Annotated in this window: 99 protein-coding genes, 3 tRNA genes and 3 rRNA genes (2 of these 105 running past the window's edge); 41 read left to right on the top strand and 64 right to left on the bottom strand. The window is 54.1% G+C overall.

The genetic code is table 11. The features are described from left to right. Nucleotides 1–593, top strand: partial view of a DMT family transporter gene (locus tag LH86_RS09475; RefSeq protein ID WP_039300600.1) — the 3' portion only. It extends 331 nt beyond the left edge of the window; only the last 593 of its 924 coding nucleotides appear in the window; its start codon lies beyond the left edge, outside the window; it ends in the stop codon at nucleotides 591–593. Between the two features lie 112 nt (nucleotides 594–705). On the opposite strand, the gene LH86_RS09470 is transcribed toward LH86_RS09475, so the two are convergent. Beyond that, a tRNA-Asp gene (locus tag LH86_RS09470) sits at nucleotides 706–782 on the bottom strand. A gap of 134 nt (nucleotides 783–916) precedes the next feature. Next, nucleotides 917–1,648: a DNA polymerase III subunit epsilon gene (gene dnaQ, locus LH86_RS09465; protein WP_039290488.1), complete on the bottom strand. Its 732-nt coding sequence runs from the start codon at nucleotides 1,646–1,648 to the stop codon at nucleotides 917–919. A gap of 66 nt (nucleotides 1,649–1,714) precedes the next feature. Between dnaQ and rnhA the strand changes: the two genes are divergently transcribed. After that, nucleotides 1,715–2,191: a ribonuclease HI gene (rnhA, locus tag LH86_RS09460; RefSeq protein WP_039290486.1), complete on the top strand. Its 477-nt coding sequence runs from the start codon at nucleotides 1,715–1,717 to the stop codon at nucleotides 2,189–2,191. Here rnhA and LH86_RS09455 read toward each other — a convergent pair. Beyond that, complete coding sequence (locus LH86_RS09455; RefSeq protein ID WP_008457268.1) at nucleotides 2,145–2,909, bottom strand: class I SAM-dependent methyltransferase; 765 nt, start codon at nucleotides 2,907–2,909, stop codon at nucleotides 2,145–2,147. The genes rnhA and LH86_RS09455 overlap by 47 nt on opposite strands. 35 nt (nucleotides 2,910–2,944) lie before the next feature. Here LH86_RS09455 and gloB point away from each other — a divergent pair, with 35 nt between their 5' ends. Further along, nucleotides 2,945–3,700, top strand: coding sequence for a hydroxyacylglutathione hydrolase (gene gloB / locus LH86_RS09450; RefSeq protein WP_039300596.1), 756 nt, complete (start codon nucleotides 2,945–2,947; stop codon nucleotides 3,698–3,700). A gap of 70 nt (nucleotides 3,701–3,770) precedes the next feature. After that, nucleotides 3,771–5,141 carry a murein transglycosylase D gene (gene mltD / locus LH86_RS09445; protein WP_039300594.1) on the top strand — a complete coding sequence of 457 codons (1,371 nt, stop codon included), beginning with the start codon at nucleotides 3,771–3,773 and terminating at the stop codon, nucleotides 5,139–5,141. Between the two features lie 45 nt (nucleotides 5,142–5,186). Here the strand turns inward: mltD and LH86_RS09440 are convergent, their stop codons facing one another. From LH86_RS09440 to LH86_RS09430, 3 genes are all read right to left on the bottom strand, one after another. Next, nucleotides 5,187–5,954, bottom strand: a complete 768-nt coding sequence (locus LH86_RS09440) for a class I SAM-dependent methyltransferase (RefSeq protein ID WP_039300591.1) — start codon at nucleotides 5,952–5,954, stop codon at nucleotides 5,187–5,189. 71 nt (nucleotides 5,955–6,025) lie between these two features. Next, complete coding sequence (locus tag LH86_RS09435; protein ID WP_008457262.1) at nucleotides 6,026–6,829, bottom strand: endonuclease/exonuclease/phosphatase family protein; 804 nt, start codon at nucleotides 6,827–6,829, stop codon at nucleotides 6,026–6,028. A 146-nt stretch (nucleotides 6,830–6,975) separates the two neighbouring features. After that, the gene (locus tag LH86_RS09430; protein ID WP_039300585.1) at nucleotides 6,976–8,151 is read right to left on the bottom strand and encodes an MFS transporter; all 1,176 of its coding nucleotides are present in this window, start codon (nucleotides 8,149–8,151) and stop codon (nucleotides 6,976–6,978) included. Between the two features lie 104 nt (nucleotides 8,152–8,255). On the opposite strand from LH86_RS09430, the gene yafC reads away from it, so the two are divergent. Further along, on the top strand, nucleotides 8,256–9,158 hold the full coding sequence (gene yafC, locus LH86_RS09425; RefSeq protein WP_039300583.1) for a DNA-binding transcriptional regulator YafC: 903 nt from the start codon (nucleotides 8,256–8,258) through the stop codon (nucleotides 9,156–9,158). Between the two features lie 6 nt (nucleotides 9,159–9,164). Here yafC and dkgB read toward each other — a convergent pair whose 3' ends face one another. The 7 genes from dkgB to gmhB all read right to left on the bottom strand — a co-directional run bounded on the left by dkgB (nucleotide 9,165) and on the right by gmhB (nucleotide 16,255). Further along, complete coding sequence (gene dkgB / locus LH86_RS09420) at nucleotides 9,165–9,971, bottom strand: 2,5-didehydrogluconate reductase DkgB (RefSeq protein WP_039300580.1); 807 nt, start codon at nucleotides 9,969–9,971, stop codon at nucleotides 9,165–9,167. A 175-nt stretch (nucleotides 9,972–10,146) separates the two neighbouring features. Further along, nucleotides 10,147–10,223 (bottom strand) — tRNA-Asp (locus LH86_RS09415). Between the two features lie 55 nt (nucleotides 10,224–10,278). Continuing rightward, nucleotides 10,279–10,394: ribosomal RNA gene (rrf, locus tag LH86_RS09410) — 5S ribosomal RNA — on the bottom strand. A 94-nt stretch (nucleotides 10,395–10,488) separates the two neighbouring features. Next, a 23S ribosomal RNA gene (locus LH86_RS09405) occupies nucleotides 10,489–13,394 on the bottom strand. A gap of 221 nt (nucleotides 13,395–13,615) precedes the next feature. After that, nucleotides 13,616–13,691 (bottom strand) — tRNA-Glu (locus tag LH86_RS09400). Between the two features lie 85 nt (nucleotides 13,692–13,776). Continuing rightward, nucleotides 13,777–15,316 (bottom strand): 16S ribosomal RNA (locus LH86_RS09395). Together the 16S, 23S and 5S rRNA genes with 2 tRNA genes alongside form the textbook arrangement of a ribosomal RNA operon. 372 nt (nucleotides 15,317–15,688) lie before the next feature. After that, complete coding sequence (gene gmhB / locus LH86_RS09390; protein WP_039300577.1) at nucleotides 15,689–16,255, bottom strand: D-glycero-beta-D-manno-heptose 1,7-bisphosphate 7-phosphatase; 567 nt, start codon at nucleotides 16,253–16,255, stop codon at nucleotides 15,689–15,691. A gap of 188 nt (nucleotides 16,256–16,443) precedes the next feature. Here gmhB and metN point away from each other — a divergent pair, with 188 nt between their 5' ends. The 6 genes from metN (at nucleotide 16,444) to proS (ending at nucleotide 22,018) form a co-directional block, all read left to right on the top strand. Next, nucleotides 16,444–17,475, top strand: a complete 1,032-nt coding sequence (gene metN, locus LH86_RS09385; RefSeq protein ID WP_039300575.1) for a methionine ABC transporter ATP-binding protein MetN — start codon at nucleotides 16,444–16,446, stop codon at nucleotides 17,473–17,475. Continuing rightward, on the top strand, nucleotides 17,468–18,121 hold the full coding sequence (locus LH86_RS09380) for a methionine ABC transporter permease MetI (protein ID WP_039300572.1): 654 nt from the start codon (nucleotides 17,468–17,470) through the stop codon (nucleotides 18,119–18,121). Before metN ends, LH86_RS09380 begins: the two co-directional genes overlap by 8 nt. Nucleotides 18,122–18,151: 30 nt before the next feature. Next, nucleotides 18,152–18,967, top strand: a complete 816-nt coding sequence (locus tag LH86_RS09375) for a MetQ/NlpA family lipoprotein (RefSeq protein WP_008456978.1) — start codon at nucleotides 18,152–18,154, stop codon at nucleotides 18,965–18,967. Nucleotides 18,968–19,080: 113 nt separating this feature from the next. After that, nucleotides 19,081–19,485 (top strand): Rcs stress response system protein RcsF, encoded by a 405-nt coding sequence (rcsF, locus tag LH86_RS09370; RefSeq protein ID WP_039300569.1) that lies wholly within the window; start codon nucleotides 19,081–19,083, stop codon nucleotides 19,483–19,485. Further along, nucleotides 19,482–20,189: a tRNA (N6-threonylcarbamoyladenosine(37)-N6)-methyltransferase TrmO gene (gene tsaA, locus LH86_RS09365; protein ID WP_039300567.1), complete on the top strand. Its 708-nt coding sequence runs from the start codon at nucleotides 19,482–19,484 to the stop codon at nucleotides 20,187–20,189. The genes rcsF and tsaA overlap by 4 nt, the downstream gene beginning before the upstream one ends. 110 nt (nucleotides 20,190–20,299) lie before the next feature. Continuing rightward, nucleotides 20,300–22,018: a proline--tRNA ligase gene (proS, locus tag LH86_RS09360; protein WP_039306036.1), complete on the top strand. Its 1,719-nt coding sequence runs from the start codon at nucleotides 20,300–20,302 to the stop codon at nucleotides 22,016–22,018. A 48-nt stretch (nucleotides 22,019–22,066) separates the two neighbouring features. On the opposite strand, the gene nlpE is transcribed toward proS, so the two are convergent. The 3 genes from nlpE to LH86_RS09345 are packed head-to-tail and all read right to left on the bottom strand — an operon-like array spanning nucleotide 22,067 to nucleotide 23,754. Next, nucleotides 22,067–22,756: an envelope stress response activation lipoprotein NlpE gene (gene nlpE, locus LH86_RS09355; protein WP_039300564.1), complete on the bottom strand. Its 690-nt coding sequence runs from the start codon at nucleotides 22,754–22,756 to the stop codon at nucleotides 22,067–22,069. Between the two features lie 36 nt (nucleotides 22,757–22,792). Further along, a complete protein-coding gene (arfB, locus tag LH86_RS09350; protein ID WP_008456967.1) occupies nucleotides 22,793–23,215 on the bottom strand; it encodes an alternative ribosome rescue aminoacyl-tRNA hydrolase ArfB in 423 nt (140 codons plus the stop codon). Further along, nucleotides 23,212–23,754: a YaeQ family protein gene (locus tag LH86_RS09345; protein ID WP_008456965.1), complete on the bottom strand. Its 543-nt coding sequence runs from the start codon at nucleotides 23,752–23,754 to the stop codon at nucleotides 23,212–23,214. The genes arfB and LH86_RS09345 overlap by 4 nt, the downstream gene beginning before the upstream one ends. A 198-nt stretch (nucleotides 23,755–23,952) precedes the next feature. On the opposite strand from LH86_RS09345, the gene LH86_RS09340 reads away from it, so the two are divergent. Continuing rightward, nucleotides 23,953–24,153 carry a YaeP family protein gene (locus tag LH86_RS09340; protein ID WP_008456963.1) on the top strand — a complete coding sequence of 67 codons (201 nt, stop codon included), beginning with the start codon at nucleotides 23,953–23,955 and terminating at the stop codon, nucleotides 24,151–24,153. Further along, on the top strand, nucleotides 24,140–24,400 hold the full coding sequence (rof, locus tag LH86_RS09335) for a Rho-binding antiterminator (RefSeq protein WP_008456962.1): 261 nt from the start codon (nucleotides 24,140–24,142) through the stop codon (nucleotides 24,398–24,400). The genes LH86_RS09340 and rof overlap by 14 nt, the downstream gene beginning before the upstream one ends. 55 nt (nucleotides 24,401–24,455) lie before the next feature. Here the strand turns inward: rof and LH86_RS09330 are convergent, their stop codons facing one another. The 21 genes from LH86_RS09330 to rpsB form a co-directional block, all read right to left on the bottom strand. Beyond that, nucleotides 24,456–24,767: a c-type cytochrome gene (locus LH86_RS09330; RefSeq protein WP_039300561.1), complete on the bottom strand. Its 312-nt coding sequence runs from the start codon at nucleotides 24,765–24,767 to the stop codon at nucleotides 24,456–24,458. Further along, on the bottom strand, nucleotides 24,764–26,071 hold the full coding sequence (gene tilS / locus LH86_RS09325) for a tRNA lysidine(34) synthetase TilS (protein WP_039300558.1): 1,308 nt from the start codon (nucleotides 26,069–26,071) through the stop codon (nucleotides 24,764–24,766). Before tilS ends, LH86_RS09330 begins: the two co-directional genes overlap by 4 nt. Before the next feature lie 61 nt (nucleotides 26,072–26,132). Next, nucleotides 26,133–26,522: a VOC family protein gene (locus LH86_RS09320; RefSeq protein ID WP_039290444.1), complete on the bottom strand. Its 390-nt coding sequence runs from the start codon at nucleotides 26,520–26,522 to the stop codon at nucleotides 26,133–26,135. 57 nt (nucleotides 26,523–26,579) lie between these two features. Continuing rightward, nucleotides 26,580–28,721, bottom strand: coding sequence for a lysine decarboxylase LdcC (locus LH86_RS09315; protein WP_039300555.1), 2,142 nt, complete (start codon nucleotides 28,719–28,721; stop codon nucleotides 26,580–26,582). Nucleotides 28,722–28,836: 115 nt separating this feature from the next. Further along, on the bottom strand, nucleotides 28,837–29,796 hold the full coding sequence (accA, locus tag LH86_RS09310) for an acetyl-CoA carboxylase carboxyl transferase subunit alpha (RefSeq protein WP_008456951.1): 960 nt from the start codon (nucleotides 29,794–29,796) through the stop codon (nucleotides 28,837–28,839). Between the two features lie 12 nt (nucleotides 29,797–29,808). Beyond that, entirely contained in the window at nucleotides 29,809–33,291 is a 3,483-nt protein-coding gene (dnaE, locus tag LH86_RS09305; RefSeq protein ID WP_039300551.1) for a DNA polymerase III subunit alpha, read from the bottom strand. A 34-nt stretch (nucleotides 33,292–33,325) separates the two neighbouring features. Then, nucleotides 33,326–33,922, bottom strand: a complete 597-nt coding sequence (rnhB, locus tag LH86_RS09300; protein ID WP_039300548.1) for a ribonuclease HII — start codon at nucleotides 33,920–33,922, stop codon at nucleotides 33,326–33,328. Then, nucleotides 33,919–35,067: a lipid-A-disaccharide synthase gene (gene lpxB / locus LH86_RS09295; protein ID WP_039300545.1), complete on the bottom strand. Its 1,149-nt coding sequence runs from the start codon at nucleotides 35,065–35,067 to the stop codon at nucleotides 33,919–33,921. Before lpxB ends, rnhB begins: the two co-directional genes overlap by 4 nt. Further along, nucleotides 35,068–35,856, bottom strand: a complete 789-nt coding sequence (gene lpxA / locus LH86_RS09290; RefSeq protein WP_039290431.1) for an acyl-ACP--UDP-N-acetylglucosamine O-acyltransferase — start codon at nucleotides 35,854–35,856, stop codon at nucleotides 35,068–35,070. It abuts the gene before it with no gap. A gap of 3 nt (nucleotides 35,857–35,859) precedes the next feature. After that, nucleotides 35,860–36,315, bottom strand: a complete 456-nt coding sequence (gene fabZ / locus LH86_RS09285; protein WP_039290428.1) for a 3-hydroxyacyl-ACP dehydratase FabZ — start codon at nucleotides 36,313–36,315, stop codon at nucleotides 35,860–35,862. A 148-nt stretch (nucleotides 36,316–36,463) separates the two neighbouring features. Further along, complete coding sequence (gene lpxD, locus LH86_RS09280) at nucleotides 36,464–37,489, bottom strand: UDP-3-O-(3-hydroxymyristoyl)glucosamine N-acyltransferase (protein ID WP_039300541.1); 1,026 nt, start codon at nucleotides 37,487–37,489, stop codon at nucleotides 36,464–36,466. A 3-nt stretch (nucleotides 37,490–37,492) separates the two neighbouring features. Continuing rightward, the gene (gene skp / locus LH86_RS09275; RefSeq protein ID WP_008456940.1) at nucleotides 37,493–37,993 is read right to left on the bottom strand and encodes a molecular chaperone Skp; all 501 of its coding nucleotides are present in this window, start codon (nucleotides 37,991–37,993) and stop codon (nucleotides 37,493–37,495) included. Nucleotides 37,994–38,116: 123 nt separating this feature from the next. Next, nucleotides 38,117–40,522: an outer membrane protein assembly factor BamA gene (gene bamA, locus LH86_RS09270; protein WP_039300538.1), complete on the bottom strand. Its 2,406-nt coding sequence runs from the start codon at nucleotides 40,520–40,522 to the stop codon at nucleotides 38,117–38,119. A 33-nt stretch (nucleotides 40,523–40,555) separates the two neighbouring features. Next, the gene (rseP, locus tag LH86_RS09265; RefSeq protein ID WP_039300535.1) at nucleotides 40,556–41,908 is read right to left on the bottom strand and encodes a sigma E protease regulator RseP; all 1,353 of its coding nucleotides are present in this window, start codon (nucleotides 41,906–41,908) and stop codon (nucleotides 40,556–40,558) included. Between the two features lie 11 nt (nucleotides 41,909–41,919). Next, a complete protein-coding gene (gene cdsA, locus LH86_RS09260; protein ID WP_039300532.1) occupies nucleotides 41,920–42,777 on the bottom strand; it encodes a phosphatidate cytidylyltransferase in 858 nt (285 codons plus the stop codon). Nucleotides 42,778–42,795: 18 nt separating this feature from the next. After that, nucleotides 42,796–43,548 carry a (2E,6E)-farnesyl-diphosphate-specific ditrans,polycis-undecaprenyl-diphosphate synthase gene (ispU, locus tag LH86_RS09255; protein ID WP_008456932.1) on the bottom strand — a complete coding sequence of 251 codons (753 nt, stop codon included), beginning with the start codon at nucleotides 43,546–43,548 and terminating at the stop codon, nucleotides 42,796–42,798. Nucleotides 43,549–43,734: 186 nt separating this feature from the next. Beyond that, entirely contained in the window at nucleotides 43,735–44,934 is a 1,200-nt protein-coding gene (gene ispC / locus LH86_RS09250; RefSeq protein ID WP_039300530.1) for a 1-deoxy-D-xylulose-5-phosphate reductoisomerase, read from the bottom strand. A 170-nt stretch (nucleotides 44,935–45,104) separates the two neighbouring features. Further along, nucleotides 45,105–45,662: a ribosome recycling factor gene (frr, locus tag LH86_RS09245; RefSeq protein WP_008456929.1), complete on the bottom strand. Its 558-nt coding sequence runs from the start codon at nucleotides 45,660–45,662 to the stop codon at nucleotides 45,105–45,107. Nucleotides 45,663–45,800: 138 nt separating this feature from the next. After that, nucleotides 45,801–46,526 (bottom strand): UMP kinase, encoded by a 726-nt coding sequence (gene pyrH, locus LH86_RS09240; protein ID WP_008456928.1) that lies wholly within the window; start codon nucleotides 46,524–46,526, stop codon nucleotides 45,801–45,803. A 147-nt stretch (nucleotides 46,527–46,673) separates the two neighbouring features. Then, a complete protein-coding gene (gene tsf, locus LH86_RS09235) occupies nucleotides 46,674–47,525 on the bottom strand; it encodes a translation elongation factor Ts (protein ID WP_008456925.1) in 852 nt (283 codons plus the stop codon). 256 nt (nucleotides 47,526–47,781) lie between these two features. Further along, nucleotides 47,782–48,507, bottom strand: coding sequence for a 30S ribosomal protein S2 (rpsB, locus tag LH86_RS09230; RefSeq protein WP_008456923.1), 726 nt, complete (start codon nucleotides 48,505–48,507; stop codon nucleotides 47,782–47,784). Nucleotides 48,508–48,822: 315 nt separating this feature from the next. Between rpsB and map the strand changes: the two genes are divergently transcribed. The 4 genes from map to LH86_RS09210 all read left to right on the top strand — a co-directional run bounded on the left by map (nucleotide 48,823) and on the right by LH86_RS09210 (nucleotide 53,776). After that, complete coding sequence (map, locus tag LH86_RS09225; RefSeq protein WP_039300527.1) at nucleotides 48,823–49,617, top strand: type I methionyl aminopeptidase; 795 nt, start codon at nucleotides 48,823–48,825, stop codon at nucleotides 49,615–49,617. A 64-nt stretch (nucleotides 49,618–49,681) separates the two neighbouring features. Beyond that, nucleotides 49,682–52,354: a bifunctional uridylyltransferase/uridylyl-removing protein GlnD gene (gene glnD / locus LH86_RS09220; protein WP_039300523.1), complete on the top strand. Its 2,673-nt coding sequence runs from the start codon at nucleotides 49,682–49,684 to the stop codon at nucleotides 52,352–52,354. 97 nt (nucleotides 52,355–52,451) lie between these two features. Beyond that, a complete protein-coding gene (dapD, locus tag LH86_RS09215) occupies nucleotides 52,452–53,276 on the top strand; it encodes a 2,3,4,5-tetrahydropyridine-2,6-dicarboxylate N-succinyltransferase (RefSeq protein WP_008456915.1) in 825 nt (274 codons plus the stop codon). Between the two features lie 110 nt (nucleotides 53,277–53,386). Next, nucleotides 53,387–53,776: a DUF3461 family protein gene (locus LH86_RS09210; protein ID WP_008456913.1), complete on the top strand. Its 390-nt coding sequence runs from the start codon at nucleotides 53,387–53,389 to the stop codon at nucleotides 53,774–53,776. Between the two features lie 58 nt (nucleotides 53,777–53,834). Here the strand turns inward: LH86_RS09210 and degP are convergent, their stop codons facing one another. Both degP and dgt read right to left on the bottom strand, forming a co-directional pair. Next, the gene (gene degP, locus LH86_RS09205; RefSeq protein WP_039300520.1) at nucleotides 53,835–55,277 is read right to left on the bottom strand and encodes a serine endoprotease DegP; all 1,443 of its coding nucleotides are present in this window, start codon (nucleotides 55,275–55,277) and stop codon (nucleotides 53,835–53,837) included. Nucleotides 55,278–55,419: 142 nt separating this feature from the next. Beyond that, nucleotides 55,420–56,934: a dGTPase gene (dgt, locus tag LH86_RS09200; RefSeq protein ID WP_039300517.1), complete on the bottom strand. Its 1,515-nt coding sequence runs from the start codon at nucleotides 56,932–56,934 to the stop codon at nucleotides 55,420–55,422. A gap of 94 nt (nucleotides 56,935–57,028) precedes the next feature. Between dgt and mtnN the strand changes: the two genes are divergently transcribed. The 3 genes from mtnN to LH86_RS09185 are packed head-to-tail and all read left to right on the top strand — an operon-like array spanning nucleotide 57,029 to nucleotide 59,163. Continuing rightward, the gene (gene mtnN, locus LH86_RS09195; RefSeq protein ID WP_039296490.1) at nucleotides 57,029–57,727 is read left to right on the top strand and encodes a 5'-methylthioadenosine/S-adenosylhomocysteine nucleosidase; all 699 of its coding nucleotides are present in this window, start codon (nucleotides 57,029–57,031) and stop codon (nucleotides 57,725–57,727) included. Continuing rightward, a complete protein-coding gene (btuF, locus tag LH86_RS09190) occupies nucleotides 57,720–58,520 on the top strand; it encodes a vitamin B12 ABC transporter substrate-binding protein BtuF (RefSeq protein ID WP_039300512.1) in 801 nt (266 codons plus the stop codon). The genes mtnN and btuF overlap by 8 nt, the downstream gene beginning before the upstream one ends. 22 nt (nucleotides 58,521–58,542) lie before the next feature. Next, a complete protein-coding gene (locus LH86_RS09185; protein WP_008456904.1) occupies nucleotides 58,543–59,163 on the top strand; it encodes a TRIC cation channel family protein in 621 nt (206 codons plus the stop codon). Nucleotides 59,164–59,213: 50 nt separating this feature from the next. Here LH86_RS09185 and erpA read toward each other — a convergent pair whose 3' ends face one another. Next, nucleotides 59,214–59,561 (bottom strand): iron-sulfur cluster insertion protein ErpA, encoded by a 348-nt coding sequence (erpA, locus tag LH86_RS09180; protein ID WP_008456903.1) that lies wholly within the window; start codon nucleotides 59,559–59,561, stop codon nucleotides 59,214–59,216. 80 nt (nucleotides 59,562–59,641) lie between these two features. After that, entirely contained in the window at nucleotides 59,642–61,063 is a 1,422-nt protein-coding gene (gene clcA / locus LH86_RS09175) for a H(+)/Cl(-) exchange transporter ClcA (RefSeq protein ID WP_039300510.1), read from the bottom strand. A gap of 177 nt (nucleotides 61,064–61,240) precedes the next feature. Here clcA and hemL point away from each other — a divergent pair, with 177 nt between their 5' ends. Then, complete coding sequence (gene hemL / locus LH86_RS09170) at nucleotides 61,241–62,521, top strand: glutamate-1-semialdehyde 2,1-aminomutase (RefSeq protein ID WP_039300507.1); 1,281 nt, start codon at nucleotides 61,241–61,243, stop codon at nucleotides 62,519–62,521. Between the two features lie 263 nt (nucleotides 62,522–62,784). On the opposite strand, the gene fhuB is transcribed toward hemL, so the two are convergent. From fhuB to hrpB, 6 genes are all read right to left on the bottom strand, one after another. Then, on the bottom strand, nucleotides 62,785–64,761 hold the full coding sequence (gene fhuB / locus LH86_RS09165; protein ID WP_419657016.1) for a Fe(3+)-hydroxamate ABC transporter permease FhuB: 1,977 nt from the start codon (nucleotides 64,759–64,761) through the stop codon (nucleotides 62,785–62,787). Further along, nucleotides 64,761–65,660 (bottom strand): Fe(3+)-hydroxamate ABC transporter substrate-binding protein FhuD, encoded by a 900-nt coding sequence (gene fhuD, locus LH86_RS09160; protein ID WP_039300505.1) that lies wholly within the window; start codon nucleotides 65,658–65,660, stop codon nucleotides 64,761–64,763. The genes fhuB and fhuD overlap by 1 nt, the downstream gene beginning before the upstream one ends. Next, nucleotides 65,660–66,457 carry a Fe3+-hydroxamate ABC transporter ATP-binding protein FhuC gene (gene fhuC, locus LH86_RS09155; protein ID WP_008460370.1) on the bottom strand — a complete coding sequence of 266 codons (798 nt, stop codon included), beginning with the start codon at nucleotides 66,455–66,457 and terminating at the stop codon, nucleotides 65,660–65,662. Before fhuC ends, fhuD begins: the two co-directional genes overlap by 1 nt. Nucleotides 66,458–66,505: 48 nt before the next feature. After that, complete coding sequence (gene fhuA, locus LH86_RS09150) at nucleotides 66,506–68,683, bottom strand: ferrichrome porin FhuA (protein ID WP_039300502.1); 2,178 nt, start codon at nucleotides 68,681–68,683, stop codon at nucleotides 66,506–66,508. A gap of 256 nt (nucleotides 68,684–68,939) precedes the next feature. Beyond that, complete coding sequence (gene mrcB, locus LH86_RS09145; protein WP_039300499.1) at nucleotides 68,940–71,498, bottom strand: bifunctional glycosyl transferase/transpeptidase; 2,559 nt, start codon at nucleotides 71,496–71,498, stop codon at nucleotides 68,940–68,942. Nucleotides 71,499–71,669: 171 nt separating this feature from the next. Continuing rightward, entirely contained in the window at nucleotides 71,670–74,105 is a 2,436-nt protein-coding gene (gene hrpB / locus LH86_RS09140) for an ATP-dependent helicase HrpB (RefSeq protein WP_039306030.1), read from the bottom strand. A 73-nt stretch (nucleotides 74,106–74,178) separates the two neighbouring features. On the opposite strand from hrpB, the gene thpR reads away from it, so the two are divergent. The 9 genes from thpR (at nucleotide 74,179) to panD (ending at nucleotide 81,139) form a co-directional block, all read left to right on the top strand. Further along, the gene (thpR, locus tag LH86_RS09135; protein WP_039300496.1) at nucleotides 74,179–74,718 is read left to right on the top strand and encodes an RNA 2',3'-cyclic phosphodiesterase; all 540 of its coding nucleotides are present in this window, start codon (nucleotides 74,179–74,181) and stop codon (nucleotides 74,716–74,718) included. After that, nucleotides 74,719–75,423: a DNA/RNA nuclease SfsA gene (gene sfsA / locus LH86_RS09130; protein ID WP_039300493.1), complete on the top strand. Its 705-nt coding sequence runs from the start codon at nucleotides 74,719–74,721 to the stop codon at nucleotides 75,421–75,423. It begins immediately after the preceding gene. 191 nt (nucleotides 75,424–75,614) lie between these two features. Beyond that, nucleotides 75,615–76,070, top strand: a complete 456-nt coding sequence (gene dksA, locus LH86_RS09125; protein WP_008460361.1) for an RNA polymerase-binding protein DksA — start codon at nucleotides 75,615–75,617, stop codon at nucleotides 76,068–76,070. Nucleotides 76,071–76,141: 71 nt separating this feature from the next. Beyond that, nucleotides 76,142–77,026, top strand: a complete 885-nt coding sequence (gene gluQRS, locus LH86_RS09120) for a tRNA glutamyl-Q(34) synthetase GluQRS (protein WP_039300489.1) — start codon at nucleotides 76,142–76,144, stop codon at nucleotides 77,024–77,026. A gap of 56 nt (nucleotides 77,027–77,082) precedes the next feature. Next, nucleotides 77,083–78,483 (top strand): polynucleotide adenylyltransferase PcnB, encoded by a 1,401-nt coding sequence (gene pcnB / locus LH86_RS09115; RefSeq protein WP_213715251.1) that lies wholly within the window; start codon nucleotides 77,083–77,085, stop codon nucleotides 78,481–78,483. Then, on the top strand, nucleotides 78,480–78,959 hold the full coding sequence (folK, locus tag LH86_RS09110) for a 2-amino-4-hydroxy-6-hydroxymethyldihydropteridine diphosphokinase (protein WP_039300486.1): 480 nt from the start codon (nucleotides 78,480–78,482) through the stop codon (nucleotides 78,957–78,959). The genes pcnB and folK overlap by 4 nt, the downstream gene beginning before the upstream one ends. 44 nt (nucleotides 78,960–79,003) lie before the next feature. Further along, on the top strand, nucleotides 79,004–79,798 hold the full coding sequence (gene panB / locus LH86_RS09105; RefSeq protein WP_039300483.1) for a 3-methyl-2-oxobutanoate hydroxymethyltransferase: 795 nt from the start codon (nucleotides 79,004–79,006) through the stop codon (nucleotides 79,796–79,798). Nucleotides 79,799–79,811: 13 nt separating this feature from the next. Continuing rightward, nucleotides 79,812–80,666 (top strand): pantoate--beta-alanine ligase, encoded by an 855-nt coding sequence (panC, locus tag LH86_RS09100; RefSeq protein ID WP_039300480.1) that lies wholly within the window; start codon nucleotides 79,812–79,814, stop codon nucleotides 80,664–80,666. A gap of 92 nt (nucleotides 80,667–80,758) precedes the next feature. Next, on the top strand, nucleotides 80,759–81,139 hold the full coding sequence (gene panD, locus LH86_RS09095) for an aspartate 1-decarboxylase (RefSeq protein ID WP_008461846.1): 381 nt from the start codon (nucleotides 80,759–80,761) through the stop codon (nucleotides 81,137–81,139). A gap of 41 nt (nucleotides 81,140–81,180) precedes the next feature. On the opposite strand, the gene LH86_RS09090 is transcribed toward panD, so the two are convergent. The 4 genes from LH86_RS09090 to LH86_RS09075 form a co-directional block, all read right to left on the bottom strand. Next, nucleotides 81,181–82,431 (bottom strand): polysaccharide deacetylase family protein, encoded by a 1,251-nt coding sequence (locus LH86_RS09090; RefSeq protein WP_039300476.1) that lies wholly within the window; start codon nucleotides 82,429–82,431, stop codon nucleotides 81,181–81,183. Nucleotides 82,432–82,522: 91 nt separating this feature from the next. After that, the gene (locus LH86_RS09085) at nucleotides 82,523–82,954 is read right to left on the bottom strand and encodes a PTS sugar transporter subunit IIA (RefSeq protein ID WP_039300473.1); all 432 of its coding nucleotides are present in this window, start codon (nucleotides 82,952–82,954) and stop codon (nucleotides 82,523–82,525) included. Between the two features lie 116 nt (nucleotides 82,955–83,070). Further along, complete coding sequence (locus LH86_RS09080) at nucleotides 83,071–83,841, bottom strand: ABC transporter permease (protein WP_008461840.1); 771 nt, start codon at nucleotides 83,839–83,841, stop codon at nucleotides 83,071–83,073. Beyond that, entirely contained in the window at nucleotides 83,838–84,764 is a 927-nt protein-coding gene (locus LH86_RS09075) for an ABC transporter ATP-binding protein (RefSeq protein ID WP_008461839.1), read from the bottom strand. The genes LH86_RS09080 and LH86_RS09075 overlap by 4 nt, the downstream gene beginning before the upstream one ends. 97 nt (nucleotides 84,765–84,861) lie before the next feature. Between LH86_RS09075 and can the strand changes: the two genes are divergently transcribed. After that, nucleotides 84,862–85,542 (top strand): carbonate dehydratase, encoded by a 681-nt coding sequence (gene can / locus LH86_RS09070; RefSeq protein ID WP_008461838.1) that lies wholly within the window; start codon nucleotides 84,862–84,864, stop codon nucleotides 85,540–85,542. Between the two features lie 66 nt (nucleotides 85,543–85,608). Here the strand turns inward: can and hpt are convergent, their stop codons facing one another. Then, nucleotides 85,609–86,145: a hypoxanthine phosphoribosyltransferase gene (gene hpt / locus LH86_RS09065; protein ID WP_008461837.1), complete on the bottom strand. Its 537-nt coding sequence runs from the start codon at nucleotides 86,143–86,145 to the stop codon at nucleotides 85,609–85,611. 181 nt (nucleotides 86,146–86,326) lie between these two features. Between hpt and LH86_RS09060 the strand changes: the two genes are divergently transcribed. After that, nucleotides 86,327–88,732: a glucose/quinate/shikimate family membrane-bound PQQ-dependent dehydrogenase gene (locus LH86_RS09060; protein WP_052045559.1), complete on the top strand. Its 2,406-nt coding sequence runs from the start codon at nucleotides 86,327–86,329 to the stop codon at nucleotides 88,730–88,732. A 49-nt stretch (nucleotides 88,733–88,781) separates the two neighbouring features. On the opposite strand, the gene cueO is transcribed toward LH86_RS09060, so the two are convergent. Next, nucleotides 88,782–90,374: a multicopper oxidase CueO gene (cueO, locus tag LH86_RS09055; protein ID WP_039300470.1), complete on the bottom strand. Its 1,593-nt coding sequence runs from the start codon at nucleotides 90,372–90,374 to the stop codon at nucleotides 88,782–88,784. A gap of 144 nt (nucleotides 90,375–90,518) precedes the next feature. Between cueO and LH86_RS09050 the strand changes: the two genes are divergently transcribed. After that, on the top strand, nucleotides 90,519–90,866 hold the full coding sequence (locus LH86_RS09050) for a YacC family pilotin-like protein (protein ID WP_008461833.1): 348 nt from the start codon (nucleotides 90,519–90,521) through the stop codon (nucleotides 90,864–90,866). 92 nt (nucleotides 90,867–90,958) lie between these two features. Here the strand turns inward: LH86_RS09050 and yacL are convergent, their stop codons facing one another. The 6 genes from yacL to pdhR all read right to left on the bottom strand — a co-directional run bounded on the left by yacL (nucleotide 90,959) and on the right by pdhR (nucleotide 101,973). Then, nucleotides 90,959–91,321: a protein YacL gene (yacL, locus tag LH86_RS09045; protein WP_008461832.1), complete on the bottom strand. Its 363-nt coding sequence runs from the start codon at nucleotides 91,319–91,321 to the stop codon at nucleotides 90,959–90,961. 195 nt (nucleotides 91,322–91,516) lie between these two features. Further along, nucleotides 91,517–94,114 carry a bifunctional aconitate hydratase 2/2-methylisocitrate dehydratase gene (gene acnB / locus LH86_RS09040; RefSeq protein WP_156107017.1) on the bottom strand — a complete coding sequence of 866 codons (2,598 nt, stop codon included), beginning with the start codon at nucleotides 94,112–94,114 and terminating at the stop codon, nucleotides 91,517–91,519. A 781-nt stretch (nucleotides 94,115–94,895) separates the two neighbouring features. Beyond that, nucleotides 94,896–96,320 carry a dihydrolipoyl dehydrogenase gene (lpdA, locus tag LH86_RS09035; protein WP_008461828.1) on the bottom strand — a complete coding sequence of 475 codons (1,425 nt, stop codon included), beginning with the start codon at nucleotides 96,318–96,320 and terminating at the stop codon, nucleotides 94,896–94,898. Between the two features lie 175 nt (nucleotides 96,321–96,495). Then, a complete protein-coding gene (gene aceF, locus LH86_RS09030) occupies nucleotides 96,496–98,385 on the bottom strand; it encodes a pyruvate dehydrogenase complex dihydrolipoyllysine-residue acetyltransferase (protein WP_039300466.1) in 1,890 nt (629 codons plus the stop codon). Nucleotides 98,386–98,399: 14 nt separating this feature from the next. Next, entirely contained in the window at nucleotides 98,400–101,063 is a 2,664-nt protein-coding gene (gene aceE, locus LH86_RS09025; RefSeq protein WP_008461826.1) for a pyruvate dehydrogenase (acetyl-transferring), homodimeric type, read from the bottom strand. A gap of 145 nt (nucleotides 101,064–101,208) precedes the next feature. Beyond that, the gene (gene pdhR / locus LH86_RS09020) at nucleotides 101,209–101,973 is read right to left on the bottom strand and encodes a pyruvate dehydrogenase complex transcriptional repressor PdhR (RefSeq protein ID WP_039300464.1); all 765 of its coding nucleotides are present in this window, start codon (nucleotides 101,971–101,973) and stop codon (nucleotides 101,209–101,211) included. A gap of 537 nt (nucleotides 101,974–102,510) precedes the next feature. On the opposite strand from pdhR, the gene aroP reads away from it, so the two are divergent. Continuing rightward, a complete protein-coding gene (gene aroP / locus LH86_RS09015) occupies nucleotides 102,511–103,881 on the top strand; it encodes an aromatic amino acid transporter AroP (protein WP_197061703.1) in 1,371 nt (456 codons plus the stop codon). Nucleotides 103,882–103,931: 50 nt separating this feature from the next. Here the strand turns inward: aroP and ampE are convergent, their stop codons facing one another. Further along, complete coding sequence (ampE, locus tag LH86_RS09010; protein ID WP_039300458.1) at nucleotides 103,932–104,786, bottom strand: beta-lactamase regulator AmpE; 855 nt, start codon at nucleotides 104,784–104,786, stop codon at nucleotides 103,932–103,934. Next, nucleotides 104,783–105,346: a 1,6-anhydro-N-acetylmuramyl-L-alanine amidase AmpD gene (gene ampD / locus LH86_RS09005; RefSeq protein WP_039300455.1), complete on the bottom strand. Its 564-nt coding sequence runs from the start codon at nucleotides 105,344–105,346 to the stop codon at nucleotides 104,783–104,785. The genes ampE and ampD overlap by 4 nt, the downstream gene beginning before the upstream one ends. 83 nt (nucleotides 105,347–105,429) lie before the next feature. Between ampD and nadC the strand changes: the two genes are divergently transcribed. The 4 genes from nadC (at nucleotide 105,430) to hofC (ending at nucleotide 109,537) form a co-directional block, all read left to right on the top strand. Beyond that, nucleotides 105,430–106,320: a carboxylating nicotinate-nucleotide diphosphorylase gene (gene nadC / locus LH86_RS09000; protein WP_039300453.1), complete on the top strand. Its 891-nt coding sequence runs from the start codon at nucleotides 105,430–105,432 to the stop codon at nucleotides 106,318–106,320. Nucleotides 106,321–106,504: 184 nt separating this feature from the next. Further along, nucleotides 106,505–106,960, top strand: coding sequence for a prepilin peptidase-dependent pilin (gene ppdD / locus LH86_RS08995; protein WP_039300450.1), 456 nt, complete (start codon nucleotides 106,505–106,507; stop codon nucleotides 106,958–106,960). Next, complete coding sequence (gspE, locus tag LH86_RS08990; RefSeq protein WP_039300447.1) at nucleotides 106,957–108,336, top strand: type II secretion system protein GspE; 1,380 nt, start codon at nucleotides 106,957–106,959, stop codon at nucleotides 108,334–108,336. Before ppdD ends, gspE begins: the two co-directional genes overlap by 4 nt. Further along, entirely contained in the window at nucleotides 108,329–109,537 is a 1,209-nt protein-coding gene (gene hofC, locus LH86_RS08985; protein WP_039300445.1) for a protein transport protein HofC, read from the top strand. Before gspE ends, hofC begins: the two co-directional genes overlap by 8 nt. A 29-nt stretch (nucleotides 109,538–109,566) precedes the next feature. Here the strand turns inward: hofC and LH86_RS08980 are convergent, their stop codons facing one another. Further along, entirely contained in the window at nucleotides 109,567–110,610 is a 1,044-nt protein-coding gene (locus LH86_RS08980; protein ID WP_039300442.1) for a GMP reductase, read from the bottom strand. A 385-nt stretch (nucleotides 110,611–110,995) separates the two neighbouring features. Here LH86_RS08980 and coaE point away from each other — a divergent pair, with 385 nt between their 5' ends. From coaE to yacG, 3 genes are read left to right on the top strand one after another with little or no spacing between them, the layout of a single operon-like run. Beyond that, entirely contained in the window at nucleotides 110,996–111,616 is a 621-nt protein-coding gene (gene coaE / locus LH86_RS08975; RefSeq protein WP_039300439.1) for a dephospho-CoA kinase, read from the top strand. Then, nucleotides 111,616–112,359, top strand: a complete 744-nt coding sequence (gene zapD / locus LH86_RS08970; RefSeq protein ID WP_039306025.1) for a cell division protein ZapD — start codon at nucleotides 111,616–111,618, stop codon at nucleotides 112,357–112,359. The genes coaE and zapD overlap by 1 nt, the downstream gene beginning before the upstream one ends. A 9-nt stretch (nucleotides 112,360–112,368) precedes the next feature. Further along, a complete protein-coding gene (gene yacG, locus LH86_RS08965; RefSeq protein ID WP_038475555.1) occupies nucleotides 112,369–112,566 on the top strand; it encodes a DNA gyrase inhibitor YacG in 198 nt (65 codons plus the stop codon). On the opposite strand, the gene mutT is transcribed toward yacG, so the two are convergent. Further along, on the bottom strand, nucleotides 112,563–112,952 hold the full coding sequence (gene mutT, locus LH86_RS08960; RefSeq protein ID WP_039306021.1) for an 8-oxo-dGTP diphosphatase MutT: 390 nt from the start codon (nucleotides 112,950–112,952) through the stop codon (nucleotides 112,563–112,565). The two genes, yacG and mutT, sit on opposite strands and share 4 nt — an antisense overlap. A gap of 62 nt (nucleotides 112,953–113,014) precedes the next feature. Continuing rightward, on the bottom strand, nucleotides 113,015–115,343 hold the 3' portion of the coding sequence (secA, locus tag LH86_RS08955; protein WP_039300436.1) for a preprotein translocase subunit SecA. Its footprint extends 377 nt past the window's final position; only the last 2,329 of its 2,706 coding nucleotides appear in the window; its start codon lies beyond the right edge, outside the window — the gene reads right to left on this strand; its stop codon occupies nucleotides 113,015–113,017.

Below are 115,343 nucleotides of genomic sequence, written 5' to 3'. Positions count from 1 at the left end.
ACGCGCTGTTGCTTAACTCCTGTATACCGGTGCTGATTATGCTGTTTGGCGCGCTGTTTTTTGGGCACAAGCTCAGCGTCAAGCAGGTGGTAGGCCTGGCAATTTCCTGCTGTGGCGTGCTGTTTATTATCTTTAAGGGCGATATTCACGGGCTGCTGCAGATGGCATTTTCATCTGGGGACCTGATGCTGCTGGCGGCCATGGCCTGTTTTGCGCTGTATACGCTGTGGATCCGAAAAATCCCTTCCGATATTAGCCGCATGGGGCTGCTGGGCGTTCAGGTGGCTATCGCGCTGGTGGTGACGCTGCCGCTGTGGCTGCATGAAATGAGCACCGGCGCTGTGCCGCACTGGAATACCATGACGATTTCAGCGGTCGTGTTCCTCGGCGCGTTCCCCTCATTTGTTTCCTACCTACTTTATGGACGTTGCGTGGAAGCCGTCGGTGCCGCGCGCGCCGGGCTTAGCATTCACCTGATCCCAGTCTTTGGCGTGGTGCTGTCGCTGGTGTTTCTCGGCGAAACGCTGCATCTTTTCCATATCATCGGGATTGCGACCATTTTGATCGGCGTGGCGTTAGCCAGCAGGCACTAGAGGTGGTTTCAGCCAGCCCTCGCGCGATTGCGGCGCGGGGGTTAGATAAATTTTTACGAAAGGCAGAAACGACGAAGGCCTGAGTCATTGCTGACTCAGGCCTTCTGAATTGTGGCGGAACGGACGGGACTCGAACCCGCGACCCCCTGCGTGACAGGCAGGTATTCTAACCGACTGAACTACCGCTCCGCGTTTTGTTCCCCGTCGGGAACGAAGCGGATATTACGGATTGCCCCGATAACCGTCAACGCTTTTTATCATAAAATTAACCGTTTGCCGCAAAAATCACCTGAGTGGCGATTTTTAACTCATTTGGGCTATTTTTAGCTGCGCCAGAGACAGCTGCCGCCTTTCTTCTGCACCAAATCAAGGCGCGATTCATGGGCCACCAGCTCTTCATCACTGGCGTGGATCACCCGCATGCCTGATGCACGACGTACCACGCGCTGAATACCACCGCTGCCCTGCTGCTGTTGCACATCACCTTCCATAGAGAATTTGAGTGACGTTTGCCCGCCGGTCATCATCAGATAAACGTCGGCCAGGATTTGGGCATCAAGCAATGCGCCGTGCAGCGTACGTTTGCTGTTGTCTATTTCATAGCGAGAGCAGAGCGCATCGAGGCTGTTTCGCTTGCCCGGGAACATCTTACGGGCCATTGCCAGGCTGTCGGTGACCTTGCAGAAGGTATCCGTTTTAGGAATGTCGCGCCGCAGCTTGCTGAACTCGTAGTCCATAAAGCCGATATCAAACGAGGCGTTATGAATGACCAACTCGGCACCGCGAATATAGTCGAGGAACGAGTCTGCAACCTGATCGAACGTCGGCTTATCCGCCAGAAACTCGTCCGCAATACCGTGAACGCCAAAGGCTTCAGGGTCCACCAGCCGGTCGGGCTTGAGGTAGACGTGGAAGTTGTTGCCCGTCAGGCGGCGGTTAATCACTTCAACCGCACCGATCTCGATAATGCGATGCCCCTCATAATGAGCACCGATCTGGTTCATACCGGTGGTTTCGGTATCGAGGACTATTTGTCTGGTGGGAGTAGAAATCATATAGCTGTGCTCATCGCGCTCGTTTGTGTCAGACTTGACGTTTTCATCACAGGAAGTCTACCAGAGATGCGTAAACAGGTAGAAGTTTTCACCGATGGCTCCTGCCTTGGGAATCCAGGGCCGGGCGGCTTCGGGGCAATTTTGCGGTACAAGCAGCACGAGAAAATCTTCAGCGAAGGGTTTCGTCTCACCACCAATAACCGCATGGAGATGATGGCCGCTATCGTCGCGCTTGAGGCGCTGATCGAACCCTGCGATGTGGTCCTCAGCACCGACAGCCAGTACGTCCGCCAGGGCATTACCCAGTGGATCCACAACTGGAAGAAACGTGGCTGGAAGACGGCGGATAAAAAGCCGGTGAAAAACGTCGATTTATGGAAGCGCCTGGATGCCGCCTTAAGCCACCATCAGATTAAGTGGGAATGGGTCAAAGGGCATGCGGGCCACCCGGAAAATGAGCGATGTGACGAGCTGGCACGCAACGCGGCCTCTCGCCCTACTCATGAGGATGTGGGTTATCAGCCGGACGCGGCGGCACCTTAGCAACGGCTTCACGATACTGCCGCGTCGCCCCTACCGCCGAGCGAATCTGATTTTTCGCTTTGCGGCTTTTCATTGGGTTCAGCGTCAGCGGCAAGGTCCGTTTACGCGCCACGATAACGTGCATACAGCCCAGCGCCGGCAAATGAGTACTCAGCAAACGTCCCCCTTGCTTATGCCAGGGCAGGACCTGAAAGCTGCGCCGGTACATCACTTCAAAATTCAGTAACGACAGCCAGTCTTGTTGCCTCATGGGGGTAAACATTCGACTATTATAAGGCACGCGCTTACGCAAGAACGGGACCATTTTGCCCAGCCCCAGCAAACTAATGGGATTGAAACTGCTGAGCACGATCCAGCCATCGTCGATCAGAACACGATCCACTTCTCGCAGCAGGCGGTGGGGATCCGGACACCAGGGCAAGGTGTGGGCCAACAGGCAGGCGTCCACCGACTTCGCCGCAAACGGCAAGTGTAGAGGGTCGGCGTTAACCTGTAGATGCTCGCCCTGCAGGGCCACATTAACCTGATGAGAAATCGCGCAGGCTTCGGTGTTCACTTCCGCACTCAGGTTGCCGATTTTCAATAAATGAAAGCCGAACATTTTCGCCAGCCACGGGCGGAGCTGCTCTTCGAGCGCGTTCCGATAGTGTTCTCCCCATCGCAGCTGAGCCCAATGATGGGGGGAAGTGATAATCTCAGGTATCCTTGCCGGTTTCATCACTACCTTCTTAATGGCCATAGAGAGGTTGAACTATGAATCTTAACAGTATTCGCGCCTTCCAGGATAACTACATCTGGGTGCTTAATAACGAGCAGGGAAAATGTGTGATCGTTGACCCAGGCGACGCCACACCGGTCTTGAAGGCTATAGAGGAAAACAGCTGGCAGCCAGAGGCCATTCTGCTGACCCATCATCATGCCGATCACGTGGGCGGCGTTCAGCAATTAAAGGACAAGTATCCGAAGATTGAGGTCTACGGCCCGGAGGAAACCCAGCAGAAAGGCGTCACTCAGATCGTGGGCGAAGGGGACAAGTTTAGTCTGCTTGGGCGTGAATTTCGCGTGATAGCAACACCTGGTCACACTTTAGGACATATCTCGCTTTTTAGTTTTCCTTATCTATTTTGCGGCGACACAATGTTTTCAGGCGGCTGCGGAAGGCTTTTTGAAGGCACAGCAGCTCAAATGTTCAATTCATTTCAAAAGCTTAATGAACTCCCCGCTGACACTCTGATTTGTTGCGCACATGAGTATACGGAATCGAACATAAAGTTCGCCTTAAGTATTCTGCCCCATGATGAGCATTTAGGAGGATACTATCGAAAAGTTAAGGAGTTACGCGCAAAAAATCATTCAACCTTGCCGTCTTCCCTGCAAACTGAACGTGAAATAAATATTTTTTTACGCACTGAAGATGCTGTTTTAAAAGAAGAAATAAAAAAAGAAACAAACTTGCAACAACCCCACGAGATATTCGCCTGGTTAAGGACAAAGAAGGACAGCTTCTGAATATTCTGGTTGTGTTGTCGAAAAGGCGACGGTATCATCGCTCGTCTTTTAAGCAACCATTGACACACACATGAAGGCAAAAGCGATACTACTCGCCTCTGTCTTGCTTGTCGGGTGCCAGGCGTCAAAGCATGATGCCAACATTCAACAGCACGCACAGAGTCTGTCTGCAGCTGGTCAAGGTGAAGCAGGAAAGTACACGGGTCGAGCGACCTCCGCGCGATGGATGGATGATGGAACCTTCCTCGCGCAAGATCAAAACCTGTGGAACTTCATCGGCAACGAGCTAAAGATGGGGATACCGGAAAACGTCCGTATCCGCGAACAGAAACAGAAGTACCTGAGTAATAAGAGCTATCTCCACGATGTAACATTACGGGCAGAGCCGTATATGTACTGGATTGCCGGGCAAGTTAAGAAACGCAACATGCCAATGGAACTAGTACTACTACCCATAGTGGAGAGCGCTTTTGACCCCCACGCGACGTCTAGCGCGAATGCCGCAGGCATTTGGCAGATTATCCCAAGTACGGGGCGCAATTATGGTCTGAAGCAGACCAAAGCGTACGATGCACGCCGTGATGTAGTGGCTTCCACCACCGCAGCACTGGATATGATGCAGCGTTTGAACAAGATGTTTGACGGCGACTGGTTGTTGACCGTGGCGGCGTATAACAGCGGTGAAGGCCGCGTGTTGAACGCCATTAAAGCGAACAAATCGCGGGGTAAACCTACCGATTTCTGGTCGCTGGCATTGCCACGTGAAACAAAGATCTACGTACCGAAAATGCTGGCGTTGAGTGACATACTCAAAAACAGTCAGAAGTACGGCGTACGTCTGCCGACAACGGATGAAAGCCGCGCGCTGGCGCGTGTTGAAGTAAGCAATCCGGTTGAGTTAACGCAGGTCGCCGAAATGGCTGGCATGTCGCTCACCAACCTGAAGACCTTCAATGCAGGCGTGAAAAGCACCACCGTTGGGAAAAATCAGCGCTATGTGATGGTGCCGAAAAAGCATGCCGAGCAACTGAAAGCCTCTCTGGCTTCTGGGGAAATCGATGCTTTACAGCCAACGCTGGTGGCGGATAACCGCCTCAACGCGGGTGGCAACAAATCCTATAAAGTGCGTTCAGGGGATACTCTGTCCAGCATTGCTTCACGCCTCGGTGTGAATACTAAGGATTTGCAGAGCTGGAATAACCTGCGTGGTGCGCACCTTAAAGTTGGGCAGACGCTCAGCGTGAAAGGTGGTGCAACGCAGCTGGCCGATAACAGCAGCATCACTTATCAGGTGCGCAAAGGCGACTCGTTGTCGAGTATTGCTAAACGTCACGGCGTGAACATCAAAGATGTGATGCGCTGGAACAATGGTACCGATGACCTGAAACCGGGTGACCGTTTGACGCTGTTTGTCAGCGGCAACAACTCTCCGGATACCTGATAGCCAGAACAAAAAAGGCACCTTACGGTGCCTTTTCTTTTTACGTCATACCTTTCGCGCTTCCAGCATGATGATATCGCTGGTGAACGAGCCGTCACGCTGCAATTCAAAGTATTGTTTCACCTCGTCCGAGGCACTTTTTTGATAAGCGCGGATTGCGTCAGATAACACTATCGGCGTGCGCATTCTGGCGATCCAGCTGGTGAACTCCAGATTCAACCTGTCGCACAACACGCTGTGCGTGACCAGGCCCGCATCATTGAACAGGCTAAGCCACTCTCCGCTGGAATAATTACGCACATGCGAGGTATCACGCAGCGCCTCGACCGTTTGCAGCCAGATATCCTTCACCGGATGGCCTGGCGAGGTCACATCCATGAAGATAGCAATACCACCGGGCTTAAGCACGCGTTTTACTTCACGCAGCGCCTGGCCGACATCGTGCCAGTGATGTGCCGAGTAGCGACTAATCACCACATCAAAAGTACCGTCGTCAAACGGCAATGATTCCGCATATCCCTGACGCGTCGCGATATTCGCTATTCCGCGCGTTGTTGCCGCCTCAGCAACGACCGCCAGCATCTGTTCGGACAGATCATAAGCCACCACCGATTTCACTTTAGCCGCGGCAATAAAGCTGGCGTGCCCTGCCCCACATCCCATGTCCAGGAGCGTGGCATGAGGGAAGTCATTCAGTCTGGCGCTAAGCCGCTCCAGATCGCGCCCGGAAGCATGAACCGTACTGGCCAAATAGGCGCTGGCCTGAGATCCAAACTGCTGGCCAACTTTGTCGTGATGGGATTGCGTTGTCATCGTTATGTCCTTGCGGTTAAGTGAGAAAAAGGGCAGCGCACAGGTCTGCCCAACGGCAGACCTGACGAACCTTATTTCAGCTCAGGCTTGCCGGGACGGAATTCAACTAGTAGCGGGTTATGGTCTGATGCACGGGTCACCAGCACCGAAGCTTCGGTGACGTTCAGGCCACGATAGAACACGAAATCAAGAGGGCGACCAAACGCCCGGCGGCGGTGGTCGTCAGTAAAGCGCACTTCCCTGAGCGTCATCTCACGGGCAAAGCGGAAAAGCGCGTTCATACGCGGGCGGCTCCAGGCATTGAAATCACCGGCCATGATCACCGGCCCGTTGTGATGCCCTATCTGGTCGCCAATAGGCCCCAACTGCTTGCTGTAGACATCAACACCGAGGCTAAAATTGACGGCATGGATATTAATCACCATCAACATTCGCCCGTCTGGCAGCGGATAAACCGTGACCAAAGCTGACTTAGACAAGCGCAGGATCGGCTCGCGTTCACGCAGCGGGCAGCAATATACCGGATGGGCTGCAGACAGCGTCATTACGCCAGAAGGATGCTGGGGTAAAACAAAGGCAGGAACCTGGTCGGCAGCCAGATAGTTGGAGGTCGCAAATCTGACCAGCTCAGGCGTCGTTTGCGCTTCCTGGAGCAACATCAGGTGTGCGTCTTTGCCGAAGGTTTGCAGCACCGAAAGCCAGTCGGCCCGCTGCTGCTTAAAGATATTCCACACCAGAACACGAATGGTGTCCTGACCGGGTAAAGGTTCACCGGGGGGTAATGCCTGGCCGATAGTCGCGAACGAGCCAGGAGGCAGAATGCGCTCTGCTGGCTGTCCGGCTACATATCGCATGGCATAGGTATTCTTGTGCACGTTTGGCTAACGACCTCAGTAACTCAACTTGCCTGCAGTTCGCAGACTATCTTTCAGTTATAGGGACTTTAGCGCAGACTTTCAACGACCATTACAAACCATTGCCTTTCCGGAACGTAAACAATCACGCTCCGGAAAGATAAAACTTAACTGATGGCAACCCGTGATTGCTTATCGAGTCGACCGCTTAAGCCTATTAACAACAGTGCCAGAACAACAATCACGGCGCCAATCCACGGTGTTTGTGCCAGGCCGAAGTTCTGTACGGTCTGGCCGCCAATAATGGAGCCCAGAGCAATGCCTACGTTAAATGCCGCGATGTTGAGCCCGGAGGCAACATCTACCGCATTGGGCGTGTATTGCTCAGCTTTTTGGACAACATAAACCTGTAATCCCGGCACATTGCCGAAAGCAAAAACGCCCATCACCAAAATCGTCAGCAAGGCAGCAACATGTGAATGCGCGGTGAACTGGAAGACCAGAAGTAACGCAGCCAGAGCGGCAAAGATAAACTTCAGAGCCGGTACCGCACCGTGACGATCCGCCAGTTTCCCTCCCCAGATGTTACCGATAGCCACCGATACGCCATAACCAAGCAGGATCCAGCTAACTGCAGAAGGTGAGAATCCGGCCAGATCCTGCATCATTGGGGCAAGGAAGGTGAAGGCGGTGAACACACCACCGTAGCCCAGAGCGGTAACCAGATAGATCAACACCAGACGCGGATGCGTTAGTACCTGTAATTGCTCTTTTATTCCCGCCATCGCACGGTTAGGAATATCTTTCGGGATAAGGATCATGCTGCTGATTAAGGCGATCACGCCAATAGCCGAGACCGCGAGGAAGGTTTCACGCCAGCCGAAATGCTGCCCGATGAAAGTGCCTAATGGCACCCCCGTCACCAGCGCTACCGTCAGGCCACCAAACATAATGGCAATGGCCGAAGCCGCTTTCTCTTTAGGTACAAGGCTTGTCGCAATCGTTGAGCCAATCGAGAAAAACACGCCGTGTGCCAGACCGGTTAGCAGACGTGCCACAACCAGGGTCTCGTAATTAGGCGACAGCCAGGCGATGACGTTACCCACTGTGAAGAGAGCCATAAGCCCGATCAACAGCTGTTTACGCGGAAGTTTACCCGTTAAAGCGGTAAGAACAGGTGCGCCAATAGCTACACCCAGGGCATAAATAGAAACCAGCAATCCTGCCGACGGTACGGAGATCGCGAGCTGTTCAGCGATGGTCGGCACAAGCCCGACGATCACAAATTCGGTGGTACCGATTGCGAAAGCACTGATTGTCAGTGCCAGAAGCGCCAGAGGCATAATTTACTCCATAACAGGTGTCTTTTGATGACACGCAGTATGGCGGGATGCTTAAATAACAAAAATATGTAAAATCTCAATAGAATTTTGCTTGTGGAGCAACAATGAAGGCTACATCGGAAGAACTTGCGATTTTCGTTGCCGTAGTAGAAAGCGGGAGCTTCAGCCGTGCAGCAGAGCAGCTGGGGCAGGCCAACTCTGCGGTAAGCAGAACGGTTAAAAAATTGGAGATGAAGCTCGGAGTAAGCCTGCTCAACCGCACAACTCGGCAGTTGAGCCTGACGGAGGAAGGTGAACGTTACTTCCGTAACGTACAGCAGATTCTGCAGGCGATGGCCGCAGCCGAAAATGAAGTGATGGAAAGCAAGCAAACGCCGCGGGGATTATTGCGCATTGATGCCGCCACGCCGGTAATGTTGCATTTACTGATACCGCTAATAAAACCGTTCCGCGAACGCTACCCGGAAATGACGCTCTCGCTAGTCTCTTCGGAAACCTTCATTAACCTCATCGAACGCAAAGTCGATGTGGCGATTCGCGTGGGCAATTTAACCGACTCAAGCTTGCGCGCCCGGCCACTCTTTAGCAGTTATCGCAAGATTATTGCTTCACCTGAGTATCTGGCAGCACACGGTACGCCAGAGTCTGTCGCCGATCTGGTGAATCACGTCTGCCTGGGCTTTACCGAACCGTCATCCCTTAACCGCTGGCCGGTTTCACAGGCGGATGGGCAGCTTTATGAGATCGCACCTGGGCTGTCATCGAATAGCGGCGAAACGCTTAAGCAGCTCTGCCTTACGGGCAATGGCATCGCCTGCCTGTCGGATTTTATGATTGATAAAGAGATTGAGAGCGGTGAGTTTGTCGAGGTGCTTGCGGATAAGCTTTTGCCGGTCAATATGCCTTTCAGCGCGGTGTATTATAGCGACCGGGCGGTCAGTACACGTATTCGTGCATTTATTGATTTTCTGAGTGATGCAGTAAAACGGCCCCATGAAGGGCCGTAATCAGGATCAGTTATCCCACTTTGGTGCCAGGCCTTCCGGGCTCACCAGGCGGTCATTGCATTCCAGAGCAGCAATGGCCGCCATGTCTTCGGCATCCAGCTTCAGGTTCCGTGCCAGCAGGTTGCTTTCAAGATTCTCGCGTTTAGTAGAAGAAGGAATGACTGCGTAATCCAGAGCCATCGCCCACGCCAGAATTACCTGTGCAGGCGTGGCCTGATGTTCCTGTGCAATACGGCCAATTGTTTCATCCGCCAGTGCCTTACCATACGCCAGCGTCATATAGGACGTGATGTGGATGTTATGTTGTTTTGCCCACTCAACAACGGTGCGGTTTTGCAGGTAGGGAGAGAGCTCAATCTGATTGGTCGCAATGTTTTCAGCACCAATAGCGTCAATAGCCTGCTGCATCAGCTCAACCGTGAAGTTCGAAATCCCAATCTGGCGAGTCAGACCAGCTTCTTTTGCCGACAACAGCGCCTGCATAAATTCAGCAACCGGTACGGCGTCGTTTGGTGATGGCCAGTGGATCAGCGTCAGATCGACATAATCAGTGCGCAGCTTCGCCAGGCTCTCTTTCAGGCTAGGGATCAGCTTGTCCTTGCTCAGATTTTCGATCCAAATTTTGGTGGTGATAAACAGTTCATCACGCGGAATACCGCTTTCTTCCAGGGCCTGGCCAACGGCCGCTTCATTATCATAGATTTGTGCAGTGTCTACTGTGCGATAGCCCAGTTCCAGCGCAGTTTTAACCGATGCGATGACGACGTCGTCTTTCAGGCGGAAAGTGCCCAGACCGAATGCAGGAATTGTCATTATTAACCTCATTATAGGGTGTGCGTTTGTATGAGGCTGAGTATGCAGGGGAGAACTTTGATGAAAAAGGTAGATAAATGCAGAAGATTTTTGCTAAATCAGCAACAATCTCGCTCTGCGTGATGAAATTTAAATACAAAAAAGCCCTGAGTCTAAGACTCAGGGCTTAAATAAGTGGCGGAACGGACGGGACTCGAACCCGCGACCCCCTGCGTGACAGGCAGGTATTCTAACCGACTGAACTACCGCTCCACCGAATTTTTCTACAACTACCGGTTTGTTGCTCCGGTTTACTGCTTAATTTGATGCCTGGCAGTTCCCTACTCTCGCATGGGGAGGCCCCACACTACCATCGGCGCTACGGCGTTTCACTTCTGAGTTCGGCATGGGGTCAGGTGGGACCACCGCGCTACGGCCGCCAGGCAAATTCTGTTTATTGACCGTCATGCTCACGCATAACCATCAATCTAATCCTGAACTAAGCTGAAAATCTCTCTAAAAACACCTTCGGTGTTGTAAGGTTAAGCCTCACGGATCATTAGTACTGGTTAGCTCAACGTATCGCTACGCTTACACACCCAGCCTATCAACGTCGTAGTCTTCAACGTTCCTTCAGGACCCTTAAAGGGTCAGGGAGAACTCATCTCGGGGCAAGTTTCGCGCTTAGATGCTTTCAGCGCTTATCTCTTCCGCATTTAGCTACCGGGCAATGCCATTGGCATGACAACCCGAACACCAGTGATGCGTCCACTCCGGTCCTCTCGTACTAGGAGCAGCCCCCCTCAATTCTCCAGCGCCCACGGCAGATAGGGACCGAACTGTCTCACGACGTTCTAAACCCAGCTCGCGTACCACTTTAAATGGCGAACAGCCATACCCTTGGGACCTACTTCAGCCCCAGGATGTGATGAGCCGACATCGAGGTGCCAAACACCGCCGTCGATATGAACTCTTGGGCGGTATCAGCCTGTTATCCCCGGAGTACCTTTTATCCGTTGAGCGATGGCCCTTCCATTCAGAACCACCGGATCACTAAGACCTGCTTTCGCACCTGCTCGAGCCGTCACTCTCGCAGTCAAGCTAGCTTATGCCTTTGCACTAACCTCACGATGTCCGACCGTGATTAGCTAACCTTCGTGCTCCTCCGTTACGCTTTAGGAGGAGACCGCCCCAGTCAAACTACCCACCAGACACTGTCCGCAACCCGGATTACGGGTCTACGTTAGAACATCAAACATTAAAGGGTGGTATTTCAAGGTTGGCTCCACGCAGACTGGCGTCCACGCTTCAAAGCCTCCCACCTATCCTACACATCAAGGCTCAATGTTCAGTGTCAAGCTATAGTAAAGGTTCACGGGGTCTTTCCGTCTTGCCGCGGGTACACTGCATCTTCACAGCGATTTCAATTTCACTGAGTCTCGGGTGGAGACAGCCTGGCCATCATTACGCCATTCGTGCAGGTCGGAACTTACCCGACAAGGAATTTCGCTACCTTAGGACCGTTATAGTTACGGCCGCCGTTTACCGGGGCTTCGATCAAGAGCTTCTCCTTGCGGATAACCCCATCAATTAACCTTCCGGCACCGGGCAGGCGTCACACCGTATACGTCCACTTTCGTGTTTGCACAGTGCTGTGTTTTTAATAAACAGTTGCAGCCAGCTGGTATCTTCGACTGCCTTCAGCTCCACCCGCAAGGGGTTTCACCTACCGACAGCGTGCCTTCTCCCGAAGTTACGGCACCATTTTGCCTAGTTCCTTCACCCGAGTTCTCTCAAGCGCCTTGGTATTCTCTACCTGACCACCTGTGTCGGTTTGGGGTACGATTCAATGTTACCTGATGCTTAGAGGCTTTTCCTGGAAGCAGGGCATTTGTTACTTCAGCACCGTAGTGCCTCGTCATCACACCTCAGCGTTAACAGAAGTCCGGATTTACCTAAACTTCCCGCCTACATGCTTAAACCGGGACAACCGTCGCCCGGCTAACATAGCCTTCTCCGTCCCCCCTTCGCAGTAACACCGAGTACAGGAATATTAACCTGTTTCCCATCGACTACGCCTTTCGGCCTCGCCTTAGGGGTCGACTCACCCTGCCCCGATTAACGTTGGACAGGAACCCTTGGTCTTCCGGCGAGCGGGCTTTTCACCCGCTTTATCGTTACTTATGTCAGCATTCGCACTTCTGATACCTCCAGCAAACCTCACAGTTCACCTTCGACGGCTTACAGAACGCTCCCCTACCCAACAACACATAGTGTCGCTGCCGCAGCTTCGGTGCATGGTTTAGCCCCGTTACATCTTCCGCGCAGGCCGACTCGACCAGTGAGCTATTACGCTTTCTTTAAATGATGGCTGCTTCTAAGCCAACATCCTGGCTGTCTGTGCCTTCCCACATCGTTTCCCACTTAACCATGACTTTGGGACCTTAGCTGGCGGTCTGGGTTGTTTCCCTCTTCACGACGGACGTTAGCACCCGCCGTGTGTCTCCCGTGATAACATTCTTCGGTATTCGTAGTTTGCATCGGGTTGGTAAGCCGGGATGGCCCCCTAGCCGAAACAGTGCTCTACCCCCGAAGATGAGTTCACGAGGCGCTACCTAAATAGCTTTCGGGGAGAACCAGCTATCTCCCGGTTTGATTGGCCTTTCACCCCCAGCCACAAGTCATCCGCTAATTTTTCAACATTAGTCGGTTCGGTCCTCCAGTTAGTGTTACCCAACCTTCAACCTGCCCATGGCTAGATCACCGGGTTTCGGGTCTATACCCTGCAACTTAACGCCCAGTTAAGACTCGGTTTCCCTGCGGCTCCCCTATACGGTTAACCTTGCTACAGAATATAAGTCGCTGACCCATTATACAAAAGGTACGCAGTCACCCCATAAAGAGGCTCCCACTGCTTGTACGTACACGGTTTCAGGTTCTTTTTCACTCCCCTCGCCGGGGTTCTTTTCGCCTTTCCCTCACGGTACTGGTTCACTATCGGTCAGTCAGGAGTATTTAGCCTTGGAGGATGGTCCCCCCATATTCAGACAGGATACCACGTGTCCCGCCCTACTCTTCGAACTCACAACTTGTGCATTTTAGTGTACGGGAGTATCACCCTGTACCCTGCGACTTTCCAGACGCTTCCACTAACACACAAACTGATTCAGGTTCTGGGCTGCTCCCCGTTCGCTCGCCGCTACTGGGGGAATCTCGGTTGATTTCTTTTCCTCGGGGTACTTAGATGTTTCAGTTCCCCCGGTTCGCTTCATTACGCTATGTATTCACGCAATGATAGTGTGACGAATCACACTGGGTTTCCCCATTCGGAAATCGCCGGCTATAACGGTTCATATCACCTTACCGACGCTTATCGCAGATTAGCACGTCCTTCATCGCCTCTGACTGCCAGGGCATCCACCGTGTACGCTTAGTCGCTTAACCTCACAACCCGAAGATGTCTCGTAAGACACAATCGATATTGTGAAAATTTGAGAGACTCGAACATGTCTTAACCTCATTCTTTATTACGGAAGAATGAGACGACATGTCGTTTCAATTTTCAGCTTGTTCCGGATTGTTAAAGAGCAAATATCTCAAACATGACTCTTTCAAGTCAGCTTTGAGATATAACGGCACGCAACTTTCACTTACATACCAGCAAGTGGCGTCCCCTAGGGGATTCGAACCCCTGTTACCGCCGTGAAAGGGCGGTGTCCTGGGCCTCTAGACGAAGGGGACACTGAAGTCTCAATCGCAAGACGCCTTGCTTCTCTACATCTATCAGACAATCTGTGTGAGCACTACGCGGGTTGTATCTATTAGGTAAGGAGGTGATCCAACCGCAGGTTCCCCTACGGTTACCTTGTTACGACTTCACCCCAGTCATGAATCACAAAGTGGTAAGCGCCCTCCCGAAGGTTAAGCTACCTACTTCTTTTGCAACCCACTCCCATGGTGTGACGGGCGGTGTGTACAAGGCCCGGGAACGTATTCACCGTAGCATTCTGATCTACGATTACTAGCGATTCCGACTTCATGGAGTCGAGTTGCAGACTCCAATCCGGACTACGACGCACTTTATGAGGTCCGCTTGCTCTCGCGAGGTCGCTTCTCTTTGTATGCGCCATTGTAGCACGTGTGTAGCCCTACTCGTAAGGGCCATGATGACTTGACGTCATCCCCACCTTCCTCCAGTTTATCACTGGCAGTCTCCTTTGAGTTCCCGGCCGAACCGCTGGCAACAAAGGATAAGGGTTGCGCTCGTTGCGGGACTTAACCCAACATTTCACAACACGAGCTGACGACAGCCATGCAGCACCTGTCTCAGAGTTCCCGAAGGCACCAAAGCATCTCTGCTAAGTTCTCTGGATGTCAAGAGTAGGTAAGGTTCTTCGCGTTGCATCGAATTAAACCACATGCTCCACCGCTTGTGCGGGCCCCCGTCAATTCATTTGAGTTTTAACCTTGCGGCCGTACTCCCCAGGCGGTCGACTTAACGCGTTAGCTCCGGAAGCCACGCCTCAAGGGCACAACCTCCAAGTCGACATCGTTTACGGCGTGGACTACCAGGGTATCTAATCCTGTTTGCTCCCCACGCTTTCGCACCTGAGCGTCAGTCTTTGTCCAGGGGGCCGCCTTCGCCACCGGTATTCCTCCAGATCTCTACGCATTTCACCGCTACACCTGGAATTCTACCCCCCTCTACAAGACTCAAGCTTGCCAGTTTCGAATGCAGTTCCCAGGTTGAGCCCGGGGATTTCACATCCGACTTAACAAACCGCCTGCGTGCGCTTTACGCCCAGTAATTCCGATTAACGCTTGCACCCTCCGTATTACCGCGGCTGCTGGCACGGAGTTAGCCGGTGCTTCTTCTGCGAGTAACGTCAATCGCTAAGGTTATTAACCTTAACGCCTTCCTCCTCGCTGAAAGTACTTTACAACCCGAAGGCCTTCTTCATACACGCGGCATGGCTGCATCAGGCTTGCGCCCATTGTGCAATATTCCCCACTGCTGCCTCCCGTAGGAGTCTGGACCGTGTCTCAGTTCCAGTGTGGCTGGTCATCCTCTCAGACCAGCTAGGGATCGTCGCCTAGGTGAGCCATTACCCCACCTACTAGCTAATCCCATCTGGGTTCATCTGATGGCAAGAGGCCCGAAGGTCCCCCTCTTTGGTCTTGCGACGTTATGCGGTATTAGCTACCGTTTCCAGTAGTTATCCCCCTCCATCAGGCAGATCCCCAGACATTACTCACCCGTCCGCCGCTCGTCACCTAGGAGCAAGCTCCCTGTGCTACCGCTCGACTTGCATGTGTTAGGCCTGCCGCCAGCGTTCAATCTGAGCCATGATCAAACTCTTCAATTTAAAAGTGTTTGATGCTCAAAGAATTAAAACTGTTTATAAAATCAGTAGTCACTCTTCAAGACTTGATATTTGTTTGCATCCGAAGATGCTGAGATATCAATCCTGCGAGTGCCCACACAGATTGTCTGATAAATTGTTAAAGAGCAGTGAGTCAGGCGCTTTCGCTTGCTAACTCGAGGTGGCGTATAATACGCTTTCCCCTTTCAGAGTCAAGCGTTTATTTTCGCTTTCGTCTGACTGACTACCGGGTTGTGAAGCCGCTTTCGAAGCCGCTTTGCCGTGTCAGTGGAGGCGCATTATAGGGAGTTCTCAGAGCCTGACAACCCCTAATTTGAAAAAATTTTCTAATAGCGTGTTTTTTAATCGAAACGCTTATTTTTGGCGCTGTTTGATGAATTTTGGCAGGTCTGCGAGGCTATTAATGACCAAATCTGCGGCCGCCTCACCTGCTTCTGTCACAGGTTTGCCGGTACGAACCAGCACTTTAGTCCCCACCATTGCGGCAGCACCGGCCTGCATATCTTCAATTTTATCGCCGACCATATAAGAAGAAGCCATATCGATGTGCAGGAAGTCCCGAGCAGAAATCAGCATGCCCGGCTGCGGCTTGCGGCAATCACAAGTCTGGCTAAACTCTTTCACGCTGCCATCAGGGTGATGCGGGCAATAATAGATGCCGTCGAGATCGACGCCACGGTCCGCCAGCGACCAGTCCATCCATTCGGTCAAATTTTCAAAATCGGCCTCAGTGAACATCCCGCGCGCAATGCCGGACTGGTTAGTCACCAGCACCAGAGCAAAGCCCATCTCTTTTAATTCGCGCATTGCTTCTATAACACCATCAATAAACTCGAATCGGTCAACTTCATATACATAGCCATGATCGACATTAATGGTGCCATCGCGGTCAAGAAAAATAGCGGATACGGACTGTGCCACTTGAGAACTCCTGAAACGGGTTAATTGCGCTTAGTATCGCATGATTTACTAATAAGGAGAGAACAGTCCTTCACTCGCTGATTGATTTAGACGTCTGGATGCCTTAACATCCATATCGATTACGGTAACTTTGGTTACCGGTAGCAGAAAATTCCACGGCTAATACATATACGATAATAAATAACTCAATGATTAAACTTTCAAATATCACCAAGGTGTTCCAGCAGGGCAACCGCAGCATACAGGCATTGAATAATGTCAGCCTGCACGTGCCCGCCGGGCAAATTTATGGCGTGATTGGCGCGTCCGGTGCGGGGAAAAGCACCCTTATCCGTTGTGTAAACCTGCTTGAGCGCCCAACTCAGGGCTCAGTTCTGGTTGGCGGCCAGGACCTGACAACGCTTTCTGAAACCCAGTTAACCAAAGCTCGCCGCCAGATTGGCATGATCTTCCAGCACTTCAACCTGCTCTCTTCGCGTACCGTTTTCGGTAACGTTGCACTGCCACTTGAACTGGATAACACGCCAAAAGAAGAGATTAAGCGTCGCGTTACCGAGCTGCTGGACTTAGTGGGTTTAGGTGAAAAGCACGATGCCTGGCCTGCAAACCTTTCCGGCGGTCAAAAGCAACGCGTCGCGATTGCTCGTGCGCTCGCCAGCAACCCAAAGGTCCTGCTGTGCGACGAAGCCACCAGCGCGCTGGACCCAGCCACGACCCGTTCCATTCTGGAGCTACTGAAAGACATTAACCGCCGCCTGGGCCTGACCATTCTGCTCATCACCCACGAAATGGATGTGGTCAAACGTATTTGTGACTGCGTGGCCGTGATCAGCAACGGCGAGCTTATTGAGCAGGATACGGTGAGCGAAGTGTTCTCCCATCCTAAAACACCTCTGGCGCAGCAGTTTATTCAGTCCACTCTGCACCTCGACGTGCCGGAAGATTACGCCCAGCGCCTGAGCGCAGAGCGTAAAGAGAGCGCTGTACCTTTATTACGCCTGGAGTTTACTGGCCAGTCGGTCGATGCCCCACTTCTCTCAGAAACAGCACGTACCTTCAACGTGAACAGCAACATTATTAGCGCGCAGATGGATTATGCCGGTGGCGTGAAATTCGGCATCATGCTGTGCGAAATGCACGGCGAGCCAAAAGATACGCAAGCGGCTATTGCCTGGCTGCAGGAGCAACACGTGAAAGTAGAGGTGCTGGGTTATGTCTGAAGCAATGATTTGGTTACTGGTACGCGGCGTATATGAAACGCTGACCATGACCTTTGTTTCCGGTTTCTTCGGATTTGTGATTGGCCTGCCGGTGGGCGTGCTGCTATACATCACTCGCCCAGGGCAAATCAGCGCCAACGCGAAGCTCTACCGCAGTATTTCTGCCCTGGTAAATATTTTCCGCTCCATTCCATTCATTATCTTACTGGTATGGATGATTCCGTTTACTCGCGCGATTGTGGGAACCTCCATAGGTCTGCAGGCAGCGATCGTCCCGTTAACCGTCGGTGCCGCGCCGTTTATTGCGCGTATGGTTGAAAACGCCCTGCTGGAAATCCCAACCGGCTTGATTGAAGCTTCACGCGCGATGGGCGCCACGCCGCTGCAAATCATTCGCAAGGTACTGCTTCCAGAAGCGCTTCCAGGCCTGGTTAATGCCGCGACCATTACCCTTATTACTTTAGTGGGCTATTCTGCTATGGGCGGTGCCGTCGGTGCCGGTGGTCTGGGGCAGATTGGGTATCAGTATGGGTACATCGGTTACAACGCTACAGTCATGAATACCGTGCTGGTTCTTCTGGTCGTACTGGTTTACTTAATTCAATTCTCTGGCGATCGTATCGTCCGGGCTGTTACACACAAATAAACACAACTGCATTCATACAAGGAAAAGGACATGGCTTTTAACTTTAAAACGTTCGCCGCGGTCGGCGCTCTGATTGGCTCTCTGGCCCTGGTGGGTTGCGGTCAGGAAGAAAAAGATCCAAACCACATTAAAGTCGGCGTCATTGCTGGCGCTGAGCAGCAGGTTGCGGAAGTGGCTCAGAAAGTGGCTAAAGAGAAGTATGGCCTCGATGTCGAGCTGGTGACCTTTACCGACTATGTCCTGCCAAACGAAGCGCTCAGCAAAGGCGATATCGACGTTAACGCCTTCCAGCACAAACCTTACCTGGATCAGCAGATCAAAGATCGTGGTTATAAACTGGTTTCCGTAGGCAATACTTTTGTTTATCCGATTGCCGGCTACTCTAAAAAAATCAAATCACTGGCTGAACTGCAGCCGGGTTCTCAGGTAGCACTGCCAAACGACCCAACTAACCTCGGCCGTTCTCTGCTGCTGCTGCAGAAAGAAGGTCTGATCAAACTGAAAGACGGCGTTGGTCTGCTGCCAACCGTGCTGGATGTCACCGAGAACCCGAAAAATCTGAAGCTGGTTGAGCTGGAAGCACCGCAGCTGCCGCGCTCTCTTGACGACGCGCAGATTGCTCTGGCTATCATCAACACCACTTACGCCAGCCAGATTGGTCTGACGCCAGCGAAAGACGGTATCTTCGTTGAAGACAAAAACTCTCCTTACGTGAACCTGATCGTTTCTCGTGAAGACAACAAAGATGCAGAAAACGTGAAGAAATTCGTTCAGGCCTACCAGTCTGACGAAGTGAACGAAGCGGCTAACAAAGTCTTTAACGGCGGCGCGGTTAAAGGCTGGTAAGTTTCCATTCTTCAGTTTTACGTAAATAATTAAAGGCGGGCGCAAGCCCGCCTTGTTATTTTGGTTCGAGCTTGCTTCAATGTTCCCCGTTTTACATTCATTGAGGAAATATTATGCGTGCTTTACCGATCTGTTTATTAGCCTTCGCGCTGAGCGGCTGTTCAATGCTAAGCAGATCCCCAGTAGAACCCGTCCAAAGCACGGCTGCTGCGCCGAAGACAGAAACAGAGAAACCGAAAGCGCCTCGCCCTGTTCCGGTCAGAATCTACACCAACGCAGAAGACTTAGTGGGTAAACCCTTCCGTGATTTAGGCGAAGTCAACGGCGAGTCTTGCCAGGCAAGCAATCAGGATTCTCCACCGAATATCCCGACCGCACGTAAACGCATGCAGATTAATGCCTCTAAAATGAAAGCCAACGCCGTGCTGCAGCACAGCTGCGACATCACCACAGGCACGCCGGGGTGCTACCGCCAGGCTGTTTGCGTTGGCTCCGCGCTGCAAGTTTCGGCGCAATGACCCCCTTTCAATTTGCACAAATAGGCGTTATTCGCTCCCCTTATAAAGAAAAGTTCGCCGTCCCGCGTCAGCCTGGTCTGGTCAAAGACGGCGGCGGTGAACTGCATCTGCTCGCGCCTTACAACCAGGCCGATGCCGTTCGTGGGCTGGAAGAGTTTAGCCACCTGTGGCTGCTGTTTGTCTTTCATCAAACGATGGAAGGCGGCTGGCGCCCAACCGTGCGACCTCCCCGGCTTGGCGGAAACGCGCGAATGGGCGTGTTTGCTACGCGTTCAACGTTTCGCCCGAATCCAATCGGCATGTCGCTGGTTGAGCTTAAAGGTATTCGTTGCCAGAAAGACGAAGTGATCTTGCAGCTCGGTAGTCTGGATTTGGTGGATGGTACGCCCATTGTGGATATCAAACCGTACCTGCCTTTTGCAGAAGCCGTGCCGGACGCACGTGCTGGCTATGCACAGCAGGCTCCACAGGCAGACATGCCTGTGACTTTTACGCCAGAAATGCAGCATCAGTTAACCGGGCTGGAAAAACGCTATCCGCATCTTGCGCGCTTTATTGGCCAGGTGCTTGCTCAGGACCCTCGTCCTGCCTATCGTAAAGGTGAGGATGTCGGGAAAACTTATGCCGTTCTGCTGCTGGACTTTAACGTTCGCTGGCGCGTCACAGAACACGGTTTTGAAGTGTTCGCCCTCGAAACGAGTTAATTTAGCCCTCTCTCTTTTGACATCTCTGCCACACTGGTAAACTAAACCACTTTTTTTGAAGCAGGCCGCCGGTGGCCTGCGCTCTGCCGTTCAAATGGAACCGTAACAACATGCGTACTAGCCAATATCTGCTCTCCACTCTGAAGGAGACACCTGCCGACGCTGAAGTAGTCAGCCACCAGCTGATGCTGCGCGCCGGGATGATCCGCAAGCTGGCCTCCGGTTTATACACCTGGCTGCCGACCGGTTTGCGCGTCCTGAAGAAAGTCGAAAACATCGTGCGTGAAGAAATGAACAACGCCGGTGCTATCGAAATGTGCATGCCGGTGGTTCAACCCGCCGACCTGTGGCAGGAGAGTGGACGTTGGGAGCAATACGGCCCGGAGCTGCTGCGCTTTGTTGACCGTGGCGAACGTCCTTTCGTCCTGGGTCCAACCCACGAAGAAGTGATCACCGACCTGATTCGTAACGAGCTCAGCTCCTACAAGCAGCTGCCGCTGAATCTGTTCCAGATCCAGACCAAATTCCGGGACGAAGTGCGCCCACGCTTTGGCGTGATGCGTTCCCGTGAATTCCTGATGAAAGACGCCTACTCGTTCCATACGTCTCAGGAATCCCTGCAGGAAACCTACGACAAGATGTATGAGGCTTACAGCAAGATCTTCTCACGCATGGGTCTGGATTTCCGCGCCGTGCAGGCAGATACCGGTTCTATTGGTGGCAGCGCCTCCCATGAGTTCCAGGTGCTGGCCCAAAGCGGTGAAGATGATGTGATCTTCTCTGACAGCTCAGACTATGCGGCAAACATCGAGTTCGCTGAAGCTTTAGCACCGGCAGCAGGCCGCGCAGCGCCAACCGCTGAAATGAGCCAGATCGACACCCCGAATGCCAAAACCATCGCCGAGCTGGTTGAGCAGTTCAACCTGCCAGTCGAGAAAACGGTTAAGACCCTGCTGGTGAAAGCTACCGAAGGCAGCGCTTATCCGCTGGTTGCTTTGCTGGTTCGTGGCGATCACGAGCTGAACGAAGTGAAAGCTGAGAAACTGCCGCAGGTAGCAAGCCCGCTGACTTTCGCCACTGAACAAGAAATTCGCGATATCGTGAAAGCTGGTCCTGGTTCCCTGGGCCCAATCAACCTGCCGGTTCCGGTTGTGGTTGATCGCAGCGTCGCCGCGATGAGCGATTTCGCCGCAGGCGCAAACATCGACGGCAAACACTTTATCGGCATTAACTGGGAACGCGATGTTGCGCTGCCGGAAGTTGCTGATATCCGTAACGTTGTGGCCGGCGATCCAAGCCCGGACGGCAAAGGCACCTTGATGATCAAGCGCGGCATCGAAGTGGGTCACATCTTCCAGTTGGGTACCAAGTACTCTGAAGCGCTGAAAGCCGCCGTTCAGGGTGAAGATGGTCGTAACCAGACGCTGACTATGGGTTGCTATGGTATCGGTGTTACCCGCGTGGTCGCGGCTGCGATTGAACAGAACTTTGACGACCGCGGTATTCTGTGGCCGGACGCTATCGCGCCGTTCCACGTTGCAATTCTGCCAATGAACATGCACAAGTCATTCCGCGTGCAGCAGCTGGCTGAAGAGCTGTATACCACGCTGCGTGCGCAGGGTATCGACGTGCTGCTGGACGATCGTAAAGAGCGTCCAGGCGTGATGTTTGCCGACATGGAGCTAATTGGTATTCCTCACACTATCGTTATCGGCGACCGCAATCTCGACAACGAAGAGATCGAATACAAACATCGCCGTGCCGGTGAGAAGCAGATGATCAAAACCAACGAGATCGTTGATTTCCTGGTAAAGCAGATCAAAGGCTAATTCGCCGTTGAGAATAAAAAAGCCCTGCATTTGCAGGGCTTTTTCGTTTTAGTCGTTACACTCTTTGCCGGGCTTAAACTTCGCGCCCTTATCGGCCACCAGCGCTTTTTGCAGCTCTCCGCTGTCTGGAGAAGCCTGCAGCGTAAAGTGCCCTTCTACCACCAGTAGGATTGGCGCGCTGTTCTTGCCGCGCGCTGCCGCATAGGCTCTTTCCAGCTCGGCGTTATCCGCGACGGTAAAGGTTTTACCGGTCGCACAGTCCTGGAATGTTGCCGCGTCAGCCATGTATTTATACTTGCCTTTCATCGGCATTGGCGTTGACGGCAGCTTCGCATCCACCGCTTTTAGCGTGTAGTTGAACTGCGAATCAATAGGATTACCTTCGCGATCCAGCATCACCAGGCTGTCACCCTTAGGGTGGAAATATTGCTTTTCGCCTTCGCTGTCGGTTAAGACCAGCTTATCGGCAGTGCGTGCCCATTTACCGTAGCTGGCAAATGAGGCTCCTTTACCCTGGTAAGTTTGATTCATCACCCAGGTGCCGTCCTTTTCCAGGAACAGCGAGGTTTCAATCCCTTCACAATCCGCACACGGCACTACGCCGCGATAGCTCTGCTGCATCGGTTTCAGCTCCGCCGCCTGAGCCGGGATCAAAGTTTGCGTTTCCGTACGATTATTACAGCCAAATAGCGTGAACAGGCTGAGCGCTGCCAGCGCAGCCAGAAGACTCTTCTTCATGCTTTATTCCTTATGCCGTTGTCCTAACGTTCGCCGCTACTCCGGATGGCGACGAACTTTGCCGCGTAGTGCTTTGGTTGTCGATTTCTGCGCCTTTGAGGCCAGACGCCGCTCTTTAGAAGCCCGCGTCGGCTTTGTGGCGCGGCGGCTCTTCTGCACTACGGTGAGTTCTTGTATCAGTGAAACCAGGCGAGCCACCGCCGCTTCACGGTTCATCTCCTGGCTTCGGTATTCCTGGGCTTTAATCACCACCACGCCTTCAGGCGTGATCAAATGGTGGCTTACCGCCAGCAGACGTATCTTATACGACTCTGGCAGGCTAGAGGCAGGGATATCAAAGCGCAAATGAATAGCCGTTGAGGTTTTATTCACATGCTGCCCGCCAGCCCCCTGGGCGCGAATCGCGGTAATCGTGACTTCATTGTCCGGGATAACTACCGTTCGCGACACGGAAATCATTGTTGCAGCCAGGCCGTAAAGTGAATTTCCAGATTATTCTCGCTGTCGGACAGCCAGATTGCGCCATCCTGAATCGTCGCCTGCAGGTTCATGGTGCGCGTGCCAAACTCACTTAGCTTCGCCAGCTGTGCGTCATCCAGATACCAGATGGACAGGTTTTTAAACTGGCTCAGGCGGGTCTGGTTTTGCTGCCACCAAATTTCCGCCGCCCGACTATTATAGGTAAACAATGCCACCTCGGCCGACTGGCTGCAGGCTTTTTTCACCCTACGTTCTTCCGGTAACCCTAGTTCTACCCATAAATCAATGCCAAGGTGATCGTTCTTACGCCAGATTTCCGGCTCGTCTTCAGCGCTTAATCCTCGGGTAAACTCAAGGCGCTCATCCGCATATTTAATCCATGCCAGCAGGCGCAGCATCATGCGTTCCTGCGTTTCCGAAGGATGACGCGCCAGCGTCAGGCTGCTGTCCAGAAACCGATTACGATCGAGATCGGCCACATTCACCGTCGCCTTATAAATTGTCGCTTTTAACGCCATCACACTTCTCCATACACAATTGCGCGCTATTGTAGCGAAATAACGTATCTTCGGCTCTGTGTATGACGGGTATATTTGCGTGGCTGATATCGGTTACATTGCTGTGGTATAGTCACCTTGCTAAACAGAGTTTATCTTCGTAGGCTTAGACTTGACCCCACGAGTAGGTCTGAAGTCGGGACTCTGAGAGGAGGGTATGTGGAAAAGTATTGTGAATTAGTTCGGCAACGCTACGCGGAAATTGCCAGCGGTGATTTAGGCTATATTCCTGATGCCTTAGGATGCGTATTGAAGGCTCTGAACGAAGTTGCCTCCAGCGAGGCCGTCTCGGAGTCGGTCAGGGAACAGGCGGCTTATGCTGCCGCGAACTTACTGGTGAGCGATTATGTCAATGAATGATGCGTATCAACCCATCAACTGTGATGATTATGACAATCTCGAGCTCGCCTGCCAGCATCATTTGTTACTGACGCTGGAGTTAAAAGACGGGGAGGTTTTGAAAGCCAAAGCGAGCGATCTGGTTTCTCGTAAAAACGTCGAATACCTGGTTGTCGATAACGCCGGCGCTACGCGTGAGTTACGCCTCGATAAAATTAACAGCTTTAGCCACCCCGAAATCGGCACTATCGTGGTGAGCGTCGAATAAATCTGGTCACCCCATCTCAAACAAAACGGGCAGCTATCGAGGCTGCCCGTTTTGTTTAGGGCTTCATTGAGGCGTAGTAGGCCGCTAAGTTAGAGATATCCTCGTCTGAAAGCCCGCTGACGTAAGCCTTCATGATTTCTGCCTGCCCGCCACTCCGTTCGCCTTTTTTGTAAGCCTGAAGCGAGTGTTCGAGATAGGCTTCGCTTTGCCCACCTATGTTCGGGTACAGCGGCGCAGAGGCTTTTCCGCTCATGCCATGGCAGGCAACGCAGGTCATGGCCTTTGCTTCTCCAGCCTGAGCATCGCCTTTCGCCAGAACAGGTAAACTGCAGGCCATCAGCCCAAGCAGCAGTACGACTTTTTTCATTGCTCAACTCCCTTTTGCCAGTCTATGTGCCAGCATGAATGTTCCGTAGTTTGCCCTTCTCGAGTGACAAAAATGCCCGGCGCAGCGATAAGTTTCTCGCCATAAAACAACAGCGGCGTGGCGTCTCGTTCCCATGGCGGAATGCGCAATTCCTGCCAGATTTTTTTCAGCGTTCGCCCTTTATCACGGCCGACAATATACAGTAAACCTGAAGCCTTAAAACGCAGGCTAACAATTTCGCCCTCTTCTGGCGCACGCATCGCCATTCCCTTCTCGCTAAGCGAAATCATTCCCAGCCCCGGAAGATTCAGGGGGCGATAAGGCGCAGGCCATAAATAGCTTTTTTCCCGATCGACGTTCAGCAGCGGAACCCAATACAGTTCCCCCTGAAAACGCCTGATTTCATGTTCGCCCAGACGAAGGCGAGGATTGGCATCTTCCCGACTTAAGGCGACTTCCTGCCACAAACGTTGAAGAGAAGCCCGGGACGGCATCGCAGCGCGATGCAAGGAGAGCCAGCGCCGCAGCAGAGCAAATCGCCGAGCCTCGCTCATCGTCCGCATCGGCTCAATATGCAGCGTGCCCTCGGATGACATCAAGTTACTCAGCTGTTCTGCAAGCAGCTCATCAAGGAGTTGCTCCTGCTCGCCGCATAAATCTGCGCTACGGGCAACGCTGCGGGAAAAATGAGGCCATCTTTGCTGCAGCAGAGGAACGACTCTCAGACGCAGGAAATTCCGGTCGTACTTATCGTCCTGATTGCTTTCGTCCTCAATCCAGCTTAGCCGGTGAACGTCAGCCCACTCCTCAAGCTGTGCACGCGAAGTTGCCAGCAGCGGACGCAGTAGTAAAGTGTCGCCGAAAGGCAAAATCGCAGGCATCGACGCCAGCCCGGCCGGGCCGCTGCCGCGTTTAAGCGCCAACAGGAAAGTCTCACACTGATCGTCCAAATGCTGCGCCGTCAGCAACACTTCGCCTGCCAAAAGTGAGTTAGAAAGCGCCTGATAGCGAGCCGCCCTTGCCTCCCCTTCAATCCCCTGGCCGCCTGAGGGAAGCCGGACATAAGCCACTTCGAAGGACACGCGCCATTTATCACAAAGCGCCCGACAATGTTCCACCCAGCTGTCTGCTCGCGGGCTGAGCCCATGGTGGATATGCATCGCCCTGATATGCAGGTCGGGTTGCAACGTATCTCGCAGGGTAACGGCTTGATGCAGCAGGACCGTCGAATCCAACCCACCGCTAAACGCCACCAGCAACTGGCGGTGAGGATGCAGAAAAGACTGAAGTTCGCGGCTAGTCATAGTTCGTCGTTACGAAGGGTTTGCCCGGCAAATTACCGGGCATTCGCGGCGCTGGCAAGGTTTACTGCTGATAAAGTTCCAGCGGCAGGCCGTCGGGATCGCTAAAGAAGGTGAAACGTTTATTGGTATAAGGATCGACGCGAATGGGCTCGCATTTCACACCGTGGCTTTCCAGATGCGTGATCGCCTGGTCGATATTTTCCACGCTGAATGCCAGGTGACGAAGCCCGCAGGCTTCCGGGCGGCTTGGGCGTACTGGCGGAAACGGGAAAGAGAATAGCTCAATAACGTACTGGCCGTTCAGCGCCAGATCGCCTTTCCAGGAGTCCCGCTCTTTGCGGTAAACTTCCGCTTCCAGCGTAAACTCCAGCACATCGCAATAGAATTGCTTACTGCGTTCGTAGTCCGACGCGATAATCGCGACGTGATGAATTTGCTTTAAGCCCAGCATAAAATCTCCTTAGTCACTTCAGGCAAGGTAATCATCGCTTCCCTGCAAAGCAAGCGCTTAAGCCTCTTTTAAGACTCGTACTCTGTAGACGCCGTCCTCACCGAGTTTCGCTCCGTGAATGTCCGTTTCAAAGCCCGGGTAATGTTCCCCCACAGAACACAGCATCAGCAGAAAATCGAGCACCGCCCGGCTCTCTTTGGTGATCACTTCCCCCGGCATCACCACCGGCACGCCCGGTGGATAAGGCAGGATCATATTGGCCGAAACTCTGCCCAACAGTTCTTCAATTTCTACCGTTTCAACGTTGCCTTTCACCTGCTGTTGATAAGCCTCGTGCGGCGTCATACGCATTTCAGGCAGGACATCAAAAGCGCGCAGCATCAGATCGGGCAGGTTATGTTGCTTGATCAGTTTGTGGATCCCCTGCGCCAGCGTCTGAATACGCATGTTGCGATAGAAGTCTGGATCTTCCGCGTACAGATCCGGCAGCATATTCTTCACTCGCAGATTAAGATCGTAGGAGCGCTTGAACTCCGTCAGCCCGCGCAGCAGACTCAGGGCTTTTGTCTTATCAATCCCAATACTGAACAGGAACAGCAGGTTATACGGGCCAGTTTTCTCGACAACAACACCTCGCTCGTCGAGGAACTTGGCCACCAGCGCCGCAGGGATCCCTTCTTCTGCCATCTCGCCCAGCTCGCTCATGCCAGGTGTCAAAATAGTGACTTTAATCGGGTCGAGGTACATGTGATCCGCATCAGCGTCCCTGAAGCCATGCCAGTCTTCTTCTCCGGGGGCAATGGGCCAGCACTCAGCCTCATCAACATGATCGGGCTGCCAGATATCGAAGAACCAGTCTTCTGATTCTTCGCGCAGGCGCTGCACTTCACGACGGAAATGCAGGGCGCGTTCAACGGAACGGTTGATCAGCCGCTTCCCTGTGTTACCACGCAGCATCGCCGCAGCGGTTTCAATCGAGGCCACCAGCGGATAGCTCGGGGAAGTGGTTGTGTGCATCATGTAGGCTTCGTTAAAGGTCTCTTCATCGTAATCACCTTTAATGTGAATCAGCGAAGCCTGAGAGAACGCCGCCAGCAGCTTATGGGTCGACTGGGTTTCATAGATAATTTTCCCCGGTACCCGGTCACCACTCATGCCGCTTTTACCCTGATAAATCGGGTGGAAGTTGGTATAGGGCACCCAGGCAGAGTCAAAGTGAATCGACGGCACATCCAGCGTTTTTTTGATGAAATCGGTGTTGTACAGCAGCCCATCGTAGGTCGAGTTGGTGATAACCGCGTGTACCGGCCACTGCGCATTCGGGGTTTCAGCGATCTTTTTCTCGATATTTTTCCGGGTAAATTCACGCTGCGGGATACCGCCCAGGATCCCCAGCGCGTTACGCGTAGGCTTCAGCCAGATCGGCACCAGATTGGTCATCATCAGCAAATGGGTCAGCGATTTATGGCAGTTACGATCGACCAGAATCGTGCTGCCGGACGGCGCGGCATACATGCCGACTATCTTGTTGGATGTCGAAGTGCCGTTGGTCACCATATAGCTCTGTTCGGCGCCGAAGGTACGGGCAATGTACTCCTCCGCTTCCAGATGAGGGCCGGTATGGTCTAGCAGCGAGCCCAGCTCCGTCACCGAAATCGACACATCCGCCTTCAGCGTGTTACCGCCAAAGAAGTCGTAAAACAGGCAGCCGACCGGGCTTTTCTGGTAGGCGGTACCGGCCATGTGCCCCGGCGTGCAAAAGGTGTATTTCCCTTCTTTCACATAGGTGAACAGCGCTTTGGTCAGCGGCGGCGTAATGGTATCCAGATACTCGTCGGTGTACTGGCGAATACGCAGGGCGATGTCGTCGGCCGCGCTCAGCGCATACTCGAAGAACCACAGCGCCATGCGCATTTCATTCACGCTTACGTTCAGAGAGGAATGAGTATTGATGAATGCATACAGCGGCAGATCTTCGTTCAGCAGGTTAATTTCGCTGCACAGGTCGAGGCTGTATTCGTCCCAGTCAAAGACCACGCCGCAGATACGAGGGTTGTGCTCAATCAGCTTAAGCAGATCGGTGCTGTTGGTGGGGTAGATGAGCTGAAAGCCCTGCAGCTCCAGCGCGCGATGCAGTTCCTTAATAGGCTCGTCTTTGTAGAAAACGCCGTGCGGCCCCATAATCGCAATGGTATTCAATGTTCACCTCCTGGAAATCACCTGGCTAAGCATAGCGCAATGGGGTTTTCCATGAAGCGATAAATGCAAAAAGGGCCGGAAAATCCGACCCTTATCGCTATTTTACAACTTAAAATCAGGCGTAACCGTAGCTCATCAGGCGCTGATAACGACGGTTTAACAATTCGTCTTTATTCAGCACGTCGAGATCCGCCAGATCGGCCAGCAGCTGTGCACGCAGGGAAGCGGCCATCACTTCTGGATTGCGGTGCGCACCGCCCAACGGCTCAGGGATCACGGTATCAATCAGCTTCAGCTCTTTCAGGCGAGGAGCAATGATCCCCATCGCTTCTGCGGCCAGCGGGGCTTTATCCGCGCTCTTCCACAGGATTGACGCACAACCTTCCGGGGAAATAACGGAATAAGTGCTGTACTGCAGCATGTTCACTTTGTCACCCACGCCAATGGCCAGCGCACCACCGGAACCACCTTCACCAATAACGGTACAGATGACCGGTACTTTCAGACGGGACATTTCACGCAGGTTGCGAGCGATCGCTTCAGACTGACCGCGTTCTTCAGCGCCAACGCCCGGATAAGCACCCGGCGTATCGATGAAGGTAATGATCGGCATGTTAAAGCGTTCAGCCATTTCCATCAGACGCAGCGCTTTACGGTAGCCTTCTGGGGCTGGCATACCGAAGTTACGACGGATTTTCTCTTTGGTTTCACGCCCTTTCTGATGACCAATGATCATCACCGGACGACCTTCCAGACGAGCAATACCGCCCACGATAGCTTTATCGTCGGCATAGGCACGGTCGCCGGCCAGTTCGTCGAACTCATCAAAAGCCAGACGAACGTAATCCAGGGTGTACGGACGCTGCGGATGGCGCGCCAGCTGCGCGATCTGCCATGCACCTAAATCAGCGAAGATCTTGCGGGTCAGCTCAACGCTTTTCTCGCGCAGACGCTGCACTTCTTCGTCCAGATTAATATCCAGTTTTTCATCCTGGCGGCTAACGGCCGTCAGGGAATCGATTTTCGCTTCCAGCTCTGCAATCGGCTGTTCGAAATCAAGGAAATTCAGACTCATAATATTCCTGTTTTAGTCAAACTCCAGTTCCACCTGCTCCGAACCAATCAGCGTTCGCAGATCGTTAAGTAAACGATCGCTAGGGGAAACACGCCATGTCGCACCGAAGCGCAACCGGGCTCGTGCATCCACCCTCTGATAGTAGAGATGTACTGGAATTGTCCCCGAACGATGGGGTTCCAGAGACTGACGGAGACGGTTTAAAAGCTGGTCATCAATTTGCCTGTCCGTCAGCGAGATAGCAAGCCCACGCGCGTACTTTTCACGGGCTTCGTCGATGTCCATCAGCTCGCGGGCCGTCATTTTAAGCCCTCCGCTGAAGTCATCAAAGCTGACCTGTCCGCTAACGATCAGGATACGGTCTTTTTCCAGCAGATGCTGGTATTTTTCTAGCGCATCTGTGAATAACATCACTTCCAGACGACCGGAGCGGTCATCCAGCGTACAGATGCCGATGCGATTACCTCGCTTGGTGACCATAACCCGCGAAGCAATCACCAGACCCGCGGCCGTGGTCATTTTACCACGTTCCGTCGGGTGCATCTCTTTCAGGCGCATGCCACCGACATAGCGCTCGATTTCTTTCAGGTACTGGTTGATCGGGTGACCGGTAAGATACAGTCCGAGCGTCTCGCGCTCCCCTTCCAGCACCACTTGTTCAGGCCAGGGAATCACGCTGGCGTAGGACTTTTCGACCTGCTCAGGCTCTTCGGCCAGAACGCCGAACATATCTGCCTGGCCAATGGCTTCCGCTTTCGCGTGCTGGTCGGCCGCTTTTAACGCATCACCCAACGCATTCATCAGCGCCGCGCGGTGAGGTCCAAGGCGGTCAAAAGCCCCGGACATAATGAGTTTTTCCAGCACCCGGCGGTTAAGCTTTTTGATATCGGAGCGCGCGCATAAATCAAAGAGATCGAGGAAGTGCCCGCCCTGATTACGCGCTTCGATAATGGCTTCAATCGGACCTTCGCCCACGCCTTTTATCGCGCCGATGCCGTAAACAATTTCCCCGTCATCGTTAACGTGGAAATGATAAAGGCCAGAGTTAATATCCGGCGACAGGACTTTCAGCCCCATGCGCCAGCACTCATCCACCAGGCCCACCACTTTCTCGGTGTTATCCATATCGGCGGTCATCACGGCCGCCATAAACTCTGCCGGGTAGTGTGCCTTCAGCCACAGCGTCTGGTACGAAACCAAAGCATAGGCGGCGGAGTGAGATTTGTTAAATCCGTACCCGGCAAATTTCTCCACCAGGTCAAAGATTTTCATCGACAGCTCGCCGTCGACGCCATTCTTGATCGCGCCCTCTTCAAAGGTGCCGCGCTGCTTAGCCATCTCTTCCGGTTTCTTTTTACCCATCGCACGACGCAGCATATCCGCGCCGCCGAGGGTATAACCGGAAAGCACCTGGGCAATCTGCATAACCTGTTCCTGATACAGGATGATGCCGTAGGTAGGCTCCAGTACCGGCTTCAGGCTTTCGTGCTGCCATTCGACGTCCGGATAAGAAATCGCTTCGCGGCCATGCTTACGGTCGATGAAGTTATCTACCATCCCCGACTGCAGCGGGCCCGGACGGAAAAGTGCCACAAGGGCGATCATGTCTTCGAAGCAGTCAGGCTGCAGGCGCTTAATCAGGTCTTTCATGCCGCGGGATTCAAGCTGGAAGACCGCGGTAGTTTCCGAGCGCTGCAGCATGTCGAAGCTTTTCTTATCGTCGAGTGGGATGGCGGCGATATCAATCGGCTCCAGCCCCTGCTTTGCCCGACGGGGGTTGATCATTTTCAGCGCCCAGTCGATGATCGTCAGCGTACGCAGCCCCAGGAAGTCAAACTTCACCAGGCCCGCATATTCAACGTCGTTCTTGTCGAACTGGGTAACCGGATGCTGCCCCTGATCGTCACAATAAAGCGGCGCAAAATCGGTAATTTTGGTTGGGGCGATAACCACGCCCCCGGCATGCTTACCGGCGTTACGCGTGACGCCTTCCAGCTTACGCGCCATGTCGATAAGCGCTTTAACTTCTTCGTCAGCCTCGTAGATTTCCGGCAACTGCGGCTCTGCCTCAAAGGCTTTTGCCAGCGTCATGCCGGGATCCGGTGGCACCAGTTTGGAAATACGATCGACAAATCCGTAAGGGTGACCGAGTACGCGACCTACGTCGCGAATAACCGCCTTCGCTGCCATCGTACCAAAGGTGATGATCTGAGAAACAGCCTCACGCCCATACATCTCGGAAACGTGGTCGATCACCTGGTCGCGTTTTTCCATGCAGAAATCGACGTCGAAGTCAGGCATCGAAACACGCTCCGGGTTAAGGAAGCGTTCGAACAGCAGGTCAAACTCAAGCGGATCAAGGTCGGTGATTTTCAGTGCATAGGCCACCAGCGAACCCGCACCAGAGCCACGGCCTGGCCCAACCGGCACGCCGTTATCCTTCGACCACTGGATAAACTCCATCACGATCAGGAAGTAGCCGGGGAACCCCATCTGGTTGATAACCTGGAGCTCGATATCCAGGCGCTCGTCGTATTCAGGGCGTTTCTGCGCGCGCACTTCCGGTTCCGGGAACAGGAACTCAAGACGTTCCTCCAGCCCCTCTTTGGATTTCATGACCAGGAAGTCTTCGGTGGTCATCTCTCCCGTCGGGAACTGCGGCAGGAAGTACTCGCCCAGGCGCACGGTAACGTTACAGCGCCTGGCAATCTCAACGCTGTTTTCCAGCGCTTCCGGGATGTCCGAAAACAGCTCGCACATCTCTTCTTCGCTACGCATATATTGCTGGGCGGAATAGTTGCGCGGGCGTTTAGGATCGTCCAGCGTGAAGCCGTCGTGAATCGCCACGCGGATCTCGTGGGCATCAAAGTCGCCAGCATCAATAAAGCGGACGTCATTGGTCGCGACAACCGGCAAGCCGCGTTCGTCAGCCAGCGCCACGGCAGCGTGAAGATAGTTCTCTTCATCCACCCGGCCAGTGCGAATCAGTTCCAGATAGAAGCGATCGGCAAAATGCTGCTGCCAGAATTCCAGGCACTGATCGACCAGCGGCTGGTTTCCACGAAGCAGGCTTTTGCCAATATCTCCCATGCGCCCGCCGGAGAGCAGAATCAGCCCTTCGTTTAACTCGACCAGCCACTCTCGGTCAATAATCGGGCCCGCTGCGCCGTAGCCACGCTGGTAAGCACGAGAGATCAGTAAGGTGAGGTTTTGATAGCCTTCATTGTTTGCGGCCAGCACCGTCAAATGACTAAGCTCATCGCCTAACAGTTCGTTGGCAACGTTAAAGTCCGCACCGATGATCGGCTTAATCCCGGCTCCGTGACCAGAACCATAGAATTTGACCAACCCACAGAGGTTGGTGAAATCGGTGATAGCGAGAGCAGGCATTCCCAGCGCCGCGGCTTTTTTTACCAGCGGCCCGGTCTTAGCCAGCCCATCAATCATGGAATAGTCGCTGTGCACCCGAAGGTGAATGAAACGTGGTTCAGCCATCTCTCACCAATTACTCTGTATCAGCTACTAACGCTCAGGAGACGAGTCCAAGCGCGCGTTTGACGGGGCCAAAGCTGCGGCGATGGTGCTCGGTGGCACCGTGCTCGGCAAGCTTTTCGAGATGAAACGCGGTTGGGTAGCCCTTGTGCTGAGCAAACCCGTATTGCGGGAAGCTGAGATCCAGCTCGGCCATTTCACGATCGCGCGTGACTTTGGCAAGTATTGACGCCGCACTGATTTCTGCCACCCGGCTGTCGCCTTTAACAACCGCCAGCGACGGCATAGGCAACGCCGGGCAACGGTTGCCGTCAATCAGCACATATTCAGGCACAACACTCAGGCCCGCAACCGCACGCTGCATGGCCAGCATCGTGGCATGCAAAATGTTGATGTTGTCGATCTCGTGCGGCTCAGCACGACCCAGGCTCCAGCTTAATGCCTTTTCGACAATTTCGTCATACAGCGCCAGACGGCGTTTTTCAGATAGTTTTTTCGAATCCGCCAACCCAATAATCGGCTTTGTCGGATCTAGGATCACTGCTGCAGTGACAACGGCACCGACCAAAGGCCCACGCCCTACTTCATCCACGCCGGCGACAAGGTGCATATGCGGGTAAACAAATTCGATCATTGAGCCAGCTCCAGCACGGCGTCCGCCGCCTGCTTGTCCGCATTACAACGGATCTGCTGATGCAAATCCCGGAAGGTATCGTGCATCTGATGGCTGACGGCACCGTCTTCCAGCAACGGCTCCAGCGCACAGGCAAGCCCGATAGGCTCACATTCGTTTTGCAGCAGCTCTTTAACCAGCTCGCGGCCTGCCAGTAAGTTTGGCAGAGAAACGTAATCGGTTTTCACCAGCCGCTTCGCCAGCCAGAACGTAAACGGCTTCATGCGGTAGCCAACCACCATCGGGCATTTGGCCAGCATACATTCCAGCGCAGCCGTGCCGGAGGCCAGAAGCGCCGCGTCACTGGCAATCATCGCTTCGCGTGCTTTTCCATCCAGCAGATGTACATGCAGTTCGGGGGCAATCTCAGCTTTGATCTTTTCAAACTGTTCCCGGCGTTTTGCATTCACCAGCGGCACCACGACTTCCAGCGCAGGCCAGCGCTTACGAAGCAATTGCGCTGTTCTGAGGAAGTCCGCGCTAAGCATTTCGACTTCAGCGCCGCGACTGCCGGGCAACAACGCCAGACATTTTGCATCTGCCGCAATGCCTAACGTCGCGCGAGCCGCGTTTTTATCAGGATCGAGCGGCATGGCATCCGCCATGGTATGCCCGATGAAGCGACACGGTACATTAAACCGGTCGTAAAACGCTTTTTCGAAAGGCAGAAAAGCCAGTACCAGATCGGTCGCTCTGCCAATTTTGAAAACGCGTTTTTGACGCCATGCCCAAACGGACGGACTGACGTAGTGGATCGTGCGGATCCCTAGCTTCTTGAGGTTGCCTTCGAGCGTGATATTGAAATCCGGCGCATCAATGCCGACAAAGACATCCGGCTGCAGCTCGGTAAAACGCTTCGTGAGATCGCTGCGGATCTGCAGCAGACGACGTAAACGGCCAAGCACTTCAACGATGCCCATGACCGCAAGCTCTTCCATCTCATACCAGGCTTCACAACCTTCAGCCTGCATAAGCGGCCCGGCCACGCCAACAAAGCGAGCATCAGGCACGCGAGCTTTCAGTTCGCGAATAAGTCCGGCACCAAGAATATCGCCGGAGGTTTCTCCGGCGACCAGGGCAATCGTAAGGGGACGATCAGGCTTCATTTAACGAATCAAACCGCGCGTGGAGCGGGCAAAGAATTCAATAAATGCATTCACTTCCGGATGCTGAGCTGCAATTTCAGCGATTTCCGGCTTCGCCTCTTCAAGCGTCTTGCCGCTGCGATAGAGGATCTTATACGCGTTACGAATAGCGTGCAGCGCTTCTTTGCTGAAACCGCGACGCTTCAGGCCTTCGATGTTCACACCAAACGGCGTCGCATGGTTGCCCTGCGCGATAACGTAAGGTGGAACGTCCTGAGCAACGCCGGAACAGCCGCCAACCATCACATGGGCACCGATGATGCAGAACTGATGCACCGCGGTCATTCCACCGATGATGGCGTGATCTCCGATTTGTACGTGACCCGCAAGCGTTGCGTTGTTCGCGAGGATAACGCGATCGCCAATCTGGCAATCATGCGCAACGTGCGCATTGATCATCAGCAGGTTGTCGCTTCCCACCTTCGTTAATCCAGCATCTTGCACCGTGCCGCGATGGATGGTGACGCTTTCGCGAATGCGGTTGCGGTCGCCAATTTCCACGCGAGTTGGCTCACCCGCATATTTCAGATCCTGGTTAACTTCACCGATAGACGCGAACTGGTAGATCTCATTGTCACGGCCAATTTTGGTATGACCATTGACGACAACATGAGATTTCAGAACCGTGCCTTCGCCGATTTCAACGTTTGGACCTACGAGACAAAACGGACCAATGTGAACGTTAGCGCCGATAATGGCACCTTCTTCCACAATAGCGGTTGGATGAATAAAGGCGGACTTATCAATCACGTATTATGCCTCCCGGCTGCGTGCACACATCATGGTCGCTTCGCAGACAATCTTGCCGTCAACAATTGCGACGCCTTTGAAACGCGTCAAACCACGACGAGTTTTCTCAAAGGTCACTTCCATAATCATCTGATCGCCAGGCACAACAGGGCGCTTAAAGCGCGCTTCATCGATGCCAGCAAAGTAATACAGTTCACCCGGCTCAAGTTTACCCACGCTTTTAAACGCAAGAATACCGGTAGCCTGCGCCATCGCTTCCAGGATTAATACGCCCGGGAAAATCGGCTTACCAGGGAAGTGCCCCTGGAAAAACGGCTCATTTACAGAGACATTTTTTACTGCGCGCAGAAAACGACCTTCTTCAAAATCCAGCACGCGGTCAACCAGCAAGAACGGATAACGGTGCGGCAGAAGCTCTAAAATCTCTTCAATGTGCAGAGTATGAGTGTCAGTTGTCAAAATACTCTTCCTGTCTAAATATTCTAAATGACAATAATAACACGGCCTGCGGCAATCAAAGAATGCCAGCAGGCCGCAAATCAAAAAGCGCGGCTTACGCTCCAGCCCTAATGGCCGGAAACACGGCAGCGCAGGGAGCAGGCGACGATCAGTCTTGTTGGTTGACCTTACGTTCGATGGCTTTTAAGCGTTTACTCATCTCATCGATGTTCATCACCAGGGCGGCGGTTTTACGCCACGCTTTGTTCGGCTGGAGCGGGATCCCCGAAGAGTAAACTCCCGGTTCAGTGATCGGACGCATCACCATTCCCATTCCTGTCACGGTCACCTTGTCACAGATTTCCATATGGCCGTTGATTACGCTGGCACCACCAATCATGCAGTAGCGGCCAATTTTCAGGCTGCCCGCCATGATAACGCCACCCGCAACCGCAGTATTGTCGCCAATCACAACGTTATGTGCAATCTGGCACTGGTTATCAATGATAACACCATTGCCGATGATCGTGTCATCCAGGGCGCCGCGATCGATTGTCGTACAGGCACCAATTTCAACGCGATCGCCAATAATCACCCGGCCTAGCTGAGGAATTTTTACCCAGTTACCGCGATCGTTAGCGTAGCCAAAACCATCTGAACCAATCACCGTACTGGACTGAATCAGGCACTGAGCACCGATTTCGATGCTGTGATAGATAGAGACATTGGCCCATAAACGGCTACCCGCGCCGATTTTGGTATTTTTACCTACAAAGCAACCAGCGCCGATCACCACGTTATCGCCCAGCTCAACGCCTGATTCGATAACGGCATTTGCGCCGATAGAAACATTTTGACCAAGCCTCGCCGTGGCATCGATAACTGCGCTTGGCGCAATGTCGCTTGCAGGCTGAGGCGTGGTATCAAGAATTTGAGCCATACGGGCATAGGTCAGGTAGGGATTTTTCACTACCAGCGCCGCGTTCTTAGCGTATGGAAGGTCGGCTTCGGTCATCACGACGGCAGAAGCCTGGCAGACAGCCAGCTGTTCACGATAGCGAGGGTTAACCATGAACGTAATGTGGCCAGACTGGGCAGTTTGCATAGATGCGACGCCGGTGATGACGATATCGCCATCACCGTGCAATTCTGCATCCAACTGCTGGGCTAATTCAGCCAGTCGAATTGAAGACATTACTTATTTAACCTGTTTCAGTACGTCTGCAGTGATGTCTTTAACGTCGTTACCTGCGTAAGCAACGGTGTTTGCATCCAGAACAACATCATAACCTTTATCGTCTGCAACTTTCTTCACAGCGGCCTGGATACGAGTAACCAGTTTGCTGCGCTCTTCGTTGGAACGACGGTTACGATCCTGCTCAAAAGCCTGTGCTTTTTCGGAGAACGACTGGCGCTGAGCCATGACGTCTTTTTCCATTTTGCTGCGATCTGAAGCTTTCATGGTTGAACCATCGCGCTGCAGGCGCTGCATTTTGGATTGCAGATCGTTTTCCATTCCCTGCAGTTCGCTGGCGCGGCCTTTGAACTCATTTTCCAGGGTTTTAGAAACACCGGTATTTTGTGCGACCTGTTGGAACAGGTTGCCCATGTTAACTACTGCGATGCTGGAGGCAGCCTGAGCGCCGGCTGAAGCAACCATAGCAATCCCGAGACCTGCGGCAACTAACCACTTTTTCACTATAAACTCCTTACCATCCCATAGGCGTCCGAAGACACTGTTTTTTGCGAGCACCTGTCAACTGACTAAACGGCTAACAGGTGCAGCGCCTCACTGCTGTTGCGTTCCATCGCGCAGAACAAATTACCAGGTTTTACCAATGTTAAACTGGAACTGTTCTGCCTTGTCTCCATCATATTTCTTATACGGCTGAGCATAAGAGAAGACCAGCGGCCCCAGAGGCGACATCCACTGCAGCGCAATACCTGCAGACATACGGATGTTACTTGGCGAGCTGTAATCAGGTATACCTGCAGCTCTGGTCGCGTCAGTGTTCTCCCATTTGGTATCCCAAACGGTACCTGCATCGACAAACAGGGAAGTACGAACAGAGTTTGAGTACTTCTCACTCAGGAACGGCGTCGGGGTAATCAGCTCAAGGCTGGCTACACCCATGGCGTTACCGCCCACCGCATCGTTAGAGTTACATACATTACCGGTTGTACAGTTACGCTGGTTCGGCCCGAAGTAAGCGGCTTTAGGGCCGATGTTGTTCGACTGGAAACCACGCACAGTACTGGAGCCACCGGCATAGAAGTTCTCGTAGAACGGCAGTTCTTTACCGCCCAGACCATCGCCGTAACCCCAACGGGTACGACCCAGCACAACCCACGTGTGATCGTCATTGATCGGGAAGTAGCTCGCCGTATCCACCGTCACTTTGTAGAACTCGTTATCAGAACCCGGAATGGTGACTTTACCATTCAGGTTGACGCGAGAACCATCCGTCGGGAAGTAACCACGGTCGAGGTTGCTGTATGTCCAACCATAGTTCAGAGTGAAGTCATCTGCCGAGAAACTGTTGTCGTTGGCATTCATAGTTGGGTGCTGACCCACAGAATCCAGGTAGCGCCACATCGCTATCTGCGGCTGCATATTCGACAGATCGTTATGCACGTAACCCAAACCGAGACGCAGCGTGTTGTATTCATTCACCGGGAAGCCCAGGGTTGTATCCAGCCCGTAGCTCTTGTTGGTGTAGTCAGACAGGTCCGCGTCATCAGCTTTAAAGTCGTTGAAGAAGATACGACCACCCAGGCTAACGCCATCAACCGTGAAGTACGGATCGGTTGCTGACAGTTCCGCGTAGGTCTGGTAATCGTTTTTGGTTCCGCTGATACCAACCGAGTAACCCGTACCCAACCAGTTATCCTGCTGAACACCAACCTGGAAGCTCACACCGCTTTCAGTACCGTAACCAACGCCGAAGTTGAAACTACCGGTGTTACGCTCTTTAACTTTATAAACAACGTCAACCTGATCCGGGCTACCGGATACGCGCTGGGTGTCCACATCGACAGTCTCGAAGTAACCCAGACGGTTCAGACGTTCTTTACCCGCATCAACGAGGTTGCTACCCAGCCACGCACCTTCCATCTGGCGCATTTCACGACGCAGAACGGAATCTTTACTGGTATCGTTGCCTTCGAAGCGGATCTTACGCACGTAGTAACGGTTACCGGAGTCGACGTTAACGTGCAGCTTCACGGTTTTGTCAGCGTCATTAATTTCTGGCTGAGTCTGTACGCGCGGATAGGCGTAACCATAGCGACCCAGCAGTTTCTTAATGTCGTCTTCCATTTTGGTGACTTTGGTGCCGTTATACAGCTCACCCGGCTGCATCTTAGTCAGGCTTTCGATTTCCGCAGAATGCCCGGCCAGATTGCCTTTCACATCCACGCCGGCGATCTTATACTGCTCGCCTTCGGTGATGTTGATGGTCACATAAATGCTTTTCTTGTCCGGCGTCAGGCTAACCTGCGTGGAATCAATATTGAAACGCGCATAGCCGCGATCCAAATAGTAGCTACGCAGGGTTTCAAGGTCACCCGCCAGCTTTTGCTTCTGGTATTTACGATCGCCGACGACGTTCCACCACGGCACTTCATCACGCAGTTGGAAACGGGAGATCAGCTCATCGGTGGTAAACGCGTGGTTACCAACGATGTTGATCTGCTGGATTTTTGCGGAGACGCCTTCCTGGAACACCAGTTTCAGGTCAACACGGTTACGCGGCAGCGGCGTGACCACTGCTTTGACGCTGGCGCTGTATTTCCCGACGCTGTAGTAGAAATCTTCCAGCCCTTTCTCGATGTCACCCAGGGTCGTGCGGTCGAGGGATTCCCCCACACGGACGCCGGATGCTTCAAGGTTCTGCTTGAGCATGTCATCTTTCACCGACTTGTTGCCGGAGAAGGTGATGCTGGCAATGGTTGGACGCTCTTTGACCTGCACGAGCAGCGTATTACCATCACGCAGAACTCGCACATCTTCAAAGTTGCCGGTGGCAAACAGTGAGCGGATTGTATTACTGATATCCTCGTCAGAGACGGTATCGCCTACGCGAACCGGCATACTGAGGAGGGCCGCACCGACGGCGACTCGCTGCAGGCCTTCGAAATGAATGTCTTTCACCACGAACCCGTCTGCACCGTATACGGTGGCGCTGCTAAACAGCAGCGACGCTATGAGGAGCTTTTTCATCGCCATCGTTGTTATGCGTTCTTCCTAACCTAATTCTCTCTATAAACGAGAGAAATCATTGAAAAGTGCAAGCCCCATTAATAGCACCAGCAAAATAGAGCCAATGCGATAACTGAAGTCCTGAACTCGCTCGGAAACCGGAGTGCCTTTCAGTTTCTCAACCGCCAAAAAGAGCAGGTGCCCGCCGTCAAGGACGGGAAGTGGAAACAGGTTAATGATCCCTAAGTTGACGCTGATAAGCGCCAGGAACATCAGGAAGTAAATTAACCCATATTCCGCCGACATACCTGCCCCTTGAGCTATGGAGATTGGCCCACTGAGGTTGTTCAGTTTTACATCACCGGTTATTAATTTCCCCAGCATGTTGACCGTCAGCTTCATCAGTTGCCAGGTTTTATCCGTGGCTTCTGCTACAGCGGTAAACGGCCCATACTGACGCACTGTTTTGTACTCGTCAGGCAGCGGGATAATTTTAGGTACTACCCCTGCAAACCCTTCTGCCTTCGCTTTACCCGGTTTTGTATCCGGTATCAGCGTCAAAGACAAGGGGCTCCCCTGTCTTTCAATCTCTACGGCTAGCGGCTGTCCTGGATTGTCACGCACCAGGTTAACAAACTCACTCCATTGAAGGAGCGGCTGACCGTTGACTTTAACGATCCTGTCTCCCGCTTGCAAACCTGCCTTATTGGCCGCGGACTGCGGCTGAACTTCGTCCAGCACATTTTCAATCTGCGGACCACGGGGCCTGAACCCAAGTGATACGACCGGATCCTGCTTATCAGGCTCAAACTGCCAATGGCTTAGATCAAGGGTGACATCACGCGTTTGATTTGTCCCAAACGGCGCATAAGAAACTCTCGCACTCGCATCGCCAATCTTACCGATTAAAGCTAAACGAACAGCATCCCAATCAGGCGTTTCGATACCATCTATCGCTTTTAGTTCCATGCCGGCGCTAATTTGTGCTTCCGCCGCGATAGAGTTGGGGGTTATTTCACCGATCACTGGACGCAGGCTGGGAATGCCAATGATAAACACCAGCCAATAGGCAAAGATAGCGAAGATGAAGTTAGCGATTGGGCCAGCGGCGATAATCGCCGCTCGCTGAGAAACCGTTTTATTGTTAAAGGCAGCATGACGCATCTCCGGCAGCACCGGCTCAACGCGTTCATCCAGCATTTTAACGTAGCCACCCAGCGGGATCAGCGCGATAACAAATTCGGTTCCCTGGCGGTCGGTACGACGCCAAAGCGCCTTACCAAACCCGATGGAGAAGCGTTCCACACGAACGCCACAGCGGCGAGCAACCCAAAAATGGCCGAACTCGTGCACGGTAATTAAAACACCCAGTGCAACGATAAACGCAGCCAAATTCCAGAGTATGCTCAACATAAAACCTTCCGTTAAATCGTCCTGAATACCAGAAGCAGCAGACAGGCAAACACCGGCACCGCCGCTGTCAGACTGTCAATACGGTCAAGAATACCACCATGTCCCGGGATCAGGTGACCACTATCTTTAATTCCCGCTTCGCGTTTGAACATGCTTTCGGTCAAATCACCCAAAACGGAAGCCAGCGCGGCAACAATGGAACAGGTTAGCAGAACAACGGGAGCTACGTTCAAATTCGCCCACATGCCGAACAGCAACGAGATGACCGCAGAAGTCGCAAGGCCACCAATAAACCCTTGCCAGGTCTTGCCAGGCGAGACCTTTGGCGCAAGTTTATGCTTGCCAAACATTTTCCCAAAAACATAAGCACCAGAGTCTGCGCCCCAGACCAGGAACATCACATACAGCAACCAAACAGAGCCGCTGTAGTGGTTGATATCATAATGCCAGCTGCGCAGCGCCACCATGCCCCAGAAGAAGGGAACAATGGTTAGCAGGCCAAAGACCAGTCGAAGCGGTTTGGAATTACGCCACAATGCAGCAGAGGCCGGATAAAACAGAACCAACAGCAGCGCCGCGACCCACCACACTAGCGATGCCCAAAGTGAAAATTCGATTATCGGCAAATGCACCGAATGCCGATACTCCGGCAACGAAATCAGCATGACGGCAAGCAACAGACCACATAGCACCGCCAGCCAGACACGCTGCGAACGCGCTACGAAACCAGCGAGTTGCCCCCACTCCCATGCAGCCAGCATACAAATCACCAACGTAGCAATCGCAAATCCTACTGGCGGAAGCCAAAACAGCGCAGCGATTACAATGGGAATCATAATAAACGCGGAAATCAGGCGATACTTCAGCAAAAGTGACCCCCAACAGGCTTATTCACCACCAGGTGCTGTGCCACCAAAACGACGCTCTCGGTTTGCAAAAGCATTTAGCGCACCTTCAAAGTCTTGTTCATCGAAATCAGGCCAAAGAACATCGGTAAAATAAAGTTCCGCATAGGCAATTTGCCAGATGAGGAAATTACTGATGCGATGCTCTCCCCCTGTCCTAATTACTAAATCTACGGGAGCCAGTTCATGCATGCAGATCTGCTGACCGAGCAGCTCTTCATCAATCTGATCCGGGCGCAATAAGCCTTCCTGCACCTGCGACGCAAGCTGTCGCACTCCCTGAATGATATCCCAACGTCCGCCATAATTCGCAGCGATATTGAGCGTCAGCCCAGTATTCTCACTGGTTAATGCTTCCGCTTTTTTAATTCTTTCCTGCAGGCGGAGGTTAAATCGGCTGGTATCACCAATGATGCGTAAGCGGACATTATGACGGTGCAGGCTTTTTACCTCACTGTCTAATGCCCAGACGAACAGCTCCATCAATGCGGTCACTTCCTGAGCGGGGCGGTTCCAGTTCTCGCTGCTAAAAGCGTAAAGCGTCAGCGCATCGATACCGTTGTTCGCTGCGAAAGTCACAGCGCGGCGTACCGATTTTGCGCCAGCTTTATGACCGAAAACCCTCATTTTTCCCTGACGCTTAGCCCAACGGCCGTTGCCATCCATAATGATGGCAACATGGCGAGCGCCATGCGTGGTTAAGGATTCGCTTAATTGTTGATTAGCAGACAACATAACGCGTAATGATTCCCTGAAAAAAATTAAGCGGTACTCAGGAATATTGAAGCCTGGTGCATAAAAAAGCCGTGTTGTGACACGGCTTTCCACTCAACGCTCAGTCACATCTGGCGATTAAGTGGCGCAGACTATATCACTGAAGCACAAAGCGAACAAATGGCGGCACTTCAGCCGGATGAATTATCACCGGCTTGCGAGGTGCATCACTTGTTTCCTGGCGATTTCACGAGCAATAGCATCCACACTAAGCACTTCATCCACACTTTGTGGTTCAGCTAAGTTCATTTGCTCCAGCACGCTGCGGTTCAGCACCGCGATATCGGTAAATCTGACCTGCTGATTCAGGAACGCCTCTACAACCACTTCGTTCGCGGCATTCAGCGCGGTTGTCGCCGCCTGCCCTTGCGCGCTGGCATCGATGGCTAATTTAAGACATGGATAGCGCTCAAAATCAGGTTCCATGAAGGTAAGCGAACCGATTTTGCAGAAATCGAGCGGCGTAACACCAGATTCTACGCGCGCAGGGTAAGCCATCGCATGAGCAATAGGCGTACGCATGTCAGGCGCCCCAAGCTGTGCTAGCACACTGCCATCGCGGTAACGAACCATAGAATGAATAACAGACTGAGGGTGAATCAGCACTTCCATTTGCGCAGCTGAAGCGTTGAACAGCCAACGAGCTTCAATGTATTCGAGACCTTTGTTCATCATAGTGGCAGAGTCGACGGAAATTTTACGCCCCATCGACCAGTTCGGGTGGCTACAAGCCTGATCCGGCGTCATCGCCGCCAGGTCTGCATAAGCCGTTTCCCGGAACGGGCCACCCGATCCAGTAAGGATAATAGACGACACGCCATTATCTTCGAGGCTAGCGTATCCCAGGTTACGCTGGATTGTTTCCGGCATACTCTGAAAAATGGCGTTATGCTCGCTGTCGATAGGCAACAATTGCGCTTTGCTACGCGCAACAGCTTCCATAAACAAACGGCCGCAGGTTATCAGCGACTCTTTGTTCGCCAGCAGAACCTGTTTACCGGCAGATATAGCAGCAAGCGTTGACGACAGCCCTGCCACGCCCACAATAGCAGCCATCACCTGATCCACTTCGCCAAGCGTAGCAACTTCGCAAGCGGCCTGCTCACCGGCCATGACTTCAGTTTTACTCCCCTGCTCTTTCAGGGCACGACGCACTTCCGCCGCCGCAGACTCGCTGGCCATGACCGCATACTTCGGCGAGAACTCCTGGCATTGCTCAACCATTTTCCCGACATTGCTGCCCGCAACCAGAGCCGTAACGGAAAATTTTTCAGGATTATGTCGAACGACGCTTAGCGTGCTGGCGCCAATGGAGCCGGTAGAACCAAGAATAGTGAGCTGCTTCATGAGGTACTCGGGGTCGTAAAATGAAGGATTAATGGCGCAATAGTTTGCGGCGCAAGGCGCCTATTGTCTACGCCTTTACTTGACGTTTTTATAAAGCAAAACGCCGCCCGTAAACGCTTCGCTTGTCGCGAGGCCTTACGTAGCGGCGAGTTTCCCACAAAAATTGTGGATTAGAACTGCATCAGCTCGGTTTCTTTTTCAGACAGAGCCGCATCCACTTTCTTGATGGCAGCATCAGTCAGCTTCTGCACGTCGTCCTGAGAACGACGATCGTCATCTTCGCTGATCTCTTTGTCTTTCAGCAGCGCTTTAACTTTGTCGTTAGCGTCACGGCGAACGTTACGTACGGCAACGCGTGCGCCTTCTGCTTCACCACGAACCACTTTGATCAGGTCTTTACGGCGCTCTTCGGTCAGCGGAGGCAGTGGAACGCGGATATCGGTACCGGCAGAGCTTGGGTTCAGACCCAGGTCAGAAGCCATGATCGCTTTCTCTACCGCCGGGCCCATTGAACGATCGAACACGTTGATCTTCAGGGTACGGGTATCTTCAACGGTGACGCTGGCCAGCTGGCGCAGCGGGGTTGGCGTGCCGTAGTACTCTACGACGATGCCGTCCAGCAGGCTTGGAGAAGCGCGGCCGGTACGGATTTTGCTGATTTGGTTTTTGAACGCTTCGACGCATTTATCCATACGCACTTCAGCATCTTTTCTGATATCGCTAATCACGTTACGAATCCTTGAAAACTGGTTTAAGGCAGACCACGCTTATTCTCTGCAGCTACGACGCCGCAGGCTAAGTATAGCCCTGTTTATTCCTGGCTGTAGATAAAGCCAAATATTACCCTGATTGCCGGGCAACTGAAATTATTCAGTAATTAAAGTGCCTTCTTTCTCACCCATTACCACACGGCGCAGCGCACCCGGCTTGTTCATGTTGAACACGCGGATCGGCAGTTTGTGGTCGCGAGCAAGCGTGAACGCGGCAAGATCCATCACTTTCAGCTCTTTATCCAGCACTTCACTGTAGGTCAGTTGATCGTACATGGTAGCAGCAGGATCTTTTGCCGGATCGGCGGTAAACACACCGTCCACTTTGGTGGCTTTCAGTACCACGTCTGCTTCGATCTCGATCCCGCGCAGGCAGGCCGCAGAGTCAGTGGTAAAGAACGGGTTGCCGGTACCGGCAGACAGGATAACTACGCGGTTAGCGCGCAGCAGGCTGATCGCTTCTGCCCAGCTGTAGTTATCACAAACGCCATTCAATGGAATAGCGGACATCAGGCGGGCGTTCACATAGGCGCGGTGGAGCGCATCACGCATTGCCAGGCCATTCATTACGGTCGCCAGCATGCCCATGTGGTCGCCCACGACGCGGTTCATGCCGGCTTTAGCCAGACCTGCACCACGGAATAAGTTGCCACCGCCGATTACCACCCCGACCTGAATGCCAAGTTCCACCAACTCTTTAATTTCCTGAGCCATACGGTCCAGAATACTCGCGTCAATACCAAAGCCTTCTGTGCCTTGCAGAGCTTCGCCGCTCAGTTTGAGCAGAATACGTTTGTAGACGGGTTTTGCATTGGTAGCCATGTTTCTTTCCTGAGAACAGTCAACGAATGGGGGATGGTTAATTCTGGCGACATTCTGTCGCATTTCAGCCCGCTCGCCTAACGGAGCGCTCTGAAATTGTAAGGCTGGATAAAAAGGAACCGCCGGTTGGCGGTTCCTTTTAAACCATTAAGACTGCTTGGACATGGCAGCAACTTCTGCTGCAAAGTCAGTCTCAACTTTCTCGATACCTTCACCCACTTCGAAGCGGATGAAGTTAGTCACGTCAGCGTTGTGCTCTTTCAGCAGCTGAGCAACAGTTTTGCTTGGGTCCATGACGAACGGCTGACCAGTCAGAGAAACTTCACCGGTGAATTTCTTCATGCGGCCTTCAACCATTTTCTCTGCGATTTCTTTTGGTTTACCGGACTGCATCGCGATGTCCAGCTGAACCTGGTACTCTTTCTCTACAACTTCTGCAGAAACGTCTTCAGGCTTAACGAACTCAGGCTTGCTTGCGGCAATGTGCATTGCCAGCTGTTTAACCAGCTCTTCATCAGCACCTTTAGCGGCAACCAGAACACCGATGCGTGCGCCGTGCTGGTAAGAACCCAGAACTTCGCCTTCCAGGGAAGAAACGCGACGGATGTTGATGTTCTCACCGATTTTAGCAACCAGTGCAACGCGCTCTTCTTCGAACTGCGCTTTCAGAACTTCAACGTCGGTGATTTTACCAGCAACTGCTGCATCCAGAACTTTGTTAGCAAATGCCTGGAAACCGCCGTCTTTAGCAACGAAGTCAGTCTGGCAGTTAACTTCCAGAATCACGCCGTAGTTGCCGTCGATCTTAGTGATGATCACGCCGTCAGCAGCAACGTTGCCTGCTTTTTTAGCTGCTTTGATCGCACCGGATTTACGCATGTTCTCGATTGCCAGCTCGATGTCGCCGTTGGCTTCGGTCAGCGCTTTTTTACAATCCATCATGCCAGCGCCAGTACGCTCACGCAGCTCTTTTACCAGGGATGCGGTAATTTCAGCCATTCTAAAATCCTCGGAGATGTTGCCTGCCCGGCGCATTGGCCAGACGGGCTTAAAAGTGAAAAAGGGGCCATAAAAAGGCCCCTAACCAAACGAGATACTACCTGGTTAAATAAGGGCTTTCCCCTTTATATTTCGAGCCGCAGGTGCGTTACCTTCACTCGCTCATCCTGGTCACTTACTGATGTAAGCTCCCAGGAATTCTCGAGCTTGCCGCCTTCCTGCAACTCGAACTCTCTTAGGGAATCATCAAACCTTATTATTCTGCTTCTACGAAGCTTTCTTCCGCCTGGGAAGCCAGATCCTGAGAACGGCCTTCACGAACGGTTGCAGCTACAGCGCCCAGGTACAGGCTAACAGCACGGATAGCATCGTCGTTACCAGGGATAACGAAATCAACACCGTCCGGATCAGAGTTGGTATCAACGATAGCAAATACTGGGATACCCAGGTTGTTTGCTTCTTTGATAGCGATGTGCTCGTGATCGGCATCGATAACAAACAGTGCGTCCGGCAGGCCGCCCATGTCTTTGATACCGCCCAGGCTGTTTTCCAGCTTGTCCAGCTCACGAGTGCGCATCAGCGCTTCTTTCTTAGTCAGCTTGTCGAAAGTACCGTCTTGAGCCTGAGTTTCCAGGTCTTTCAGACGTTTGATGGACTGACGAACGGTTTTCCAGTTAGTCAGCATGCCGCCCAACCAGCGATGGTTCACGAAGAACTGATCGCAGCTGTTAGCAGCGTCTTTCACCGCTTCGCTTGCAGCGCGTTTAGTACCAACGAAAAGGATTTTGCCTTTGCGAGAAGAAATCTTGTTCAGTTCAGCCAGAGCTTCGTTGAACATTGGTACGGTTTTCTCAAGGTTGATGATGTGAACTTTGTTACGTGCGCCGAAGATGAAAGGCTTCATTTTCGGGTTCCAGTAACGGGTCTGGTGACCGAAGTGAACACCAGCCTTGAGCATGTCGCGCATGGAAACAGTAGCCATGTTTTAAAACCTCTATATAAAGTATGGGGTTATGCCTCCACGTATCCCATATTGCCGACCCCAAAGGGCACCCCGGAATATGTGTCGATACGTGTGTGTTATTTACACAAAGTGAGCGTATTTGGCTGTACCCGAAAAATCGGAATACAAGTCCGGCGCGCTTTATACCATAAATGGCGCTCAGACTCCAATAGTTGTTGCCATGATACGCACTTGATGATTCTCAATTTTGCAGGGAGACGCCCCCCCTGATACCATTACAGCAACTTCTCCTGCTCATTTCATGTCGACGTTATCGACATCTGCGGATCTGATATGGCTATCTCAATTAAGACACCTGAAGAAATCGAAAAAATGCGCGTCGCTGGCCGCCTGGCTGCCGAAGTGCTGGAAATGATCGAATCCCACGTTAAACCGGGCATTACCACCGGCGAGCTGGATCGCATCTGTAATGATTACATCGTGAATGAACAGCAGGCCATTTCCGCTTGCCTGGGCTATCACGGCTTCCCAAAATCCGTCTGTATCTCTATCAACGAAGTGGTTTGCCACGGCATTCCGGACGATGAAAAAGTGCTGAAAGACGGCGATATCGTCAATATCGACGTGACCGTTATCAAAGATGAATACCACGGCGATACTTCCAAGATGTTCATCGTGGGCAAACCGACGATTCTCGGCGAACGCCTGTGCCGCATCACGCAGGAAAGCCTGTATCTGGCGCTGCGTATGGTAAAACCGGGCATCCGCCTGCGCACGCTCGGCGCGGCAATCCAGAAGTTCGTTGAAGCGGAAGGTTTCTCTGTCGTACGTGAGTACTGCGGCCACGGCATTGGTCGCGTATTCCATGAAGAACCTCAAGTACTTCACTATGATGCAGATGACGGCGGCGTAGTACTTCAGCCCGGCATGACATTCACCATCGAACCGATGGTTAACGCCGGGGATTACCGCATTCGCACCATGAAAGACGGCTGGACGGTGAAAACCAAAGATCGCAGCTTGTCTGCTCAATACGAGCATACTATTGTGGTGACGGAGAACGGCTGCGAGATTATGACCCTGCGTAAAGATGACACCATCCCGGCAGTGATTTCGCATAACGAATGATGCCCTGACGTCAGTCAGCAATCTAAGCCGGCCCTGAGCCGGCTTTTTTTATGGGTAGCGCACAATGAGTCCAGCTTTGCCAGAGCAGTTTGCCAACACCACCGAACCCGAGATCGCCGGCCAGCCGGACTATCCAAACAGCTGGCAGGAAGCCGAACTTAACTGCGCAGACATCAAGTCGCACTTAGATACCTTCCAGCGATGGCTGGGCCAGGCCTTCGACAGCGGTATTTCCGCTGAACGGCTGATTGAAGCCCGCACCGAATTTATCGATCAGCTGTTGCAGCGGCTGTGGATTGCTTACGGCTTTGCCGATGTTCCCGAAGCCGCGCTGGTTGCCGTGGGCGGCTATGGCCGCGCCGAGCTTCACCCGCTGTCGGATATCGACCTGCTGATCCTGAGCCGCAAACGGCTGACCGACGCCCAGGCACAGAGTATCGGCGAACTGCTGACCCTGCTTTGGGACGTGAAGCTGGAAGTGGGTCACAGCGTACGTACGCTGGAAGAGTGCCTGCTGGAAGGCTTATCCGACCTGACGGTCGCCACCAACCTCATCGAATCTCGCCTGTTAATTGGCGACGTTGCCCTGTTCCTTGAACTCCAGAAACATATTTTCAGCGAAGGTTTCTGGCCGTCAGCAAAGTTCTTTGCTGCCAAAGTCGAAGAGCAAAACGAGCGTCACCAGCGCTATCACGGCACCAGCTACAACCTTGAGCCCGACATCAAAAGCAGCCCAGGTGGTTTGCGTGACATTCACACCCTGCAGTGGGTTGCCCGCCGTCACTTCGGCGCCACCTCCATGGGCGAAATGGTGGACTTTGGCTTCCTGACCGAAGCGGAGCGCAAAGAGTTGGATGAATGCCAGCATTTGCTGTGGCGCATTCGCTTCGCCCTGCACCTGGAAGTCAATCGCTACGACAACCGGCTGCTGTTTGACCGCCAGCTTAGCGTGGCCCAGCGCCTGCACTACAGCGGCGAAGGCAACGAGCCGGTCGAACACATGATGAAGGACTTCTACCGTGTCACCCGTCGCGTGGGCGAGCTGAACCAGATGCTTCTGCAACTGTTCGACGAAGCTATTCTGGCGCTGGACGCCAGCGAAAAACCGCGCCCGCTGGATGATGACTTCCAGCTTCGCGGCACGCTTATCGATCTGCGGGACGAAACCCTGTTTATGCGTGAGCCGCAGGCTATTCTACGCATGTTTTACATGATGGTGCGTAACCGTGACATCACCGGCATTTACTCCACGACCCTGCGCCATCTACGCCACGCCAGACGCCACCTGACTCAGCCGCTTTGCTACATTCCGGAAGCCCGCGAGCTGTTTTTAGTAATGCTGCGCCACCCCGGCGCGGTAAGCCGTGCGCTGGTGCCGATGCATCGCCATAGCGTGCTGTGGGCCTATATGCCGCAGTGGTCGCATATTGTCGGCCAGATGCAGTTCGACCTGTTCCACGCCTACACCGTGGATGAACACACCATTCGGGTCCTGCAAAAGCTGGAAAGCTTCGCGAAAGAAGAAACTCGCTCGAAGCATCCGCTGTGCGTCGATCTCTGGCCGCGCCTTTCCCATCCAGAGCTGATTTTAATCGCCGCCCTCTTCCACGATATCGCCAAGGGGCGAGGCGGCGATCATTCTGTGCTGGGCGCGCAGGACGTGCTGAAATTTGCCGAGCTTCATGGTCTGAACTCCCGGGAAACCCAGCTGGTTGCCTGGCTGGTTCGTCAGCATCTGCTGATGTCCGTCACCGCCCAGCGCCGTGATATTCAGGATCCTGAAGTTATTAAGCAGTTTGCCGAAGAAGTGCAGACCGAAAACCGCCTACGTTATCTGGTCTGCCTGACGGTGGCAGATATCTGTGCCACCAACGAAACGCTTTGGAACAGCTGGAAGCAAAGCCTGCTGCGTGAGCTGTACTTCGCCACCGAGAAACAGCTGCGCCGCGGGATGCAAAACAGCCCGGATATGCGCGAACGCGTTCGTCACCACCAGCTTCAGGCGCTGGCATTGCTGCGGATGGACAACATTAATGAGGAAGCCCTGCATCACATCTGGGCGCGCTGCAGGGCGAATTATTTTGTTCGCCATACGCCAAACCAGATTGCATGGCATGCCCGACATTTGCTCAAGCACGATCTTAGCCAGCCGATGATCCTGCTCAGCCCGCAGGCAACACGCGGCGGTACTGAAATCTTTATCTGGAGCCCGGACAGGCCGTATCTGTTTGCCGCCGTCTGCGCCGAACTCGACCGCCGTAATCTCAGCGTACATGACGCGCAGATCTTCACAACCCGTGACGGCATGGCGATGGACACCTTTATCGTGCTCGAGCCCGACGGCAGCCCGCTGTCTATCGACCGACACAATATTATTCGCCACAGCCTCGAACAAGCGATTACTCAGACGACCTGGCAACCGCCGCAACCGCGTCGCCAGTCGGCAAAACTTCGCCACTTTACCGTCGATACCGAAGTCAACTTCCTGCCAACGCACACCGACAGGCGAACATTCCTTGAGCTGATTGCTCTCGATCAGCCAGGTCTTTTGGCAAGGGTGGGCGAAGTGTTCGCCGATCTCGGTATTTCGCTCTACGGGGCGAGAATTACGACAATTGGTGAGCGAGTAGAAGATTTATTTATAATCGCCACCGCAGACCGGCGTGCACTTAATAATGTGCTCCAGCAGGAAGTGCAGCAACGGTTGACAGCGGCCCTTAATCCAAACGATAAATAACGGTCTTTTATTTTTTACCTTTTTAGCCCGAGAGCGACAGTCAAGTTGATTGTCGCCCAAAAGTTGAAAGGTAAGTCACAATCAGGAAATGTTCATCATGCAGCAGCTACAAAATGTAATCGAAACCGCTTTCGAGCGTCGCGCCGAGATCACCCCGGCAAATGTTGATACCGTGACCCGCGAAGCGGTAAATCAGGTGATTGCCCTGCTCGACAGCGGTGCGCTGCGCGTTGCTGAAAAAATTGATGGCCAGTGGGTCACTCACCAGTGGCTGAAGAAGGCCGTACTGCTTTCTTTCCGCATTAACGACAACAAAGTGATCGAAGGCGCTGAAAGCCGCTATTTCGATAAAGTTCCGATGAAATTCGCCGACTACGACGAAGCACGTTTCCAGAAAGAAGGCTTCCGTGTTGTGCCACCGGCGGCAGTCCGCCAGGGCGCGTTCATCGCACGTAACACCGTGCTGATGCCTTCCTACGTCAATATCGGTGCTTATGTTGATGAAGGCACCATGGTCGACACCTGGGCAACCGTAGGCTCTTGCGCGCAGATCGGTAAAAACGTTCACCTGTCCGGCGGTGTCGGCATCGGTGGAGTACTGGAACCACTGCAGGCCAACCCAACCATCATCGAAGACAACTGCTTCATCGGCGCACGTTCTGAAGTGGTTGAAGGCGTGATCGTTGAAGAAGGTTCTGTGATCTCCATGGGCGTTTATATTGGCCAAAGCACCCGTATCTATGACCGTGAAACCGGTGAAGTCCACTATGGCCGCGTGCCTGCCGGCTCCGTTGTCGTTTCCGGCAACCTGCCTTCTAAAGATGGCTCTTACAGCCTGTACTGCGCGGTGATTGTGAAGAAAGTTGACGCCAAAACCCGCGGTAAAGTGGGCATCAACGAACTGCTGCGTACCATCGACTAAGTTTTTTGCACCAAAAGGCGGGTTATCCCGCCTTTTTTGCATCTGGCGCTAGCGGAAAAGGAATTTTCCGTTAATTCTCTAATGGTTATTGATATTAAAGGGTACCGCTTATGTACGATAATTTAAAAAGTCTGGGTATTACCAATCCTGATGAAATCGATCGTTACAGCCTCCGGCAGGAAGCCAACAACGATATCCTGAAAGTCTATTTCCAGAAGGATAAGGGCGAGTTTTTTGCCAAAAGCGTGAAATTTAAATACCCACGCCAGCGCAAAACCGTGGTGGCCGATGGCGTAGGCCAGGGCTACAAAGAAGTGCAGGAGATCAGCCCTAACCTGCGCTATGTCATCGATGAGCTCGATCAGCTTTGCCAGCGCGATCGCACCGAAGTCGATCTTAAGCGTAAGATCCTCGACGATCTGCGCCACCTCGAGTCCGTGGTGACCAACAAGATCAGCGAAATTGAGTCCGATCTGGAAAAACTGACCCGCAATAAATAGTTCAGAACTCAATAAAAAAAGGGCCGCAAACGCGGCCCTTTTCAGCTCTACACGAAGATTACTGCATCAACAGGTAAATCTGCGCATCACCACGCTGAATGCTCAGCGCCATCACCGACGGCTTGCTGTCCATCACTTTACGCAGCTCAGCGATATTGTTCACCGCCTGCTGGTTCACGCCAACGATAATGTCACCTTTTTTCAGGCCAATACGCGCGGCCGGGGTATTTGGCTTCACGCTGGTAACCTGCACGCCTTTCTGGTCTTTACCGCCGCGATTGCTCATCTCAGCGCCTTCAATACCGGTGAAGATAGTGGCAGCATCAACCTGATTCTGAGTGCTTTGCTGCAGTTCCAGGTTCACCGTCACTGGCTTACCATCACGCAGCAGGCCCAGCGTGATTTTGCTGCCCACCGGCATAGAACCAACTTCTGCGCGCAGTGCGGCAAAACTACTGATCGCCTTGCCGTTCAGCGTGGTGATCACATCCCCTGCTTTGATCCCTGCTTTAGCCGCAGAAGAGTTCGGCATGACCTGGCTGACAAACGCGCCACGCTGAGCGTCGACTTTCATCGCTTTCGCCAGCTCGGAGTTCAGCTCAGTGCCCATAATCCCCAGCTCGCCACGGCGAACCTGGCCGTACTGCACCATCTGAGCGGTCAGGTTTTTCACCATGTTGCTTGGGATAGCAAAGCCGATACCGATGTTGCCGCCGTCCGGGGCCAGAATCGCCGTGTTGATACCGATAAGCTCGCCGTTCAGGTTAACCAGCGCCCCACCGGAGTTACCGCGGTTGATCGCCGCATCGGTCTGGATAAAGTTTTCGTAGTTTTCCACGTTCAAGCCGCTACGGCCCAGCGCAGAAACGATACCGGAGGTCACGGTTTCGCCCAGGCCATATGGGTTACCGATAGCTACGGTGTAATCCCCCACGCGCAACGCGTCGGAGTCGGCAATTTTAATCGCCGTCAGATTTTTAGGATCCTGAAGCTGAATCAGCGCGATGTCGGAGCGTGGGTCTTTACCCACCACTTTGGCGTCAAACTTACGGCCATCGCTCAGCTGAACTTTAATCACGGTGGCGTTATCCACCACGTGGTTATTCGTGACGACATAGCCTTTCGCCGCATCAATAATTACCCCGGAACCCAGGGCCATAAATTTCTGCTGCTGGCTGCCGCCATCACCCCCGCCCTGAGCGCCACCGCCCTGGCAGAAAGGTGAACTTTGGAACGGCGAACCGTCCTGGCAGAATGGGGAATTGTCGCCGAAGAATTGCTGGAAATTACGCCCCATACGCGGAGTATTTACCGTTGTGCTCCCTTCAACGTTGATACTCACCACTGAAGGCATCACCTGCTCCAGCATCGGCGCAAGGCTTGGCAGCGGCTGCGCAGCAGATGCGGAAGAGGCTGTCTCAGCGGCGGAGGCAGACATCGGACTCAGCGCCAAACCCAGACTAAGAGCCAGCGCACTCATTGCTAACGTGGTTTTTTTCATGGAATCATCTCAACTTTCAAATAACGCAAAATTGCTGTGTTGGTACACCATTCAGAGTGAAGTTTACGCGCGAAGTTCAGCGCTTAAGTGCATGGAAAAAGTAAAAATTTATTGTCCATCTTTACAAATCTCCCCCCAGAACTTACTCCACCGCCATCAGGCGTCGATACTCATCCCAGGCATATAAATCGGTCATTCCACTGATGTAATCCTGAATAAGCCTTGCACGGAAATAGTATTCCCACACGGAAAAATCAAGGCTTGCCGGGTGCAAAGCGCTCACCGCTTCTACATAGGCAAGCCTATGTTTAGTTGAAAGTTTGTGGAAAAGTCTTGATTCAATCGGCAGACGACGCAGGCTTTCCTTGCTTACCAGCTCCGTGAAGTCCTCCGTTGAAAGCTCGAGTAAGGGACTGTAAATATCCAGTAAACCGCTGATAACCCGATAACCCTGTAGCTCCAGTTGCTCAATATCCGGGTGGCTGAAGACCTGACGCACGGCCACCTGCTTGTACAGCTCCAGCAGACGGGCAAACGAGCTGTCGTCCTCCAGCAGCGCATGATTGAACTCGCCGGTGTAAATCTCAGGCAAATTGTCGATAAAACGCTGGGCGGCATACGGCGCCAGTTTGTTTAGCGTATTGACGCGCAGGTACATAAAGAACTGATCTTCCGCACTGCGGCGCATTTGGTTGGTGCGGGATTTCTCCCAGGCATCGTGGACTACCAGCTCAAAGAGATCGCCTTTCTTCTGCTCGCCCCAGGACTCACTCAGATGCTGATAAAGCTGCTCGACGCTGAAAATACGTTTTTCCACAGCATCTTCGAGATCCGCCACGCAGTAAGAAATATCGTCCGCAGCCTCCATGATCCAGGTCAGCGGAAAACGGCTGTACTCGCCCAGGTTCAACTCTTTGCGCAGGCGCTCGATGTATCCTTCTTCCGACAAATAAAAGCCCGGCTTCTTCATCAAATAAGCGTGGCTTGCTGGCGGCTTTTGGGCAAACCAGGCCGGGCGGGTGTATTTGAGAATGCAGCCGACCTGCGCCCAGGTCAGATTCATGCGTAGCAGGCTGTGCACCAGCCGGATGCCTTGCGCATTCCCTTCAAAGTGGCACAAGTCCTGGCGAACTTTGCCGCGTAGAGTATTTAATCCTTCTTCGCCTTCGCGCAGCCTGAGCACATCCACCCTGCAGCGATCGTCACTGCGTGGCTGCCCGCCGCTATCTGTCGGCTGCAGGCGCTGACGGAACCAGTCGTTAATCGCCGACTCGCCAAAATGACCGAACGGCGGATTGCCGATGTCGTGCATCAGGCAAGCCATTTCCACTATGCTTTCAAACGGACCGGTTAGCTCGTCGAGCCCATATTTTTCCAGCGCCTTCTGCTCTTTCAGGCGGCTGAGGATCTCTTTGGCAATGTAGCGCCCGACCTGCTGCACCTCCAGCGAATGGGTAAGACGAGTGCGCACGGCGGCATTACGCTCAAGCGGGAAGACCTGCGTTTTTTGCTGTAGACGCCGGATTGCGGGTGAATTAATGATCCTGCCGCGATCGCTTTCGAAGATACGCAGGATCTCAAGTTCGCTCTTCTCTCCTTCGGGCGAACGGAAGCGTCGGTGCCAGTTAATTTTTTTGCGGAAGTCTATTTCGCTCATGCCCACTCCTGTTCCGTTGATAAGGAGACTGTTTGCCATGATAGACTATGCCCCGAAAATTGAGTCATGTTCCACCACATTAGCGAGTATCTCTATGAAAGCAGGCATTATTGGTGCAATGGAAGAAGAAGTTACGCTGCTGCGTGACAAAATCGAAAACCGTCACACTCTGAGCATCGCCGGTTGCGAAATTTATACCGGGACACTGAACGGCGTTGAAGTGGCGCTGCTGAAGTCCGGCATCGGCAAAGTTTCTGCGGCCATGGGTGCTACGCTGCTGCTGGAACACTGTAAGCCAGACGTGATCATCAACACCGGTTCCGCCGGTGGCCTGGCTCCGACGCTGAAAGTGGGCGATATCGTGGTATCCGATGAAGTGCGCTATCACGATGCAGATGTCACTGCTTTCGGTTACGAGTATGGCCAGATGGCGGGCTGCCCGGCAGCTTTCATTGCCGATAAAAAGCTTATTGAGGCAGCTGAAACCTGCATTAAAGAGCTGGATCTGCACGCGGTTCGCGGCCTGATCGTCAGCGGCGATGCGTTTATTAACGGCTCGGTGGCACTGGCAAAAATTCGCCACAACTTCCCGCAGGCCGTGGCGGTAGAAATGGAAGCGACGGCCATCGGTCACGTTTGCCATAACTTTAATACGCCGTTCGTGGTTGTGCGCGCCATCTCCGACGTGGCCGATCAGCAGTCCCACCTGAGCTTCGAAGAGTTCCTGGCCGTCGCCGCCAAGCAGTCCACCCTGATGGTGGAAAAACTGGTTCAGCACCTGGCTCGTGGCTAAGTTCACTCTTTGGCGCGGGGCGACCGCCCTGCTCCTTTGCCTCCCGGCGCTGCTGTTTGCGGCGCCTCGGGTCATCTCCCTCTCTCCCGCTAATACCGAACTGGCCTTCGCCGCCGGTATTACCCCTATTGCGGTGAGCGCTTACTCTGATTACCCACCTCAGGCAAAGCAGATTGAACAGCTAGCCAACTGGCAGGGCGTGAACTTCGAGCGCATTGTTGCCCTGAAACCGGACGCAGTCCTCGCCTGGCGCGGGGGTAACCCGGACAGGCAGGTAAACCAACTGGTTTCGCTGGGCATTAAGGTCATCTGGCTGGATCCTAAAAGCGTTGCCGACGTTGAGGCCGCGCTGCGCCAGCTAGCCCCGCTCAGCCCAACACCAGAAAAGGCAATCAAAGCCGCAGAGACGCTATCCCGGCAGTTTGCAGAGCTAAAAACACGCTACGGCCATACCCAAAGCAAAAAGGTATTCCTGCAATTCAGCCAGCAGCCGCTGTTTACCACCAGCAAAGATTCCATTCAAAACGAAGTCGTTGAGCTTTGCGGTGGGCTCAATATTTTCGCCGACAGCCGGGTTCCCTGGCCGCAGGTCAGTCGCGAGCAGGTTCTGACGCGCCAGCCGCAGGCTATTATTATCTCGGGCGATGCGAGCAATATTCCGTCGGTACAGCAGTTCTGGAGTAATCAGTTGAAAGTTCCGGTTATTGCCGTGAATGATGACTGGTTTACTCGCTCGGGCCCGCGTATTATCCTCGCCGCAAAACAGCTCTGCGAAGAGCTGGCGAAAGCTTAACGTCATGCTCTGAGGATCATAAATGCTGGTCTATTGGCTGGATATTGTCGGTACCGCCGTGTTCGCTATTTCCGGCGTTTTGTTGGCCGGAAAGCTGCGGATGGATCCCTTTGGCGTGCTGGTGCTTGGGGTAGTTACCGCGGTAGGCGGGGGAACCATCCGCGATATGGCGTTAGCCAACGGTCCGGTATTCTGGGTGAAAGATCCCACGGACCTTGTAGTTGCCATGGTGACCTGCATGCTGACGATAGTCCTGGTTCGCCAGCCGCGGCGCCTGCCTAAATGGGTGCTTCCCGTGCTGGATGCCGTCGGCCTGGCGGTATTCGTGGGTATTGGCGTCAATAAAGCATTTCTCGCGCATGCCAGCCCGCTGGTTGCAATCTGCATGGGCGTAATCACTGGCGTAGGTGGTGGGATCATCCGCGACGTCCTGGCCCGTGAAGTCCCGATGATTCTGCGTACCGAGATTTACGCCACCGCCTGTATTATTGGCGGTATCGTCCACGCCACGGCTTACCACACCTTCAACGTCCCGTTGGAGCAGGCCAGTATGATTGGTATGGTGGTCACATTGGCGATTCGCCTGGCGGCCATCTACTGGCACCTTAAACTGCCGACCTTTGCGCTAAATGACCGACAATAGCGATAAAAAAAGCCGCGTATCAAACGCGGCTTTTTTATTTCAGCAACTCATCAGATGCTGAAGGAGGAACCACACCCGCAGGTGCTTTTCGCGTTCGGGTTAGTCACCACGAAGCGGGAGCCTTCCAGGCCTTCGCTGTAATCCACCGCGCCACCGACCAGATATTGCAGACTCATTGGATCCACAACCAGAGCAACGCCCTGCTTCTCGATGGTCATGTCGCCGTCGTTGATCTGGTCGTCAAAGGTAAAACCATACTGGAAGCCGCTGCAACCACCACCGGTGATATAGACGCGAAGTTTCAGATTCGGGTTCTCTTCGTCTGCAATCAAACTTTTCACTTTATTGGCTGCGGCTTCGGTAAACTGCAGCGGCAGCGCTACTACGTCATCACTCATTTTTTGCTCCCAACAATTAACAAGCCGGGCAGAAAACAACCCGCACTTTTGCGGCATTATCTAATACCCGAGTAATTCGTTCAAGTATTCTGCCCGGCGGAAGCCTGCTCGCCCGCTCGCGCTTTCTCAGCTTCTTGTTTTGCCAGAGTTCTTGCCAGAATCACCGAGTATAGCGGTTTCCCGCCCAAAAATTGTGCCAACAGTGTCGCCCCAAGACAGGTGATAATCATTGGCAGAATGAGCTGGTAATTATCCGTCATCTCAAGCACCAGCACGATAGCGGTGAGCGGCGCACGCAATGAGGCCGCGAGCAGCGCCCCCATTCCCGCAATCGCAAAAGTGCCCATATCAAGATGATACGCGGGGAACCAGGCGGCACAAGCCGTGCCATACGCGGTGCCAAGCAGCGTGCCCAGCGCCAGCATCGGGGCGAAAATACCGCCCGGTGCGCCGGAGGAGAAACAGAGTAAAGTGGTGATGACCCGAGCGATGAACAGGAACAGCAGCATGCCGATGGTGTAATTCCCCACGGCCGCAATCGGGATAAGGTTAAACCCGCCGCCGGACGCCGCCTGCTGAATAAGCCCCAGCACACCGCAAAGCCCGCCAATCAGCCCGCCGATCAGCACCCACTTCTTAATGTTGCCGCCGTGAATGCGCTGGAACATATCCTGAGCACCGATCACCAGCCGGTTAAACACCACGCCGACAATGCCAAAAATCATGCCGAGAATCAGATACAGCCAGAGCGTGTTGACCGGCGCATCCGCCAGCTTGCCAACCTGAATCACCGTGGTTTCGGTATTAAAGATCCGGAACACGATGCTCGACATAATCACGCCGATAAATACCGCTTTTATCGAAATCAGGTTATAGCGAAACTGGGTACGCATCTCTTCGATGATAAACAGGATCCCGGCCAGCGGCGCATTAAATGCCGCAGACAGCCCGGCAGCAGCGCCGGTTGCCAGCAGCGAATGACGAGCCTCCGCACTTTTCATGCGGAAGATGTCCGTCACCATTCGCCCGATGTTACCGCCAAGCTGTACGGTAGGCCCTTCACGCCCCAGCACCATTCCCGCGCCGAGCGTGCCCATCCCGCCGATGAATTTCACCGGGATCACGCGCCACCAGCGCACTGGCCGCAAATCCTCCAGTGCCCCTTCGATTTCAGGAATGCCCGACCCACCGGCTTCAGGCGCGAAACGACGCACCAAAAAATAGCCCACCATCGCCAGCAGCGCCGAGCTGATAAACGCCAGCGGCCACACCAGCCAGGCGCTGTCCGCGACCTGCGCCAGCATACCGATGCGGTGCTGAAGCACCCAGTTAACCGACTTCTCAAACGCCACGCCGACCAGGCCCGCCAGCGTGCCAACCACCGCGGCCATCAGCAAAATCATTAGCGGCATTTTATCCTGGCCAATCAGGCGACGCAGAATAGCCCCGCGACGCTGTTGGACGCTTTGCGCCTGATCGAGAGAGTTATGGGCTAAATTCATGGGTTCTAACCGTTTAGTCATACAAATAAGGCGGGCATTTTACCCACAGAAAAGACCTTCGTCTTATTAAATTAGCTAATAAACCGTAACGTTTGATTTGGGCAAATATTTCAACGCGGGGCAGGTTTCACATAGAATAGCCCGCTGTCACCATTTCCACGAATCAGGAGCCGATTCATGAGTAAGTCTGAAAACCTGTACGCCGCAGCCCGCCAGGTCATTCCCGGCGGCGTTAACTCTCCGGTACGCGCCTTTACCGGCGTAGGCGGAGTGCCTCTGTTTATCGAGCGTGCGGACGGGGCTTACCTGTATGACGCAGACGGTAAAGCCTATATCGATTACGTTGGCTCATGGGGCCCAATGGTGCTCGGCCACAACCACCCGGCGATCCGCAATGCGGTTATCGAAGCCGTTGAGCGCGGCCTGAGCTTTGGCGCGCCAACCGAAATGGAAGTGAAAATGGCGGAGCTGGTTTGTGAGCTGGTGCCCACCATGGATATGGTTCGCATGGTGAACTCCGGTACCGAAGCCACCATGAGCGCTATCCGCCTGGCTCGCGGCTACACCGGCCGGGATAAAATCATCAAGTTCGAAGGCTGCTACCACGGCCACGCGGATTGCCTGCTGGTGAAAGCCGGTTCCGGTGCGCTGACTCTCGGCCAGCCGAACTCTCCGGGCGTGCCGGCTGACTTTGCGAAGCACACGTTGACCTGCACCTATAACGACCTGGCCTCCGTGCGCGAAGCCTTCGAGCAATATCCTCAGGATGTGGCCTGTATCATCGTTGAACCCGTCGCAGGCAACATGAACTGCATTCCTCCACACGCGGACTTCCTGCCGGGCCTGCGCGCGCTGTGTGACGAATTCGGCGCACTGCTGATCATCGATGAAGTGATGACCGGCTTCCGCGTGGCGCTGGCGGGCGCTCAGTCTTACTACGACGTCGAGCCGGACCTGACCTGCCTCGGCAAAATCATCGGCGGCGGCATGCCGGTCGGCGCCTTCGGCGGCCGTAGCGAAATCATGGATGCGCTGGCACCAACCGGCCCGGTTTACCAGGCTGGCACGCTCTCCGGTAACCCTATCGCCATGGCGGCGGGCTTCGCCTGCCTGACAGAAGTGTCACAACCAGGCATCCACCAGACCCTGACCGAGCTGACAGAAATGCTGGCTAACGGCCTGTTGAGTGCGGCGAAAGCAGAAAACATCCCGCTGGTGGTGAATAACGTCGGCGGCATGTTCGGCCTGTTCTTCACCGATGCCGAAACCGTCACCTGCTATAAAGATGTGGTTGCGTGCGACGTGGAGCGCTTCAAGCGCTTCTTCCACCTGATGCTGGAAGAAGGGGTATACCTTGCGCCGTCAGCGTTTGAGGCGGGCTTTATGTCCGTGGCGCATAGCAAAGAAGATATTCAGCGGACCATCGACGCGGCACGTCGCGTGTTTGCGAAGCTGTAATTTTTTACCCTCACCCCGGCCCTCTCCCTGTAAGGGAGAGGGAGAAAACAGCAGATTTATGCTCTTTTCAGTTCCCTCTCCCCTATGGGGAAGGGGAAAGTCACTGATTTATGCTCTTTCCAGTTCCCTCTCCCCTTTGGGAAGGGGAAAGTAACTGATTTATGCTCTGTCCAGTTCTATCTCCCCTTTGGGAAGGGGAAAGTAACTGATTTATGCTCTGTCCAGTTCCCTCTCCCCTTTGGGGAGAGGGTTAGGGTGAGGGGCTACCGCCCCTGCTTTCTCAGCAAATAAACGAAATAAGGCGCACCGATAAACGTCGCCAGCAGCCCCGCCGGCACCTGATTCGGGAACAGGATCATCCTGCCGCACCAGTCCGCCAGAATCATTAACATCCCACCAAAAATCCCGGCCATCGCTATCTGCGGCATTGCCCTGCGGAACCCAAGCATGCGAGCAATATGCGGCGCCATCAACCCGACAAAGCTCAGCGGGCCGACGATTAACGTCGCCGTGGCGGTAAGCGTTGCCGCCAGCAACAGCAGCGCAAAGCGCGATGGCGTTAACGCCATTCCCACCGCCCGAGCAGTGGCGCCGCCCAGCGGTAAAATCACCAGCCACCGGCGCAGCAGCGGCGTAATGGCTAACAGCGCGACCATGACAACCAGCGTTCTGACCGCCTGCTCGCCTGTAACGTTATACGTCGAGCCAGAAATCCAGGTCAGCAGCGTTGCCATACGCGGATCCCCGCTTGCCATCAGCATCATCAGCAGCATGGTAAAGGCGGTGCTGAGCGCCATGCCGGCCAACAGCATACGCTGAGGTGAAAACCCGCCTCGTCCGGCAGCCATCATGATGATCAGCAGCGTCACCGCCGCCCCAAGACTGCCTGCAGGCAATAGCCAGACAAACGCATTCCCCGGCACAATAAACAACATCAGCACCACGCCGAAGGCTGCGCCAGAGCTAATACCCAAGACTTCCGGGCTGGCCATCGCATTGCCGGTTAACCGCTGGATCAGGCAGCCCGCAACCGCCAGCATCACGCCCGCGGTCAAAGCCGCCATAACGCGCGGCCAGCGCCACGGCAGCACATCGTCAAAGAGCGCACCACTTAGCCAGCGCCAGCCATCAGCATCACGTCCCAACGCCAGCGCCGCGGCAATCACCAGCAGCAGAATGCCAAGTCCCGTGGCCACCCAAAGCAGCACACGCTGGCGTTCAGCCTGAACGTGGTCTCCGGCGCTCATGGACGGCGCCCCGCTGGTACGCAGACGCGGCAGTAGCCACAGCAGGATAGGTGCGCCAATCAGCGCGGTGACCGTCCCGGTTGAGACTTCGCCCCACACGCTGGAAAGCCAGACCACAACCTGGTCAGACAGCCAGAGAATCAGCGCCCCAATGAGCGGGGCCAGGAACAAACGAGCGGCCAGGCGTCTGGCACCCAGCATTTTTGCCAGCAGCGGCGCAAATAGCCCGATAAAACCGACGATCCCAACCGCATTAACCAACTGAGCGCTGATCACAATCGCCAGCGCCAGCGTCACCAGACGTACCAGAGAAAGCGCCAGGCCCAGATTACGCGCTACGCCATCGTCCAGCCCCATCAGCGTCAACGGACGCAGCAGCAACAGCGTTAGCAGCAGACCGCCCAGCAGACGTGGCCAAAGACTTTCAACGCTGCTCCAGTCCTGCTGATTCAGTGACCCGGTGCTCCAGAGGAACATATTCTGGAGTTGATCATGGTGGAAGATCGCCAGCAGTTGGTTGACCGCCCCGCAATAAAGGCTCAGCACCAGGCCCGCAAGAATCAGCGTGACCGGCGACATCCGCTTGCCCCAGGCAACGCCAAAGACGAGCAGGCCAACGACCGCCGCACCAATCAGCGCTGCAAACGGCTGAGCAGCCAGCGGCAGCACCCAAAGCGTGGCAAACGTAACGCCAAGCTGAGCCCCGCTGGCTACGCCAAGCGTTGTAGGCTCCGCCAGCGGATTGCGCAGAACCTGCTGGAACAGCACGCCGACGAGTCCCAATCCGGCCCCGACCAACAGCGATATTGCGAGACGCGGCAGCAGGCTGAAGTGAAACAGCATCTGCTGCACATTGTCGATGTCCGGCTCGACAAAAGCGCTGCGCCACTGCGAGGAGGGTAAGACGCCATGCATGTTATGCAGCGTCAGCCACAGCGCACAGACAAACAGCACCAGCAGCAGGCTGGCGGGGAAAATAACGTGACGTTTCATCAGGCCAGGCTCCTCAGGCCATCGTCCAGCACGCGGGCAAAGTGCATCGCCGACATCGTCGTGCCATACAGCCAGACGGCGGGAACTTGCTGAAAACGGTTCTGGCGGATAAACGGCATCGCTTTCCACAGCGGCGTGGCCGTTACCTGGCGGGCTACCGCTTCGTTTTTATGGTCGAAGCACAGCACATCGGCGTCTTTGATCGCCGCCAGGCGTTCAATTCCGACAACGGCTGTTCCCCAGAAATTCGTCTCATCTTGCCAGGCATTCTTCACCCCCAGCAGATCCATCACCTGCTGGAACAGGCTGTGCTTGCCCACCACCAGCGCATGGCGATTATCCAAGAATGACATCAGCAGCACCGGGCGGTTGCCGCGCGCGGCAAAGCGAGGCTTCATGCTGGCAATAAACGCATCAAATTCGGCCAGATGCCGACTGGCTGCCTGCTGCATGCCCAGCGTATCACCCAGCTGAATAAGCGATTTACGCGCAATCTCCAGCGGTTTACCGGAGCCATCGTTAAAATTGAACCCAAGCCCTGGTGCGATACGGGTGATTTTTTCTGGTGAAGGGCCGTAGCCCGCAGAATAGAGAATCAGAGATGGTTTTAGCTGCGCCATCAGCTCGAGGTTAGGCTCTGTGCGCAGGCCAACGTCAATCACGCCTGCCGGCAGCTTAGGTTCGTTCACCCAGATTTGGTAATTAGGGATGTCGGCGACGGCCATCGGCGTGACGCCGAGCGCCATCATCAGCTCAACGGGCAGCCACTCCAGGGCGATGATACGTTTTGCATCCGGCACCGCCGCCTGCGCGGCAGGTAATTTTAGCAGCAGCGGTGAAAGCGCCATCGCCGCCAGAAGGCGGCGACGGGTCAAAAGAAAGTCATTCATACGGCTCATCAATAAACAAAACTCACCGGCGCAGCCCCCGCCGGGTGCGGCAGGATGCCCATCGGAATACCGTAGATATGCTCGAGCGTATCGCTCTGCATTAAGGCTTCCGGCGTCCCCTGCGCGATCATTTCGCCACCGCGCAGTGCCACCAGGTTGTCGCAGTACCGCGCAGCCATATTGATGTCGTGCAGAACGGCAACCACCGTCAGGCCTCGCTCCTGGCTAAGACGATGGATCAGCGCCAGCACGTCCACCTGATGAGCGATATCCAGCGCAGACGTTGGCTCATCCAGCAGCAGACAGCGGCTATCCTGCGCCACCAGCATGGCGATCCATGCCCGCTGGCGCTCGCCGCCGGATAGACTATCCACCAGGCGATGCGCAAACGGCTTCAGCCCCACCAGACTGATTGCCTCATCCACCAGTTCACGGTCAGCCACCCCAAAGCGCCCTAACGCCCCGTGCCACGGATAACGGCCAATCGCTACCAGCTCACGTACCGTCATGCCCTCAGCGGCAGGAAGCTGCTGAGGAAGATAGGCCACCTGCCGGGCAAAAGCTTTGCTGCCCCAGCTATCCAGCGGCTGTGAGTTCAGCAGAATTTCACCCTCAGAAGGTTTCTGGTGACGACCCAGCATTTTCAGCAGCGTCGATTTACCGGAGCCGTTATGGCCAATCAGGCCAGTAACTTTGCCCACCGGGAAGGTGATAGACAGCGGATGGAGTAGCGTGCGGCCAGGCACGCGAAACGTGACATCAGTGAGGCTAAAAGTCGTGTCCGGATGAAGCTGTTTATCCTGCATGGTAGCCATCTTAGTGAAGGGCACGGCGAACCGTGCCCGGGAGACAAGTTAGAAGCGGAAGGTCGCAGTAGCAACCACCTGACGCTCAGCGCCCCAGAAGCAACCATAGGTTGCGAAGCAGCTGGCAACGTATTCGCGGTCGAGCAGGTTGTTCACGTTGACCGCAATGCTGGAGCCGTTCAGCCCGAAGCGACCGAGGTCATACTTCACGACTGCATCCATCACCGCAGCGCTGCCCACTTTGAAGGTGTTAGCCGGGTCGCCGTAGCTGGAGCCAAGGAAACGACCGCCGGTACCCAACGTCAGGCCACTCAGCACGCCGCTGTTGAAGGTGTAATCCCCCCACAGGGAAGCCATGTGCGCAGGAACCTGCTCAGGCGTTTTGTTTTCAAGCGTCGAGTCTTTGGTGTATTTCGCATCCGTATAGGTGTAGGACGCAGTAACGTTGATATTGGCATTCAGCGCCGCTTTCGCCTCCAGCTCTACGCCGCGTGAACGAATCTCGCCGCCCTGGATGGAAGAAAAACCGTGTGAGGTATCAGGATCTGACATCAGATTATTGGTTTTGGTCAGCTGGTAGACCGCCCCTGTAATCACAACTGGCATATCCTTCGGTACATACTTCACGCCGGCTTCATACTGGCGACCTTTAGAAGGTTTGAAAGTATTGCCGTAGAAATCTGCGCCGGAGTTTGGTTCGAAGGATTCGCTGTAGCTGACGTACGGTGTAATACCGTTATCAAACAGGTAGTTTAAGCCTGCACGACCTGTGAACTGGTTATCACTACGCTCGGTGTAATTGTTGGCCTGGTAAGCTCGGGTCGACTGAGTCAGCCAGTCATAACGTCCACCCATTGTCAGGACAAACTTGTTCCACTCGGCCTGATCCTGAACATAAATACCGGTCTGCTTCTGCTTGTTCTGCTGGTAAGGGGCCGCATCGCCAAAATCAAAGTCACTGTAAACCGGATTATAAAGATCCAACTGCGGCGCGCTACCGAAGGTCGCATTAATGTCATTTCGCATGCGCTGGAAATCAACACCCGTCAGCAGAGTATGCTCAACATCAGCGGTAGAGAATTTACTTTCTAGCTGGGTATCAACCGCAAAGTTATGCAGTTTTTCGTTATCCACAACGGTACCGCGGTTAAGCATATAGCCCGTCGAGTCGACGCCTGTGCCATAAACGCTTTTCTGCGAGGTTTTGGATTCGGTATAGCGAAGGTTCTGACGCACGGTAAAGGTGTCGTTAAAGCCATGTTCAAAGCTATACCCCACCATTTTGTGGGACAGGGAATAGGTATTGTTATTAGCACCTTCGTTGAAATCGGTGCTCAGGCGCTTGCCGTTTGGCAGAGGCTGAACTGTCCCCTCCTTCGGCAACCAACCGTAATAACCCGTTTCTGGCTGATTCTGGAAATCAGACAAGAAGGTAAAGTTAGTTTTGTCGTCCGGGCGCCAGGAGAAAGATGGCGCAATCGCGTAACGCTTCTGTTTCGCATCACGCTGCTGGTCATCGTTAGAACGCGCCACGCCGGTCAGACGGTAAGAGTAAACGCCGGCATCATCCAGCGCATCGCTGAAATCGAAACCAGTCTGGTACAGGTTATCTGTACCCATTTTAAACTGCACTTCACGCAGCGGTTCAGTGGTTGGACGCTTGCTAACCATTGAGATAATACCGCCAGGGCTGCTTTTGCCGTACAGCACGGACGTTGGGCCGCGCATCAGCTCCACGCGCTCCAGCATATAAGGGTCGATGATAACTTCGTTATAGAAATCACCCTGCAGCTTTAAACCGTCCAGATAGTTGTTCTGGTTCACCGAACCAAAGCCGCGAATTTTTACAGCATCATAGGTATTTGAAGCACCACGAGTCGAAACTGTGATACCCGGCGTATAGCCCAACGCTTCTTTTACGGACTGGAATTGATGCATCTGCATCTCTTCGCTGGTCACCACCGAAATAGACTGCGGGGTCTTTTCAATCGGGGTATCGGTTTTGGTCGCCGTGGCGCTGCGTTTAGCGGCGATGGTTGGCGATGGCCCCCATGCGCTTTCGGCAGGCACTGCGGCGGCTGAAACGGTAATAGTGTCTTCTTTTTTGGTCGTGCCGGTGTCCGCCGCGAAGCTATTAACGCTGACGGTACCCACCGCCGCCGCTACAAACAGAGCAAGCTTACGAACAGGGTTTTTGGCTGGCTGACCTGGGAGTGAACGCGCCATGATATTTTCTCTGGTGAAATGGTAAATGATAACGTAAACGATAATTATTATTATGCCCGCAGGATAATAGACGAAACGCTGGCTGCATAGCAAGCACCTCACACCCTCAGGCTTATTAAGGGAATAAGAAATAACCAGATGGTTTATAGGGTGTTAATTGGGCGTGAAATTTAAGATAAGAAACGCGTTGTGGCGGGTAAAAAAGGCGAAAAAAAACCTCCCCCACTTAGGGAGAGGTTTATGAGTGATGCGAGGCTTAATTGCTGCCGAACATGTCCTTAATCCAGCCGGCAACGCCGTCGCTCTTCTGTTCCTGAGCGGGCTGTTGCTGCTGAGGCTGCTGCTGCGGTTGTTGCTGCGGCTGCTGGCCTGCTGGCGTCTGGCTGAACGGGTTAGCCGATTGCTCTTCCTGCTGGCTTTGCTGGCAAAGCGCACTCGGGTTCGTCGTCCAGACCGGCAGCACACGATCACCGCCGCCGCTACACATAAAGTAACCCGCGCTGTTGACGCCCATATCCACGATATCTTCCGGCTGGGTCAGATCCAGCGGGATAGGCGACTGGTTTGACAGATAACGCTGGTACAGCGACATAGCGCCGCTGGCACCGTACAGCTTGGTTGGCTGGTTGTTATCACGTCCTACCCAGGTAATGGTCACTTCACGGCCATCAACGCCGGCAAACCAGGTATCCACGTTGTTGTTGGTGGTCCCGGTTTTCCCGGCCAGATGCAAGTTCGGGTATTTCCCGCCCAGCGCACGACCCGTACCGCGAGCCACCACCTGCTGCATACCAAACAGCGTCAGATAAGCGGCCTGCGCAGGCACCGCCTGTTCCGCCTGTGGGAAGCTCTGATACAGCACGGTGCCGTCTTCAGCAATCACCGAACGCAGCGCGGAAAGCGTGGCGCGGTTCCCGCCGCTGGCAATCGTCTGGAACGCCTGTGCAACCTGGATAGGCGTCAGGTTCAGCGCCCCCAGAATCATCGCAGGCACCGGATTAAGCTGATCTTTGGGTACCCCAAGCTTGGTCCAGGTATCGGTAATGGCCGGGAGGCCCAGCGTCATCCCCAGATTTACGGTTGGCACGTTCATCGAACGCGTCAGGGCATCCACCAGCATCACTTGCCCGCTGTACTGGTGGTTATCGTTCTGCGGTGACCAGACCTGGCCATTCGACAGTTTGATGCCAATTGGGGCATCGGCAAGCCAGGTGTTCAGGCGGAACTTGTCCGGCTGGCTCAGTGCCGTCAGGTAAGTAGCCGGTTTTGCCAGCGAGCCAATGGAGCGACGAGCCTGCAGCGCACGGTTAAAGCCCGCAAACTGCGGTTCCGCGCCGCCGACGACCGCGCGAACTTCACCGGTAAAGCGGTCAACAATGACCATCGCCGCTTCCAGATCGTTCAGCTTACGGGAAGCGCGCAGCACCGGGACGCCTTCGGTCACCGCTTTTTCTGCCGCATCCTGAGACACGGAATCAAAGGTGGTGAAAATCTTCACGCCGGACAGGTCTTTCACCTTGTCGCCCAGCTTGTCCTGAAGCTCCTGACGCACCATCTGCATAAAGGCAGGCTGCGGAGAAATCACGCCGCCGCGAGGCTGCACGCCCAGAGGGCGCGCGCTCAGCATGTCGTACAGCTCCTGATCGATAACTTTCTGTTCCTGCAGCAGGCGCAGGACCAGGTTACGACGTTCAAGCGCCAGCTTCGGATTTCGCCACGGGTTATACAGCGAGGCACCTTTTACCATCCCCACCAGCAATGCCTGCTGGTCGAGGCTCAGCTCTTCCACCGGGCGGCCGAAGTAATAAAGGCTGGCCAGCGGGAAGCCACGAATCTGATCGTCGCCGCTCTGGCCGAGATACACCTCGTTCAGATACAGCTCAAGGATACGATCTTTGTCGTAGCGCGCATCCATGATCAGCGCCATGTAGGCTTCGTTGGCTTTACGCCACAGCGTACGCTGGTTGCTCAGGAAGAGGTTTTTCACCAGCTGCTGAGTCAGCGTACTGCCGCCCTGCACCGCTCGCCCGGCCGTCAGGTTAGCGACAACGGCGCGGCCAATAGAGTAAATGCTGATCCCGTCATGCTCGTAGAAATGGCGGTCTTCGGTCGCAATCAGCGTGTCCACCAGCAGATCCGGGAAGCCGGAACGCGGCACGAACAGGCGCTGTTCGCCGTTTGGCGAAGAAAGCATGGTGATCAGGCGCGGGTCGAGGCGGAAAATACCGAAGCTGCGGTTATTATCCATGTTCTGGATGGATTCCAGATGGCCACCGTCGAACACCAGGCGAGCGCGAATCTGCCCTTCTTTACCGTCCGGGAAGTCAAACGGGCGGCGAATCAGCTCGATGTTGTTCCCCTGCACGGTAAACTCGCCCGGACGCGTCATGCTCGACACTTGCCGGTACTGCGTCGCTTCCAGCAGCTTCACCATCTCCGCTTTGCTGTAAGGCATATCCGGCTCAAGGTTCACCATGCGGCCATAGACCGCCGCCGGAAGCTGCCAGACTTTGCCGTCAATGCGGCTGCGAATCTGCTGATCGAGGTACACGCCGTAAATAACCAGCCCCACAAAGAAGATGATCGCCAGCTTCACCAACAGCCAGAAGAAACGGCGTTTTTTCGACGGGCGGCCCGAGCCTTTCCCCTTACCTTTTCCTTTACGCGGCGGCATAGGTTCTTCGTCCTCGTAATCATCGTCTTCGTACTCGTCGTCATATTCCTCTTCCTTGAGTCGACGACGGCTCACCTTCTCTTTCGCCGGACGCGTTGGTTTTCCTTTACGTCCAATAGGCTCGCGGTCATTCCCCGCCATGCATCTTCTCCACAAAAGTTCAGGCGCAAAGGCCCGATTCTCCGTTCTTCCGCGTAATACGAAAGAAGAAATCTCTCAAAAAAACAGCCCGACATTCTTACTCAGAAAATCTTCTCGTGTTCCCCCTCTCCCTGTGGGAGAGGGCTGGGGTGAGGGCACCAGACAGTGCTCTCAGGAATACTTTTTCGTCCGGCGCGTCGGGGCAGTATTCGCCGGATCGTCCGGCCAGACGTGCTTCGGATAACGTCCCTTCATCTCTTTCTGCACTTCGCGCCAGGCCCCGTTCCAGAACGCCGTTAAGTCACGGGTGATCTGCAGCGGCCGCTGCGCCGGAGATAATAGCTCAAGCACCAGCGGAACGCGCCCCTCGGCGATGCAAGGTGTCTGTGCTTCACCAAACATTTCCTGGATACGCACCGCCAGCGCCGGCGGATTTTCGCTGTCGTAGCGAATCGCAATCTGGCTTCCGGTCGGCACAGTGTAATGAGTTGGCAGGGCACTATCCAGCCGTTGACGCATTGGCCAGTCAAGCAAGTTGCCCAGCGCCCGGCTAAGATCGATATTTTTCAACGCCCGTAGCGAATGCACGCCGCGCATTTCCGGCAGCAGCCAGTCTTCGAGCTTTGCCAGCAGGGAGTCATCGTCCACCGCAGGCCATTTCTGCTCCGGCAGCCAGCGGGCCGCGCAGGTCAGGCGCAACCGCAGTTGCTGAGCCGGAACGGACCACTCCAACAGCCCAAGCCCGCGTTCGCGAACGCCGTTTAAAATCGCCCGCTGCATTTCCTCTTCAGAAGGTTTCGCCAGCAGCTGAGTTTTCACCACTAACTTGCCGATTTGACGCCGCCGCCAGGCTTTTAACGCCCCTCGTTCTTCATCCCACTCCACCGAATCACTTTCCGTCAGCAGATGCGGGATACGCGCGACAAGCTCTTCGATATCCAGCGGCAGCGCCAGCAGAATGCGGGCATCCGGCGACTGGCTGCCCTGCAGCAAAAGCGGCGCTATCAGCCATTCATGCCGCGTCATGGCGTCATCCTGCTCCAGCATCGCGCCCATGCCGTTGGCTAACTGATAGCGGCCCTCGGCCCCGCGTCGCCGGGCGATACGATCGGCAAACCCGCTTGCCAGCAGCGGTATCGCTAACGAGATATCCGGCTCCCCGCTTCGGGCATTTATTCTTTTCAGCAACTGAGCTGCACGCTGCCGCCAGTTACCGTTCCTGCTGTCGAAAAGCGTTCGTAAATCACCGCCGCCCTGAGTCCGCGGCGGTTCTTCCAGGATTGCTGCAAGCCACGCGGCTGTGGCTTGCTCATCCGGCGTTTGGGCCGTCACCAGCATTGAGGCAAGGCGCGGGTCGTTGCCCATTTTCGCCATTTTTTGCCCTTCTGCCGTCAGGCGTTGCTGCTCGTCAACGGCACCTAGCTGACGTAGCAGACGCTGAGCTGCCGTAAGGTTTACCTCCGGCGGCACATCAAGCCAGGTTAGCTGACGCACGTCCTGGCAGCCCCATTGCAACAGTTCAAGCAGCAGGCCGGATAAATCGCTTTGTAAGATTTCCGGTTCACTCTGGGCCGCCGCACGCTCGGCCTGGTCAGCGGCGATCAGATGCAGGCAAATACCCGGCTCCAGACGCCCGGCGCGCCCGGCCCGCTGGGTCATTGAAGCCTGGCTTATGCGCTGAGTGACCAGCCGGGTCAGCCCGGTACGAGCGTCAAAACGTGCGACGCGCTCCTGCGCCGCATCCACCACCAGGCGGATACCTTCAATGGTCAAACTGGTCTCGGCAATGTTAGTCGCCAGGACCACCTTCCGGGTTCCCGCTGCGGCTGGCAAAATCGCTTTACGCTGCTCGCTCAGGGGTAAAGCACCGTACAGCGGGCATAGCTGAACATCGCTCGCCACTCGCTCTTTGAGTTGTTCCTGCACGCGCTGAATTTCACCCACGCCGGATAAAAACAGCAGCAGCGATCCTGACTCCTCACGCAGCAGAGCGGCCACGGCGGCGGCAACGGCCTCATCAAAGCGCTGATGCGCCGGCAGAGCCATGTAGCGGCGCTCAACCGGGAAAGCGCGACCTTCTGAGGTGATTACCGGTGCATCCGGCAGGCATTGCTGCAGGCGCTGGTTGTCCAGCGTTGCCGACATAATCAGAATTTTAAGGTCATCGCGAAGCCCGGCCTGCACGTCCAGCAGCAGCGCGAGGGCGAGATCGGCCTGCAAACTGCGCTCGTGAAACTCATCGAGGATCACAAGCCCAATGCCGTTAAGCTCGGGATCCTGTTGGATCAAGCGCGTTAAAATCCCTTCGGTCACCACCTCAAGCCGGGTATTTGGCCCCACACAGCTGTCAGCTCGCATCCGGTAGCCAACGGTTTCACCCGGTTTTTCACCCAATAATTCGGCCAGCCGCTGAGCAACATTACGGGCGGCAAGGCGACGAGGTTCAAGCAGCAAAATGCGACCTTCCAGCTGACTCTGCTGAAGGATTTGCAGCGGCAGCCAGGTAGATTTACCTGCGCCGGTAGGGGCGTTGAGCAAAACTTGCGGGGCGTACTCGAGTGCTTTCAGCACTTCCGGCAGTACGGCCGCAACCGGTAATGAGGACACAAACGGCTCCAAAGGGTTAACATCGGCAGTCGCACATTGTAGCATCCCGCCAAACCATAACCGAGAGACAAGCATGGCCGAAAATCGACGCCTGTTTTTTGCCCTGACGTTACCGTCCGAGGTTCAGCAGCAAATTATTCACTGGCGAGCCGCCCAGTTCCCGGCGGATGCTGGCCGACCGGTAGCCGCGGCCAATCTGCACCTCACGCTGGCGTTTTTGGGGGATGTCTCAGACGAAAAACGCCAGGCACTGTGCCGCCTCGCCGGAAGAATTAGCCAGCCCGGCTTTACGCTACGCCTGGACGATGCCGGGCAATGGCTGCGCTCTAGCGTCGTATGGCTGGGGCCAAGGCAGGCGCCACGCGGCCTGTTGCAGTTGGCCAATATGTTACGCTCCCAGGCCGCTCGCAGCGGCTGCTATCAGTCTCCGCAGCCGTTTCATCCCCACGTGACGCTTTATCGCAATGCCATACGCTCAGTGGCGATCCCCGCGCCGGGCTTTAGCTGGCAATTTAAGGTGAATGAATTTTCGCTGTACGAGTCCCTTTTTGAACAGGGCAGAACCCGCCATCAGGCGCTGGAGCGCTGGTCGCTGACTAATAAGGAAGAGTAGATGGAGTTTTCACCCGCGCTGCAGCCCGCCACGCTGATTAAACGCTATAAACGCTTTCTGGCGGACGTAGTAACCGCCGAGGGCGAAACCATGACGCTGCATTGCCCCAATACCGGAGCAATGACCGGCTGCGCCACGCCGGGCGACACGGTCTGGTATTCCACATCGGCCAGCCCAACGCGCAAATACCCCCATACCTGGGAGCTTACTCAAACACAAAAGGGTGAGATAATTTGCGTCAATACGTTACGCGCAAACACTCTGGTCAGAGAGATGCTGACGACAACTCCTCCGACAGAACTGGCGGGCTACGACAGCCTTCAGGCCGAAGTAAAATACGGTGAAGAACGCAGCAGAATTGACTTTATGTTACAAGCGAGTAACAAGGTTAACTGCTATATTGAAGTGAAATCAGTCACGTTGCTCGAGCAGGATAAAGGCTATTTTCCCGATGCCGTTAGCCTGCGGGGCCAAAAGCATTTGAGAGAGTTGATGAATGTGGTTCAGCAAGGAGAGCGCGCGGTGCTACTGTTTGCGGTTTTACATTCTGCTATAAATAGCGTCTCGCCAGCCCGCCACATTGATGAGAAGTATGCGCGGCTGTTGACCGAGGCACAGCAGTGTGGGGTTGAAATTATCGCCTGGAAAGCAGAACTTTCTGCCGAGAGGATGACTCTAACTACGCCGTTGCCTGTCTATTTATAATCAGCATCTGGTTAAGGACAGATAACGTATTGTCTTTTTTATAGTCGGGTCGTTTCGCAAATAAGCTTTTCTTCACACGGTTGTCAAGAGAGGAGTTTATATAATTGCCAACCTGAAAAGCATCTGCTATTTATAGCGGCCTGATTTTACCCCGACAGGGGACCGATAAGTGCGTGTTAAGGAGAAGCAACATGCAAGAAGGGCAAAAGCGTAAAACGTCGTCCCTGAGTATTCTCGCCATCGCTGGGGTGGAGCCATACCAGGAGAAAACGGGCGAAGAGTACATGAACGAAGCCCAGCTGTCGCACTTCAAGCTTATTCTTGAAGCATGGCGTAATCAGCTCAGGGACGAGGTAGATCGCACCGTTTCGCACATGCAGGATGAAGCGGCTAACTTCCCGGACCCGGTAGACCGTGCGGCCCAGGAAGAAGAGTTCAGCCTTGAACTGCGTAACCGCGATCGTGAACGCAAACTGATCAAAAAGATCGAAAAAACGCTCAAGAAAGTGGAAGACGAAGATTTCGGCTACTGCGAATCCTGCGGTGTAGAAATCGGCATTCGTCGCCTTGAAGCACGTCCGACCGCTGATTTGTGTATCGACTGCAAAACGTTGGCAGAAATCCGCGAAAAACAGATGGCCGGCTAACGGCTCTCGGAAATGCCAGACCTCTATGGCGGGAGACTCTCCCGCCATATTACTTTATTGCACCCCAAAAAATGTCAGCTCAACTCTACATTGGCCGTTTTGCCCCCTCGCCTTCCGGGGAACTGCATTTTGGCTCACTGATTGCCGCTCTCGGCAGCTACCTTCAGGCTCGTGCTCAACAGGGTCGCTGGCTGGTACGCATCGAAGATATCGACCCTCCTCGCGAAGTGCCCGGCGCCGCCGATACCATCCTCAAACAGCTTGAGCATTACGGTCTGCACTGGGATGGCGACGTTCTGTGGCAGTCTCACCGCCATGAAGCCTACCGTGCCGCGCTGGACTGGCTCCAGCAGCAGGGGCTGAGCTACTACTGCACCTGCACCCGCAACCGTATTCAGCAGATCGGTGGTTTCTACGATGGACATTGCAGAACCCTTGGCAACGGACCACAAAACGCCGCAATGCGCCTGGTGCAAAACAACCCGGTTTTGAGCTTCCAGGACGGCCTGCGCGGGGAACTGCACGCCGATGAGGCCCTGGCGCGGGAAGATTTCATCATTCACCGCCGTGACGGCCTGTTCGCCTATAATCTTGCTGTCGTCGTGGATGACCATTTTCAGGGCGTGACGGAGATCGTACGCGGTGCAGATTTGATTGAACCGACGGTGCGGCAAATCTCGCTATACCAGCAGTTTGGCTGGCCCGCTCCCGGCTATATTCATCTGCCGCTGGCGCTCAACGAGCAGGGTTCTAAGCTTTCGAAACAGAATCACGCCCCCGCGCTGCCGCAGGGCGATCCTCGCCCGTTGCTGGTAGAAGCGCTGAGCTTTTTAAATCAACAAGTAGCGGACGGCTGGCAGGATCTGACGTTGGAAAGGTTGCTCGAGCAAGCCGTAATGAACTGGTCGCTTAATAATGTGCCGGTGAATACATCATTCTCAAATGCCCCACACTGAGCTATGATTAGCCGCTGTTTTTTTTGTCCCTATGATTGACACTGCCGAGGTGGACTATTTTTACCCGAGTCGCTAATTTTTGCCGCAAGGTGCTTAACCGCGATGACGTCGTGGTCGAGGAGACCGAAACTCTCCCGCACATTACTGTTATCCCGCGTGACCAGCACGCTATTTCCCGCAAAGATATCAGTGAAAATGCCCTCAAGGTGCTCTACCGTTTAAACAAAGCAGGCTACGAGGCCTACCTCGTCGGCGGCGGCGTTCGCGACCTGCTGCTGGGGAAAAAACCGAAAGATTTCGACGTCACCACCAGCGCGACGCCAGAACAAGTCCGCAAACTGTTCCGTAACTGCCGCCTGGTTGGCCGCCGTTTCCGCCTGGCTCACGTGATGTTCGGGCCAGAAATCATCGAAGTGGCCACCTTCCGCGGCCATCATGAAGAGCAGCAGTCTGCCGACCGTCAGACCTCGCAGCGTGGCCAGAACGGCATGCTGCTGCGCGATAACATCTTTGGCTCTATCGAAGAAGATGCTCAACGCCGCGACTTCACTATCAACAGTCTTTACTACAGCGTGGCCGATTTCTCCGTGCGGGATTACGTCGGCGGCCTGAACGATCTGAACAAAGGCATTATTCGCCTGATTGGCGATCCGGAAACGCGCTACCGCGAAGATCCGGTGCGAATGCTGCGCGCCGTGCGCTTTGCCGCCAAGCTGAATATGACCATCAGCCCGGAAACCGGCGAGCCGATCCCTCGCCTTGCCACGCTGCTGAACGATGTGCCCCCGGCGCGTCTGTTTGAAGAGTCGCTCAAACTTCTGCAGGCCGGATACGGGTTTGAAACCTACCAGCTGCTGCGTGAATATCAGCTCTTCCAGCCGCTGTTCCCGATTATCACCCGCTACTTCACCGAGCAGGGCGACAGCCCGATGGAGCGCATTATTGCGCTGGTGCTGAAGAACACCGATACCCGCATTCATAACGATATGCGCGTAAATCCGGCGTTCCTTTTTGCGGCGATGTTCTGGTATCCGCAGTTGGAAATGGCGCAAAAAATCGCCCAGGAAAGCGGCCTCGCCTACTACGACGCCTTTGCGCTGGCAATGAATGAAGTGCTGGATGAAGCCTGCCGTGCGCTGGCGATTCCAAAACGTATTACTACGCTGGTGCGTGACATCTGGGGCCTGCAGCTTCGTCTGTCCCGCCGCCAGGGTAAACGCGCCTGGAAGCTGATGGAGCATCCTAAGTTCCGGGCGTCTTACGATCTGCTGGCGCTGCGCGCGGAAGTCGAGAACAACCAGGAACTGCTGCGTCTGACCAAATGGTGGGGCGAGTTCCAGGTAGCTGCGCCGCCAATGCAAAAAGATATGCTGAACGACCTTGGCGATGAGCCTGCCGCACGCCGCCGTACCCGTCGTCCGCGCAAACGTGCGCCGCGCCGCGAAGGTAATTCATGACCCTCGCGTATATCGCGCTGGGCAGCAATCAGGCGTCGCCGCTGGAGCAGGTTTCATCTGCCCTTGACGCCCTGGCCGCCATTCCACAAAGCCGAATGGTGGCCACGTCTTCGTTTTATCGCACTCCCCCGCTTGGCCCACAGGATCAGCCAGATTATCTGAATGCTGCCGTGGTGCTGGACACCGGCCTGTCTGCAGAAGCCCTTCTGGACCATACTCAGCGTATTGAACTGGAGCATGGCCGCGTGCGCAAAGCAGAGCGCTGGGGGCCGCGGACGTTAGATCTCGATCTGATGCTGTTTGGCGATGAGGTGATGCACACCGAACGCCTGACTGTGCCTCATTACGACATGAAGAACCGCGCGTTTATGCTGGTTCCTCTGCTAGAAATAGCACCGGAATGCCGCTTTCCCGACGGGCAATCTGTTGCCGCGATACTGGCTAGCCTCTCCCAGGAGGGCATCACTCGCTGGTAAACAGCGCGCCCGTATCCTGTTCTAACCTTTCTCCGGGGATGATGATGAAACCCACTACCACCTCCACCCTGCGTAAGCTCAAGCAGGACAAAAAGAAATTCGCCACCCTTACCGCCTATGACTTTAGCTTCGCTAAGCTGTTTGCTGACGAAGGCGTCGGCGTTTTGCTGGTTGGCGATTCGCTGGGCATGACGGTGCAGGGCCACGACTCTACGCTGCCGGTCACGGTGGCAGACATTGCCTACCACACTCGTGCAGTTCGCCGCGGTGCACCAAACTGCCTGCTGCTGGCCGACCTGCCGTTTATGGCCTATGCCACGCCGGAGCAGGCATTTGCCAACTCCGCGGAGGTAATGCGCGCCGGGGCTAACATGGTGAAAATCGAAGGCGGACGCTGGCTGGCTGACACGGTGAAAATGCTGACGGAGCGCGCCGTTCCGGTTTGTGGCCATTTGGGGCTAACGCCGCAGTCGGTCAATATTTTTGGCGGTTATAAAGTGCAGGGCCGTGACGAGCAGGCCGCGCAAACGCTGCTGGACGATGCTTTGGCGCTGGAAGCCGCTGGCGCTCAGTTATTGGTGCTGGAATGCGTTCCCGTCGAGCTGGCTAAGCGCGTAACCGAAGCGCTTTCTATCCCGGTGATTGGCATCGGCGCGGGCAACGTCACGGACGGGCAGATTCTGGTCATGCATGATGCCTTCGGGATAACCGGCGGCCATATTCCTAAGTTTGCAAAGAATTTCCTCGCTGAGACCGGCGATATTCGCGCCGCGGTGCGCCAGTACATTAGTGAAGTCGAATCCGGCAGTTATCCGGGCAACGAACACAGTTTTTACTGACAGGAGACAGGTTGTGCTGATTATCGAAACGTTACCGCTGCTGCGCCAGCAGATTCGCCGCTGGCGTCAGGAAGGGAAACGCATTGCCCTGGTGCCGACCATGGGCAACCTGCACGATGGGCACATGACGCTGGTGGAAGAAGCCAAAGCCGTTGCTGATGTGGTCGTGGTCAGTATTTTCGTTAACCCGATGCAGTTTGACAGACCGGACGACTTAGCCCGCTACCCGCGCACACTGCAGGAAGATTGCGAAAAACTGAACCGCCGCAAGGTGGATATGGTCTTTGCCCCGGCGCCGGTTGACGTTTACCCTCAGGGCCTCGACACGCAAACCTTTGTGGATGTGCCAGGCATCTCCACTATGCTGGAAGGCGCCAGCCGCCCAGGGCATTTCCGTGGTGTATCCACCATCGTCAGCAAGCTGTTCAATCTCGTGCAGCCCGACGTCGCCTGTTTTGGCCAGAAGGATTATCAGCAGTTGGCGCTGATCCGCAAAATGGTCGCCGATATGGGTTACGACATTGAAATTGTTGGCGTGCCGACCGTGCGCGCAAAAGACGGTCTGGCGCTCAGCTCACGTAATGGTTACCTGACGGCGGATCAGCGTAAAATCGCCCCGGGATTAAGCAAGGTGATGAACGGCCTGGCTGACAAACTGCGCGGCGGCGACCGTGATACTGAAGAGATGCTGATTCTCGCGGCAACAGAACTGAACGAAAAAGGTTTCCGTTCAGATGACCTGCAAATCCGCGATGCGGACACTTTGTTGGAGCTGTCAGCGGAAAGCAAACGTGCGGTGATCCTGATGGCGGCCTGGCTCGGTCAGGCCCGACTGATTGATAACGTCACCGTCGATCTGGCGCAGTAGACAGCCCAAATAAAAAGGGCAATACTGCCTCGAATATCCACGGCGCGGGTGATATCCGCGCTTTTTAAGCCCAGTAACAAAGGTTCAAGTTTATGATTCGCACCATGCTGCAAGGCAAGTTACACCGCGTCAAAGTGACTCAGGCGGACTTGCATTACGAAGGCTCCTGCGCCATCGATCAGGACTTCCTTGAGGCGGCAGGCATTCTGGAATATGAAGCCATCGACATCTACAACGTCACCAACGGGAAGCGTTTCTCTACCTACGCTATCGCCGGTGAACGCGGCTCTAAAATCATCTCCGTCAACGGCGCGGCGGCACACTGCGCTGACGTCGGTGACATCCTGATTATCGCCAGCTACGTCACTATGCCGGATGAGCAAGCGCGCAGCTGGCAGCCGAAAGTGGCCTACTTTGACGGTGAGAATGAGATGAAACGTCTCGCAAAAGCCGTGCCGGTTCAGGTCGCCTAGCAACCGCCCCTCTCCCCACTCGGGAGAGGGAATTGGTTAGCTTACGACTCAGGCTGATTAGTAATCGTCCTCGACATCGTCTCCAGCGAATCTGTCCTCATAATATACAGCCGCTTCAGCAAGAACGGGTTGTCGCCCGGTTTCACCTTCCCACGCACCGTGGTTACCGCCATATGGAATCCTGCGTCGTTCGCCGCTTTCACCGCAACATCGTTATAGCCACCGAACGGATAGGACAGGTAAAGCACGTGCGGATTGAACTGCGACAGCGCGCGGCGCGAGTGCTCAAAATCAAACAGGATATTGTGGTAGCTGCGGCTCAGAAGAATCGGGCGGCGGTAGTTATCCACGCGATGCAGGAAATGCGTATGCGACTGAATATCGAACACGCTCTGAATCGCCTCCAGCTCAGAAATACTCATAAACTGCAGAGACTTTGGATTCCACGTCTGTGGATGGCGCTTAATGCGCGACGAGATAATGTAAGCCGTCGCTTTAAAGCCGTACTGTTTCAGAATCGGGAACGCGTAACGATAGACTGATTTCAACCCGTCATCGAAGGTGATCACCACCGAGCGAGCCGGGAGATTCATACGGTTACGCACGTAGCCTTCCAGCTGGTACATCGTTAGCGTGGTGTAGCCCATATCACGCAGCCAGGTCATCTGGTTGCTGAACGCCACCACCGAGGTTGTCGTCGACGTATGGCGGAAACGCGTATTTTCCTCATCACGCAGAATATGGTGATAGGTCAGAACCGGAATGCCGTTATCCGGCTGCGCGTCCAGGCTGCTGATGTAGCCCAGGCGGTTGCCGATGCGGATTTGGTACCAGGTCTGGTTCAGGCGATCTTTGAGCTTGCCGATGATCGGATAACGCAGGTTATCTGCCAGCGTGCCGAACACCGCTGACGAGGTTGCCGGCTCGCTATAGATAGCCACGTCACGGAAGGTGATCAAGTTTTGGTTACTCAACGGATTGTTGAGATCGCCCAATCGGTCTTCCACTCGCTGCTTGCCTTTGACGGGGCCAAGATGCGCCTTGTCGATAAACCCGGTCCCGAAGCCAAAATTAAACTCGTAGTAATCTGCGGGCGTCGGCACCACCGCCAGGATTTGCCCCTGGCCGATGCGGCCGACGGAAATCACATTATCACCAACCTGCGCCCAGATATCGGCATCTTCGGTGGTTTGCATGTATTGGGCGGGGGTGTCATGGCTACTGAGCAGGCTAGCCTGAGCAGTTCCGATGCTGATGACCAGCATGACGCAATAAACAAGGCGAGTTAACATGGCAAATTAGTCAGTTTTTGTCGGGAAGACGGAAGGAAGTCATTATTTTAGCAAAAGACAGAGGAATACCAACCTCAATAGAGACATACCCTTAATAATTGTGCAGCAATACAAACGGCGGATTCTTTTGCTGCTGATGCCAAAGGCTAGTCACCGCCTCCCCGCCCTGCTCCACAATAAGCTGCCGAAAGGCTTCGCTGGAGATATTTTCCCGCTGTTCACGCATCGCTAAAAGCAGCGGCAGCGTTACCCCGGCGATAACTTCGCAATGCTCATGCTTATGGTTCATCAATGCCGCAGCCCGGTAAGGTTCCGCCCCGGTGATATCGGTCAGAAAGATAACGCCATCACCCGAATCGCAGTGATGAAGAGCATCGCACATCATCCGGCTAAGCATATTGGTACTTAACCCGTGCCAGAAATTCACCGCACAGCACTGAGGCTGTGGCCCAAAACGCTGCTCGAGAGCATCCAGTATCTTTTGTGCGTAGTCGTCGTGTCCGGCAATGACCCAGCCAAGCATAAAGTCTCTCCTGTTTATGGAGCGACAGTGTGCCAGAACGCTGAATAAGTAGCCTGATGCGTATCAATTTGGCGTAAGAAAAATCCCCCTAAAGAGGGGGATTTAAGAAGGGATAATCAGGTGCGCAATCCGCGGCCACGCTGGATGAGATACCAGCACAGCAGGTAAAACACGACGATAAAGATTGCCAGCACGCCGACGGTGGTCACCAATGGCACATCGGTAATGCCCAGGAAACCAAAACGGAAGCCGCTAATCATGTAGACGATTGGGTTCAGGTGCGAGAGAGCCTGCCAGAAAGGCGGCAGCAGGGTCAGGGAATAAAACACCCCGCCCAGATAGGTCAGCGGCGTCAGCACGAAGGTCGGGATCAGGCTGATATCATCGAACGTTTTGGCAAAGACGGCGTTCAGCAGACCGGCCAGCGAGAACAAAATAGCCGTCAGTACCAGTGTCAACGCCACGAACAGCCAGGAATGCACCTGGAATGGGACGAAGAACAGGGACACCGCCGTGACCAGAATACCCACGCACAGTCCACGCGCGACTCCACCGCCAACATAGCCCGCGATGATCACGTGCGTGGGTACCGGCGCCACCAGCAGCTCTTCGATATTGCGCTGGAACTTCGCGCTGAAGAACGACGAAGCAACGTTGGCATAGGCGTTAGTGATCACCGCCATCATGATCAGGCCCGGCACGATGAACTGCATGTAGGTGAAGCCGTGCATTTCGCCGATACGCGAGCCAATCAGGTTCCCAAAGATAATGAAATAAAGGGTCATGGTGATGACCGGTGGAACCAGCGTCTGGATCCAGATACGGGCGAAGCGGTGAACCTCTTTGGTCCAGATGCTTTTCAGCGCCACCCAGTACAGCTGCATCATGCCTGATCCCCTTGTTTACCGTTTACCAGCGTCACGAACAACTCTTCGAGACGGTTAGCTTTGTTACGCATACTTTGCACCTGAATCCCCTGCGCGCTTAGCTGGCTAAACACACTGTTAATCCCCTGTTCACGCAGCACTTCAACTTCCAGCGTGGACGTATCCACCAGCCGATACTGATAGCCATCCAGCTTAGGTAGTGGACTTTTAGGGGCCAAATCCAGGATGAAGGTTTCTGATTTCAGCTTGGAAAGTAGCGACTTCATCGAGGTATTTTCCACCAGCTCGCCACGCTGGATAATGCCGATGTTACGGCACAGCATTTCGGCTTCTTCCAGATAGTGGGTGGTCAAAATAATGGTGGTGCCTTTGTCGTTGAGATCTTTCAGGAAGCCCCACATAGAACGGCGCAGCTCGATGTCTACGCCAGCGGTTGGTTCATCCAGAATCAGTAGCTTAGGTTCGTGCATTAACGCACGGGCAATCATCAGGCGGCGCTTCATCCCCCCGGATAACATACGGGCACGTTCGTTGCGTTTTTCCCACAGATCGAGCTGTTTTAAATACTTTTCGCTGCGCGCTATCGCTTCGCTGCGCTCAACGCCGTAGTAGCCAGCCTGGTGCACGACGATTTGCTGCACCGTTTCAAACGGGTTGAAGTTGAATTCCTGCGGAACCAGACCAAGCTGGCGTTTGGCGTTGACCACGTCTTTTTGCAGATCGTAGCCAAACACCCGCACGCGGCCGGAGGTTTTATTCACCAGCGAGCTGATGATACCGATGGTGGTGGATTTTCCCGCACCGTTAGGGCCGAGCAGCGCATAGAAATCACCCGCTTCAACGCGAAGATCTATCCCGCGTAGCGCCTGGACGCCGCCGGGATAGGTTTTCGTTAACTGTTCCAGTTCCAATGCAATTGTCATGGATATTCGCTTACCTTATTCGGTACTTGTTTGAAAATTCGTAGAGTTACCCTATATTACCCCATCGCACTTCTCGGGTGACAGGCGTTAACCTCACATGAAAGACATTGATTCCCTTATCAGCAATAATGAACTTTGGTCAAAAATGCTGGTTGAGGAAGACCCCGGTTTCTTCGAAAGACTTGCCCAGGCACAAAAACCCCGCTTTCTCTGGATTGGCTGCTCCGACAGCCGTGTTCCCGCCGAACGACTTACCGGCCTGGAGCCAGGCGAACTCTTTGTTCACCGTAACGTGGCGAACCTGGTTGTTCATACCGATCTGAATTGCCTTTCCGTTGTGCAATATGCCGTAGACGTCCTTGAAGTTGAGCACATTATTATCTGCGGCCACTACGGCTGCGGTGGCGTTCAGGCTGCGGTCGAAAACCCGGAGCTGGGCCTAATTAACAACTGGCTGCTGCACATTCGCGACCTGTGGTTCAAGCATAGTTCGCTCTTAGGGGAACTGGCACCGGAACAGCGGATGGACACGCTCTGTGAATTGAACGTCATGGAGCAGGTGTACAACATCGGCCATTCCACCATCATGCAGTCTGCCTGGAAGCGCGGCCAGAAAGTCACGGTTCACGGCTGGGTCTACGGTATTCACGATGGGCGCCTGCGCGACCTTGAAGTGACCGCCACCAGCCGCGAGTCACTAGAGCAAGGTTACCGCAGCGGCATAGCCAACCTGAAGAATACCCACCATAGCCACCGGAATCGCGCAGCTTCTCAATAATTCCGCGAAAAGTGGATAGCAAAAAGGGCCTTTTAAGGCCCTTTTTTGTTAGCTTGCGACGATTGATTACTCGTCCAGCATTACCACTTTGCCAACGAACGGCAGGTGGCGATAGCGCTGGGCATAGTCGATGCCGTAGCCAACGACGAATTCGTCTGGAATAGAGAAGCCAACGTATTCAACGTTAACATTCACTTCGCGGCGAGTCGGTTTGTCCAGTAGCGTACAAATGGCCAGAGATTTTGGTTCACGCAGGCTCAGGATCTCGCGCACTTTGCTCAGGGTGTTGCCGGAGTCGATGATATCTTCCACGATCAGCACATCTTTCCCGCGAATGTCTTCATCCAGATCTTTCAGGATCTTCACGTCGCGAGTGGTGGACATGCCGCTGCCGTAGCTTGATGCGGTCATAAAATCGACTTCATGGGAAACCTGAACTTCACGGCACAGATCCGCCATAAACATAAATGACCCACGCAGCAGACCTACCAGCACCATGTCACTGCCGCTGTCGCGATAGTGTTCGGTGATTTGACGACCCAACTCAGCGACACGGGCTTTGATCTCCGCTTCCGGGATCATCACTTCAACAGTATGTTTCATATCTCTAACCATATGATTTAAAAACAAATCATTTAATGCTGGTTCACCTGCAGCCAACACAAAATATTGAGGCGTGGAGTATACCAGCAAATCGCCTTCACATCCCCACTTCAAAAAAAAGCCATAAATGTGACAACCATCACACTTGTTAATAACTATAATTAAATGCTATCAAACCTTTATGAGTGTGATAATTGTGAAAATAAATAAAACCGGATCGCAACTATTTGTGACCCTCTCAGCCCTCTTCGCTGTAATTTGCGGGCTCTATTTACTCTTTGGCGGGATATGGTTAGTGGCTATCGGCGGGTCGTGGTACTACCCGATCGCCGGCCTGGTGATGCTCGGCGTCGCCTGGCTGCTGTGGAAGAGCAAAGCTTCTGCGCTTTGGCTCTACGCGGCACTGCTGCTGTGTACGATGGCCTGGGGCGTCTGGGAGGTCGGCTTCGACTTCTGGGCGCTGACGCCACGCTGCGACGTGCTTGTCTTCTTCGGCGTCTGGCTTCTGCTGCCGTTTGTGTCTCGCCGCCTGGTGATTCCAGCAAGCGGCGCGGCGGCATCGCTGGTGGTTTCCCTGCTGATTACCGCCGTTGTGCTAGTCTGGGCGGGCTTTAACGACCCGCAAGAGATCAACGGTACGCTGAATCTGGATAACGCCACCACTGCGGCTGAGTCTTCCATTCCTGATGCCGACTGGCCAGCTTATGGCCGCAATCAGGAAGGGCAGCGTTTCTCTCCGCTCAAGCAGATCACCACGCAAAACGTGGGTCAGTTGAAGGAAGCCTGGCGCTTCCAGACCGGCGACGTGAAGCGTGCTACCGACCCGGGTGAAATCACCAACGAAGTCACCCCGATCAAAATCCGCGACATGCTTTACCTGTGCACCGCGCACCAGCAGCTGTTCGCGCTGGATGCCTCTACCGGGAAAGAAAAGTGGAAGTTTGACCCCCAGCTAAATACTGACCCTTCGTTCCAGCACGTGACCTGCCGTGGCGTTTCTTACCACGAAGCCACCGCAGATAACGCTTCTGCGGATGTTGTGGCCGACTGCCCTCGCCGCATCATTCTGCCGGTGAACGATGGCCGCCTGTTCGCGCTTAACGCCGATACCGGCAAGCTGTGTGAGAGCTTTGCGAACAAAGGTATTCTGAACCTGCAGACCAACCAGCCGGTGACCACGCCGGGCATGTATGAGCCGACCTCACCGCCTATCGTCACCGACAAGGTGATTGTGATTGCCGGCGCAGTGACCGACAACTTCTCTACCCGTGAGCCTTCCGGCGTTATTCGTGGTTTTGATGTTAATACCGGTAAACTGTTGTGGGCATTTGACCCAGGCGCGAAAGATCCAAACGCTATTCCGGATGATGAGCATCATTACACGCTGAACTCGCCGAACTCTTGGGCTCCGGCGGCGTATGACGCAAAACTGGATCTGGTTTACCTGCCGATGGGCGTGACCACGCCGGACATCTGGGGCGGCAACCGCACACCTGAGCAGGAACGTTACGCCAGCAGCATCGTCGCGCTGAATGCCAGCACCGGTAAGCTGGCCTGGTCCTATCAGACCGTTCACCACGACCTGTGGGACATGGACATGCCTGCCCAGCCAACGCTGGCGGATATCACCGATAAGAACGGCAACAAGGTGCCGGTTGTCTACGCTCCCGCTAAAACCGGCAACATCTTTGTGCTGGACCGACGCGACGGTAAATTAGTGGTGCCAGCCCCGGAGCAGCCTGTTCCGCAAGGTGCCGCCAAAGGCGACCATGTTTCCCCTACCCAGCCATTCTCCGAGCTGACCTTCCGTCCGAAGAAAGATCTGAGCGGGGCGGATATGTGGGGCGCGACCATGTTCGATCAGTTGGTCTGCCGCGTCATGTTCCACAGCATGCGCTATGAAGGCATCTTCACCCCGCCTTCAGAGAAAGGGACGCTGGTGTTCCCTGGCAACCTGGGGATGTTCGAGTGGGGCGGGATCTCCGTTGACCCGAATAATCAGGTCGCGATGACCAACCCAATGGCGCTGCCGTTCGTGTCTAAGCTGATTCCACGCGGACCAGGTAACCCAATGGAACCACCAAAAGACGCGAAAGGTTCAGGCACGGAATCCGGCGTTCAGCCGCAGTACGGCGTGCCGTATGGCGTTACGCTCAACCCGTTCCTGTCGCCGCTCGGCCTGCCGTGCAAACAGCCAGCCTGGGGCTACATCTCTGGCGTTGACCTGAAAACCAACGAAATCGTGTGGAAGAAACGTATTGGTACCGTGGAAGACAGCATGCCGTTCCCAACCGGTATTCCAATGAAATTCCGCATGGGGATGCCAATGCTGGGCGGCCCAATCTCCACCGCCGGTAACGTAATGTTTATTGGTGCCACCGCAGATAACTACCTGCGCGCGTTTGATATGCGTAACGGGAAACAGCTGTGGGAAGCACGTCTGCCAGCCGGTGGGCAGGCTACACCGATGACGTATGAAGTTAACGGCAAGCAGTATGTGGTGATTTCCGCAGGCGGCCATGGCTCCTTTGGCACCAAGATGGGGGATTATATTGTGGCGTACGCTCTGCCGGACGACGCGAAGTAACTCATTGCTGTAACGCATAGCGGGTGGCTCAGGCCACCCGCTCTTTTTTTTACGCGACGGTAAAACCGAGCATCATGCCGGTATCTTCATGCTCCAGCAGATGACAGTGCGCCATATAGGCCGCCTCCTTTGGTGCTGCATGGTCAAACTTCACCAGCACCTCGCTGCGCGCGCCTTCCACCTTCACCGTGTCTTTCCAGCCCTGGCGATGTGCCGCCACCGGTTTACCGTTTTCAGACAGGATACGGAACTGGGTGCCGTGAATATGGAACGGGTGCAGCATCATGTCGCCTTCCCCGGATATCGTCCACTTCTCGTATTTCCCTTTTTGTGCAGCAAACGCTGGGGTCGCCATATCGAAAGCTTTCCCGTTGATTTTGTTGGTATTGTGGAAATCAAATCCGTGGCTCATACCGCCATGATTCATATTCCCCATGCTGCCGTGGTTCATATTTTTCATGTTGCCATGATCCATATTGCCCATATCGCCGTGGCCTTCCATCGACATGCCCGCCATCGCCTGCATGCCGTATTTGTCCATCAGCGCCTGCATGCCCATCATGTCGAGCATCGGGTCCATCATCAGTTGCAGCCAGCGTTCAGTTGCGCCTTCCAGCGACGGGAGCGCAGGCACGTTGACCAGTTTGTCCGGCAACGTGCCAGAGGCTGCGATAATCAGCGGCTGAATGCGAACCACCGGAGCAGGTTTGTCGAAAGGCGCCACGGTCATACCCATTTGCTTCACCGGCAGCGTGACGATATCAAAAGGCTTGCCGTCACGGGTATCGACCAGCACCTCGAACCGTTCCCCCATCAGAATTTCCAGCTCCGTGACTTTGACTGGCTCGGCCAGCAGTCCGCCGTCGCTGGCGATGACGTAGAGCGGGCGATTGTCGCTGGCGGCAATGTTCAACGAGCGGGCATTACAGCCGTTAAGCAAACGCAGGCGCAGCCAGCCGCGCGGATTGGTGTGCTGGGGATAAACTGCGCCGTTGCACAGCAGCGTGTCGCCAAACCAGCCTACGGCCGCGCTCATGACGTCCAGCTGGTAGTCAATCTCACCGTCCTTACCGAAACGCTTATCCTGGATAATCAGCGGGATATCGTCGATGCCCCACTGCTTCGGCAGCATCAGTTGGGCACTTTCGTTATCTTCAATCAATACGAGGCCACCGAGCCCCATGGCCACCTGATGCCCGGTTTTACCATGCTGATGCGGGTGGAACCAGCAGGTCGCCGCACGCTGCTGCGGTGTGAAGGTGACGCTGCGTTTTGCACCGGCGGCAATAACGCCCTGCGGGCCGCCATCGACTTCACCGCCAACCTCAAGCCCATGCCAGTGCAGCGTGGTTTCTTCTGCCAGGTTATTATGAATATCGACCGTGACCGCTTCCCCTTGCGTTAACTTTAACGCCGGGCCAAGCAAAGTGCCGTTATAGCCCCAGGTTGTGGCAGATTTCCCGGCAAAAACGCTCTTTCCTGCGTTTACGGTGAGGCGAATGCTATTTTTAGCATCCGGGGCAAGCAAAGGTGGGATAGGCAACGCCGGACGATCGGCCGCCAGCGCGGCACGGCTCCAGAGTGGCAGCGCGCTGAAAGCCCCCAGCGCCGCGGTATATTTTAAAAAATTACGGCGATGCATAGTCAATTCCTTTAGTTGGCATACTTGTCGGCGAGCATAAACCTTTCCCTAACGGTAAGGTCAAGTTTTAAGCTCATAATAAATATCGTCGATGCCCATTTAACTGTGTTAACGTTTCGTATCTGAGAAAAAGTGGTAGACGTGATGAAGATGGGAGTTAGGGCGTTATTACTGGGCATTTTGCTGGCTTTTTCTACCAGCAGCCTGGCGCTGAGTGAGTCTGAAGCAGAAGATATGGCCGATCTGACTGCGGTATTTGTGTTCTTAAAAAATGATTGTGGCTACCAAAACCTCCCTAACGGCCAGATCCGACGCGCTCTGGTATTTTTTGCCCAACAAAATCAATGGGATCTCAGCAACTACGATAGCTGGAACATGAAAGCATTGGGTGAAGACAGCTACAAAGATTTAAGCGGTATTGCCATCCCCACGGCAACAAAATGCAAATCTCTGGCGCGCGATTCCTTAAGCCTGCTGGCCTACGTTAAATAACGTTTTCCCCGCCGAGCCTTAAATAATGACCGTGTAACCACGGTCATTGGCTCTAAGACCAAACAACGTGGGGCGCTATTGGCTCCAGAGAGTTAACGCTGCTGCAGAAACTCCCGGTAAGCGTGTACCACCTGCAGGAAGTCCTCTACGCCGCAAAAAGAAAGGCTTTCTTCGTCGTAGTAGCTCATCCCCTCTTCCATCTCATCCCCGGAGATTTCCAGCTGGTTAGCCCGGACGATCACCTCTTCCTCGTCCAGCCACAGGGTATATTCATGCCCGGCACGCTGCCACTGACGCTCGCTGCCTTTCACGGAAAGCACGGCCTGCTCGACCTCATCCAGAAGCGCCAGGTTACCCTTCACTTCCTCATTAAACCAGTGGCCGACAACCTCGTGCCCCATTGACATACGCACCTTCACCATACCGGTGATGTCACGCAGAAATTCATAGTCCATCGCTGTTTCCTCTACATCGCGGGGGAAATCCTCACCCACGCCTATAGGCTTAATTATCGCAGCAAAGTCAGGGGAAAACAGCGTGGCGAGTAGAAGGACGAGAAATAAAAAGGAGAAATGCAGAGTGGTCTGGAGCCCTCACCCCGGCCCTCTCCCAAAGGGAGAGGGAGAACGCAGAGTGAGGGTATTTGGCTTTTAAACGGCGGTCTGGAAGATGACGCCGTCCGCTTTCTCGGTGTACTGAGACAGCTGGTCAAAGTTCAGGTAGCGATAAGTGTCTACCGCCGTTTTATCAACCTGAGTCATGAAGGTCTGATATTCGTCCGGGGTTGGCAGCTTGCCCAGCAGGGAAGCCACAGCCGCCAGCTCAGCAGACGCCAGGAAGACATTCGCGCCGGTTCCCAAACGGTTCGGGAAGTTACGGGTTGAAGTCGACACGACCGTCGCACCATCTGCCACACGCGCCTGGTTACCCATGCACAGAGAGCAGCCTGGAATTTCGATACGCGCGCCGCTCTTACCGAACACGCTGTAGTAGCCTTCTTCCGTCAGCTGAGCCGCGTCCATACGGGTTGGCGGCGCCACCCACAGGCGAGTTGGCAGCTGACCTTTGTGGCTGTCCAGCAGTTTACCGGCGGCACGGAAGTGACCGATGTTGGTCATGCAGGAACCGATAAACACTTCGTCGATCTTCTCCCCGGCCACGTCGGACAGCAGGCGAGCATCGTCCGGGTCGTTTGGCGCACAGAGGATTGGCTCTTTGATATCGTTCAGATCGATGTCGATCACTGCCGCATATTCTGCATCAGCGTCGGCTTCCATCAGCTGCGGATCTGCCAGCCATTTTTCCATGCCCTGAATACGGCGCTCAAGCGTACGACGGTCGCCGTAACCTTCGGCAATCATCCACTTCAGCAGCACGATGTTGGAATTCAGGTACTCTTCGATTGGCTCGCGATCCAGCTTAATGGTGCAACCTGCGGCAGAACGCTCTGCGGAAGCATCGGTCAGCTCAAACGCCTGCTCAACTTTCAGCGTCGGCAGGCCTTCGATTTCCAGGATACGGCCAGAGAAGATGTTTTTCTTACCTTTCTTCTCTACGGTCAGCAGGCCCTGTTTGATCGCGTACAGCGGGATCGCATGTACCAAATCACGCAGGGTAATACCCGGCTGCATTTCGCCTTTAAAGCGAACCAGCACGGACTCAGGCATATCCAGCGGCATAACGCCGGTCGCTGCGGCAAACGCTACCAGACCAGAACCCGCCGGGAAGGAAATCCCGATAGGGAAACGGGTGTGGGAGTCACCACCGGTGCCGACAGTATCCGGCAGTAGCATGCGGTTCAGCCATGAGTGAATAACGCCATCGCCCGGACGCAGAGACACGCCGCCACGGTTCATGATGAAGTCAGGCAGAGTGTGGTGCGTTGTCACGTCCACCGGCTTAGGATAAGCCGCGGTGTGGCAGAAGGACTGCATGACCAGATCCGCAGAGAAACCAAGGCAGGCAAGGTCTTTCAGCTCATCACGGGTCATTGGCCCGGTGGTGTCCTGAGAACCTACGGAAGTCATTTTCGGTTCGCAGTAAGCGCCAGGGCGAATACCTTCCACACCACAGGCGCGGCCAACCATTTTCTGCGCCAGTGAGTAACCACGGGTGCTGGCGGCAACATCTTTCGCCTGAACAAATACGTCGCTATGCGGCAGGCTGAGCGCTTCGCGCGCTTTGGTCGTCAGACCGCGGCCGATGATCAGCGGAATACGGCCGCCGGCGCGCACTTCGTCCAGCAGCACGTCGGTTTTCAGTTCAAAGTTAGCGATCACCGCGTCGGTTTCGTGATTACGCACTTCGCCTTTATACGGGTAAATGTCGATCACATCGCCCATATTCAGATCGTTAACGTCAACTTCGATCGGCAGGGCGCCAGCATCTTCCATGGTGTTGAAGAAGATTGGGGCGATTTTTCCACCCAGCACAACGCCGCCGCCACGCTTGTTCGGCACGTTCGGAATATCGTCACCCATGAACCACAGCACAGAGTTGGTGGCAGATTTACGGGAAGAACCGGTGCCCACAACGTCGCCCACGTAGGCCAGCGGGAAACCTTTTTTCTGCAGCGCTTCAATCTGCTTGATCGGGCCGATCACGCCAGCTTGATCCGGCTCAATACCTTCGCGGGCGTTTTTCAGCATCGCCAGGGCGTGTAGAGGGATATCCGGGCGGGACCATGCGTCCGGCGCCGGAGACAGGTCATCGGTGTTAGTTTCACCGGTAACTTTAAAGACGGTAACGGTGATTTTCTCGGCCAGTTTAGGGCGAGACAGGAACCATTCGGCTTCGGACCAGGACTTCAGCACTTGCTGAGCGTAGGTGTTACCCGCTTTGGCTTTCTCTTCCACGTCGTAGAAGTTATCAAACATCAGCAGCGTGTGGGACAGCGCTTTGGCGGCAATCGGTGCCAGCTTTTCGTTATCCAGCGCGTCAATCAGCGGATGAATGTTGTAGCCACCCTGCATGGTGCCCAGCAGTTCAACGGCTTTTTCAGGGGAAATCAGCGGGGATGTGGCATCGCCTTTGGCAATGGCTGCAAGGAAACCGGCTTTCACGTAGGCGGCTTCATCAACGCCCGGCGGTACACGGTTAGTAATCAGATCTAACAGAAATGCTTCTTCACCTGCTGGTGGGTTTTTCAGCAGCTCAACCAGTGCGGCCATTTGAGTGGCATCTAAGGGTTTTGGAACAATCCCTTCTGCGGCACGTTCAGCTACGTGCTTACGGTAATCTTCTAGCACGACGGTTCTCCTCGCTCTCATTGTCATTTGGCGCTACCGGATCTCTCTCTTCACGCTCCTGTGAGACAGCAGTTTGTAGGGTAAATGCCCGGTACCGCGTCGGGCAGCATAGCAGGATTTTCAGGGGGTGTTAATCTGTTTACAAAAAAGCAACATTAAAACTTTGCTGAATCGTTAAGGGGGAATAGATTACTTTTTGATATGACCTTCAGACACAAAAAAACCGCCTTTCGGCGGTTCGTTTGCCCTGACAAAGTGGTAGCACACGATGAAAGGAAATGTTTTGTGGCAAGCCCCAAACGCTGTCTATTCTGCATTTGAAAATGAATCACAGCAAGATGAATTGTATTTTTTGCGTACAGGCTTATAAAAATTAATGTAACTCACTGCAAACTTAACACGTTGATTTGTCGAAGAAGCTATTTACCGTAACCTTGAGTCTGGCCTGCTTCGCTGGTGTAGCAGCCAGTCACCGGGCCAGGGAGCAGCTCAACCGCTCTACGTGGCAAGCCTCAAACACTTGCCTGATTCTGCCTTTCCCGGTGAAGAAGGGATCGCCGTAGCCCAAAGGGTATACACGCAATGGAAATGCGTTTGCTGTACGCGCTGCTTCTGTTGTTAGGTTCACTGCTTTCGCTGAGCCAGGGTGGCTGGAATATTTCAGACATTACCGTTCAGTTCGTTTTGAACCTGGGCAATTAAGCTACTGGCCGCTCGTAAGGGCGGCCTTTTACGGGCAAAAAAAACGGCCCCAAAGGGCCGCTTTATCAAACGCTGAAAGTTACTTTTTCTTCGCTTTAGCGTTTGGCAGGTCGGTGATGCTGCCTTCGAATACTTCAGCCGCCAGGCCAACGGATTCGTGCAGCGTCGGGTGAGCGTGGATGGTGAGCGCGATGTCTTCTGCGTCACAGCCCATCTCGATAGCCAGACCGATTTCGCCCAGCAGCTCGCCGCCGTTGGTCCCGACAATCGCCCCACCGATAACGCGGTGAGTCTCTTTGTCGAAGATAAGCTTGGTCATACCGTCTGCGCAGTCGGAAGCGATAGCACGGCCAGAAGCAGCCCACGGGAAGGTGGCGGTTTCGTAGCTGATGCCTTTCTCTTTCGCTTCTTTCTCAGTCAGACCAACCCATGCAACTTCTGGCTCGGTGTAAGCGATAGATGGGATCACTTTCGGATCGAAGTAGTGCTTCATCCCGGCGATAACTTCTGCGGCAACGTGGCCTTCGTGAACACCTTTGTGTGCCAGCATTGGCTGACCGACGATGTCGCCGATAGCAAAGATGTGTGGCACGTTGGTGCGCAGCTGTTTGTCAACGCGGATAAAGCCACGGTCGTCAACTTCAACGCCGGCTTTGCCTGCATCAAGGTTTTTACCGTTCGGCACGCGGCCGATAGCCACCAGAACCGCGTCGTAACGCTGTGGTTCTGCAGGGGCTTTTTTGCCTTCCATGGAAACGTAGATGCCGTCTTCTTTCGCTTCAACGGCAGTCACTTTGGTTTCCAGCATCAGGTTGAATTTCTTGCTGATGCGTTTGGTGAAGACTTTAACGATGTCTTTGTCTGCAGCCGGGATAACCTGGTCGAACATTTCAACCACGTCAATGTCTGAACCCAGCGCATGGTATACGGTGCCCATTTCCAGACCGATGATACCGCCACCCATTACCAGCAGGCGTTTAGGTACGGATTTCAGCTCCAGCGCATCTGTGGAATCCCACACGCGTGGATCTTCATGAGGAATGAACGGCAGCTCGATCGGACGGGAACCCGCCGCGATGATAGCGTTGTCGAAGTTGATCACGGTTTTACCGTTTTCGCCTTCCACTTCCAGGGTGTTAGCCCCGGTGAATTTACCCAGACCGTTTACCACTTTCACTTTACGGCCTTTGGCCATACCTGCCAGGCCGCCGGTCAGCTGAGTGATAACTTTCTCTTTCCAGGTACGAATTTTGTCGATATCGGTTTTCGGCTCACCGAAAACGATGCCGTGTTCGGCCAGTGCTTTTGCTTCTTCAATAACTTTAGCAACGTGCAGCAGCGCTTTAGAAGGGATACAGCCGACGTTCAGACAAACACCACCAAGGGTGCTGTAACGCTCTACGATGACGGTTTCCAGACCTAAATCCGCGGCGCGGAATGCTGCGGAGTAACCTGCCGGGCCTGCCCCAAGTACTACGACCTGAGTTTTGATTTCTGTGCTCATCATGACCTCTTAATTTATACCCGTCGTCCACCGGGTCGTTCTATCCGCCCGCAGTTTACAAAATTGTTAACAATTTTGAAACAACAAACGGCTCACGAATTGTCGCTTTCGCCAATAACCTCACAAACACCATGAGATTACCAGAAAAAAGCCGGCCGATTGGCCGGCTTTTCAATTACATCACCAGGCGGCGAATATCAGACAACATGTTGTTGATGATGGTGATGAAGCGAGCCCCATCAGCGCCGTCGATTACGCGGTGATCGAAGGAAAGAGACATCGGCATCATCAGACGCGGCGTGAACTCTTTACCGTTCCAGACCGGCTCCATCGCAGACTTGGAGACACCCAGGATAGCCACTTCTGGCGCGTTAACGATCGGCGCGAAGTGAGTTGTCCCGATACCGCCCAGGCTGGAGATGGTGAAGCAGCCGCCCTGCATTTCGCCAGCGGTCAGCTTGCCGTCGCGAGCTTTCTTGGAGATAGCCATCAGTTCGCGAGACAGCTCGGTGATGCTCTTCTTGTTCACGTCTTTGAAGACTGGAACAACCAGACCATTCGGGGTATCAACCGCCACACCGATGTTGATGTATTTTTTCAGCGTCAGCTTCTGGCCATCTTCGGACAGGGAGCTGTTGAAGCGAGGCATCTGCTCCAGCGCAGCCGCAACGGCTTTCATGATGAACACTACAGGAGTGAACTTCACGTCCAGCTTACGCTTGGCGGCTTCGTCGTTCTGCTGCTTACGGAACGCTTCCAGATCGGTGATATCGGTTTTGTCGAAGTGGGTAACGTGCGGGATCATCACCCAGTTACGGCTCAGGTTAGCACCAGAGATTTTCTGGATGCGGCCCATTTCCACTTCTTCGATTTCGCCGAACTTGCTGAAATCTACTTTCGGCCATGGCAGCATGCCTGGCAGACCGCCGCCGGTCGCAGCCGGAGCTGCTTCCGCGCGCTTAACAGCGTCTTTCACGTAAGCCTGAACGTCTTCGCGCAGGATACGACCTTTACGGCCGGTGCCTTTCACTTTCGCCAGGTTAACGCCGAACTCGCGAGCCAGACGGCGAATCAGCGGAGTCGCATGAACGTACGCGTCGTTTTCAGCGAACTCAGATTTACCTTCTGCTTTAGCAGCAGGTGCAGCGGCTTTAGCTGCCGGGGCTGGTGCCGCAGCGGCTGGAGCTGGTGCAGCAGCCGTTGGAGCCGCAGCAGGCGCAGCGCCTTCTACTTCGAAGACCATGATCAGGGAGCCGGTAGACACTTTGTCGCCGGTGCTGATTTTGATTTCTTTCACGGTACCGGCGAATGGCGCAGGCACTTCCATGGAAGCTTTGTCGCCTTCTACGGTGATCAGTGACTGCTCAGCGGCAACTTTGTCGCCCACTTTGACCATCACTTCAGTGACTTCAACTTCATCACCGCCGATGTCCGGGACGTTAACGTCTTTAGAGCCGGAAGCCGCAGGTGCTGCGGCAGCAGCCGGAGCAGCAGCCTGTGCCGGAGCGGCAGCAGATGCGGCACCCGCCACTTCGAAGACCATGATCAGAGAGCCGGTAGACACTTTGTCGCCGGTGCTGATTTTGATCTCTTTCACCACGCCCGCGAACGGAGCAGGGACTTCCATAGAAGCTTTATCGCCTTCTACGGTGATCAGAGACTGTTCAGCGGCAACGGTGTCGCCCACTTTAACCATGATCTCGGTAACTTCTACTTCGTCACCGCCGATGTCTGGCACGTTAACGTCTTTTGCGCTCGCGGCAGCAGGTGCTGCGGCCGGAGCGGCTTCTTTCTTCTCTTCTGCCTTAGCAGGTGCAGCGGCTGCTGCACCTTCGGCGGAATCGAAAATCATGATCAGTTTGCCGGTCTCGGTTTTGTCGCCGACAGAGACTTTGATCTCTTTCACGACGCCTGCCTGTGGAGACGGAACTTCCATAGAGGCTTTATCGCCTTCTACAGTGATCAGCGACTGTTCAGCTTCAACTTTGTCGCCAACTTTGACCAGAATCTCGGTGATTTCAACTTCATCAGCGCCGATGTCTGGTACTTTGATTTCGATAGCCATTGTCTCTTTACCTCTTACGCCAGACGCGGGTTAACTTTTTCTGCATCGATGTTGAATTTGGTAATTGCGTCAGCAACCACTTTCTTATCGATTTCGCCACGTTTAGCCAGTTCGCCCAGGGCTGCTACGACCACGTAAGAAGCATCAACTTCGAAGTGGTGACGCAGGTTTTCGCGGCTGTCAGAACGACCGAAGCCGTCGGTGCCCAGTACGCGATAATCATCCGCTGGTACGTAAGTACGAACCTGCTCAGCGAACAGTTTCATATAGTCAGTAGAAGCAACCGCTGGAGCGTCGTTCATCACCTGAGCGATGTAAGGTACGCGCGGAGTTTCCATTGGGTGCAGCATGTTCCAGCGCTCACAATCCTGGCCATCACGTGCCAGTTCGGTGAAGGAGGTTACGCTGTACACGTCAGAGCCCACGCCGTAGTCGTTCGCCAGGATCTGTGCTGCTTCACGCACGTGACGCAGGATAGAACCGGAGCCCAGCAGCTGAACTTTACCTTTGCTACCTGCAACAGTTTCGAGTTTGTAGATACCTTTACGGATACCTTCCTCGGCACCTGCTGGCATAGCCGGCATGTGGTAGTTTTCGTTCAGGGTGGTGATGTAGTAGTAAATGTTCTCTTGTGCTTCACCGTACATACGGGTCAGACCGTCGTGCATGATGACTGCCACTTCGTACGCGTAAGACGGGTCGTAAGAGATACAGTTAGGAATAGTCAGAGACTGAATGTGGCTGTGACCATCTTCGTGCTGCAGACCTTCACCGTTCAGGGTCGTACGACCGGAAGTCCCGCCGACCAGGAAGCCGCGAGCCTGTTGGTCGCCAGCCTGCCAGCACAGGTCACCGATACGCTGGAAACCGAACATGGAATAGTAGATGTAGAACGGAATCATCGGCAGGTTGTTGGTGCTGTAAGACGTCGCAGCCGCCAGCCAGGATGCGCCTGCACCCAGTTCGTTGATCCCTTCCTGCAGAATCTGACCTTTCTCGTCTTCTTTATAGTATGCAACCTGCTCACGGTCCTGCGGGGTGTACTGCTGGCCGTTCGGGCTGTAGATACCGATCTGACGGAACAGACCTTCCATACCAAAGGTACGCGCTTCATCGGCGATGATTGGAACCAGACGGTCTTTGATAGACGGGTTCTTCAGCATTACGTTCAGGGCACGAACGAAGGCGATGGTGGTGGAGATCTCTTTGTTCTGCTCTTCCAGCAGCTGAGAGAAGTCTTCCAGCGCAGGCAGTTCCAGTTTTTCGGAGAAGTTAGGCTGACGAGCAGGCAGGTAGCCTTTCAGCGCCTGACGACGTTCGTGCAGGTACTTGTGCTCTTCAGTGCCTTCAGGGAAGGTGATGTAAGACAGGTTTTCTACCTGCTCATCGGTCACTGGCACGTTGAAACGGTCGCGGATGTAACGCACGCCGTCCATGTTCATTTTCTTCACCTGGTGAGCGATGTTTTTACCTTCTGCGGTATCGCCCATGCCGTAACCTTTGATGGTGTGGGCCAGGATAACGGTCGCTTTACCTTTGGTTTCCTGCGCTTTTTTCAGTGCAGCGTAGACTTTCTTCGGATCGTGACCACCGCGGTTCAGGGCCCAGATCTGCTCATCAGTCCAGTCTGCAACCAGCGCTGCGGTTTCAGGGTATTTGCCGAAGAAGTGCTCACGAACGTACGCACCGTCTTTGGATTTGAAGGTCTGGTAGTCACCGTCAACGGTTTCGTTCATCAGTTGGATCAGTTTACCGCTGGTGTCTTTACGCAGCAGCTCATCCCAACGACCGCCCCACATCACTTTGATAACGTTCCAGCCAGCACCGCTGAAGATGCCTTCCAGTTCGTTGATGATCTTGCCGTTACCGGTGACCGGACCATCCAGACGCTGCAGGTTACAGTTGATGATGAAGCACAGGTTGTCCAGCTTCTCACGGGTTGCGATGGTGATCGCACCTTTAGATTCTGGCTCATCCATTTCACCGTCGCCCAGGAAGGCGTAAACGGTTTGCTCGGAGGTGTCTTTCAGGCCACGGTGTTCCAGATACTTCAGGAATTTAGCCTGGTAGATCGCACCGATTGGGCCCAGACCCATGGAAACGGTCGGGAACTGCCAGAATTCTGGCATCAGTTTAGGGTGCGGGTAAGAAGACAGACCTTTACCGTGAACTTCCTGACGGAAATTGTTCATTTGCTCTTCGGTCAGGCGGCCTTCAAGGAAAGCACGTGCATAGATGCCTGGAGAGATGTGGCCCTGGAAGTACACCAGATCGCCGCCGTCTTTCTCGTTGGCTGCACGGAAGAAGTGGTTGAAGCACACTTCGTAAACGGTCGCAGAAGACTGGAAGGATGCCATGTGGCCGCCCAGTTCCAGATCTTTCTTGGATGCGCGCAGAACGGTCATGATGGCGTTCCAGCGGATAGCAGAACGGATACGGCGTTCCAGATCCAGATTGCCCGGGTATTCCGGTTCGTCTTCAACGGCAATGGTGTTCACATAGTTGCGAGCACCTGCAGAAGCAGCGACTTTCACGCCGCCTTTGCTGGCTTCGGACAGCAGCTGATCGATCAGATACTGTGCACGCTCAACACCTTCTTCACGGATAACCGATTCGATCGCCTGTAGCCAGTCGCGAGTTTCAATCGGATCCACGTCATTTGGGAAACGTTCTGACATGGGGGGTATTCCTTATCTGTCTAATACGTTGATTTATCTGGAACCTGTCCCATTGCGCTCTTGCCCGAATCAATTCGGGCAACTGAAGCGAAGAACGCAATAAGACAGGTTCTGTGTTTAGTTGCCGCGCTCTAAAGTTTGGCGCTTAATCCTTACGTTGCTGAAGGAGACGGAGAGAGCGCTCACGACGGCTCTGCTCACGGCTGCGATCCAGCAATATTTCCTCAATAAACGCCAGGTGACGGTGCGACGCTTCGCGCGCCTGCTCCGGCTGGCGAGCCATAATCGCCTCAAAAATGCTGGCGCGATGGCTGCTCACTTGCGCCAACATCTCACGGCGCGCGTAGAGCAATTCAAAATTCTGGCGAACGTTCTGTTCGAGCATAGGCTCCATGCAGCGCAATAAATGAAGAAGCACAACATTATGCGCGGCTTCGGTTACGGCAATTTGATACTGCATGACGGCATCGGCTTCGGCGTCTAAATCACCGGACTCCTGAGCCTGCTGGATGGCAATATGGCAATCACCAATGCGCGAGAGATCTTCTTCGGTTCCGCGCAGTGCCGCATAATAAGCAGCAATGCCTTCAAGTGCATGGCGGGTTTCAAGCAGATCAAACTGGGATTCGGGATGGTCTGAGAGCAGTTCGACCAGCGGGTCGCTCAGGCTCTGCCAAAGGCTGTTCTGGACAAAAGTACCGCCGCCCTGGCGACGAAGCAGCAAACCCTTGGCCTCGAGACGCTGGATGGCCTCGCGCAGCGAAGGACGGGAAACATCAAATTGTTTCGCCAGTTCGCGTTCAGGTGGAAGTTTTTCGCCCGGGCGTAGAGTGCCCTCAAGGATGAGAAACTCCAGCTGCTGCTCTATCACATCGGATAATTTTGGTTGGCGGATTTTGCTGTAGGCCATCGTTCCCTATCTCTGCCATTAGCCCGGAGTCAATTGGTAAGACCAATTTCACGTTCGTGAGGCTAAAAGTAACAAAGTATTCACCTTCTGTCCATATTGGTTTTGATTGAAATCATGAAAGCAGGCACATTTTAACAATAACAAAAGAAGGGCTTTTCAAAACCATAACCTGGGCACTAACTCACGTTTACCCACAAAGCGGTAAGTTAACGTTTATGAAACGATATATTTTTCAAAAACAACCGAAAGACGAGGTGAATGTATGTCATTTTTGTGACGCAAAACGGCCGCTCAAGAAGTATTCCTGACTCACCTTGTCCTCCCCTCTTTTTTACAAATGGTTTCTTTTTGCCCAACTCGTCAGAGCAGTGGCAGAAAGCAGGTGCAAAGGCCAGCGCTTAACACTATTCTTTGCGATGCGGTAGCCCTATCCGCAAAATTCATAATTGATAACCGTAAAAAAAAGACTACACATTACGGAATACAACAATTACATCCGCGTCAATGTAGCGCAGACATTAACCACTACGAGGTTACATGATGGAAGGTCAACAGCACGGCGACACGCTGAAGCGCGGTCTCAAAAACCGTCATATTCAGCTTATCGCGCTGGGTGGAGCTATCGGGACGGGCCTGTTTCTGGGCAGCGCATCCGTCATCCAGTCCGCAGGTCCGGCAATTATTCTCGGCTATGCTATCGCCGGGTTTATCGCTTTTTTAATTATGCGCCAGCTGGGTGAAATGGTCGTTGAGGAGCCGGTAGCCGGTTCCTTCAGCCATTTTGCTTATAAGTACTGGGGTGGTTTCGCGGGCTTCGCTTCAGGCTGGAACTACTGGGTACTCTACGTTCTGGTCGCCATGGCTGAACTGACGGCCGTCGGCAAATACATCCAGTTCTGGTGGCCGGAGATCCCAACCTGGGCCACGGCGGCGGTGTTCTTCATCGCTATCAACGCCATCAACTTAACTAACGTTAAAGTCTTTGGCGAGATGGAGTTCTGGTTCGCCATCATTAAAGTGGTGGCGGTTATCGCCATGATCCTGTTCGGCGGCTGGTTGCTCTTTAGCGGCAACGGTGGTCCACAGGCATCCGTCAGTAACCTCTGGGATCAGGGCGGCTTCCTGCCGCACGGTATTACCGGGCTGGTCATGATGATGGCGATCATTATGTTCTCCTTCGGCGGGCTTGAGCTGGTCGGTATTACCGCCGCCGAAGCAGACAACCCAGAAGTGAGCATTCCAAAAGCAACCAACCAGGTTATCTACCGTATTCTGATTTTCTATGTGGGTTCGCTGGCGATTCTGCTGTCTCTGCTGCCGTGGACTCGCGTCACCGCAGACACTAGCCCGTTCGTTCTGATCTTCCATGAGCTGGGCGATACCTTCGTGGCCAACGCCCTGAATATCGTGGTGCTCACCGCAGCTCTGTCGGTTTACAACAGCTGCGTATACTGCAACAGCCGCATGTTGTTCGGCCTGGCACAGCAGGGCAACGCGCCGAAGATGCTGAAAAGCGTCGATAAACGTGGTGTGCCGGTGAACACGATTCTGGTTTCCGCAGGCTTTACCGCCCTTTGCGTGCTGATTAACTACCTGGCACCGGAATCCGCTTTCGGCCTGTTGATGGCACTGGTCGTCTCCGCCCTGGTGATCAACTGGGCGATGATCAGCCTGGCGCACATGAAATTCCGTCGCGCCAAGCAGCAGCAAGGGGTGAAAACCCGCTTCCCTGCCCTGTTCTATCCATTAGGAAACTGGGTCTGCCTGCTGTTTATGGTTGGCGTACTGGTCATCATGCTGATAACCCCGGGTATGGCCATCTCGGTTTACCTGATCCCAGTGTGGATTGCGATTCTGGGCGTCGGTTATTTCCTGAAGCAGAAGAACCTGAAGGCTGTAAAAGCCTGATAAAAAAAACGCCCCGCAAATGCGGGGCGTTTTGTTACAAGCCTTCCTATCTAGACCAAAGTCCCGTAAATCGTCAGTAACGCCACAACCGCCACAATCACCAATGAAATCTTCTTCGCCAGCGATACCGCAGCTTTCGGCGTTTTCATCTTATCCTGATGGGGTTCTCTCGCCAGCGAGTACTGCGCCAGCTGTGTCAGAACCTGGTACTGAGAAGTATGCCTGTCGGCAAGAGAAGCAAACCACGCGGGAAGCGCTCGCTCGCCGTGGCCCAACAGGGCATAAGCGACACCCACCAAACGTACGGGCACCCAGTCAAGAATATGAAGAGTGCCGTCAATTCCCGAGAGCAAGCGCTCATGCGGCGTATGGTGTCGCGCAAGCCAGGTTTGCCATGCCCGCAGGAAAGCATACCCCGCGAGCGTAACCGGCCCCCATGTTCCACCCACCACAAACCAAAACAGCGGCGCAAGATAGAAGCGGAAGTTAATCCACAGCAACGCGTTTTGTAACTCACGCAGGTATTCGCGCTCGCTGCACTCAGGCGGAACACCATGAATCAAAGTAAGCTCTGCAGCCATTGCGTCACGGGCATGTTCATCATCATGGCTGGCGGCTTTAAGGTACGAATGGTAATGCAGCCTGACCTGCCCGGCCCCGATGCAAAGCACACCCAGCGCAATCCAGAACACCAGCAGCGGGACGTTAAACAGTAACCCATGCAAAGCACGAAGAATCAGGAAAACCACAGCCATAAATGCAGCGGTCATTAGCAGCGTTCTTAACAGAGAAAAATGCTTAACCCGCCCAAACAGGACTTCAAGACGGTGATCTAACTGCCAGTGTTCGCCCATTTTGAACAATCGCTCGCTCATCAGGACTAACAGCAGGGTAAACAGGGTCATGTGCTCTCCTTGTCAGTTGCCTCTTCAACCGCACCCAAAAAGCGCGGCCAGTCAAACGAAGGGCCAGGGTCGGTCTTCCGACCGGGCGCTATATCGCTGTGGCCCGTCATGTGTTTCGCCATATCAGGATAGTGTTGAATCAGTAAGTTAGCTAAAACGCTGAGCTGTTCATATTGAGCGTCGGTATAGGCCAGCGTATCGGTACCTTCCAGCTCAATACCGATAGAAAAGTCGTTGCACTTTTCTCTGCCCTGATAGCTTGAGACGCCCGCATGCCAGGCTCGTTTATCGAAAGGGACGTACTGAACAATTTCGCCGTCCCGGCGAATCAGACAATGGGCTGACACGCGCAAATGCGAAATACCGGCAAAGTAAGGGTGCGCGGCAGGATCGAGCGTTCCGGCAAATAACGCATCAATCCATGGGCCACCGAACTCCCCCGGCGGCAAACTAATATTGTGCACCACCAGCAACGAGGGATTTTCCTCTTCCGGTCGGCCGTCACAATGCGGGGATGGCAGATGTTTTACCCCCACCAGCCAGCCGTCTTTAAGCTGCATGAGAGGTTCTCCTTAGAGTGGTACTTGAAGTCGCTTCAGAGTAGCATGAAACAATATTAACTTATTCATTCCGGAGTTTTATCATGCCGCCCCGCCGTTATAACCCTGACCGCCGACGTGACGAGCTGCTCGAACGAATTACTCTCGATATCCCTCTCGCCGTAGCCCAGGCGCTGCGGGAAGATCTGGGCGGCGAAGTCGACCCAAACAACGACATCACGGCGCAATTACTCCCTGCAGAAAACACCTCTCATGCGGTCGTCATAACCCGCGAAAATGGCATTTTTTGCGGGAAACGCTGGGTAGAAGAAGTCTTTATTCAACTTGGCGGCGACGTGACGGTGACCTGGCATGTTGAAGATGGCGATGAAGTCAGCATCAATCAGCCACTTTTTGAGCTCAATGGCCCGGCCCGTATTCTCCTGACCGGAGAAAGAACGGCGCTGAACTTCGTGCAAACGCTCTCAGGCGTAGCCAGTGAAGTTCACCGTTACGTGGCGCTGCTTGAGGGCACTAAAACGCAGTTGCTGGATACTCGTAAAACGCTTCCGGGCCTGCGCACCGCGCTGAAATATGCCGTGCTATGCGGCGGGGGCAGCAACCATCGCCTCGGCCTTTCCGATGCTTTCCTGATCAAAGAAAATCACATTATTGCTTCCGGCTCTATTCGTCAGGCAGTCGAGAAAGCATTCTGGATGCACCCTGACGTGCCGGTAGAAGTGGAAGTTGAGTCACTGGATGAATTGGATCAAGCGCTAAAAGCCGGGGCTGACATCATTATGCTGGACAACTTTACCGTGGAGCAAATGCGTGATGCCGTGGCACTTACCCAAGGGAAAGCGCGCCTGGAAGTCTCAGGTAACGTGACCAAAGAGACGCTGAGAACATTCGCTGATACCGGCGTGGACTACATCTCCGTAGGCGCTCTGACTAAGCACATACGCGCCCTCGACTTGTCTATGCGCTTCCGCTAATGCAACACCACGGCGGGCCAGCCCGTGCTGCGCCCGCTTTTTGCGTACTGACTTCCATTTTGATTGTCGATACATACAACTGCATTAACTAACGCGGAAGGCATTTCGCGAATCCCCGTTTCCCTGTTCGCTATTGCTTAACCTGTTCAGCACAGTGTTGCTCTCTAACCAAAAGGAGCGACAGATGAACAAGCAAAAAGGATTTACGCTAATCGAACTCATGGTGGTGATAGGCATCATCGCCATTCTGAGCGCCATCGGCATTCCTGGATATCAAAACTACCTTCGTAAAGCAGCGTTGACCGATATGCTGCAAACCTTCCTGCCCTATCGTACCGGCGTCGAGCTTTGCGCCATTGAGCGCGGAGGGATCTCCGGTTGCAATGCCGGCAGTAACGGCATCGCTGAAACCAAAACGACGCGCTATATCAGTTCAATGAGCGTTGCCAGCGGGATTGTGACGCTCAACGGCCAGGAATCACTGAACGGGCTGGCAGTAACGTTCACCCCTCAGTGGAACGACGCGAGCGGCGTAACCGGCTGGACAAGGGTCTGTAATGCTGAAAATGGCTCGCCGCTAAAACAAGCCTGTGAAGATGTATTCCGCTTTAACGAAACGCAAGCGAGGGCTGGTAAATGAGCACAAAAGAACAGCTTAACGCCCTATGCCAGCACTACAACGCCATACTGATAGAGGAAACGTCTGATGCGGTACGAATTGCTGCGGTTGAAGCCCCAAACGAGCAAATGTACGAGGCGCTCCGTTTTCTTTGCGATAAACACATTGATGTAGAGATCTGGCCCATTGAACGGCTCGAGAAATGGCAAACGCTGGAGCCTTCCCAACCTTCGGAGCACGATCGCAGCAGTTCAGTGGTCGCACTTTTGAATACAACGCTTGCCGCCGCAGTACAGCAGCGTGCATCCGATATCCATTTTGAGCCCTTTGAGAATGCCTATCGAATTCGGCTTCGCATTGATGGCGTGCTGCAATGTCAACCGCTACTGCCTCAGGCAATGGCCGCCCCCGTCACAGCAAGGCTAAAAATTCTGGCTAACCTGGATATCGCGGAAAAGCGGCTGCCGCAGGATGGACAAATGGACTATCTTACCGAGGAGGTGAAAGCTTCATTTCGCGTCTCGACGCTGCCCTGCCGATACGGCGAGAAGGTCGTTTTACGGCTTCTTCAGCAGGGTAAACAACATATGGACATCCATTCTCTGGGTATGACAGAGGATGAAAAAAAACGGCTTCAGCAATCGCTCCAGGCCCCACAGGGCATGATTCTGGTAACCGGTCCTACAGGGAGCGGAAAAACCATTACGCTGTATAGCGCCCTGTCTGCGCTTAACCAACCGGGTATCAACGTCTGTAGCGTAGAAGACCCGATAGAAATCCCGCAAGAAGGACTGAATCAGACGCAAATAAACCCTAAGGCAGGTCTCACCTTTCAGCACGTCCTGCGCGCATTACTGAGGCAGGATCCTGACGTTATTATGGTCGGTGAAATCAGGGATGGCGAAACGGCAGAAATTGCCATCAAAGCTGCCCAGACCGGGCACCTGGTTTTATCGACGCTGCACACCAACTCCACCGTTGAAACACTTGTCCGCCTGGAGCAAATAGCCATCCCTCGCTGGATGATCGCGTCTGCCGTGAATATCATCGTGGCTCAAAGGCTGGTGAGAAAACTTTGTCCTCATTGCAGAACAAACCACGAACCCGCCATAACATTACCAGGGCACATTTGGTCTTCCTCGCTGCCCAATTGGCATGCGACAGGATGTGAACGTTGCTACGGAGGGTATTATGGACGAACAGCGTTATTTGAAATCCTGCCTCTATCCGCCGGTCTAAGGCAAGCCATCACGCAAGGAGAACCCGCAAGTAACATTGAAAGGCTCGCCAGAGAGCAAGGGATGAGCACGCTCTTCGAAAGTGGCTGCGTCGCCGTAGAGCAAGGTCATACGACGCTGGCGGAGATTTATCGTGTGCTAGGTGTGCCACATGCCTAAACCACTGCTTTGGCGCTGGGAAGCCATAGACCACGAAGGTCAACTAAAGAGCGGTGAGTCGCTTGCCGGCGAGTACGCTTCTCTTGAGGAGGAGCTTGCTCAGCAGCAACTTCAGCTCCTGTCCGTTAAAAAATCATCGCTGTCAGGAAGATCCTGTTGGCATATTCAGCACAAAATTGACTTTGTCCGGCAACTTGCAGCGCTGCTCCATGCAGGTATCGCCTTAACTGACGCGCTGTTGCTCATAGCCCGCCAGCATCCAAAACCTGCATGGTCTGCATTATTACAACACATAGAGCGACAGGTAGCGCAGGGCATACCGTTTTCCGAAGCACTTAAGCAATGGCCCCATATATTCCCACCTCTGTTTATTGCATTACTGCATACCGGAGAGCTAACGGGAAGGCTGGCAGAGTGCTGCCAGCGGCTAGCCGAACAACAAGAACAACAATACCAACTCACCAAAAAGGTCGTGAAAGCCCTGCGTTATCCGGCCTTTATTTTGATTGTTGCACTGCTGGTCACCACAGGTATGGTTGGGTTTGTTCTGCCTGAGTTTGCCAATATCTATCGTTCTTTTAACGCACCTCTGCCCGCGATTACTCAGGCCGTTATGAGTATTTCAGAGTGGGCAACGTCCCAAGGGGGATGGTGGGTTTTAACCGCTATGCTCTTAGCCGTTATAGGTTGGTGGCTTCGCCGCACCCAACCCGTCGTTCGAGAAAAAGAACAATTACTGCTGTTAAAAATACCGGTCATTGCTCCCTTGAGGCGAGGCCAGTTACTCAGCCAGATCTTTACCGTACTGACGCTGTCTCAGCACTCTGGCGTTCCCCTGTTACAGGGTCTTGAGGCGGTTGAAAAAACGCTGACCCAGACGTTCTGGCAACGGCAAATTACTGATGTACGCGATCGGGTTTCCGAGGGAAAGCCCCTATGGCAGGCGTTGGAGCAGTCGGGGTATTTCACACCACTTTGCCAACAGTTGGTTCGAATTGGTGAAGAATCCGGTTCTCTGGATCTGATGCTTGAGCGCCTGGCGCGCTGGCATTATGAGAAAACGCAGGAGCTGGCTGAAAATCTTGCCGCCACGCTGGAGCCAGTCATGATGCTGTTCATTGGCTTGATCATTGGCACGCTGGTGATAGCCATGTATCTGCCTATTTTCCAGATGGGGGATGCCATGGGCGGAGGAGGATGACGCAGCCTGAGCTGCGCCATCGATGCTCATCAGAGGCTATTGAAAACGCGGTTTTCCTGTTCCGCAACGCGGATGAAAGTTGTGCGTTTAGTTAGCTCTTTAAGGCGAGAGGCACCTACATAGGTACAGGCAGAACGCAGGCCACCAAGAATATCGCGAGCGGTATTTTCCACCGGCCCTCGCAGAGGCAGCTTAACGGTTTTTCCTTCTGCGGCACGGTACTGCGCAACACCGCCTACGTGACGGGTCATGGCAGACTCGGAACTCATGCCGTAGAACAGCATAAACTTCTCGCCATCCTGTTCGACAACGGTACCGCCGCTTTCTTCATGCCCTGCCAGCATACCGCCCAGCATAACGAAGTCAGCGCCACCACCAAAGGCTTTAGCCACATCGCCCGGCACAGTACAGCCACCGTCGCTGACGATCTGGCCGCCTAAACCGTGAGCTGCATCAGCACATTCAATGACGGCGGAAAGCTGAGGATAGCCCACGCCGGTTTTAACGCGCGTGGTGCATACAGAGCCGGGGCCAATGCCCACTTTCACGATATCGGCCCCGGACAAGATCAGTTCTTCACACATTTCACCGGTAACCACGTTACCAGCACAGATAACTTTATCAGGCCATGCTTCTCGGGCTTTGCTGACGAACTGGGTGAAGTGCTCAGAGTAACCGTTCGCCACGTCGATGCAGATAAACTTCAGCGCAGGAGTCAGATCCAGAATCTGCTTAGTTTTGGCAAAATCTGCATCAGAAGTGCCGGTTGAGACCATGATATGGCGCAGCTGGCTTTCAGGCACGGAACGAATAAAGTTGCTCCACTCTTCTACAGAGTAGTGTTTGTGCACGGCGGTAAGAATGTCGAATGAGGCCAGCGCCTGCGCCATCGCGAATGTGCCTACGGTGTCCATATTGGCAGCAATAATAGGGACGCCAGACCACGTGATACCGGAATGCTTGAATGTGAATTGACGTTCCAGCTCAACGTCTGAACGGCTTTTGAGGGTGGAGCGTTTTGGGCGGATTAAAACGTCTTTAAAACCTAACTTCAAATCTTCTTCAATACGCATGATGCAGATCCCTGGGTCGAATGGCGATGAACGCGATCGGCGGTAGGCTCTTCATTACTCAAGACACAGTACAGCGGTAAGCCCAAACCCAGAGGGACAAAATCAGACACTGGGGTGAGCAAGCACGCTAAACGTACCTGTGGTTTAAAGTAAAACGAGCAAACAACAGCCAACTCCAGTGACGCTATCATACGCAGTAATAATGACTCCGCAAGACTGCGAAAACCGACTTTTTTACGCTACAATCGTTTAAATTTACCTGGTAAACGGTAAAAGGCCCTCAGAGGGCGAATATCAGATTTTTATGTGATGCAAACTCACTTAGAATCACGTTGCAGAAATGTCTTTATCTTATTGATAAATATAGCATCAGGATCGCTTATCTATGGTTTACACGGTTGCACTTACGGGTGGCATTGGCAGTGGTAAAAGTACCGTCGCCGAAGCCTTTTCCCACGCTGGAGTCACCGTCATCGATGCAGATGTGATTGCCCGTCAGGTTGTTGAGCCTGGCCAACGTGCGTTAGCTCTCATTTCTCAACATTTTGGCCCAGAGATCCTTCTGGAAGATGGTTCTTTAAACCGCCGAGCGTTGAGAGAAACGATCTTCAGCTCCCCGCAGCAAAAGCAATGGGTTAATAACCTGCTACATCCGATTATCCAGCAGCGAACCCGTGATGAGATTGCCCGAGCTACATCACCTTACGTGTTATGGGTAGTCCCTCTGTTGGTAGAAAATAATCTGCAACAAAAGGCGGACCGGATTTTAGTGGTGGATGTTTCCCCCGAGACCCAGATTGCGCGTACTATGCTGCGGGACAATGTTTCCCGCGAGCACGCCCAGCAGATTCTGGACGCTCAGGCCTCCCGGGAAGCTCGCCTCGCCGTGGCAGATGATGTAATTAATAATGACGGCAGTCCCCAGGACGTTGTCGTGCATGTTGACCGCCTGCATCGCCAGTACCTGAAACTGGCTAGTCTGGCCGCACAACAGGAAGCAGAATGATGAACACTCAGGTTCTTTTCGAACACCCATTGAATGAGAAAATGCGCACATGGCTGCGTATTGAGTTTTTGATCCAACAGATGCAGTCAGCACTTCCTATCAATGACAGCGCAAAGGCGCTGCATTTTTTTCGTAATGTCGGTGACTTACTGGATGTGTTTGAAAGGGGCGAAATTCGCACAGATATTCTCAAAGAGATAGGCCGTCAGCAGCGTAAATTGCTGAGCTGGTCAGAAGTCCCGGGGGTTGATATGCAGCGCATCGACTCACTCCGAAGCCAGTTGGAGAGCTGCGGCAGCGTGTTAATGGCCGCGCCGCGCATCGGGCAAATTCTGCGAGAGGATCGCCTAATTGCACTGGTACGCCAGCGGCTTAGCATCCCAGGCGGCTGCTGTAGCTTCGACCTGCCTACGCTGCATATTTGGCTTTATCTGCCGCAGGAACAACGTGATGCTCAGGTCAGTTTTTGGCTAAACAGTCTCGAGCCAGTAAAACAGTCACTCGACCTTCTGCTGGACATCATCCGTAATTCTGCACCGTTTCGTAAACAAACCAGCCTCAATGGGTTCTATCAGGACAACGGCGATGATGCCGACCTGCTTCGCCTACATCTCACTCTTGGCGACCAGCTTTATCCGCAGATATCCGGCCATAAAAGCCGCTTTGCGATTCGGTTTATGCCGCTGGATTCAGAAAATGGCCTGGTGCCAGAACGCCTCGACTTTGAGCTGGCCTGTTGCTAAGGAATAAAAATGAGCGAAGAGACCATCGTCAATTGCCCGGGCTGCGGTAAAGCCGTTATCTGGAACGAGAGCAGCCCTTACCGGCCGTTCTGCAGCAAACGCTGCCAGCTTATAGACCTTGGAGAATGGGCCGCAGAGGAAAAACGTATTCCCAGCAGCGGCGACCTTTCTGAAAGCGAGGGCTGGAGCGAAGAACAGGAACGCTAAGCGTTCAGCAGTTTTAAAATAACGGGCTCGTTGGCTGGCGGAAACTCGCTGACATTGAGCTCCTCCTGAGCAACCCAACGCCCGGGTTGCCCTTCTTTGCCCCAGGGCTCTCCTGCCCAGCTCTCGATCAGATAAAACCACAGGGAAATATGACGATCCGGGAACTGGTACTCCAGGGTTTCAAACAGGCTGGCACTTTGCACCACAATACCGGTTTCTTCCTGTAATTCCCGGATAACGGCCTGTTCCGGGGACTCCCCGGCCTCAATCTTCCCACCGGGGAATTCCCATTTATTCGCCATGTGCGCATCGGCTGCGCGCTGCGTGATAAAAATTTCACCCTGCTGATTACGGATAATGCCGACGGCGATTTGCAGTTGCTTCATATTCTCAAACTCCATGCGTAAAAAAGGCGCAGCAAGCTGCGCCTTTTCGATTTTGTCAGACCTTAGCTCAGACGGCCATGGCACTGTTTGTATTTTTTACCGGAACCGCAAGGGCAAGGATCGTTGCGACCCACTTTACGATCGCCTGTTTCCGCTGCCAGCGCCTGTGCGGCCTGAGTTTCATCATCGACATGGCTAAGCTGCTGCATACGTGCCAGACGTTCAGCCTCTTCACGACGCTGTTGTTCCATCGCTTCAACTTCTTCCGGCAGGCGTACCTGGACTTTGCTCAGGGTGCTGATCACTTCATATTTCAGTGACTCCAGCATCGCGGCAAACATAGAGAAGGATTCACGCTTGTATTCCTGCTTCGGATCTTTCTGCGCATAACCGCGCAGGTGGATCCCCTGACGCAGGTAATCCATTGCCGCCAGGTGCTCTTTCCACAGGGAATCCAGCGTTTGCAGCATCACGCCTTTTTCGAAGTGGCGCATCATTTCCGCACCAACAACTTCTTCTTTACGCTGATAAAGTTCAATCGCCGTCTGCAGAATACGCTCACGCAGCGTTTCTTCGTGCAGCTCTGGTTCCTTATCCAGCCATTCTTTGATTGGCATCTCGAGATCAAAGTCGTTTTTCAGGCGTTCTTCCAGACCTTCTACATCCCACATTTCTTCCAGAGACTGAGGCGGAATATGCGCATCGATGGTGACTTTGAAGACGTCTTCACGAATGCTGGCGATGGTTTCGCTCACGTCGGTAACGTCGAGCAGCTCATTACGCTGGGTATAAATAGCGCGGCGCTGATCGTTCGCAACGTCATCGTATTCCAGCAGCTGTTTACGAATATCAAAGTTACGGCTTTCAACTTTACGCTGTGCGTTGGCAATCGCCTTGGTTACCCAAGGGTGCTCAATAGCCTCACCCGGCTTCATGCCCAGTTTACGCATCATATTGGATACGCGATCTGAGGCGAAGATACGCATCAGGGCATCTTCCATCGACAGGTAGAAACGGGAAGAACCGGCATCGCCCTGACGGCCAGAACGACCGCGCAGCTGGTTATCGATACGACGGGACTCATGACGCTCGGTACCGATAATATGTAGACCGCCAGAAGCCAGTACTGCGTCGTGGCGAACCTTCCAGTCCGCTTTGATCTGAGCAATTTGTTCTGGCGTTGGCTCATCCAGCTCGGCAATCTCTTCCTGCCAGCTACCACCCAGGACAATATCCGTACCACGACCCGCCATGTTCGTTGCGATGGTCACTGCAGCTGGGTAACCCGCCTGAGCAACGATAGCCGCTTCGTTGGCGTGGAACTTAGCGTTCAGTACGTTGTGCTTAATACCGGCTTTGGTCAGCTCATGAGAAACCACTTCAGATTTCTCAATGGAGATGGTCCCGACCAGAACGGGTTGGCCGTTCGCGGTACGTTCTTTAATGTCTTCGATAATTGCGCCGATTTTATCCAGTTCGGTCATGTAGACCAGATCCGGCATATCTTTACGGATCATTGGGCGGTTGGTCGGCACAACAATGGTATCGAGCTTATAAATGGAGCTAAATTCAAACGCTTCGGTGTCTGCGGTACCGGTCATCCCCGCCAGCTTCTCGTAAAGGCGGAAGTAGTTCTGGAAGGTGATAGACGCCAGCGTCTGGTTTTCATTCTGAATCTCGACGCCTTCTTTCGCTTCAACGGCCTGATGAAGACCATCTGACCAACGGCGCCCCTGCATGGTACGGCCCGTGTGTTCGTCAACGATGATGACTTCGCCATCTTTAACGATGTAGTCAACGTCGCGGGTGAACAGCGCATGAGCGCGAAGTGCCGCGGTCACGTGGTGCATCAGCATGATGTTGGCTGGTGAGTACAGCGACTCGCCCTCTTCCATCATGCCTTCTTGCACCAGCAGCTCTTCAATCAGCACCAGACCACGTTCGGTCAGGTTAACCTGGCGAGATTTTTCATCCACCGAGAAGTGGCCTTCACCCTGGAAGGTATCGGAGTCTTCTTTTTCCTGACGCATCAGGTGCGGAATGATTTTGTTCACGCGTTTGTACAGCTCAGAGCTGTCTTCCGCCGGGCCGGAGATGATCAGCGGCGTACGCGCTTCGTCGATCAGAATGGAGTCAACTTCATCCACCAGCGCATAGTGAAGCTTGCGCTGCACGCGCTCTTCAGGACTGAAAGCCATGTTGTCGCGGAGGTAGTCGAAACCGTATTCGTTGTTGGTGCCGTAGGTGATGTCTGCTGCGTAAGCTTCACGCTTAGCTGGCGCTGGCATGCCTGGCAGGTTAATACCTACGCTCAGTCCCAGATATTCAAACAGTGGGCGGTTGTTTTCGGCGTCACGCTGGGCCAGATAGTCGTTCACGGTAACAACGTGC

The organism is Cedecea neteri (assembly GCF_000758325.1).
GTDB classification, from domain to species: Bacteria; Pseudomonadota; Gammaproteobacteria; order Enterobacterales; family Enterobacteriaceae; genus Cedecea; species Cedecea neteri_B.
The sequence above is the reverse complement of the archived record's forward strand: the minus strand, read 5'-3'. Positions and strand labels throughout refer to the sequence as shown.

What these genes read in the sequence shown, in the direction of transcription:
- mrcB (WP_039300499.1), bottom strand. Translation starts at nt 71,498, where the DNA reads ATGGCGGGGAATGACCGCGAGCCTATTGGACGTAAAGGAAAACCAACG.
- ispC (WP_039300530.1), bottom strand. Translation starts at nt 44,934, where the DNA reads ATGAAGCAGCTCACTATTCTTGGTTCTACCGGCTCCATTGGCGCCAGC.
- cueO (WP_039300470.1), bottom strand. Translation starts at nt 90,374, where the DNA reads ATGCATCGCCGTAATTTTTTAAAATATACCGCGGCGCTGGGGGCTTTC.
- folK (WP_039300486.1), top strand. Translation starts at nt 78,480, where the DNA reads ATGACCCTCGCGTATATCGCGCTGGGCAGCAATCAGGCGTCGCCGCTG.
- gloB (WP_039300596.1), top strand. Translation starts at nt 2,945, where the DNA reads ATGAATCTTAACAGTATTCGCGCCTTCCAGGATAACTACATCTGGGTG.
- dkgB (WP_039300580.1), bottom strand. Translation starts at nt 9,971, where the DNA reads ATGACAATTCCTGCATTCGGTCTGGGCACTTTCCGCCTGAAAGACGAC.
- aroP (WP_197061703.1), top strand. Translation starts at nt 102,511, where the DNA reads ATGATGGAAGGTCAACAGCACGGCGACACGCTGAAGCGCGGTCTCAAA.
- glnD (WP_039300523.1), top strand. Translation starts at nt 49,682, where the DNA reads ATGAGTCCAGCTTTGCCAGAGCAGTTTGCCAACACCACCGAACCCGAG.
- ampE (WP_039300458.1), bottom strand. Translation starts at nt 104,786, where the DNA reads ATGACCCTGTTTACCCTGCTGTTAGTCCTGATGAGCGAGCGATTGTTC.
- LH86_RS09375 (WP_008456978.1), top strand. Translation starts at nt 18,152, where the DNA reads ATGGCTTTTAACTTTAAAACGTTCGCCGCGGTCGGCGCTCTGATTGGC.
- yacG (WP_038475555.1), top strand. Translation starts at nt 112,369, where the DNA reads ATGAGCGAAGAGACCATCGTCAATTGCCCGGGCTGCGGTAAAGCCGTT.
- LH86_RS09455 (WP_008457268.1), bottom strand. Translation starts at nt 2,909, where the DNA reads ATGAAACCGGCAAGGATACCTGAGATTATCACTTCCCCCCATCATTGG.
- rnhA (WP_039290486.1), top strand. Translation starts at nt 1,715, where the DNA reads ATGCGTAAACAGGTAGAAGTTTTCACCGATGGCTCCTGCCTTGGGAAT.
- pdhR (WP_039300464.1), bottom strand. Translation starts at nt 101,973, where the DNA reads ATGGCCTACAGCAAAATCCGCCAACCAAAATTATCCGATGTGATAGAG.
- tsaA (WP_039300567.1), top strand. Translation starts at nt 19,482, where the DNA reads ATGACCCCCTTTCAATTTGCACAAATAGGCGTTATTCGCTCCCCTTAT.
- aceF (WP_039300466.1), bottom strand. Translation starts at nt 98,385, where the DNA reads ATGGCTATCGAAATCAAAGTACCAGACATCGGCGCTGATGAAGTTGAA.
- rnhB (WP_039300548.1), bottom strand. Translation starts at nt 33,922, where the DNA reads ATGATCGAATTTGTTTACCCGCATATGCACCTTGTCGCCGGCGTGGAT.
- ampD (WP_039300455.1), bottom strand. Translation starts at nt 105,346, where the DNA reads ATGCAGCTTAAAGACGGCTGGCTGGTGGGGGTAAAACATCTGCCATCC.
- map (WP_039300527.1), top strand. Translation starts at nt 48,823, where the DNA reads ATGGCTATCTCAATTAAGACACCTGAAGAAATCGAAAAAATGCGCGTC.
- hofC (WP_039300445.1), top strand. Translation starts at nt 108,329, where the DNA reads ATGCCTAAACCACTGCTTTGGCGCTGGGAAGCCATAGACCACGAAGGT.
- can (WP_008461838.1), top strand. Translation starts at nt 84,862, where the DNA reads ATGAAAGACATTGATTCCCTTATCAGCAATAATGAACTTTGGTCAAAA.
- LH86_RS09050 (WP_008461833.1), top strand. Translation starts at nt 90,519, where the DNA reads ATGAAGATGGGAGTTAGGGCGTTATTACTGGGCATTTTGCTGGCTTTT.
- panD (WP_008461846.1), top strand. Translation starts at nt 80,759, where the DNA reads ATGATTCGCACCATGCTGCAAGGCAAGTTACACCGCGTCAAAGTGACT.
- fhuC (WP_008460370.1), bottom strand. Translation starts at nt 66,457, where the DNA reads ATGCAGGATAAACAGCTTCATCCGGACACGACTTTTAGCCTCACTGAT.
- proS (WP_039306036.1), top strand. Translation starts at nt 20,300, where the DNA reads ATGCGTACTAGCCAATATCTGCTCTCCACTCTGAAGGAGACACCTGCC.
- LH86_RS09210 (WP_008456913.1), top strand. Translation starts at nt 53,387, where the DNA reads ATGTACGATAATTTAAAAAGTCTGGGTATTACCAATCCTGATGAAATC.
- LH86_RS09080 (WP_008461840.1), bottom strand. Translation starts at nt 83,841, where the DNA reads ATGATGCAGCTGTACTGGGTGGCGCTGAAAAGCATCTGGACCAAAGAG.
- rof (WP_008456962.1), top strand. Translation starts at nt 24,140, where the DNA reads ATGTCAATGAATGATGCGTATCAACCCATCAACTGTGATGATTATGAC.
- accA (WP_008456951.1), bottom strand. Translation starts at nt 29,796, where the DNA reads ATGAGTCTGAATTTCCTTGATTTCGAACAGCCGATTGCAGAGCTGGAA.
- LH86_RS09380 (WP_039300572.1), top strand. Translation starts at nt 17,468, where the DNA reads ATGTCTGAAGCAATGATTTGGTTACTGGTACGCGGCGTATATGAAACG.
- metN (WP_039300575.1), top strand. Translation starts at nt 16,444, where the DNA reads ATGATTAAACTTTCAAATATCACCAAGGTGTTCCAGCAGGGCAACCGC.
- LH86_RS09345 (WP_008456965.1), bottom strand. Translation starts at nt 23,754, where the DNA reads ATGGCGTTAAAAGCGACAATTTATAAGGCGACGGTGAATGTGGCCGAT.
- lpxB (WP_039300545.1), bottom strand. Translation starts at nt 35,067, where the DNA reads ATGAAGCCTGATCGTCCCCTTACGATTGCCCTGGTCGCCGGAGAAACC.
- dapD (WP_008456915.1), top strand. Translation starts at nt 52,452, where the DNA reads ATGCAGCAGCTACAAAATGTAATCGAAACCGCTTTCGAGCGTCGCGCC.
- LH86_RS09085 (WP_039300473.1), bottom strand. Translation starts at nt 82,954, where the DNA reads ATGCTTGGCTGGGTCATTGCCGGACACGACGACTACGCACAAAAGATA.
- lpdA (WP_008461828.1), bottom strand. Translation starts at nt 96,320, where the DNA reads ATGAGCACAGAAATCAAAACTCAGGTCGTAGTACTTGGGGCAGGCCCG.
- lpxD (WP_039300541.1), bottom strand. Translation starts at nt 37,489, where the DNA reads ATGTCTTCAATTCGACTGGCTGAATTAGCCCAGCAGTTGGATGCAGAA.
- nadC (WP_039300453.1), top strand. Translation starts at nt 105,430, where the DNA reads ATGCCGCCCCGCCGTTATAACCCTGACCGCCGACGTGACGAGCTGCTC.
- mltD (WP_039300594.1), top strand. Translation starts at nt 3,771, where the DNA reads ATGAAGGCAAAAGCGATACTACTCGCCTCTGTCTTGCTTGTCGGGTGC.
- hemL (WP_039300507.1), top strand. Translation starts at nt 61,241, where the DNA reads ATGAGTAAGTCTGAAAACCTGTACGCCGCAGCCCGCCAGGTCATTCCC.
- aceE (WP_008461826.1), bottom strand. Translation starts at nt 101,063, where the DNA reads ATGTCAGAACGTTTCCCAAATGACGTGGATCCGATTGAAACTCGCGAC.
- ppdD (WP_039300450.1), top strand. Translation starts at nt 106,505, where the DNA reads ATGAACAAGCAAAAAGGATTTACGCTAATCGAACTCATGGTGGTGATA.
- panB (WP_039300483.1), top strand. Translation starts at nt 79,004, where the DNA reads ATGAAACCCACTACCACCTCCACCCTGCGTAAGCTCAAGCAGGACAAA.
- dnaQ (WP_039290488.1), bottom strand. Translation starts at nt 1,648, where the DNA reads ATGATTTCTACTCCCACCAGACAAATAGTCCTCGATACCGAAACCACC.
- LH86_RS09320 (WP_039290444.1), bottom strand. Translation starts at nt 26,522, where the DNA reads ATGCTGGGCTTAAAGCAAATTCATCACGTCGCGATTATCGCGTCGGAC.
- zapD (WP_039306025.1), top strand. Translation starts at nt 111,616, where the DNA reads ATGAACACTCAGGTTCTTTTCGAACACCCATTGAATGAGAAAATGCGC.
- LH86_RS09440 (WP_039300591.1), bottom strand. Translation starts at nt 5,954, where the DNA reads ATGACAACGCAATCCCATCACGACAAAGTTGGCCAGCAGTTTGGATCT.
- pyrH (WP_008456928.1), bottom strand. Translation starts at nt 46,526, where the DNA reads ATGGCTACCAATGCAAAACCCGTCTACAAACGTATTCTGCTCAAACTG.
- mtnN (WP_039296490.1), top strand. Translation starts at nt 57,029, where the DNA reads ATGAAAGCAGGCATTATTGGTGCAATGGAAGAAGAAGTTACGCTGCTG.
- tsf (WP_008456925.1), bottom strand. Translation starts at nt 47,525, where the DNA reads ATGGCTGAAATTACCGCATCCCTGGTAAAAGAGCTGCGTGAGCGTACT.
- coaE (WP_039300439.1), top strand. Translation starts at nt 110,996, where the DNA reads ATGGTTTACACGGTTGCACTTACGGGTGGCATTGGCAGTGGTAAAAGT.
- fhuD (WP_039300505.1), bottom strand. Translation starts at nt 65,660, where the DNA reads ATGAGCCGTATGAATGACTTTCTTTTGACCCGTCGCCGCCTTCTGGCG.
- nlpE (WP_039300564.1), bottom strand. Translation starts at nt 22,756, where the DNA reads ATGAAGAAGAGTCTTCTGGCTGCGCTGGCAGCGCTCAGCCTGTTCACG.
- gspE (WP_039300447.1), top strand. Translation starts at nt 106,957, where the DNA reads ATGAGCACAAAAGAACAGCTTAACGCCCTATGCCAGCACTACAACGCC.
- rpsB (WP_008456923.1), bottom strand. Translation starts at nt 48,507, where the DNA reads ATGGCTACTGTTTCCATGCGCGACATGCTCAAGGCTGGTGTTCACTTC.
- LH86_RS08980 (WP_039300442.1), bottom strand. Translation starts at nt 110,610, where the DNA reads ATGCGTATTGAAGAAGATTTGAAGTTAGGTTTTAAAGACGTTTTAATC.
- LH86_RS09430 (WP_039300585.1), bottom strand. Translation starts at nt 8,151, where the DNA reads ATGCCTCTGGCGCTTCTGGCACTGACAATCAGTGCTTTCGCAATCGGT.
- clcA (WP_039300510.1), bottom strand. Translation starts at nt 61,063, where the DNA reads ATGAATTTAGCCCATAACTCTCTCGATCAGGCGCAAAGCGTCCAACAG.
- rseP (WP_039300535.1), bottom strand. Translation starts at nt 41,908, where the DNA reads ATGTTGAGCATACTCTGGAATTTGGCTGCGTTTATCGTTGCACTGGGT.
- yacL (WP_008461832.1), bottom strand. Translation starts at nt 91,321, where the DNA reads ATGGACTATGAATTTCTGCGTGACATCACCGGTATGGTGAAGGTGCGT.
- gluQRS (WP_039300489.1), top strand. Translation starts at nt 76,142, where the DNA reads ATGTCAGCTCAACTCTACATTGGCCGTTTTGCCCCCTCGCCTTCCGGG.
- degP (WP_039300520.1), bottom strand. Translation starts at nt 55,277, where the DNA reads ATGAAAAAAACCACGTTAGCAATGAGTGCGCTGGCTCTTAGTCTGGGT.
- arfB (WP_008456967.1), bottom strand. Translation starts at nt 23,215, where the DNA reads ATGATTTCCGTGTCGCGAACGGTAGTTATCCCGGACAATGAAGTCACG.
- thpR (WP_039300496.1), top strand. Translation starts at nt 74,179, where the DNA reads ATGGCCGAAAATCGACGCCTGTTTTTTGCCCTGACGTTACCGTCCGAG.
- hpt (WP_008461837.1), bottom strand. Translation starts at nt 86,145, where the DNA reads ATGAAACATACTGTTGAAGTGATGATCCCGGAAGCGGAGATCAAAGCC.
- yafC (WP_039300583.1), top strand. Translation starts at nt 8,256, where the DNA reads ATGAAGGCTACATCGGAAGAACTTGCGATTTTCGTTGCCGTAGTAGAA.
- LH86_RS09330 (WP_039300561.1), bottom strand. Translation starts at nt 24,767, where the DNA reads ATGAAAAAAGTCGTACTGCTGCTTGGGCTGATGGCCTGCAGTTTACCT.
- fhuB (WP_419657016.1), bottom strand. Translation starts at nt 64,761, where the DNA reads ATGAAACGTCACGTTATTTTCCCCGCCAGCCTGCTGCTGGTGCTGTTT.
- ispU (WP_008456932.1), bottom strand. Translation starts at nt 43,548, where the DNA reads ATGTTGTCTGCTAATCAACAATTAAGCGAATCCTTAACCACGCATGGC.
- LH86_RS09075 (WP_008461839.1), bottom strand. Translation starts at nt 84,764, where the DNA reads ATGACAATTGCATTGGAACTGGAACAGTTAACGAAAACCTATCCCGGC.
- rcsF (WP_039300569.1), top strand. Translation starts at nt 19,081, where the DNA reads ATGCGTGCTTTACCGATCTGTTTATTAGCCTTCGCGCTGAGCGGCTGT.
- dksA (WP_008460361.1), top strand. Translation starts at nt 75,615, where the DNA reads ATGCAAGAAGGGCAAAAGCGTAAAACGTCGTCCCTGAGTATTCTCGCC.
- dgt (WP_039300517.1), bottom strand. Translation starts at nt 56,934, where the DNA reads ATGAGCGAAATAGACTTCCGCAAAAAAATTAACTGGCACCGACGCTTC.
- erpA (WP_008456903.1), bottom strand. Translation starts at nt 59,561, where the DNA reads ATGAGTGATGACGTAGTAGCGCTGCCGCTGCAGTTTACCGAAGCCGCA.
- LH86_RS09185 (WP_008456904.1), top strand. Translation starts at nt 58,543, where the DNA reads ATGCTGGTCTATTGGCTGGATATTGTCGGTACCGCCGTGTTCGCTATT.
- dnaE (WP_039300551.1), bottom strand. Translation starts at nt 33,291, where the DNA reads ATGGCTGAACCACGTTTCATTCACCTTCGGGTGCACAGCGACTATTCC.
- bamA (WP_039300538.1), bottom strand. Translation starts at nt 40,522, where the DNA reads ATGGCGATGAAAAAGCTCCTCATAGCGTCGCTGCTGTTTAGCAGCGCC.
- sfsA (WP_039300493.1), top strand. Translation starts at nt 74,719, where the DNA reads ATGGAGTTTTCACCCGCGCTGCAGCCCGCCACGCTGATTAAACGCTAT.
- LH86_RS09090 (WP_039300476.1), bottom strand. Translation starts at nt 82,431, where the DNA reads ATGTTAACTCGCCTTGTTTATTGCGTCATGCTGGTCATCAGCATCGGA.
- mutT (WP_039306021.1), bottom strand. Translation starts at nt 112,952, where the DNA reads ATGAAGCAACTGCAAATCGCCGTCGGCATTATCCGTAATCAGCAGGGT.
- LH86_RS09060 (WP_052045559.1), top strand. Translation starts at nt 86,327, where the DNA reads ATGAGTGTGATAATTGTGAAAATAAATAAAACCGGATCGCAACTATTT.
- tilS (WP_039300558.1), bottom strand. Translation starts at nt 26,071, where the DNA reads ATGACTAGCCGCGAACTTCAGTCTTTTCTGCATCCTCACCGCCAGTTG.
- fhuA (WP_039300502.1), bottom strand. Translation starts at nt 68,683, where the DNA reads ATGGCGCGTTCACTCCCAGGTCAGCCAGCCAAAAACCCTGTTCGTAAG.